At 40.5% G+C, this 115,343-nt stretch carries 112 protein-coding genes and 1 pseudogene (1 of these 113 cut by a window edge); 48 read left to right on the top strand and 65 right to left on the bottom strand.

What is annotated here, in order from left to right:
- Positions 1–25 precede the first annotated feature (25 nt).
- The 5 genes from B3297_RS21475 to B3297_RS21455 form a co-directional block, all read right to left on the bottom strand.
- On the bottom strand, positions 26–643 hold the full coding sequence (locus B3297_RS21475) for an alpha-ketoglutarate-dependent dioxygenase AlkB family protein (protein WP_286779468.1): 618 nt from the start codon (positions 641–643) through the stop codon (positions 26–28).
- Between the two features lie 240 nt (positions 644–883).
- Positions 884–1,273 (bottom strand): RidA family protein, encoded by a 390-nt coding sequence (locus B3297_RS21470; protein ID WP_286779467.1) that lies wholly within the window; start codon positions 1,271–1,273, stop codon positions 884–886.
- Between the two features lie 78 nt (positions 1,274–1,351).
- Complete coding sequence (locus tag B3297_RS21465) at positions 1,352–1,924, bottom strand: Crp/Fnr family transcriptional regulator (RefSeq protein WP_070568463.1); 573 nt, start codon at positions 1,922–1,924, stop codon at positions 1,352–1,354.
- 142 nt (positions 1,925–2,066) lie between these two features.
- The gene (locus tag B3297_RS21460) at positions 2,067–3,017 is read right to left on the bottom strand and encodes a helix-turn-helix domain-containing protein (protein ID WP_286779466.1); all 951 of its coding nucleotides are present in this window, start codon (positions 3,015–3,017) and stop codon (positions 2,067–2,069) included.
- A gap of 99 nt (positions 3,018–3,116) precedes the next feature.
- Complete coding sequence (locus B3297_RS21455) at positions 3,117–3,953, bottom strand: SDR family NAD(P)-dependent oxidoreductase (RefSeq protein WP_286779465.1); 837 nt, start codon at positions 3,951–3,953, stop codon at positions 3,117–3,119.
- Between the two features lie 634 nt (positions 3,954–4,587).
- On the opposite strand from B3297_RS21455, the pseudogene B3297_RS21450 reads away from it, so the two are divergent.
- Positions 4,588–4,773, top strand: a pseudogene (locus B3297_RS21450) (zinc-binding dehydrogenase); the annotation flags it as partial.
- A 77-nt stretch (positions 4,774–4,850) separates the two neighbouring features.
- Here the strand turns inward: B3297_RS21450 and B3297_RS21445 are convergent.
- Together B3297_RS21445 and ligD are read right to left on the bottom strand one after the other, a co-directional pair.
- Positions 4,851–5,036, bottom strand: a complete 186-nt coding sequence (locus B3297_RS21445; protein WP_046675983.1) for a hypothetical protein — start codon at positions 5,034–5,036, stop codon at positions 4,851–4,853.
- Positions 5,037–5,075: 39 nt separating this feature from the next.
- Positions 5,076–7,775, bottom strand: coding sequence for a DNA ligase D (gene ligD, locus B3297_RS21440; RefSeq protein WP_286779464.1), 2,700 nt, complete (start codon positions 7,773–7,775; stop codon positions 5,076–5,078).
- A gap of 328 nt (positions 7,776–8,103) precedes the next feature.
- Here ligD and B3297_RS21435 point away from each other — a divergent pair, with 328 nt between their 5' ends.
- Together B3297_RS21435 and B3297_RS21430 are read left to right on the top strand one after the other, a co-directional pair.
- Positions 8,104–8,892 (top strand): PhzF family phenazine biosynthesis protein, encoded by a 789-nt coding sequence (locus B3297_RS21435; RefSeq protein ID WP_286779463.1) that lies wholly within the window; start codon positions 8,104–8,106, stop codon positions 8,890–8,892.
- Between the two features lie 134 nt (positions 8,893–9,026).
- A complete protein-coding gene (locus B3297_RS21430) occupies positions 9,027–9,431 on the top strand; it encodes an NUDIX hydrolase (protein ID WP_286754528.1) in 405 nt (134 codons plus the stop codon).
- 312 nt (positions 9,432–9,743) lie between these two features.
- Here the strand turns inward: B3297_RS21430 and B3297_RS21425 are convergent, their stop codons facing one another.
- The gene (locus tag B3297_RS21425) at positions 9,744–11,384 is read right to left on the bottom strand and encodes a hypothetical protein (protein WP_286779462.1); all 1,641 of its coding nucleotides are present in this window, start codon (positions 11,382–11,384) and stop codon (positions 9,744–9,746) included.
- Positions 11,385–11,756: 372 nt separating this feature from the next.
- Here B3297_RS21425 and B3297_RS21420 point away from each other — a divergent pair, with 372 nt between their 5' ends.
- The 5 genes from B3297_RS21420 (at position 11,757) to B3297_RS21400 (ending at position 14,844) form a co-directional block, all read left to right on the top strand.
- Entirely contained in the window at positions 11,757–11,876 is a 120-nt protein-coding gene (locus B3297_RS21420; RefSeq protein WP_286754526.1) for a chromate resistance protein ChrB domain-containing protein, read from the top strand.
- Positions 11,851–12,600, top strand: a complete 750-nt coding sequence (locus B3297_RS21415; RefSeq protein ID WP_286754525.1) for a chromate resistance protein ChrB domain-containing protein — start codon at positions 11,851–11,853, stop codon at positions 12,598–12,600. Before B3297_RS21420 ends, B3297_RS21415 begins: the two co-directional genes overlap by 26 nt.
- A 79-nt stretch (positions 12,601–12,679) precedes the next feature.
- On the top strand, positions 12,680–13,204 hold the full coding sequence (locus tag B3297_RS21410; RefSeq protein WP_286754524.1) for a hypothetical protein: 525 nt from the start codon (positions 12,680–12,682) through the stop codon (positions 13,202–13,204).
- 115 nt (positions 13,205–13,319) lie between these two features.
- Positions 13,320–14,306: a DUF1259 domain-containing protein gene (locus B3297_RS21405; RefSeq protein WP_286754523.1), complete on the top strand. Its 987-nt coding sequence runs from the start codon at positions 13,320–13,322 to the stop codon at positions 14,304–14,306.
- 67 nt (positions 14,307–14,373) lie between these two features.
- On the top strand, positions 14,374–14,844 hold the full coding sequence (locus B3297_RS21400; protein WP_070568482.1) for a DinB family protein: 471 nt from the start codon (positions 14,374–14,376) through the stop codon (positions 14,842–14,844).
- A 208-nt stretch (positions 14,845–15,052) separates the two neighbouring features.
- Here the strand turns inward: B3297_RS21400 and B3297_RS21395 are convergent, their stop codons facing one another.
- The 6 genes from B3297_RS21395 to B3297_RS21370 form a co-directional block, all read right to left on the bottom strand.
- Positions 15,053–15,742, bottom strand: coding sequence for an MBL fold metallo-hydrolase (locus B3297_RS21395; RefSeq protein WP_070568485.1), 690 nt, complete (start codon positions 15,740–15,742; stop codon positions 15,053–15,055).
- A 54-nt stretch (positions 15,743–15,796) separates the two neighbouring features.
- Entirely contained in the window at positions 15,797–16,384 is a 588-nt protein-coding gene (locus B3297_RS21390) for a Crp/Fnr family transcriptional regulator (RefSeq protein ID WP_286754522.1), read from the bottom strand.
- A 219-nt stretch (positions 16,385–16,603) separates the two neighbouring features.
- On the bottom strand, positions 16,604–18,193 hold the full coding sequence (locus tag B3297_RS21385; RefSeq protein ID WP_286779461.1) for an MFS transporter: 1,590 nt from the start codon (positions 18,191–18,193) through the stop codon (positions 16,604–16,606).
- 2 nt (positions 18,194–18,195) lie between these two features.
- Positions 18,196–19,242 carry an HlyD family secretion protein gene (locus tag B3297_RS21380; protein WP_286779460.1) on the bottom strand — a complete coding sequence of 349 codons (1,047 nt, stop codon included), beginning with the start codon at positions 19,240–19,242 and terminating at the stop codon, positions 18,196–18,198.
- 10 nt (positions 19,243–19,252) lie between these two features.
- Positions 19,253–20,587, bottom strand: coding sequence for a TolC family protein (locus B3297_RS21375; protein WP_286779459.1), 1,335 nt, complete (start codon positions 20,585–20,587; stop codon positions 19,253–19,255).
- A complete protein-coding gene (locus B3297_RS21370) occupies positions 20,574–20,825 on the bottom strand; it encodes a hypothetical protein (RefSeq protein WP_286779458.1) in 252 nt (83 codons plus the stop codon). The genes B3297_RS21375 and B3297_RS21370 overlap by 14 nt, the downstream gene beginning before the upstream one ends.
- Positions 20,826–20,916: 91 nt before the next feature.
- Between B3297_RS21370 and B3297_RS21365 the strand changes: the two genes are divergently transcribed.
- Positions 20,917–21,696 carry an AraC family transcriptional regulator gene (locus B3297_RS21365; protein WP_286779457.1) on the top strand — a complete coding sequence of 260 codons (780 nt, stop codon included), beginning with the start codon at positions 20,917–20,919 and terminating at the stop codon, positions 21,694–21,696.
- A gap of 351 nt (positions 21,697–22,047) precedes the next feature.
- Here the strand turns inward: B3297_RS21365 and B3297_RS21360 are convergent, their stop codons facing one another.
- The 7 genes from B3297_RS21360 to B3297_RS21330 all read right to left on the bottom strand — a co-directional run bounded on the left by B3297_RS21360 (position 22,048) and on the right by B3297_RS21330 (position 28,835).
- Positions 22,048–22,875 (bottom strand): RteC domain-containing protein, encoded by an 828-nt coding sequence (locus B3297_RS21360; RefSeq protein ID WP_066434328.1) that lies wholly within the window; start codon positions 22,873–22,875, stop codon positions 22,048–22,050.
- Positions 22,876–23,026: 151 nt separating this feature from the next.
- Complete coding sequence (locus B3297_RS21355; protein WP_066434334.1) at positions 23,027–23,248, bottom strand: heavy-metal-associated domain-containing protein; 222 nt, start codon at positions 23,246–23,248, stop codon at positions 23,027–23,029.
- Between the two features lie 122 nt (positions 23,249–23,370).
- Entirely contained in the window at positions 23,371–24,225 is an 855-nt protein-coding gene (locus tag B3297_RS21350; protein ID WP_219071571.1) for a heavy metal-binding domain-containing protein, read from the bottom strand.
- Between the two features lie 182 nt (positions 24,226–24,407).
- Positions 24,408–25,604: an MFS transporter gene (locus tag B3297_RS21345; protein ID WP_066434337.1), complete on the bottom strand. Its 1,197-nt coding sequence runs from the start codon at positions 25,602–25,604 to the stop codon at positions 24,408–24,410.
- A 163-nt stretch (positions 25,605–25,767) separates the two neighbouring features.
- Positions 25,768–28,068, bottom strand: coding sequence for a multicopper oxidase family protein (locus tag B3297_RS21340; RefSeq protein WP_066434340.1), 2,301 nt, complete (start codon positions 28,066–28,068; stop codon positions 25,768–25,770).
- 66 nt (positions 28,069–28,134) lie between these two features.
- Positions 28,135–28,578 carry a DUF3347 domain-containing protein gene (locus B3297_RS21335; RefSeq protein ID WP_082738211.1) on the bottom strand — a complete coding sequence of 148 codons (444 nt, stop codon included), beginning with the start codon at positions 28,576–28,578 and terminating at the stop codon, positions 28,135–28,137.
- 35 nt (positions 28,579–28,613) lie between these two features.
- On the bottom strand, positions 28,614–28,835 hold the full coding sequence (locus tag B3297_RS21330; RefSeq protein ID WP_027384830.1) for a heavy-metal-associated domain-containing protein: 222 nt from the start codon (positions 28,833–28,835) through the stop codon (positions 28,614–28,616).
- Between the two features lie 370 nt (positions 28,836–29,205).
- Here B3297_RS21330 and hppD point away from each other — a divergent pair, with 370 nt between their 5' ends.
- The 3 genes from hppD (at position 29,206) to B3297_RS21315 (ending at position 31,774) form a co-directional block, all read left to right on the top strand.
- A complete protein-coding gene (hppD, locus tag B3297_RS21325) occupies positions 29,206–30,366 on the top strand; it encodes a 4-hydroxyphenylpyruvate dioxygenase (protein WP_066434350.1) in 1,161 nt (386 codons plus the stop codon).
- A gap of 63 nt (positions 30,367–30,429) precedes the next feature.
- Positions 30,430–31,263, top strand: a complete 834-nt coding sequence (locus tag B3297_RS21320) for a helix-turn-helix domain-containing protein (protein WP_066434353.1) — start codon at positions 30,430–30,432, stop codon at positions 31,261–31,263.
- Positions 31,264–31,363: 100 nt separating this feature from the next.
- Complete coding sequence (locus tag B3297_RS21315; RefSeq protein WP_066434354.1) at positions 31,364–31,774, top strand: OsmC family peroxiredoxin; 411 nt, start codon at positions 31,364–31,366, stop codon at positions 31,772–31,774.
- Positions 31,775–31,967: 193 nt separating this feature from the next.
- On the opposite strand, the gene B3297_RS24920 is transcribed toward B3297_RS21315, so the two are convergent.
- The 11 genes from B3297_RS24920 to B3297_RS21260 form a co-directional block, all read right to left on the bottom strand.
- Positions 31,968–33,665 (bottom strand): Nramp family divalent metal transporter, encoded by a 1,698-nt coding sequence (locus B3297_RS24920; RefSeq protein WP_414711988.1) that lies wholly within the window; start codon positions 33,663–33,665, stop codon positions 31,968–31,970.
- Positions 33,666–33,937: 272 nt separating this feature from the next.
- Positions 33,938–36,145, bottom strand: coding sequence for a heavy metal translocating P-type ATPase (locus B3297_RS21305; RefSeq protein WP_066434355.1), 2,208 nt, complete (start codon positions 36,143–36,145; stop codon positions 33,938–33,940).
- Positions 36,146–36,302: 157 nt separating this feature from the next.
- A complete protein-coding gene (locus B3297_RS21300; protein ID WP_066434357.1) occupies positions 36,303–37,610 on the bottom strand; it encodes an efflux RND transporter periplasmic adaptor subunit in 1,308 nt (435 codons plus the stop codon).
- Between the two features lies 1 nt (position 37,611).
- The gene (locus tag B3297_RS21295) at positions 37,612–41,874 is read right to left on the bottom strand and encodes a CusA/CzcA family heavy metal efflux RND transporter (protein ID WP_414711987.1); all 4,263 of its coding nucleotides are present in this window, start codon (positions 41,872–41,874) and stop codon (positions 37,612–37,614) included.
- 94 nt (positions 41,875–41,968) lie between these two features.
- The gene (locus tag B3297_RS21290; RefSeq protein ID WP_146193372.1) at positions 41,969–42,376 is read right to left on the bottom strand and encodes a hypothetical protein; all 408 of its coding nucleotides are present in this window, start codon (positions 42,374–42,376) and stop codon (positions 41,969–41,971) included.
- Between the two features lie 124 nt (positions 42,377–42,500).
- Positions 42,501–42,926, bottom strand: coding sequence for a Fur family transcriptional regulator (locus B3297_RS21285; protein WP_082738301.1), 426 nt, complete (start codon positions 42,924–42,926; stop codon positions 42,501–42,503).
- Positions 42,927–43,040: 114 nt separating this feature from the next.
- Positions 43,041–43,568, bottom strand: a complete 528-nt coding sequence (locus B3297_RS21280; RefSeq protein ID WP_185113527.1) for a DUF2652 domain-containing protein — start codon at positions 43,566–43,568, stop codon at positions 43,041–43,043.
- Between the two features lie 118 nt (positions 43,569–43,686).
- Positions 43,687–44,982 carry a TolC family protein gene (locus B3297_RS21275; protein ID WP_066439822.1) on the bottom strand — a complete coding sequence of 432 codons (1,296 nt, stop codon included), beginning with the start codon at positions 44,980–44,982 and terminating at the stop codon, positions 43,687–43,689.
- A gap of 9 nt (positions 44,983–44,991) precedes the next feature.
- On the bottom strand, positions 44,992–48,123 hold the full coding sequence (locus B3297_RS21270) for an efflux RND transporter permease subunit (RefSeq protein WP_066439828.1): 3,132 nt from the start codon (positions 48,121–48,123) through the stop codon (positions 44,992–44,994).
- 3 nt (positions 48,124–48,126) lie between these two features.
- Positions 48,127–49,197 (bottom strand): efflux RND transporter periplasmic adaptor subunit, encoded by a 1,071-nt coding sequence (locus tag B3297_RS21265; RefSeq protein WP_050377138.1) that lies wholly within the window; start codon positions 49,195–49,197, stop codon positions 48,127–48,129.
- Between the two features lie 239 nt (positions 49,198–49,436).
- Positions 49,437–50,027: a helix-turn-helix domain-containing protein gene (locus tag B3297_RS21260; protein WP_066439830.1), complete on the bottom strand. Its 591-nt coding sequence runs from the start codon at positions 50,025–50,027 to the stop codon at positions 49,437–49,439.
- Positions 50,028–50,234: 207 nt separating this feature from the next.
- Here B3297_RS21260 and B3297_RS21255 point away from each other — a divergent pair, with 207 nt between their 5' ends.
- Genes B3297_RS21255 through dapB form a run of 3 tightly spaced genes read left to right on the top strand, consistent with a single transcriptional unit; the run spans position 50,235 to position 51,670 of the window.
- The gene (locus tag B3297_RS21255; protein ID WP_050377136.1) at positions 50,235–50,501 is read left to right on the top strand and encodes a hypothetical protein; all 267 of its coding nucleotides are present in this window, start codon (positions 50,235–50,237) and stop codon (positions 50,499–50,501) included.
- A 45-nt stretch (positions 50,502–50,546) separates the two neighbouring features.
- A complete protein-coding gene (locus B3297_RS21250) occupies positions 50,547–50,858 on the top strand; it encodes a hypothetical protein (RefSeq protein ID WP_066439832.1) in 312 nt (103 codons plus the stop codon).
- 11 nt (positions 50,859–50,869) lie between these two features.
- Positions 50,870–51,670 carry a 4-hydroxy-tetrahydrodipicolinate reductase gene (gene dapB / locus B3297_RS21245; RefSeq protein WP_066439833.1) on the top strand — a complete coding sequence of 267 codons (801 nt, stop codon included), beginning with the start codon at positions 50,870–50,872 and terminating at the stop codon, positions 51,668–51,670.
- Between the two features lie 61 nt (positions 51,671–51,731).
- On the opposite strand, the gene B3297_RS21240 is transcribed toward dapB, so the two are convergent.
- The 9 genes from B3297_RS21240 to B3297_RS21200 all read right to left on the bottom strand — a co-directional run bounded on the left by B3297_RS21240 (position 51,732) and on the right by B3297_RS21200 (position 59,596).
- Positions 51,732–52,802, bottom strand: coding sequence for a flavin reductase family protein (locus B3297_RS21240; protein ID WP_164467814.1), 1,071 nt, complete (start codon positions 52,800–52,802; stop codon positions 51,732–51,734).
- 108 nt (positions 52,803–52,910) lie between these two features.
- Positions 52,911–53,327, bottom strand: coding sequence for a helix-turn-helix domain-containing protein (locus B3297_RS21235; RefSeq protein WP_109568750.1), 417 nt, complete (start codon positions 53,325–53,327; stop codon positions 52,911–52,913).
- A 105-nt stretch (positions 53,328–53,432) separates the two neighbouring features.
- Positions 53,433–53,678: a heavy-metal-associated domain-containing protein gene (locus tag B3297_RS21230; protein WP_066439837.1), complete on the bottom strand. Its 246-nt coding sequence runs from the start codon at positions 53,676–53,678 to the stop codon at positions 53,433–53,435.
- 107 nt (positions 53,679–53,785) lie between these two features.
- Positions 53,786–54,295, bottom strand: coding sequence for a plastocyanin/azurin family copper-binding protein (locus tag B3297_RS21225; RefSeq protein ID WP_066439840.1), 510 nt, complete (start codon positions 54,293–54,295; stop codon positions 53,786–53,788).
- Between the two features lie 169 nt (positions 54,296–54,464).
- Positions 54,465–54,803, bottom strand: a complete 339-nt coding sequence (locus B3297_RS21220) for a four-helix bundle copper-binding protein (protein WP_066436100.1) — start codon at positions 54,801–54,803, stop codon at positions 54,465–54,467.
- Between the two features lie 250 nt (positions 54,804–55,053).
- A complete protein-coding gene (locus tag B3297_RS21215; protein ID WP_066436101.1) occupies positions 55,054–55,443 on the bottom strand; it encodes a hypothetical protein in 390 nt (129 codons plus the stop codon).
- Positions 55,444–55,491: 48 nt separating this feature from the next.
- Positions 55,492–56,442: a cation diffusion facilitator family transporter gene (locus tag B3297_RS21210; RefSeq protein WP_066436104.1), complete on the bottom strand. Its 951-nt coding sequence runs from the start codon at positions 56,440–56,442 to the stop codon at positions 55,492–55,494.
- An 88-nt stretch (positions 56,443–56,530) separates the two neighbouring features.
- Complete coding sequence (locus B3297_RS21205) at positions 56,531–58,942, bottom strand: heavy metal translocating P-type ATPase (RefSeq protein ID WP_066436105.1); 2,412 nt, start codon at positions 58,940–58,942, stop codon at positions 56,531–56,533.
- Between the two features lie 90 nt (positions 58,943–59,032).
- A complete protein-coding gene (locus B3297_RS21200; protein WP_066436106.1) occupies positions 59,033–59,596 on the bottom strand; it encodes a helix-turn-helix domain-containing protein in 564 nt (187 codons plus the stop codon).
- 229 nt (positions 59,597–59,825) lie between these two features.
- Here B3297_RS21200 and B3297_RS21195 point away from each other — a divergent pair, with 229 nt between their 5' ends.
- From B3297_RS21195 to B3297_RS21160, 8 genes are all read left to right on the top strand, one after another.
- A complete protein-coding gene (locus tag B3297_RS21195; protein ID WP_066436109.1) occupies positions 59,826–60,671 on the top strand; it encodes an RteC domain-containing protein in 846 nt (281 codons plus the stop codon).
- A 262-nt stretch (positions 60,672–60,933) separates the two neighbouring features.
- Positions 60,934–61,287: a helix-turn-helix domain-containing protein gene (locus B3297_RS21190; protein WP_109568748.1), complete on the top strand. Its 354-nt coding sequence runs from the start codon at positions 60,934–60,936 to the stop codon at positions 61,285–61,287.
- Positions 61,288–61,298: 11 nt separating this feature from the next.
- A complete protein-coding gene (locus B3297_RS21185) occupies positions 61,299–61,607 on the top strand; it encodes a helix-turn-helix domain-containing protein (RefSeq protein ID WP_002978404.1) in 309 nt (102 codons plus the stop codon).
- A gap of 85 nt (positions 61,608–61,692) precedes the next feature.
- The gene (locus B3297_RS21180; protein ID WP_213189188.1) at positions 61,693–63,171 is read left to right on the top strand and encodes a DUF3945 domain-containing protein; all 1,479 of its coding nucleotides are present in this window, start codon (positions 61,693–61,695) and stop codon (positions 63,169–63,171) included.
- Between the two features lie 6 nt (positions 63,172–63,177).
- Entirely contained in the window at positions 63,178–65,271 is a 2,094-nt protein-coding gene (locus B3297_RS21175) for a type IA DNA topoisomerase (RefSeq protein WP_213189189.1), read from the top strand.
- Positions 65,261–66,142, top strand: a complete 882-nt coding sequence (locus tag B3297_RS21170; RefSeq protein ID WP_109568747.1) for an ORF6N domain-containing protein — start codon at positions 65,261–65,263, stop codon at positions 66,140–66,142. Before B3297_RS21175 ends, B3297_RS21170 begins: the two co-directional genes overlap by 11 nt.
- Before the next feature lie 146 nt (positions 66,143–66,288).
- Complete coding sequence (locus B3297_RS21165) at positions 66,289–66,726, top strand: DUF1896 domain-containing protein (protein ID WP_066434609.1); 438 nt, start codon at positions 66,289–66,291, stop codon at positions 66,724–66,726.
- The gene (locus tag B3297_RS21160) at positions 66,713–72,157 is read left to right on the top strand and encodes an N-6 DNA methylase (RefSeq protein WP_213189190.1); all 5,445 of its coding nucleotides are present in this window, start codon (positions 66,713–66,715) and stop codon (positions 72,155–72,157) included. Before B3297_RS21165 ends, B3297_RS21160 begins: the two co-directional genes overlap by 14 nt.
- Positions 72,158–72,222: 65 nt before the next feature.
- Here the strand turns inward: B3297_RS21160 and mobC are convergent, their stop codons facing one another.
- The 3 genes from mobC to mobA form a co-directional block, all read right to left on the bottom strand.
- Positions 72,223–74,223, bottom strand: coding sequence for a conjugal transfer protein MobC (gene mobC / locus B3297_RS21155; RefSeq protein WP_286779502.1), 2,001 nt, complete (start codon positions 74,221–74,223; stop codon positions 72,223–72,225).
- Positions 74,224–74,321: 98 nt separating this feature from the next.
- A complete protein-coding gene (gene mobB, locus B3297_RS21150) occupies positions 74,322–75,608 on the bottom strand; it encodes a conjugal transfer protein MobB (RefSeq protein ID WP_066440843.1) in 1,287 nt (428 codons plus the stop codon).
- A gap of 8 nt (positions 75,609–75,616) precedes the next feature.
- Positions 75,617–76,048: a conjugal transfer protein MobA gene (mobA, locus tag B3297_RS21145; RefSeq protein WP_066440844.1), complete on the bottom strand. Its 432-nt coding sequence runs from the start codon at positions 76,046–76,048 to the stop codon at positions 75,617–75,619.
- A gap of 697 nt (positions 76,049–76,745) precedes the next feature.
- Between mobA and B3297_RS21140 the strand changes: the two genes are divergently transcribed.
- From B3297_RS21140 to B3297_RS21125, 4 genes are read left to right on the top strand one after another with little or no spacing between them, the layout of a single operon-like run.
- Positions 76,746–77,513, top strand: coding sequence for a ParA family protein (locus tag B3297_RS21140; RefSeq protein ID WP_019974889.1), 768 nt, complete (start codon positions 76,746–76,748; stop codon positions 77,511–77,513).
- A 12-nt stretch (positions 77,514–77,525) separates the two neighbouring features.
- On the top strand, positions 77,526–77,930 hold the full coding sequence (locus B3297_RS21135) for a DUF3408 domain-containing protein (RefSeq protein ID WP_066434606.1): 405 nt from the start codon (positions 77,526–77,528) through the stop codon (positions 77,928–77,930).
- Positions 77,930–78,235 carry a DUF3408 domain-containing protein gene (locus B3297_RS21130; protein ID WP_066434593.1) on the top strand — a complete coding sequence of 102 codons (306 nt, stop codon included), beginning with the start codon at positions 77,930–77,932 and terminating at the stop codon, positions 78,233–78,235. The genes B3297_RS21135 and B3297_RS21130 overlap by 1 nt, the downstream gene beginning before the upstream one ends.
- A gap of 12 nt (positions 78,236–78,247) precedes the next feature.
- On the top strand, positions 78,248–78,883 hold the full coding sequence (locus tag B3297_RS21125) for a hypothetical protein (protein ID WP_019974892.1): 636 nt from the start codon (positions 78,248–78,250) through the stop codon (positions 78,881–78,883).
- Positions 78,884–78,939: 56 nt separating this feature from the next.
- Here the strand turns inward: B3297_RS21125 and B3297_RS21120 are convergent, their stop codons facing one another.
- The 3 genes from B3297_RS21120 to B3297_RS21110 are packed head-to-tail and all read right to left on the bottom strand — an operon-like array spanning position 78,940 to position 82,257.
- Positions 78,940–80,694, bottom strand: coding sequence for an ATP-binding protein (locus B3297_RS21120; RefSeq protein WP_026357461.1), 1,755 nt, complete (start codon positions 80,692–80,694; stop codon positions 78,940–78,942).
- Between the two features lie 2 nt (positions 80,695–80,696).
- Positions 80,697–81,902: an SIR2 family protein gene (locus tag B3297_RS21115; RefSeq protein ID WP_019974894.1), complete on the bottom strand. Its 1,206-nt coding sequence runs from the start codon at positions 81,900–81,902 to the stop codon at positions 80,697–80,699.
- A gap of 55 nt (positions 81,903–81,957) precedes the next feature.
- Complete coding sequence (locus B3297_RS21110; protein ID WP_019974895.1) at positions 81,958–82,257, bottom strand: helix-turn-helix domain-containing protein; 300 nt, start codon at positions 82,255–82,257, stop codon at positions 81,958–81,960.
- Between the two features lie 204 nt (positions 82,258–82,461).
- Between B3297_RS21110 and B3297_RS21105 the strand changes: the two genes are divergently transcribed.
- The 17 genes from B3297_RS21105 (at position 82,462) to B3297_RS21025 (ending at position 94,669) form a co-directional block, all read left to right on the top strand.
- Positions 82,462–82,767 (top strand): DUF4134 domain-containing protein, encoded by a 306-nt coding sequence (locus B3297_RS21105; protein WP_002979435.1) that lies wholly within the window; start codon positions 82,462–82,464, stop codon positions 82,765–82,767.
- Between the two features lie 11 nt (positions 82,768–82,778).
- Positions 82,779–83,111, top strand: a complete 333-nt coding sequence (locus B3297_RS21100; RefSeq protein WP_019974897.1) for a DUF4133 domain-containing protein — start codon at positions 82,779–82,781, stop codon at positions 83,109–83,111.
- Entirely contained in the window at positions 83,108–85,612 is a 2,505-nt protein-coding gene (locus tag B3297_RS21095; protein ID WP_286779456.1) for a TraG family conjugative transposon ATPase, read from the top strand. The genes B3297_RS21100 and B3297_RS21095 overlap by 4 nt, the downstream gene beginning before the upstream one ends.
- Before the next feature lie 26 nt (positions 85,613–85,638).
- The gene (locus B3297_RS21090) at positions 85,639–86,271 is read left to right on the top strand and encodes a DUF4141 domain-containing protein (protein WP_019974899.1); all 633 of its coding nucleotides are present in this window, start codon (positions 85,639–85,641) and stop codon (positions 86,269–86,271) included.
- Positions 86,272–86,273: 2 nt separating this feature from the next.
- Positions 86,274–87,269: a conjugative transposon protein TraJ gene (traJ, locus tag B3297_RS21085; RefSeq protein WP_059333820.1), complete on the top strand. Its 996-nt coding sequence runs from the start codon at positions 86,274–86,276 to the stop codon at positions 87,267–87,269.
- Positions 87,270–87,290: 21 nt separating this feature from the next.
- Entirely contained in the window at positions 87,291–87,914 is a 624-nt protein-coding gene (gene traK / locus B3297_RS21080; RefSeq protein ID WP_026357463.1) for a conjugative transposon protein TraK, read from the top strand.
- 12 nt (positions 87,915–87,926) lie between these two features.
- Positions 87,927–88,355, top strand: coding sequence for a hypothetical protein (locus tag B3297_RS21075; protein ID WP_066439692.1), 429 nt, complete (start codon positions 87,927–87,929; stop codon positions 88,353–88,355).
- Positions 88,356–88,374: 19 nt separating this feature from the next.
- A complete protein-coding gene (locus tag B3297_RS21070) occupies positions 88,375–88,662 on the top strand; it encodes a hypothetical protein (protein WP_019974903.1) in 288 nt (95 codons plus the stop codon).
- Entirely contained in the window at positions 88,649–89,983 is a 1,335-nt protein-coding gene (gene traM, locus B3297_RS21065; protein WP_066439696.1) for a conjugative transposon protein TraM, read from the top strand. The genes B3297_RS21070 and traM overlap by 14 nt, the downstream gene beginning before the upstream one ends.
- Positions 89,984–90,007: 24 nt before the next feature.
- A complete protein-coding gene (gene traN, locus B3297_RS21060) occupies positions 90,008–90,901 on the top strand; it encodes a conjugative transposon protein TraN (RefSeq protein WP_066439697.1) in 894 nt (297 codons plus the stop codon).
- A gap of 21 nt (positions 90,902–90,922) precedes the next feature.
- A complete protein-coding gene (locus B3297_RS21055; RefSeq protein WP_066439701.1) occupies positions 90,923–91,483 on the top strand; it encodes a conjugal transfer protein TraO in 561 nt (186 codons plus the stop codon).
- An 11-nt stretch (positions 91,484–91,494) separates the two neighbouring features.
- Positions 91,495–91,944, top strand: coding sequence for a DUF3872 domain-containing protein (locus tag B3297_RS21050; RefSeq protein ID WP_066439702.1), 450 nt, complete (start codon positions 91,495–91,497; stop codon positions 91,942–91,944).
- A 111-nt stretch (positions 91,945–92,055) separates the two neighbouring features.
- Entirely contained in the window at positions 92,056–92,337 is a 282-nt protein-coding gene (locus B3297_RS21045) for a molybdenum ABC transporter permease (protein ID WP_066439704.1), read from the top strand.
- 62 nt (positions 92,338–92,399) lie between these two features.
- Entirely contained in the window at positions 92,400–93,200 is an 801-nt protein-coding gene (locus B3297_RS21040) for a TIGR02391 family protein (protein WP_066439705.1), read from the top strand.
- Positions 93,201–93,353: 153 nt separating this feature from the next.
- Positions 93,354–93,665, top strand: a complete 312-nt coding sequence (locus B3297_RS21035) for a helix-turn-helix domain-containing protein (protein WP_066439706.1) — start codon at positions 93,354–93,356, stop codon at positions 93,663–93,665.
- Positions 93,646–93,945, top strand: a complete 300-nt coding sequence (locus B3297_RS21030) for a helix-turn-helix domain-containing protein (RefSeq protein ID WP_066439707.1) — start codon at positions 93,646–93,648, stop codon at positions 93,943–93,945. Before B3297_RS21035 ends, B3297_RS21030 begins: the two co-directional genes overlap by 20 nt.
- Before the next feature lie 274 nt (positions 93,946–94,219).
- Positions 94,220–94,669 carry a response regulator transcription factor gene (locus B3297_RS21025; protein ID WP_066439708.1) on the top strand — a complete coding sequence of 150 codons (450 nt, stop codon included), beginning with the start codon at positions 94,220–94,222 and terminating at the stop codon, positions 94,667–94,669.
- 278 nt (positions 94,670–94,947) lie between these two features.
- Here B3297_RS21025 and B3297_RS21020 read toward each other — a convergent pair whose 3' ends face one another.
- The 10 genes from B3297_RS21020 to B3297_RS20975 all read right to left on the bottom strand — a co-directional run bounded on the left by B3297_RS21020 (position 94,948) and on the right by B3297_RS20975 (position 102,236).
- A complete protein-coding gene (locus B3297_RS21020; protein ID WP_055133019.1) occupies positions 94,948–95,754 on the bottom strand; it encodes a PRTRC system ThiF family protein in 807 nt (268 codons plus the stop codon).
- Positions 95,754–96,476 (bottom strand): PRTRC system protein B, encoded by a 723-nt coding sequence (locus B3297_RS21015; protein ID WP_055133020.1) that lies wholly within the window; start codon positions 96,474–96,476, stop codon positions 95,754–95,756. Before B3297_RS21015 ends, B3297_RS21020 begins: the two co-directional genes overlap by 1 nt.
- Positions 96,473–97,639: a hypothetical protein gene (locus B3297_RS21010; RefSeq protein WP_066439710.1), complete on the bottom strand. Its 1,167-nt coding sequence runs from the start codon at positions 97,637–97,639 to the stop codon at positions 96,473–96,475. Before B3297_RS21010 ends, B3297_RS21015 begins: the two co-directional genes overlap by 4 nt.
- 17 nt (positions 97,640–97,656) lie before the next feature.
- A complete protein-coding gene (locus B3297_RS21005; RefSeq protein WP_055133022.1) occupies positions 97,657–97,875 on the bottom strand; it encodes a PRTRC system protein C in 219 nt (72 codons plus the stop codon).
- Between the two features lie 18 nt (positions 97,876–97,893).
- A complete protein-coding gene (locus tag B3297_RS21000) occupies positions 97,894–98,502 on the bottom strand; it encodes a PRTRC system protein E (protein ID WP_066439711.1) in 609 nt (202 codons plus the stop codon).
- 4 nt (positions 98,503–98,506) lie between these two features.
- Positions 98,507–98,710, bottom strand: a complete 204-nt coding sequence (locus B3297_RS20995; protein WP_026357465.1) for a hypothetical protein — start codon at positions 98,708–98,710, stop codon at positions 98,507–98,509.
- A gap of 4 nt (positions 98,711–98,714) precedes the next feature.
- A complete protein-coding gene (locus tag B3297_RS20990; protein WP_055133024.1) occupies positions 98,715–98,921 on the bottom strand; it encodes a hypothetical protein in 207 nt (68 codons plus the stop codon).
- A 51-nt stretch (positions 98,922–98,972) separates the two neighbouring features.
- Positions 98,973–100,046 carry a DUF932 domain-containing protein gene (locus B3297_RS20985; RefSeq protein WP_066439713.1) on the bottom strand — a complete coding sequence of 358 codons (1,074 nt, stop codon included), beginning with the start codon at positions 100,044–100,046 and terminating at the stop codon, positions 98,973–98,975.
- 44 nt (positions 100,047–100,090) lie between these two features.
- Positions 100,091–100,483, bottom strand: coding sequence for a single-stranded DNA-binding protein (locus B3297_RS20980; RefSeq protein WP_066439715.1), 393 nt, complete (start codon positions 100,481–100,483; stop codon positions 100,091–100,093).
- A 427-nt stretch (positions 100,484–100,910) separates the two neighbouring features.
- The gene (locus tag B3297_RS20975) at positions 100,911–102,236 is read right to left on the bottom strand and encodes a site-specific integrase (RefSeq protein WP_228378468.1); all 1,326 of its coding nucleotides are present in this window, start codon (positions 102,234–102,236) and stop codon (positions 100,911–100,913) included.
- A 332-nt stretch (positions 102,237–102,568) separates the two neighbouring features.
- On the opposite strand from B3297_RS20975, the gene B3297_RS20970 reads away from it, so the two are divergent.
- Positions 102,569–103,552: a type I glyceraldehyde-3-phosphate dehydrogenase gene (locus tag B3297_RS20970; protein ID WP_286779454.1), complete on the top strand. Its 984-nt coding sequence runs from the start codon at positions 102,569–102,571 to the stop codon at positions 103,550–103,552.
- Positions 103,553–103,677: 125 nt separating this feature from the next.
- Here the strand turns inward: B3297_RS20970 and B3297_RS20965 are convergent, their stop codons facing one another.
- The 7 genes from B3297_RS20965 to B3297_RS20935 all read right to left on the bottom strand — a co-directional run bounded on the left by B3297_RS20965 (position 103,678) and on the right by B3297_RS20935 (position 111,195).
- Positions 103,678–104,052, bottom strand: coding sequence for a hypothetical protein (locus tag B3297_RS20965; RefSeq protein WP_286754516.1), 375 nt, complete (start codon positions 104,050–104,052; stop codon positions 103,678–103,680).
- 33 nt (positions 104,053–104,085) lie between these two features.
- Positions 104,086–104,835: a LytR/AlgR family response regulator transcription factor gene (locus B3297_RS20960; protein ID WP_070568500.1), complete on the bottom strand. Its 750-nt coding sequence runs from the start codon at positions 104,833–104,835 to the stop codon at positions 104,086–104,088.
- On the bottom strand, positions 104,832–106,439 hold the full coding sequence (locus tag B3297_RS20955; RefSeq protein ID WP_286779453.1) for a sensor histidine kinase: 1,608 nt from the start codon (positions 106,437–106,439) through the stop codon (positions 104,832–104,834). Before B3297_RS20955 ends, B3297_RS20960 begins: the two co-directional genes overlap by 4 nt.
- Before the next feature lie 577 nt (positions 106,440–107,016).
- The gene (locus B3297_RS20950; protein WP_286754514.1) at positions 107,017–107,457 is read right to left on the bottom strand and encodes a hypothetical protein; all 441 of its coding nucleotides are present in this window, start codon (positions 107,455–107,457) and stop codon (positions 107,017–107,019) included.
- Positions 107,458–107,651: 194 nt separating this feature from the next.
- Positions 107,652–109,202 carry a serine hydrolase gene (locus B3297_RS20945; protein WP_286779452.1) on the bottom strand — a complete coding sequence of 517 codons (1,551 nt, stop codon included), beginning with the start codon at positions 109,200–109,202 and terminating at the stop codon, positions 107,652–107,654.
- Positions 109,203–109,355: 153 nt separating this feature from the next.
- A complete protein-coding gene (locus tag B3297_RS20940; RefSeq protein ID WP_286779451.1) occupies positions 109,356–110,015 on the bottom strand; it encodes a SanA/YdcF family protein in 660 nt (219 codons plus the stop codon).
- Between the two features lie 154 nt (positions 110,016–110,169).
- Positions 110,170–111,195, bottom strand: coding sequence for an endonuclease/exonuclease/phosphatase family protein (locus tag B3297_RS20935; RefSeq protein ID WP_286779450.1), 1,026 nt, complete (start codon positions 111,193–111,195; stop codon positions 110,170–110,172).
- Positions 111,196–111,574: 379 nt separating this feature from the next.
- Between B3297_RS20935 and B3297_RS20930 the strand changes: the two genes are divergently transcribed.
- From B3297_RS20930 to B3297_RS20920, 3 genes are all read left to right on the top strand, one after another.
- Positions 111,575–112,501, top strand: a complete 927-nt coding sequence (locus B3297_RS20930; RefSeq protein ID WP_286779449.1) for a hypothetical protein — start codon at positions 111,575–111,577, stop codon at positions 112,499–112,501.
- Between the two features lie 15 nt (positions 112,502–112,516).
- On the top strand, positions 112,517–112,918 hold the full coding sequence (locus B3297_RS20925; RefSeq protein WP_139145064.1) for a luciferase family protein: 402 nt from the start codon (positions 112,517–112,519) through the stop codon (positions 112,916–112,918).
- A gap of 170 nt (positions 112,919–113,088) precedes the next feature.
- A complete protein-coding gene (locus B3297_RS20920; RefSeq protein WP_286779448.1) occupies positions 113,089–114,630 on the top strand; it encodes a protein adenylyltransferase SelO in 1,542 nt (513 codons plus the stop codon).
- A gap of 566 nt (positions 114,631–115,196) precedes the next feature.
- On the opposite strand, the gene B3297_RS20915 is transcribed toward B3297_RS20920, so the two are convergent.
- A protein-coding gene (locus tag B3297_RS20915) for a MerR family DNA-binding protein (protein WP_070568534.1) crosses the window boundary here: on the bottom strand, positions 115,197–115,343 show its 3' end. Its footprint extends 222 nt past the window's final position; 147 of the gene's 369 nt are visible here — the last part of the coding sequence; its start codon lies beyond the right edge, outside the window; the stop codon is at positions 115,197–115,199.

Genomic DNA, 115,343 nt, shown 5'->3' with positions numbered 1-115,343 from the left:
CTTTTGATCTTTATACAAAAATTGTTTATTCATTCTCTAGTTCGTTGATCAGGCGAAATGTCAAGTTGATCCTTGCGCTCATCTTTTGCGTAGATTTTGCGATTCGATGTTCCCATGTCTCCTGCAGATTGCCTTTCATCAACAACAGAGCACCATGGTTCAGTAGCAACGAATACTTCTTATTATGATCGTCCACTTTCCTGAAATCAAAATAGCGTGCTTGTCCCAGACTCACCGACCCGATCACGGGTCTATTGCCCAATTCGCTCTCGCGATCGCGGTGCCAAGCGACTGAATCGTTGTTGTCGCGATATAGATTGAGCAAGACGGAATTGAATGTACAATGAAACCGCTGTTCAATCCGCTCCTTCAACGCCTTTAATGGGATAAGCCATTCATTCACGGCTATCCTTTTTCCGGCCATTTGATAAGTAGCATTTTCGTCGCCATACCAGGCGGTCAAGCGAGGAGTCAATATCGTTCGGTCGTACATTATTTTGGATGTCTGCTGCCAGGGTACTTCTTTCAGCAGGAAATCAAACAACTGATCAGCTTCCTCCTGCATAAGAAAGTCCGGCTCAAAGTTCAGGAGATCTTCCGGAAAAATATATCCTTCATGTTGAAATAAGCTAAGCTGATCCATGGAGTAATGAGCTAAAATTTATACGATTTTCCGAAGCATCAAAAACCTATGCCTGCAAAGAAAGAACAATCCTCGCTGCAGAGCGTTTGCTATTTTAGGGGAAAAGTTTTGCTGATTATTTCGTTTTATAGCTATTAGAATTGTCCTTTATGAGTTTCCAACCAAATGCGGATTATGGACGTTATTCAACAATAACAAAATGGCAAATAGCGAGCTATCGCCATTTTTTTAATCCTGACGTTATTTAACCAGTGTTGCTTCCAGTTCTACCTTCAAAGTTTCAAACAATGTCTTGACTTCCAAAACTGTACTTGTTTGCTTCACTTTATTTTTAGTAATCCAATCCTGAATTACATCAAAGTTTTCAAATAGCGCTGTAGAATCGGTCGTGTAGATATTGAGGCGAACGAGATGTCGAGCTTCATATCCACTTGATTGAATAATTTTTTCAAGATTTTCAATAGTATGAAAAATTTGCGTTCTCATATCAGCAGTGCTCGATACGCCATCATCACTAATAGCACATTGTCCCGACACATATAAGGTTGAATTGGCATGTTTAATTTCAACAGCCTGCACATAATTTCTGGCTTCCTGCCAGTTCCAAGGATTGATTATTTTCTTTTCCATTTCTGTAAAATTATTATGGAGCAAAGCTCAAAATATTTTTACATTCACCTGTGTGACAAACCTCACAATTAAATAAAATCAAGAAAATAGACGGCTTAATGTCTCCCTGGATACGCCTAGGTAAGAAGCAAGCAACAATTTTGGAATCCGTTGCAGCAAAGCGGGATTTCTTTTGATCAGCTGCTCATATCTTTCCTTTGCTCCCGAGGTTAAAAATGATAAGATCCGTTGCTGGGAACCGATATGCCCGGCAATTGATTTACGAAGGAAAAAGCGTTCCATCTTTTGAAGCCTATTGCACAACCTTTCAAAATTTTCCAGCGACAGACAAAGTAATTCTGTTCTCTCAAGACATTCCAAAGTAAATGAAGCATTTCCGCCCGTGTAAAAGGCCGAAACATCGGTTTCCCACCAGTCTTCCATTGCAAATGAAACAATATGTTGCTTAGCGTCATCGTCTGTATAATAAAATTTAAGAAGACCAGACAATACAAAGTAAATATAGTTTACGGTATCGCCCTCCCTAAAAATACATTCCGACTTTCTATACTGCCGTTGAATAAAACATGCTTTTACCAAGTCAAATTCATCTTCAGTAAGTACAACGACTTTCTCTATATGTTCTTTTAACAGATTATATTTATCTTCCATTAGATTGTAAGTACCATTTACTGCTGATTACAAGTGTTAAAACTTCCATTGTAAAATTGACTAAATGAAGTGTTTTCTCAAAAACGCTGATACAAATCCGCCGCGGAAAAAATAGTGCGGAGAGTTTAAGTATCCGTAAAAATTAATTGAATTGGGCTCTATATTGTTGTGGACTTTGTTTGGTTTTTAATTTAAACAATCTGCTAAAAGATTGCGGTTGTTCAAAACCTAATTCAAATGCAATTTCAGAAATGCGGAGAGTTGTGGTAGATAACTTATTCTTTGCCCGATAAATCATTTTATCATGAATGATTTGCTGGGTGTTTTGACCGGTAAGGTTTCGCAACAGATCGCTTAAATAACTCGCTGACATATGCAGCTGCTCAGCCAGATAATTCACGGTGGGAACTCCTCCACTCAGGACCTTATCGCTATTGAAATAATCCTCCAACAATTGATCAATACGCTCGGCAATACTTGGATAGTTTTGTTTTCGGGTCAGAAACTGCCTGTTATAAAATCGTTGGGCATAATTAAGCAACAGTTCAATCTGGGCGATGATCACATTGTGGCTCATCTCGTCTATACGGTTCTCAAGTTCTTCTTCTATATTTCTGAAAAGTGATAGAATGGTTTCTTTTTCTTTGTTCGAAAGGTGCAACGCTTCATTGGTAGCGTAGGAGAAAAAGTGATACTGATGGATCTTTTGGGCTAACGGATAGTGCAATAAAAAATCAGGATCTATGAGCAGCGTGATCTGTGGGCGAAGTATGCTTTGTTCTCTAGTTTCCTTCTGCTTATCCGTTTCTATAGCAGAGAGAATCTGCTGAGGAGCAACAAAAAACAGACCGCCCTCTTTAAAATCAAATTTGGTATGGCCATAGATTAGTTCCCCTCCGGCATCTGGTTTAAAAGCTATTTTATAATAGTTCAACACATGTGATTTAGGAGGAGCATGACCTTCAAGTGGCTTGTCTACCCCATTCAACAAAACAATTAAGGGATGCTGCGGCGGCGGAAAACCTGATGCCTGCATGACATCGGCCAGCGTATTAAATCTTTTTACGGAATGATTCGATTTTTTGGAAACCATATTATAAAAATTCTAGGTTACAAGTTAAACAATATTCGCTTTTCCTCACAAAAAAGAAAAGCGAATAGATCGCAAGATTGTTAACGACGACATAGATCACTAGCCTTGGGCTGCTTGAGAAATCGCTTTCCAGGTTTCCCATTCCTGGAGACGCTCTGAATAAATTTGACGGATAAGTGGCAGATCATTTTTACCCAAAAGGAATCGCAACGGTGGGTTTTCAGCATCTACAATAGCAAATAGCGCATCGGCAGTGGCACTAGGATTTCCCCGCTTCATCGTTTGTAAATTTTTCATCACCTGACTTTTCAAATCGTCATAATCCGGTAGCTTTTTGCTGGCTATTTTCAGTGATTCGGTGCTGCCAAATTCGGTATTGTAACCCCCAGGTTCAATCAGCGTCACTTTGATGCCAAATGCCGCAACTTCTTTAGACAAACTATCGTAAATAGCTTCAAACGCAAATTTCGAAGAACAATAGTAGCCGATTAGGGGATTACTATAAATGCCGACAGCGCTGGATGTACCTAAAATATGGCCATGCCCTTGGGCTCGCAGTATGGGTAATGCTGCCTGAATCACATGGATAGGTCCGATAATATTTGTTTCATACATGGCTTTTACCTCATCAGTGCTACTCTCTTCAATGGTCCCCACTAAAGAATACCCTGCATTATTGAGCACAATATCCAATCTGCCAAAATACTGCTTGGCTTGGTGGATCGCATTTTGCACTTGGGAGCGATTGGTTACATCCACTTCAAGAACCAAAACCTGATCTCCATACGTTTCTTTTAACACGGCAATACTATTTATATTACGTGCTGTAGCTGCCACCTTGTCGCCACGTTTCAAAGCGGCTTCTGTCCATATTTTTCCAAACCCTCTTGAAGATCCTGTAATGAACCAAACTTTTTCCTTTTGCCTATTTTCCATTTTTAACTAATATTAATATGAATGCAAAGTTGCCTCTAAAATGGATTTACTTACGTTGCCATAATGAGGATTATCCTAACCAAAATAAAGAACAATGGGCTACTGGAATTTAGTATCATGGTATTAGAAAATTTCTCAACATGTTTTCAAGGCTGTGAAACAGCATTGGGATGATCTAGAAAAAACATTAGTTGTACAGCAAGATGAAGTAGCTAAAGGCAATATCTGCAAAAGGCAACCCGACATATACAATAAATATCCCAGGTTCAAGATTTGCTACCATATAGTAAAGAAGGCCGGAATAGTCCGGCCCTGATATATAGTTATGATCCCAATAATGGGATAGTCGGTTTCAAAAAATGCTGGCTTGACAAAGTGTAAATCAAGCCAGCAAAAGCAATCGTCTCATTTTTCGTATTAGGAACAACCGAAATGGAGTATTCGTTTGATCTTTTATAAAAAAGCTGAGCATCTGACTTAAGCCTCTTCCCTGTTACCCAAGAGCGCACTGGTACGAAACCCTTTTAAAATCATACCCTTATGTCTTTTGAAGAACTTGTTGATATGGCTTTCGTCTGTAAATCCAAATTCATAAGCCAGCAAAGCGGATGAGCTTCAGGCTCAAAAAAAACAATTACATGCCTATTATTTCATGTCGGTCTATTCAAATGGTCGCGATATGCAGAAAATAGCATCCTTATTGGAAAATGGTATTTTAAAACCACACATTTCGTATGTTTTCGGTTTCGACGAGATGGCAAAAGCTCATCTACAAATCGAAACCGGCCGTACCGTCGGAAAGATAGTGGTTACCTTATAAAACGGTCAGCGATGCAAAAAATGTATCGAGATCACCATATACTATAATCCCTGCTGGTCTTTAACTGGTGGCTAATACTAAGACTCGTCTTTGGTATTTTTCACCAGACCGATACCGGCAAAAAAGAAAATCAAAGCTAATACGCCCACTACCCCTAAATTGGTGTACGCAGTGCTTTTATTGATGAGTTCATAGCCTGTATAAATTAAACCGACAATACCAAGAATAGTCAGTATTGTTCCGAAAAAGCGTTTTACGTTCATAAATACTCGTTTAAAGTTATTGATTTTTAAAAATGAAATTTATTTATAATATTTATCCACTATACTTTTTAGGTTAATCCCTTTTCCCAATACAGGTTTAAAAATATCTCCTTCGCTCTGCATTCTTTCAATCGCATTTAAAATATGAAAATCGCTTATTTTTAACCCTTTTTTCACTTCGTCCCAATGAAGTGGCATAGACACTGTCGCTCCTGGCTTGGGGCGGACAGAATATGCGGCTGCAATGGTCGCATGTGGCCTGTTCTGCAAAAAATCAAGATACATTTTCCCTTTGCGGTCTTTTATGGACCGCTCTAGACTGGTGAATTTAGGAAGCTCATGATGGACTAGCGTGACAATTACCCGGGCAAACTCTTTAGATTGTTCGTAGGTATATTTGCCACCGAGCGGTATATAAATATGAAGCCCTGTAGAGCCACTGGTTTTGCAATAGCTAGTCGCCCCCATATCATCCAATATGCTCTTTGTGACCTGAGCAGCTTCAACAACCTGATCAAACGAATTTTTGTCCGGATCAAGGTCAATTATACAAAACGATGGATTTTCAGGCTTTTTAACCGTACTGCTCCAGGGGTTCATTTCAATGCAGCCAAGATTTGCCATATAGAGCAATGTGGCTTCGTCCTTGCCCACAAGATAATGACGGTCCTTTTCATCTGTTTCACTGTGGTAGAGATAGGTATCTGCCCATTCCGGTGCCGTATCAGTCACGTTCTTAAAATAAAAACCTTCGCCTTCAATGCCGTTCGGAAAACGGTTCATACTCTGTGGCCTATCCTTAAGATAGGGCAATATAAATGGAGCAGCCTGATAGTAATAATTGATGAGGTCTCTTTTGGTTATTCCCTCTTTCGGCCAAAACACCTTATCTAAATTGGTAAACTTTAGTTCATGGCCATTTACCTTTCTGACCTGGGTTTTATCGGTCGGATTTAATAGTGTTTTCCGCGGCCCTTTTACTCTGGGTGTAACAATTTTATCTTCCATATCGTCTACCATTTTTTCTGTAGGAGTTTCCTCCTCGAGAATTACTTTTTTGGCACTTTTATCTTCGCGCATTCCGTCAAACGAAGGATGCCGCATAATACCGTCGCTGGTTAATTCCGCAAAGCTCACCTCACAGACAAGCTCCGGTTTAAGCCATGTCACGGTAGCATGTGGCGGATTTGGTCTGAAACGCGAGGGCTTATTGACATCAGGTTCTTCAGAAAAAGGTGCTTTGTTGATAACAAGCGGTTTAAATAGCTTCATCATTTCTTTTTGAAGCTTATCATTAAAGCCAGTACCGACTTTTCCAGTGTAGATCAATTTTTTTCCTTCATAGACGCCTACAAGAAGGCTACTAAACTGCTTACTTGAATCATCATTCAGTGTATACCCGCCTATGACCACTTCCTGTCTTTTGTTTGCTTTAATTTTAAGCCAGTCCTTAGAACGATTATGGATATGATAGGTGCTATCTTTACGCTTCGCCATAATCCCTTCCAAGCCAAGCCTTTTAGCCTCCTCCAGAAAATGTATTCCGGAAGTTTCAAAATGTTCACTGACCAGGATACTGTTGCCTTTGGGGATGATTTCTTTTAAAATTGCCTTACGCTCGAGCAATGTCAGGTCTTTCAGGTCCTGTCCCTGATACCAAAGGATATCGAAAACGTAATAAACCAGATCGCCATCCGCTTCACTCCGCCAATTTTGGAGCGAGCCAAAATTGGCCGTGCCGTTTCCACCTAAAACGACAACTTCCCCATCCAAGATGGCATCTAATTTCAGCTCCTTCAATTGATCATAGATGGGATAGAATTTTTCATTAAAGCTCTTGTCATTACGGGATTTTAGTTCCACCTCACCTTTATTCATAAAAGCTACTGCGCGATATCCATCCCACTTGACTTCATAGATCCAGCCCTCATCATCAAAGGGTTTATCGACCAAGGTAGCGAGCATAGGCTCGATATGGGAATAGAATCTTTTTTTTGGCGTATTTTTTAAAAGTGCCTGAATATTCGTTTTCTTTTTGGAAGTCGCCGTAGGAACAGCTTCAAGCTGATCATTGATTAGCTCAGATGCTTTGTTTTTTGTTGAACGCTTATCTTTTACCGTACTGTCTTTTTTGATAATATGTTTACCATAAACCTGATCGGGTGATTTTTCCATCTGTGGAATTGTCTTGCCTGAGATCACTGATTTATCCTTTGTTGTAATATCTTTCTCACTGGCATATTTATCGTCTAGTTTCATGAGCAGCCACCCGTTATCTCCACGTCCGTGGGCTTTAACAAGAGCGAACTCTCCTTTTAGCTTTTGACCATTGAGCTTAAATTTAAGCTTGCCGGAATAGAGCTGATGCAACAGGTCTTTTTCTTGTTTAGCTACTTCCTTAATTCCACTTTCAGCTGGCTCATACGTCCCTTCATCCCAGACGATCACGGTACCGCCACCGTATTGACCTTTGGGGATCACCCCTTCAAAGTCTCGGTAATCATAGGGATGATCTTCTACCATCATAGCGAGGCGCTTAATACTAGGATCCATAGAAGGCCCTTTTGGCACCGCCCAACTTTTCAGAACACCATCCATCTCAAGACGAAAGTCGTAATGTAAATGAGAGGCATCATGTTTCTGCACAACAAAGCGTAATTCAGTCCCACTTGGCTGTCCCCCAAACGGCTCCGGGGTTTTCTCTTCAGAACGCTTTTCACGATATTTCGATAGTCCCATAGCTATTTATTTACTTTACCCCATTTTCTCTATAACACAATAGTAGCATGAAAAAGGTTTAAAATATTTCCCTCAAAATGTTGTTCAACTGTTTATTACTATTCATCATTTTGCTTCACAATAACATCTGCTGTATTTCTACCTAATTACAGTTAGGAAAAATTTGAGCGAAAAAGAACATAATAATCTTTGGATTTGACAGCCCGGGACCTGTTCAAAGGGATTGTACAGCATCGGTTAATATAGCGTTTACTGTCAAATTCTGTAAACAATGAAGCTAATCTTCATGAATTGAATTAACTTTACAAACGACAGCAATTTATCCATCATGAAGTTAGCACTATATCAAATAGATTCCTTTACAGAAGAAATTTTCCGGGGAAACCCAGCCTGCGTGGTACCGTTAAAAGAGTGGTTACCCGATGAGACACTGTTTAAAATTACACGTGAAAATGCGGTGGCGGAAACGGCCTTTTTCATAGATAACGGTGATACAATCCACTTAAGATGGTTTACACCTGAAATTGAAATGGACCTATGTGGCCATGCAACCTTAGCGACCGTCCATTGCCTGGTTAAGCACCTAGACTATCAAAAAAGCAAAATTGTTTTTGAAACGCAAGTAGGTGAATTAACTGTTGATATAAAAGACGAAGTTTATTATATGAATTTTCCATCCAGAATGCCACAGCCTTCCGCACTGCCCGACGTTATTAAAAACTCGCTTAACATCCAACCCAAAGAGATTTATAAATCAAGAGATTATGTTTTACTATACGAATCTGAGGAAGAGGTCAGAACCATCCACATTAACAGATCCATTTTTGATCTGATTAATCTTGATCCCGGAGGTGTGGTCGTCACAGCAACAGGAAACGACAGTGATTTTGTATCCAGATACTTTACACCGCAATCAACGATCCTCGAAGATCCCGTTACTGGGTCTGCCTATTGTTCCCTTATTCCGTTTTGGGCATCAAGATTGGGCAAGGATACTCTTTTTTCCCGTCAGCTGTCTGAAAGAGAGGGGCAACTTTATTGCGAAAACAAAAACGATAGAGTGATCGTGGCCGGTAAGGCCCGTACGTATTCTCAGGGTTTCATTTGGATCGATTAACGATCATTGCTTTAGAAGTACATCGTTAAAATGCTGTAATAAGAATAAAAAAAAACTTTAATCCAAACAGGAAAAAGCGAAGTGATCATAGCTTGTTAACCGCTTACATCATTTTAATTCACTAAATTTATAATATGGACAATAAGGTTATAGATAAGGTCGCATTGATCAGCATTTCGAATAAAAAAGTGTTGACGGCACTTTCCAAATCAAAATCAAAGCTCTATTTGCCAGGAGGCAAAAGAGAACCTAATGAATCCGACATAGAATGTCTGAAGCGAGAAATTAAGGAAGAACTCAACGTTGAGGTCCAAGAAGATTCGATCCGTTATTTTGAGACCTTCCAAGCCCCGGCCGATGGCAAAGAGGCCGATGTAATCGTGAAGATGACCTGCTATTTTGCGGATTATTCGGGCACACTACAGGCAGCAAGTGAAATCGATTCATTTGAATGGATAACCCTCAGTGATGTTGGCAGAACCTCTGCCGTCGTCCGACTTATATTGGGAAAATTGAAAGAACTAGACCTGATCAACTAGTGCCAACCGGAGCTGCTGCGACTTTAATGTGCTTATGATAAATACCAAGGTGTTTGAAAGTTTGTGCATGGCTCAGTAAAACAGTGAGATAAAGACAAAAAACCTTGAGGGGGGATCTCAAGGTTTTTACTACCTGTTATTAACCTAATTTATGAAAAGTATTCTTATAACAACGGTTGATTTGCTTTCGTTTTATTTTTTGTAAAAAAAGGCGTAGTTAGCTTCTCGAACATGGTTTTACCTTCACCCCCCATGTCCCTTTAACAACGAAAAATAACATAAGCGAAAATTATATCCTGCGCGATGTTTTAATCATTCTACCGCAATAGTTTCTTGATGAATTATAGCCCCATAATGATCTCGCTTGACATATCTATATACTCCTTTCGGAAGGTCTACCTGTAGCGAATCCTTTTTAGAAAGTGACAAGTAAACTGGAATAGCTGTTTTATCCAATTGATATTCCTTTTCATGATAAATGTAAATGGCCGATGTGCCTGATTTGGTCGAATCAGTATTCGGTATACTATAGCTGCGGTTTAAATCTTTTGCTCCAATTACTATTTTATCGCTATTCAGATTATTTGATAAATACAAGTCATAACCATTCAATATCTTGCTCTCGATAACATATACCAAATCATTAACATCGTTAATAGATAAAAACTTAACTTGATTAATTGTGTAAGGGTCAATTTTGCTTAGTTTCTTAAAATATTGAGCCATACTTTTGATTTCTCCGATATCTCCTTCTTCAATATGTCCTCCGCCAGCTAATACGATAAGTTTAACTTGATTTTTTGTAACGATTTCACTTTTTCTAATCAGATTTTTAGCTTGCTGTAGATCTCTATTGATTGTGTTTTCAAAATCTTCATAGCCTATTACTTTTAAGCCGTAAATTCTTGCTGTTCTGATGAGATTCGCCATATTAGGATCCCTGGTGTAAAATCCGCTCTCAACGTTTGGAAATCCCAGCTTATTAATTCGGTCATCATCTTCGGATAGACCTTCTAAAGCAAGGACATTAAAGCCTTCTTTGTAAAGTTTTGGCAGTAAAAGATTGATTAACAAACGACAACGTGGTTGTAAATGATTCTCATTAAACATAACCACTCGATGTTCCTTAATTTTCTCTACCAGTTGGTCAATGGTAATAGCAGTTTTTTCGACTGACTGTTGTTCTTGTTTAGTTTCGTTATCATATTGAACACTTTCACCAAGAAACGAACGATATGATTTTAATAGCTCGTTGGCAAATTGGCTATCTTCATTTTGCAGAACAAGTTTTTCCAGCGTATCTCTTGTAGAGAAATAATTCGCATATCCCTTATCTTTAAAAATTGATTCAGCTAGATTATAATAATCTGGTTCTTGAACGGGCTTCTGCTCGACAAATTTCTCTCCGTAAGCCAAAGAATTGTAGGACGTTTTTATGCCATTTAAAACATCTTTAACACTTTCTTGCATATCGGTGATTTCCGTCCTAACTTCACTGACCAAAAGAAATGAATCTCTGTGGTATGGGATCGCTACACGACTTATTATATTATCTCTATTTTTCTGGATACTACGATAATAAACACATTTATACATAGACGTATCTGCAGTGAACTTTGAGACATCTAAAGAAGTTTCCAAACTGCCGACAAAATACATTGGATTTCTTGTCACATCATATGTACCCCAAAAAACAATATTTTTTGATGGAAATTTTATCTTTCTTTTTCGAAAAATAGACCTGACATCTTTTAAATCTAGATACCTAGATCCAAAGTTTGCGTTCCCATAGAAGTCAATCTTTAGTCCTAAAGAATCATTTGTCAATTGATTCATTGCCCCTGGAGAAACCTTATTTAAGTTAGCTATTGGTATATTTACTGTTGTGCAGCTCGAAAGAAAAAAAAAGAATACCAAAATCTTACAGTGTATACTAAGCTTGGTATGGATCATAATGATAAGATTTTGGTTTAAATATCTATTAGCTATGTTTTGAATGAAGCATTACCTCCCTCTTAATCTTTCAAAGCGTTTCACTCTAATATAATAAAACACACTAATAAAGAAAGTATTTTTTTAAAACAGAATAAAAAGACAACGTATTGCTATTATAATAAATGTATTAAAAAAATCTATAAAAATCTGGACGATCGATTAACCTCTATTTTGTTAAGCGATCGCCATACCATACTTTTTTTTGGAAAGCTATCGAACGATTGAAATTAAATTTTAAACAAGTAATTCAAGATTTAAATTAAATACTTCCCTTTGTTTTTACACAATAATTATTGATCTTAATCATAATATTTTGACGAAAAGAAAGATATGGATTGGATTACACGTGAAAGACCAAAGATCGATAGGATTGCTTGTCCATGGCTGATAAAGCGTTTTATAAATCCGGACGCAAAAATAATATATGCCCCCCCTAGATACGGTCTTTGAAATTGCTAAACAAACGAAGGCCATTCCGTTTGATATTCCTGGTGTAGAATACAGTCATTATGCAGACGAGTGTACATTTGACTATTTCCTTAAAAAACATGAATTAAACGATCCGGCATTAAAACGAATTGCTGCAATTGTTCGTAGTGCGGACACGGATAGACATGATTTAATGCCACAATCTGCAGGTCTCGAGGCGATTTTTTCAGGTCTAGCTTACAATATCAAGGACGACAATCAGCTTTTGGAGATCGGAATGGTCATTTATGACGGCCTTTATAGCTGGGCTCAACACCTCTACCGACTGAAACATAGCAATGAAGGGCCAACTGAGGTTTTGCTCCTTAAAATCTATCACGAACATTTAAATGATAAGCAAAAAGAAAAATCTCCAGAATGGACCGCATTATTGCGGGAAATGATACAGGATCAAATCGATACAAATACAACATTAAGCTTAAATCAACTTTCCGAAGAACTGGATATTAGTTCAAGCTATTTGTCACGCGAATTCTCAAAATATTTTGAAAACTTAAATTATGGTGAGTACATCCGTAAAAAAAGAATAGAAAAAGCTATTGAACTTATGTCTGACCGCTCAATTTCCCTTACTGAAATAGCCTATCTGACAGGTTTTTCTGATCAAAGTCATTTCACGCGCATTTTTAAAAAATTTACAGGAAGTAATCCTTCAGAATATAGGAGGAAATCTTTTAAAAAGTAAGGAATATACAAAATAGTAAAATTTATTCTATTTTGAGATGTTACGTATTGGTTATACTTGCTTTTATAAAGCAGATATTATGAAACCAAACCGATACCACTCCTCTTACCATAAAACTTTTTGTGCAGCGATCATTATTATACTCTTATCATCATTACATTTAAGAGCCCAACAACCGAGCAAACTGGTTGCTTATGTTGGTATAGTAAACCCCATTGCTTCCCTATCATCTGGTACGATAACGCCAAATTTTAAAGATAGCTATCAGGTAGGTATGCCGACAGGTATCAATATACTTAGAGAAGGACACTTGGGATTTTCACTGGAAATGGTTCCCTACATTAAAGTAGCATCCGGGAACAGCAAAATGAGCAATTTCTTGTTCCATCCGGGCGTATTATTTCCCATCGGAAAGGAATTCACATTTATCGCCAGGGCTGCATTTGAAACTTCCGGACGATATGGGCTTACACCGGTATTAAGCAAGGTCATAACACATGGTCAGGCTGGAAAACTTTTTCTAGCAACTCCCTTCCCAGTCCGATTTGGCAATGAACAAAAAATTTCTATTGCTGCTGCTTTTCAATTCGGATATATATTCTAAATCGAATCGTGATCGATTAAAATTCCCAAATGAACAACAATAGTGGTGTTCATTTGTTGCAAGGGATAGTTTATTGTTTATACGTAGTAATATTTTCAAAATATAATAGATCAGGATGAAAAATTTTAGAAACTTAACGTCACGCAGAACGCTATTGAAAATGGGATTGCTCCTAACAGGCAGCGGACTAGTTGGTCTTAAAACAGTTCGTGCGTTTTCTACGACCACGTCGAATACGCCTGATCTAACCGAGGCTGAAATCCAGGGAATTGAAAAGGCTTTAGGAAAGAAAGGAAAATATAATACAAAAGAAGTTACACATAATACCAGTTTTCCCCGTAATGATCTAGCTGTGACCGTCAAAGGTAAGGATGTTCCTATATCTTTTGGCTTTGGAGGATGGGCTGCGATAAAGAGGACCATGGATGGAAAGAGTGCTGTGCTTATGAGTGATTGTGTTCTACTTCAGGAAGAAGTAAATCCCCTTATTACTGCTGCCCTTGAATCAGGTCTGGAAGTTGGGGCAATCCATAATCATTTCTTTTATGAAGAACCCCGAATCTTTTATATGCACATCCACGGAATGGGGGAACCAGTCGAATTGGCTCAGAAATACGCAGCAGCTATCTCAAACACTAAGATAGCTGTTGGAAATCAACCAGCACCACTGAATCAAAAACAAGATCCCGGGGATAAGATATTTAATGTTACGGAATTAAATAAAATTATCGGTCATGAGGCCGCGATAAACGGCTCAACAATCAAATATACCGTAGGACGATCCGATTTAAAAATTATGGCAATGGGAGCCGAAATGACATCATCGATCGGTTTAAACAGTTGGGCGTCATTTACCGGATCCGAAAACGAAGCCTATATTGCGGGTGACATCGCAATGTTAGACCATGAGGTCAATCAAGTTATCAGTACTTTAAGAAAACACCTTATCGAAATTGTAGCAATCCACAACCATATGCTTGGAGATGATCCACACATGATCTTTCTTCATTACTTTGGAGTCGGTCCTTCTAGGGAGCTGGCACTAGCTTTCAGAGATGCACTTCTTGTACTCGGCAAAAAATCGCATTGGCATAATCATTAATCGAATTAATTGATCTATTCGCTCCAATAAGACTTTATTAAACTGATCTAGAATCTTAACCAATACGATGACAACTGAATTATTTGAATTTGAAATTTTAAAGGCTAGCAGAATCAGGTTATTACAAGTAATGGAAACAGTTGATAATACCATATTATTTAAAATTCCAGAGACCTTTAACAATAATATCGTCTGGCAAATTGGCCACTGTATCACTTCTCAGCAGCGGCATATGTACATGCGTAGTGGACTACCAATGCATATATCGCAGGAATTTATGGAAGCATTCAAAATTGGAACGGCACCACATACGTGGAAAAATACGCCAGACATTGATGAAATAAAACATCTATTGCTTTATACAGTAAACCAACTTAGTAAAGATTTAACATCAGGTATATTTGTTGAATACCAATCGTTCAGCTTACCAATTGGCTTCTCCATCAATAATCATATCCAAGCGCTTCAAGCCGCTAACTTTCACGAAGCCGAGCACAGCGGAATAATATTAAGTTACTTAAAACTTCTAAGGCAATAAGATTTTTCCAGTCTTTCTTTGGGACAGTTATGACAGTGGATACGATATCTTGATATGGCTTCAAGGCCAATCGATATTGAATCTACGAAGATATCCATTTTCAGGATGTTAATCTTTAGATAATCATCGCAAAAACTGGATTTCAAAAAAGAGTTTTATACTGTCTATTCATTTGTAATTCCCTACTTGACGAGTCTGTACTGGAAGTTTACGAATTAAACCACGATACACATTTGGCCGCAAATTGCTCAAACTTTCGATCCGTATTTCGCATGACCGGGCCATGACCAAAGCATATCATAGAAGGATTTAATCCTGCTAACTTTTGGAGCGATCTGATGTTTTGCTGTTGATCCGACGTGAATATTTTTGGAGGGAGCCCTAGGCCAGGCACTGTAGTGAGCAGGTTCATATTTGTAGCAGCATCCCCGATTATCAATACACCATCCCGCTCACGGAATAAAGAAATATGACCGGCTGAATGGCCTGGAGTTTCTATGACCCGAAAGTTTCCAATGCTATCATTTTCAACGAGTGTACCATCGACTTTGTGGCCCTGCCCCGCCCAGTATTTTTGTTGAAGTTTTGCTAACCAATGTTTGGGATTTGGATAGTCATTAGTTACCATACCTGTTTCAGTCCTAAAAATTTCATTTTCATGGCAAAGTAAAGGTATTTCAAATTCATCACATAGTTGATCACTACAGCCCTGATGGTCTGCATGGGCATGCGTAAGCACATGTTGATGGACGGGTATTTTCTGAAGGGCTCCCTTCACCGTATTATATGAACTGCGTATCCCACAATCAACCAACACACCCTCTACTATATAGCAGTTGATACTATTTCGTGGCATCAATGGTACATGAAAAACTTCTTGGGCAATTTGATGTAACATAGCTTTTTTTTGCAAAACTATGGCACTCTATAGAAATAAATAAGGACATTTGTCCTATAATACTTTGGCGCGATGTATTTGTCCCTTCGCTCTTGTAAGAGATCGCTGCGTGATGCCCAGATATGAGGCGAGGTCTTGTGTCGCTATGCGCTGAACGAGCTTTGGTTCATTCGAAAGAACATGATGATATTTATCGAGCGCTGACTTATTATTGTAATTCAGGAGGTATTGTTCCTTTTGGATATATTCCCGTTCCATCACAGCTTGTATAACCTTGTTCCAAGAAGTCACTCGACCAAGCAGATATTGATAGTCAGCATAGTTTATCCGATGAATTATACTATCTTCTACAGCCCTGATACTCCTTCTGGATTTTTCCTGAGCGACAAACTCTGGGAATGAAGTTACAAACTCGTTTTCAAATTTGAAACAGGTTATATTTTCTCTCCCCTCCTTGTCGACGGCATATGCTTTTACCGCACCACTGGATATAAATCCAATATGACGACAGGGTTCGTCCGCACGAATAAAAAAATCACCCTTTTTCAAATCGTGTGGTTTGAAGAACTGAACAGAAAAATTCACTTCGTCAGCTGACAGTGTTCCTATCGAGAATAGATATTTTATTAGTGCATCCGTCATATTATCATATTGTGTCTTCTATTGCTGTTCTTAAAAAGCTCGGGGTCCCATACCAAATCCTGCATGCAAAATTAACAATAATCGACTATTGAAAGAAGTTGCTCCCTTTGTTCGGATTTCTCCATTTACCTGTGTCATAATATGCGTATTTAAACGCCCGGATTCTTTTCGCATAGTTGGAGAATATTTCGCGATGATAATTTCTGAAATATCAATATCTTAATATGGAACATTTCCCTTTCTTAGTTTCAAAACAACATCTTGAATTTGAGGCAAGAGTACTAAAATAAGAATGACAAAAATTAAACCTGTTAACATCAGATCATAATAATCCCTAATAGCACGAGCCAATATCTGCTGACTTACCATCTGATTCAAGTAGCCTGAGGATACTATTTTGGACATATATATATCGCTGCCTGCATTTGCGTATTGTTCCTGAATATCCAATAAGGTAATAGGCAACTGAAGGTTCGTCTCCGTGAGTGATTCCCGAACTTTTTCCCGTACGGATGATTTTGCAAATAATTGAAGTTCGTTGTTAAGCGCCAGACTAGCTGTAAATCCTATGAACCTTGAAAATATACCAATCAGAGCGGCATTGATGGCAATTTTGGAAGGTGCTGACGCGGCGGTAAATGAAACAATCGGAACAAACAACACCCCTGTTGCCGCGCCATACACAAACATAGGCAGAAGGAAGTCGGTTGTTTCACCCTGTACAGAAACAAATAGTATCATATAGGTATAATATACCGCCATCAACCCAAAACCAACAATAATCATCCTGATCAGGTTATACCCCATCAAGACAAATCGAGAAGTGATAAACATACTCAGTGTAGTTCCAGCAATTACAGCAATCCATACGGGAATAGTACTCAATGGATGGTTTCCTAAAATTACTTCAAGATAACCATAGGCTAGCCCAGTACTTCCTTTAAAAATATAAAAGGTAAAAAGAAGCAAAAGTCCAATAACGAAATTCTTTGCCCTAAAAATCTGTAAATTGATTAGTGGTCGCTTAAGTTTTAGTTCTCTGCTAATAAAAAGAGAAAGAATAATTACATTAACTAAACAAAGTGTGCTGATTAATGAACTATCAAACCATCCCAGTTGACGTCCGTACACAAGGATGTATCCTACGATCAAGATAAAAGACACATAAAATAAATAGCCGATCCAATCCACCTGATACAGTGGTATTTTTCTGGTAAACCTGGCCTTACCGTTCATGGTAAGTAAAACAACACTTGTCAGCATAATGACTACAATAACAAATCCGTAGAATATCCAGTTGAAGTCAAAGAAATAAAGGATGACACTGATATAGATGGAATAAAATGGCACCGCTATTTGTATACTGCCATAAAGGAGGCTATAAGCAATCACACGGGCACGTACAGACTGTAACCTTGGAAAAATAAGCTGTAACACAATGCCCGACATTAATGCACAGGTAATGCCCTGCAAAAACTGACAGAAAACAAATAATATCCAATCTCTGAAATAAAAACAAACCACAGCACATAGCACATTTACCCCAAGTGCCAGCAGTAGATATTCCCGTGGTGCGAAATACTTTACAATTCTAAAATCCAGCGCCAGGAAAGCTACGGTTGAACCATAGATAACGGCCATACCATATTGTACATCGGTAGCTTGTATTCCGTAAAAGCCCATCGCGGCACCTGGACTTCCGTAAAAGGCAAAACTAAACAGACTCGTCATGAGAATAGCAAATATGACAGACCTTGCCATCCATTCGGATACCCAGGATTTAAAAATTGGTATTTTGTGTACTTGCATCGTTAATTTTTTAAAATGTAAACATTTGCGTTCATTCCGGCAGATAGCTTAGTTAATTTTTCGGGTATATCGATCAGTTTAATCCGAACAGGAATACGTTGGATGATTTTAACAAAATTACCGGTAGCATTATCTGGCGGAAGCAGCGAATACCGGGATCCTGTGGTTGGCGAAAGGGACTCGATAGTACCTTTGAATTCTTCATTCGGAAAAGCATCGACTTCAATAGATACCGCTTGACCGATTTTGAATTTCCCAATCTGTGTTTCCTTAAAATTTGCCATTACCCACTTTTCCTCGGCTCTGTTCACTAAGAATGCCAATGTCTGTCCGGGCTGTATCAGTTGTCCCGCCTGAATGGTCTTTTTCCCAATTTGTCCATCAAAAGGTGCTGTGATAACGGCATATCGAATATCCAACGCTTGCCTTTTGAGAAGTGCTTCTTTGATCTTTATTTCTGCCTTTATGGCATTGTGCTGTACCCTGAAATCATTTAATTTGGATTCAGCGACGTGTAAAGAAGCTTTGGTCTGGTTATAATCTGATTGGGTGATGGATAAAGTAGCACTGATGTTGTCGAATTTTTGTTGTGTGGTCGATTCGTCCGCCAGTAGATTTTTATAGCGGTCAAATTCTTTTTGCTGCTGGTTCAATCGTGCTTTAGCACCTTCCAACTGGGCCTTAATGACGGCAATGCTTTTAACCTGCGTTTCCTCGCTTGCTGCCAAGATCGGTAATTTGGCCTGCGCGCTCATGAGTTCTGCTGACGCAGCATCTCTCTTTAACCCGTACTCGTCCTGTTCGATCACTACAAGGGTATCGCCTTTTTTTACCTGCTGATTGTCCTTATAATATATTTTACGGATATAGCCCCCTACTTTTGCGTTTATCGGGGAAAGATAGGCATCAATCTGAGCGTCGTTGGTCTGTTCATAGCGATGTCCTTCGAAGAAATAAACAGCTGCCCAAATAATAATTCCCACGAAGAATGTGATACCGAGCCATTTGGTTAGGCTTACAACAATTTTATCTGTTTTATTTTTGTTCATGATATTTGTATTAAAGAATTCCGATAATTGCCAATAGCCTGATATGCTTAAGTTTAACGTTTGTTTGTGCTGTTGTCAGATTAAATTTAGCTTCCAACAAAGCATTTTCGGCTTCCAGAAGATCGGTCAGAAGGGATTCCTGGTTTAAGTAGCTACTTCTGATAACACGAGCAGTTTCGGCGGTTTTAATGATATTTTGCTCTGCTGTTTCCATGCTTTCCAAGGCCTGTTTTTGCTGTAAATAAGCCTCTTTTACCTCAAGGTAGATCTCCTCTTTTTTAATATTTGCTTTTTCTCTTGCCTCATTACTGATCGCTTGAGCATGAGCGATGGAATGCTTGCTTTTGTATAGATTATCAATAGGAAACTGGACTTTGATCCCGGTCTGACCAAATCCCCATAGATCATTCGAATATGGATAAAATGAAATCTGCGGATAGGTGTAATTGTAAGTTGAATACAAGGAGATTTTGGGTAACAGCGTCGCTTTTACCTGCTTGATGTTCATTTCGCTCAATTTGACAGCGCTATAGGCTATCTTGTATTCCGGCGATTTGTTAAATGCGATGTCTAGATAATCCTCATAACCACCTTGAGTGATAGCCTTTAACTCGATTGTATCTTGGTATTTTATTGCAAGCTCAGCATCATTTTCTTTCCCCATCAGGATATTGAGCCGTTGTTTAGCGATTTCAATCTTCTTCGCGATATCAGAAAGGCTGAGTTCCAGTTGCGCTAATTTCACGGAGGTTCTTAATACATCGCTCTTTAGCACGGTGCCATTTTTATGCAAGCTTGCTACCAGTGTCAATTGTTTTTTTTCGGCTTCAATTTCTGCAGCAAGAAAATCCTGGAAATGCAGAAACTTATACAGATCAAAGTAAACAGCTGCAACATTGTATTTTATGTTGTGTTTTTGCAGATCGACTTCATATTGTGTACGTATCGCTTCTTCCTTTTTCATGGCGATGTTTCTTTTGTCCTTACCACCATTGTAAAGATTGACGTTCAGGTTGTAACCCACGCTGTAACCATAACCTTTTACAGGCACATCCTGCGGAGAAGAAAATAATCCATTGTCATAGATCAGGAATTTGGAATTGAGTTTTGCATCTCCACCAACAAAAAGCTCAGGCAACAAACGATCTTTCGCTTCCAATATTTCCAAATTGCTCTGCTGAAGATGTAGATCGGATAGTTTCAGTTGACGGTTATTTGTTTCGGCTACTTTCCAAATTTCTTCCAAGCTTAATACCAGCTCATTAGCTATATTTTGAGCATAGACTGATTGTACAAATAGGGTTAACAATAAGCTCAAAATCGGGACTATTTTATATTGTTTCATCGGTTTTGTTTATATATTTCTTTCTTTTTACTAGCCATGGTTTTACAATCTTTTTCAATTCATCAAAAGCAAAAGTTAAATCTACCATTGGCATAAAAGCATAGTTATACCCATAAGCAAACCAGAAAATATGTGCACTGTCAATTCCTTCATCTGAATGATGTAATTTATTAGCAGACTTTTGGTCCTGTGTTTCAAGTTGAAAATCTTTGCGCGATGTTATGATTTTATGTTTCATAATGACTTTACTATTATTACATAGCAAAAGTATCAAGCATGGCGAAGTATCATTTTATATAATTAGCCTAATATTTGTTAAATTTGGCCATATGGAAATTCTGAGCCAAATCATACATATTGTTGATCAAAATCCTGATTCAATCCTGGTGATGCGACAGCAGACGGAACAACGTTTGCCTGCCCACCAGCATAAGAAGGCTCAGTTGTTATTGGTTTATGGCGGGATTGCTTACCTGCAGACTGACGAAAAGGATTTCTATATTCCCTCAAATCATTATATCTGGATACCAAAAAATTATCGGCACAACCTGATGTTCAACACCAAGGACCTGTCTATTATCAATATTTATTTTCCGGAGGAAAGTGTTGGTAATTTTTATGAGGAGTTGGGGATTTATCCGGTGAGTAAGCTGCTGGCAGAGATGCTTTCTTTTAGTGAGAAGTGGCAAGGTAATTATTACAAAGGTTCGTGGGAATTTGAATTTTTAATTACGCTAAAAGGCCTACTATCAAAAGAAAATCTCAAAAAATTCTCCATTCAACTTCCAACAACAGACGATCAAAGGCTCAATACCATAATCGACAGTTTTAAAAATAGGTTAAATGAAAATCTAAGCTTAGCAATGATTGCGCAGCAATCGGGAATTAGTGTTCGTAGTCTCACCAGACTATTCCAGCATAAACTGCACATTACATTTGTTCAGTATTTAAAAATGCTACGGATTATTAAGGCAATGGAATTAATCAACGATACAGATTTGAATATGACTGAGATTGCCTACGAAATTGGTTATTCAAATATAGCGGCTTTCAGCAATAACTTTTATCTGCTTACCGACATGAGACCTACGGAGTTTAAAATGAAGTAAGGAATAAAACTTTACAGTCCGCCTGTATTCCCTTTGATCTGCGCATTATGGTCAGAACTCTGTCATAGTTCAATACCGATAGGCCCATATCAACTGCAATCGCCCCCTAATCCTTGAAAACTAACGGGGTAACGGTAGCTAAAGCAAATTCTTGATACATGTCAATCTTTTTTTTCGAGAAAAAGATTAATTTAGTCAAAACTGACTAATAAAGAGTAGTTTACAAGAACCGAAAGAGTTATCGGTAACGATTTAGTAATGGTGCTTACTACACTTGCTTTCATTCAATTACCTTGTAAATCATTACTGCAAATGTATAAAAAATAAAGGTAAAGCAGTGAAACTTTACCTTTATTTTTCGTCTTGCTCGTCCATCCTTTTGATAAGTGCATCCCGAAGACTATCGAGGAACTTTGTTCGGTTTATCTTCCTGCCTTTCAGTTCCAAATAGGAATGGTAGAAATCCCCTAAGTCAATATTAAATATATTTTCAAAAGTCTTGGCGATGATTTTTATATCTGCATTACCATTGTCAATTGAACCCTGCGAATGCAGCGAATAAATCAACTCAATGAGTGAAGTTTTACTACCTGTCCAGTTTAGGGGAGGCGTTTCAAGTAGCTTTCTCTGATTGTTATTGCTCAACTGGTCTTCGAGGTAAACCTGTATCAAGTCGTTGGCAATAATCTTAGCTACCTTGTAATCGTGCGAGGTTGCAAAATTATGGTCTGCTTCAAAATAATAGGTGTCTAAACTCAACTTTATATCGTGCTTGCCACGTAAAAAGAATTTATAGTCCAGATGAGTGCTGTTGGTTCTGTAATACTTGTAAAATTCCAAATTAGCATCGAAATACCTCTTGATTTTGGAAAGCTCAACATTCAGATATTTCTTGATGATTTTATCGCCGCCTCGTGGTCTTTTTGTTTCAATCTTGTAAATGGCATTGAAGTAGATGAGCTTCGATACTAATTGAGGCTTTAGCTGTTTGAAAAAAAGTATTTCGGCTTCATCATCTTTAAATCCATTCTTCTTAATGTATTTTTTTATCTCCTCAAGTTTCTGCAAGACTAATATAATTGCATTTTCATACGATATCAATGAATTACTTGGCTCATAGGTCAATTCGTTAATTCTATCGTCTAATTCGTTTATTATAGTTTGGTAATAATTTGTCATCGAAAGCGAAATTTAAAGTATGAAACCAATTAAAAAGCACAAAATGAGGCAGCAATTGCAGATAGCCCACAATAAATTGCCTCATTTTAGTATGTATTGATTGAGTATAAGAGAGCCCTATCCTTAATTAAAACTGGATAGGGCTAAGAGATTAAACCACTAATGGTTCTGCTTTAAAGCCTTTTTTCTTAACGATGGCAACTATTTCATCTTGTGTTATACCCTCTGATTTTACGGTTAAAATTTTGTCATTGTTGGCTGTATCTACATTCCATTCGCAGATACCGTCGGTACTGTCCAAATCCGCTTTTACCTTTGATACACAACCGCCACAATTAAGATTGGTCTTGAACTGAAATTCTGTATTTTCCATATTTTTTTAAACTTATTTACTATTGTTTTGAACTGTCGCAAAATTCAACATAATCCCGAAGTCTGCTATTGTGATATTCCGGGTTTAATTTGTGACTTTTACTGTTTTCCTGTTACAGACTATTAATGGTTGTGCGTGTGGTGGCTGTGGTCTTCTACCGATTTTTCGCCTTCTGATACGGTAATAGTAAAATCTGCCGTATGTACCACATTGTTTATTTTGAACTGTGCCCACAATCTATAAAGCCCTGCTTTTTTGATAAGCGTTTCGGCATAGATTGGGAAATTCTCTTTTGATACCGGGTGTATATGTAGAAAATCCTTATTAGTTTTACTTATCATTACGATATGGGCAGTCGCTCCGAGATAATTCTGCATATCCTTTTCCTCTAATTTCTTGCCGTCCTTTTCTACCGAAAATTGCAAGCCCTGATTTCTGTTTGTTTTAAAGTCTTCGCCGTTAAGCAGCGTTACCGTAAAACCATCTACGGTTGAAACCAATTTTGTCTTTAAATCGGCTGTTTGTGTTGCTGCCGTACCTTTTACCTCAATGGTTTGCTTATTGACCTCTCCCTCGGCTCCGTTCGGTTTGTAGTCGGTAAATAACAGGTATTTACCTGCTGTAGGGAATGTTTCTGAAACCTTATAAGAACCGTCTGCCTGTTCTTCGGGGTGGATATGGTCAAACCAGGTCAGTTCTTCATTCACTACCAAAAGGTGCATTTTCATTTCGTGCACTACTTCCAACGGTACATTTTTACCGTGTTCACTAATGGCGATGGATAGATTAGTTGGTTTACCTGCTTCCACATTTTGCGGGTCGGCAGCCACTTTTACTTCATACTGGCTTTTCTCTTTATTAACAGGGCTCAAAGCCATACCACATTTAGGGCATTTATCGCCTTTGTTTCCTTTTACTTCCGGGTGCATCGGACAAGCGTATGCGCTGTCGTGATTTGCGTGCTGATGTGCATTCATATCCTCTGATTTTTTATTATTACTTTCTGAATTGTTGCAGGCAGATAACGCTGCCAGTGAAACAACCGTGCTTAGTAATATGGTTTTAAATTATTCATTTATTTATCTCTCTTATTACAATACAAATTTCCGCATTAAATGGGTTGTATCTATTGTGATATTCTTTGTTTGATTTACGATTTTTACTGATTGCTAACGCTGTTCTTTTGGCTCATTACAATCCTGATAACCGCTATCAATGTGATGATAAGCATCGGTATCAGTACAATGTTTACGCCATTCCAACCCCAGTAATTAAACAGGCTGCCTGCAAAGAAGCTAGCAATACTGATTACTGCAAAAACCGTGAAATCGTGGAAAGCCTGCGTTTTTTCTTTCTCTTCGGGACGGTACACTTTGGTAAGCAATGACGAACCGCCGATAAACAGGAAGTTCCAACCTAAGCCCACGATGAACAATGCGGAAACGAAATGCGCAAAGCCTGTTCCCATCAGGGCAATGATGATGTACAGGAACAAAATCGCCAAACCGGAAATAATGATACGGTAAACGCCGAATTTCTGAATAAGCATACCTGTAAAGAATGACGGCAGGAACATACCTAATACGTGCCACTGGATAACCGTTGCGGAGCTGTCGGACGAATGCCCTACGCTGTGCATTGCTATCGGGGTAACAGTCATAGACATTCCCATTACGGCAAATGCGGTAGATGATGCCAGTATTGCAAGTATGGTATCTTTATTCTTAATGATTTCTTTTAACGGGCGACCTTTCTTTACCGCTTCATTGGTTTGTACCGCAGATGTTCTTTGCAGCTTTAAAAAGGAAACAACACCCAAAGCGACCACGCTTAACAGGATAATAGAAAAGTAGGGATAAGCGTAAGGAACCGCCCCTAAATGCTGCGTAAACCTCGCTAAGTTGGGTCCTGCGAATGCTGCAACAATGCCACCTGCAATAACAAAAGAAATTGCCTTGCTTTTCGCATAGTCGGGAATGGCATCAGCCGCCGCAAAACGATAGTATTGCGAAAAGCCTTGATAAGTACCAATGAGCATATTACCCACTGAAAACAGCCAAAAGGAATTTTGGATAATACCGTACCACGAAACCAAACCCGACAAAACACCTATCAGTGTACCTATCATAAAGGCATTGCGCTGACCTAATTTTCTAATAATGAGGGATGCGGGTATCATCATACCTGCCGTACCTACGGTAATCATTGCCAATGGTAAGGTCGCCAGATTTTTATCGGGAGCCATTTGTAAGCCTACCACACCCGAAAGTGTAATGACCAATATGGATGCAGTCTGGAACAACGCCTGCGAGGTAAACAGTAGATACACGTTGTTCCATTTTATTTTTGCTGTCATAATCTTAAAATTTATGATGCAAAATTGGCAATTTGTTTCGGGCTGCCTATTGTGATATTTCTTGTTTGATTTGTGAGGTTTACTGATTTAGTCTGGTATTGTAAATGCAAAAAGGTTATAGCATAACCGCTACAACCTTTGTCTATTTTATGAATGAAATCCTTTAGTAATTGAGCGAAAGTCCTGCACCAAAGCCCATATCACTATCATAGTGCGCCCTGATACCGATATGCCTCGTCAAAATGTACCGCAGGTCTGCCATATATTCCAAATCGGTATTGACCATAAACCCGGCTCTTAACCGTCTGGAGATAGGTATATCCTCCCGCATCAATGATACCCTGAAAATACCGTCGTGGTAAACTTCTGCCTGTACGTTGACCAACATCGGCAAGGTGTACATTACCCCTAAGCTCACAGCAGCTCGGTTGTCTTTTTTATTAACCTGTCCGAAGAGGTTTTTCTCGTGCTCGTCCATTCCCATTCTGCGGTATCGCCAATCGAAACCGACAAAAGGCATCAGCCATTGCATTTTACCAATGTAACGTCCCAAATGCGTTTCCACTTCATAGCCGTGCATATCATTATAGCCTAAACGCCATTCCGTACCCAAACTGTAACGGGCGTTCATCAACATTGCTTCTCCGTCAATACCATTGGTCGCAAAATCACTTTGAGCCATCAAATGTGGCATATTGCTTTCACGCTGCAACATTTTATATGCTTTTTCCTTATTGGGTAAATACGGATTTTTGTAATCATCCACAGCGAAAACCCTATTCATACCTGCCATCATATGATACAGGATATGACAATGGAAAAACCAATCACCCTCGGTATTCGCAAGGAACTCTATCGTATCGGTTTCCATCGGCATAATGTCGATGATGTTTTTCATCGGTGCATTTTCGCCGTGCTCATTCAGCACCCTGAAATCAAAACCGTGCAGGTGTATCGGGTGGCGCATCATTGAGTTATTATAAATCGTAATCCTCAATACTTCGCCTTTTTTAACAGGTATCTTATCTGTTTCTGCCAAAACCTTGTTATCCATACTCCAAACGTAACGGTTCATATTTCCCGTTAAGGTAAATTTCAGTTCCTTAACCGGGGCATCAGCCGGAAGCGTGGTATTATGCGGCGATTTCAACATTGCGTAATTGAGCGTTTTAATGTCGCTCAACGCATTAGCATTATAACGGTTGGGGTCTTCGTCGCTATTCATCTTATGGTCGCCGTGATGCTCCATAGACGGTGCTGTACCCTTGTTTTTTTTGCTCTTTTCCTCGCCTGTAATCTCCGGGTACATCACTACGTTCATATCCATTTGGTTCAGGCTCATATTCATTCCCATATCTTCCAGGTCGCCGTTCATCTTCATCATATCGTTCATCATTTGCATACCCTCAAAATATTTCAGGCGTGGCATTTCCCCGACCAATTGTTTTGTACCGTTGCCAATAAAATAGCTTGTGGATTGGGTACGGTCTTCGGTGGTTGCCATAAATTCAAAGGCTTTGCCGTCCTCGGGAATGGTAACAACCACATCGTAAGTTTCCGATACAGCAATAATCAGCCTGTCCACTTCCACAGGCTCCACATCGTTGCCATCACTCGCCACTACGGTAATTTTACCGCCTGCATAGCGCAGCCAAAAGTAAGACGATGCACCCCCATTGGAAATGCGTAAACGTACTTTATCGCCTGCTTTTAAGGGCTTGCCGTCAATGCTTTTTAAATCGGTATGATGATTACCGTTCATCATTACACGGTCGTAATACACATCGCTCACGTCCATTGCCAACATACGCTTCCATTCGTTGTTCAGCTTGGTTTTGAATTTTCCGCTTCTAATGGCTTCGGCGTAGCTTTGTGTTGCGCCTTTCCTTATCGCAAACCAGTCGCTTGCTGCGTGCAGCATACGGTGTACATTTTCGGGCTTCAGGTTCGTCCATTCGCTTAGCATTATGGGAATTTCCGGTAAATCGTCAATTCCTTTCCTAAATGTTTTATCATCAGCCCTTTTGCGCATTATAAAGCTGCCGTACATTCCAATCTGTTCCTGCAATCCCGAATGTGAGTGATACCAATGCGTTCCGTTCTGAATAATCGGAAATCGGTAAGTATAAGTTGCGCCCGGCTCAATCGGCATTTGCGTTAAGAAAGGTACGCCGTCTTCCTTATTCGGCAGGAACAAGCCGTGCCAGTGCAGGGATGTACTTTCTTTTAACTGGTTATGCACTACGATTTCTGCCGTGTCGCCCTCTGTAAATTCAAGCGTGGGCATCGGGATTTGCCCGTTTACAGCAATTGCCCTCTTTTCCTTGCCCGCATAATTTACAAGCGTATCTTTTACATACAGGTCGTAATGAACTACCTTTTGTGCAATGCTGACTTGTGATATAAAGATTGCCAACAGGGTTAGCGGCAACAGCTTTTTGTAAAGAAATTTTTGATTATCCATTTTAAAAATCGCATTGGTTATAAAGATTAAAAGGCATTGCCCATTGAGCAATGCCTTTGTGGGTTATTATTTAGTTTCGGTAACTTTACCACAAGTAAGCATAGAAGAACCGTAGTAAGGATTTTTAATCTCCTTTTCTTTGCTTAACCAATATGCTTTTTTCATCGGGCAATATTGGTAGTAAACGGGTTGGTTTACTTTGTCTGATGATTTTACCACTTTCCACAGTACGGTTGATACTTCGTTGAAAGCGGCTCTTTGCTTTTCAAGGTTGTTACCTGCCTTACTTAATTTGTCGGTGGCTTTCTGCAATTCTGCTTTCTGTGCAAAATCGCCCTCGCTCTTAACGGCTTCGTTCAGTGCGCTAATGGCGGTGCTTGCCGCTTTACTATCGCTGCTTACCAAAGCATTTTTTACGCTGATGTAGTTGTTCAGCAGGTTGCCTGTATTTTGCGCAAAGGCAGAAAATCCAAACAACATTACGGTCATTGCTACTATTAACTTTTTCATTTTTTTATCCTTTTTAATAATGAGTGAATGGCTGATTATTCTGAAATGGGTTCAGCTTTAAACCCTTTTTTCTTGATGATGGCGACAACCTCGTCTTCGGTAATGCCCTCTGCTTTTACAGTCAGGATTTTATCGGCGTTGGTCGTATCAACGTTCCATTCGCAGATACCGCCTGCGTTATCTAAATCTGCCTGCACTTTTGATACACAGTTGCTGCAATTAAGGTTTGTCTTGAATTGAAGATTTTTGCTTTCCATTGTCTTGAACTTTTATTTGTTTTTGCTGATACAAAAATCGGTAGATAATGCGCTAAGCTGTTTGTGAAATTCCTTGTTTGATTTATGATATTTACTGATTGCATTTCAAAAACGGTTCCGCTTGTAATATTCCGGCTTTGTTTTATGACTTTTACTGATTATAGTGCTCGTTCAGAATAAGCGGAATACTTTTATCGAAGTATAACGCTAACTGTTTTATAAAATGGCTATCAAAACCTTTCTCTCCGTTTTGCATCGGGCTATGTTGTAGCTTCGGGTTCCCAACCCCAACACGATTGCACAAATCTTCTTTGTGCAACAATCTTTATTGCAAAATCACACATAACATAATTTTTAAAAATCATATATAATGACAAACGATTTAAAGAACGTCGAATATGGCTTGGATAAGATATTCGAGGGCGCACAAGATTTTTTACCGATTTTAGGAACAGACTACGTGGAATTTTATGTAGGCAATGCGAAACAGGCTGCTCACTATTACAAATCAGCTTTCGGGTTTCAGTCGTTGGCGTATGCCGGACTGGAAACAGGCTTACAGGACAGGGCTTCTTACGTGGTAAAGCAGGACAAAGTGAGACTGGTATTAACGACCGGGATGCGCTCTAATTCCGAAATTAACGGACACGTAAAGAAGCACGGCGACGGCATCAAAGTAGTGGGTCTTTGGGTAGAAGATGCCCGCAAAGCCTTTGAAGAAACCACGAAAAGAGGTGCTAAAGCCTATATGGAACCAACTGTAACTACCGATGAAAACGGCGAAGTGGTACAATCGGGCATTTATGCGTATGGCGAAACGATTTTTATGTTTACCGAACGCAAAAACTACAACGGTATATTTATGCCGGGCTATGAGCAATGGGAAACCGAATATAACCCTGCGCCTGCGGGACTAAAATATATTGACCATATGGTGGGCAATGTGGACTGGAACCAAATGGACACCTGGGTAAAATGGTTTGAGGATGTAATGGGATTTGAGAACTTCCTGTCATTCGATGATAAGCAGGTTTCTACCGAATATTCTGCCCTGATGTCTAAAGTAATGGCAAACGGTAACGGCAGAATTAAATTCCCGATAAACGAACCCGCAGAGGGCAAAAAGAAATCACAGATTGAAGAGTACCTTGAATTTTACGAGGGCGAGGGCGTTCAGCATATTGCCGTAACTACGGATGATATTGTAAAGACCGTAAACGACCTGAAATCAAGAGGGGTTGAATTTCTGTCAAGACCGCCACAAGCGTATTATGATGCCATTCCTGAACGCTTAAAAGCGCATATGCACCGCTTTAAAGAAGATATCAAGGAATTGCAGGAGTTGGGTATTCTGATTGATGCGGACGAAGAGGGCTATTTGTTACAAATCTTTACCAAACCAGTTGAAGACCGTCCTACATTTTTCTTTGAGGTTATTCAAAGAATGGGTGCAAGAGGTTTCGGCGCAGGAAACTTTAAGGCATTGTTCCAATCTATCGAAAGAGAGCAAGAACGCAGAGGAACATTATAATTTTTGTAACTTTAGCAAAGTCCTGATTTATTTCAGGGCTTTGTTGTTTATATAAAAAGGAGAATGGATATAGCGACCGAGAACAATCAGGATAAAATGATAGGTTATTTCGATTTTTTTGGAATGCCAGATGGGATTGTAAGCAACACAGTTTGGTTTGACGAGAATTATAAAATTGTTTTCTTAAAAGAAGGACGTGTTAATGTTGATTTTGTTGACTATGATTTTGAAGAAAGTACATTGCTTTTCTTTAGTATAGGGCAACAATTCAAAATATCTAAAAATTCGGAAGGAAGCATTGTTTATTTTAACCCGAATTTCTATTGTATCGCTTTTCACGATAAAGAGCTTGCTTGTGACGGACTTCTTTTCGACAACGTTTTTGAACTTCCTTTTATAGCGCTCACCGCACATCAAAGAGACATTTTTCAAAAAATACTTATTTCTATTAAAGAGGAAATTGCGGTAAAAGATTTTTGGGCGGAAGAAATGATTAAGACCTATATCAAGCAGGTTGTTATTTTTGCTACCCGAACTCTTGCAAAAAAGGACTACGATATTTATCACCCCGTATCATTCGATAAAGAGCTGGCGAGAAAATTTAGCCAATTGGTAGAGCAAAATTATCGAACTATCCACTCCGTAGCAGATTATGCATCTATGCTCAATCTTACACCTAAAAACCTCAACCGAAAAATAGTAACAGAAAAACAGATTGCTCCAAATACAATTATCAAAAATCGAATTATCCTTCAGGCAAAAAGATTACTTGTCAATACAACGTTAAGCATTAAAGAAATCGCTGTTTATCTCGGGTACGAAGACTATTCTTATTTTCTTCGCTTTTTCAAATCACAAACGGGCTCTTCACCTCTTACATTCCGAAATTCAATGTAACCCTACTTATGGGTAAAATGTCCTATTAAGTGTGAAGTATGTGTATTGATAGCCTTTCTCTGAAGCAGTAATTTTGTTATGTAATTAAAAATAGAGTACAATGAAAGCAAAAATCACAGCTAAATGGCAAGGTAATTTTAAAAACGGAAATGGAAATTTTGATGCATCGCATTCTACTATTGGTAGAAGTGTTTTTAAACACAATAAAGCAGAAGGAGAAACTACTGCTACTAATCCGGAAGAATTAATGGCGGCAGCGCACGCAGCTTGTTACACAATGACATTAAATTATATCCTCACGAGCAACGGTATAGAGGCAGAGAAAATTGAAACATCCTGTACTATAACCGCAACAAGCTTCGATATTACTAATTCCGATTTGGTACTGGATGCAGAAATACCTGGTTTAACCAATGAAGATTTTTTAAAATACGCTGAACAGTCAAAAGCAATGTGTCCTGTAGGAAAAGCATATAATTTAGAAATTTCATTAACTGCCACCTTAAATTAAAATCAGGTCAATTTTGGGGGATTGAGTTCATTAGTTTAATCAAATTAAAGTCACGGTATATCCCGTGACTTTTTAGTTTGCAATATTTACATAAAGTACTTTAAGAACTTTGGATTAACAACCCAAGAAGCGACGACAATAGCAGTACGCACTTCCAACAATTCAGTTTATTCATATTATCAATTTTTAAAGGTTAAATTTTTACTATTTCAGTGTTTTCTTTAGGGATAACCAGCACAGGTACATTTACCAAATGCCTTACCTGATTTATGGTTGCGCCGTACAACAAATCTTTCAATCCCTTATGCCCGTGTGCACCCATTACCACCAGTTCAGCACCGGACTGATTGACGATTTCGGCAATGGCATTGGCAGTCCTTCCAAAGCCTAGTTTTGCATCAGCAAAATATCCGTTGTCCTGTAACTGCTTTGCGTATTCCTCCAAAAACTCCCTGTCTTTTACAGTTTCCTCGTCGGTACTGTCGTGAAAGTGCGATGCGGATGCCACACTCTCCACGATATGAATGAGCGTGTACCTGCTGTCTTTACCGCCCTGCGTAATGGCGTGGTTGATAACCTTGTGGTCAAGGGTCTTAAAATCCACAGTAAGCGCAATATTCCGGTATGGCACGAATGGTTGTAGCTGCAAAGGCTCCGGCTTGTCGTGCGGTGTTATTTCACAAAAGGCTTTTCTACTGAATAATGGGTACAACGTAGTATATGCCATCAAAATGATAAAACCTATCCCACCCAAAATGATTAAACTTTTACAAGCTATGTTACCTGAAGTAGCAAAAAAACTAAATGCTTCCTCTGCTAATAGTTTGGAATTTAGATACACCAGTAGGATTGTTATAACCCAAGCCGTTATTTTTATCAAGGGCTTGATGGCAAATTTGCCCATTGTCCTTTTATCACTTACAAAATGTATAAGTGGAATAACTGCAAAACCCAGTTGCATACTCAATACCACCTGGCTGAAGATAAGCAGGCTATCTACATTGTCCTCGCCATTGATTAGGATTACCAAAGCTGCCGGAACTATGGCGAGTAACCTCGTGATAAGCCTTCTTAATAAAGGGTTTATTCTAAACCGCAGATAACCCTCCATTACGATTTGGCCGGCAAGCGTACCTGTAATGGTACTGCTTTGCCCGGCAGCTATCAATGCTACGGCAAAGAGTTTGGCTGTAAAATTACTTCCGAAATGTTGAGGTAATAGCTCGTAAGCCTGCTTTAGCTCCGCCACATCAGAACGCCCGGTTTTGTAAAAAACCGTAGCGGCAAGAATTAATATAGCAGCATTTACAAACAATGCCATATTTAATGCAATAGCACTGTCCCAAAAATTTAGCTTGATTGCTTTTTTGATGCTGGCGTCATCACGGTTAAACTTTCTTGTCTGTACCAATGCAGAATGGAGGTATAGATTATGTGGCATTACCGTCGCACCGATAATGCCGATGGCGATATACAATGCTGTATCGTTCTGAATGTGTGGTATCAGTCCTGTCGCTATTTCTCCTACATTGGGATTAGCTACCCATATTTGCACAAGGAATGACATTCCGATAACGAATATCAATCCAATAATAAAGGCTTCTAGTTTTCTCATTCCCCATTTTTGTAGGGTCATCAACAAGAATGTATCTAACGCAGTAATTGCAACACCCCAAATCAAGGGCATTCCTGTAAGTAATTGCAAGCCTATCGCCATACCCAATATTTCAGCAAGGTCTGTGGCCACAATAGCTATTTCTGCAAGTAGATACAGTATAAAGTTTATTTTCTTCGGGTATGTTTCCCGGTTTGCCTGTGCCAAATCCCTATTACGAACGATGCCCAACCTTGCTGACAAGCTCTGGAGCAATAAACCCATAATGCTACTCATCAACAAAACCCAAAGTAATGAATATCAGAACTGGCTGCCACCCGCCAAACCAGTTGCCCAGTTGCCTGGGTCCATATACCCAACACTGACAAGATAAGCTGGCCCGAAAAAAGCCAGTACTCTCCGCCAACGGGATTTACCAGGAGTGGTCGTATCGACTGAATTATGTATTTCGCTTAGTGAAGCCTGTGATTGTTGTTTACCCATTTCCAAAATTGCTTACGATAAAAAAACTGCCGCAAAAATAATCTTGCGGCAGTCCAACTTAACAATTAAAACTTCATTCTTTGTATCCGCACCGCATTAAGAATTGCTAATAAGGCTACACCTACATCGGCAAATACAGCTTCCCACATTGTTGCTAATCCTCCTGCACCAAGTATAAGCACGATTGCTTTTACTCCGAATGCCAATGCTATATTTTGAAAGACGATTTTTTTAGTCTGTTTTCCGATATTAATAGCCATTGGTATTTTGGATGGCATATCGTCCTGTATCACAACATCGGCTGTTTCAATAGCAGCATCACTTCCTAAACCGCCCATTGCGATACCTGCATCACTCAACGCAATTACTGGAGCATCATTTACACCATCACCTACAAACGCCACGCTGCCATTACGGGATTTGATTTCCTTTACTTTATTTACTTTGTCTTCAGGTAATAAATCCCCATACGCACTGTCAATGCCCAACTGTCCCGAAACAAACTGAACAACGGTATTTTTATCACCACTCAACATTGTGGTTTTTACACCCATTTTACGCAGATTTTCAATTGCTGCTTTTGCATCTACTTTAATGCTGTCCGAAATGGTTAAATATCCTACGAACTTTCTATCATAAGCAATCGCTATTACTGTGTAAACTATGTTTGCGGTATCTGCATCGTGGCTGATGTTAAATTTATCGAGCAATTTGAAATTACCTACTAAAAGCTCTTTACCGTTAACGGTGGCTTTTAATCCGTGTCCTGCTATTTCTTCAACATTTGCTAAATTTACGTCGGCATCTACCTCTCCCCAATAATTGTGGATTGCGGTTGCAACAGGGTGTGTACTTTGACTTTCCAATACGTTGACGAGGTTGAGTATTTCGTCTTTATTGAATTCTGGTTTGATAAAGACTTCCTGGACTTTGAAAACACCTTCGGTGAGGGTTCCCGTTTTATCCATCACTACATTTTCTACTTTGGCAAGAATATCAAGGAAATTAGACCCTTTAAGCAGGATACCGTTTCGACTTGCTGCCCCAATACCACCAAAATAACCCAGAGGGATGGAGATTACCAAAGCGCAAGGACAAGAGATAACCAGGAATACCAATGCTCTATACAACCATTCACTGAATACATAATTATCTACGAAAAGTGCGGGAAGTAAGGTAATAGCAATAGACAGATATACGACTATCGGCGTATAAATTTTGGAAAATTTACGGATAAACAACTCGGTTGGTGCTTTTTGCGATGTGGCATCCTGAACCAGTTCCAAAATTCTGCTTAACTTACTATCCGAATAATCGGTTGTTACCTTTATTTGGCTTACAGTGTTGAGGTTAATCATACCTGCCAATACAGCTTCGCCTTTACTTTTTGTATCAGGTTTGCTTTCTCCTGTAAGGGCTGCTGTATTGAAAGAGGCGGTTTCTGAAATCAACTCGCCGTCCAATCCCAATTTTTCGCCCGGCTTTAACTGAATAACATCGCCTATGTAAGCATCTTCAGCTTTTACAACAATAGGCTTACCTGCTCTGATAACCGTTACCTCATCAGGGCGTTGGTCTAATAGGGCTTTAATATTACCTTTTGCTCTTGATACCGCAATAGTCTGAAATACTTCACCTACGGAGTAGAACAGCATTACAGCTACTGCTTCAGGATATTCGCCAAGTGCAAATGCACCGATTGTCGCAATCGCCATCAAGAAAAATTCTGAAAAAAAGTCTTTGTATCGGATACTTTCAATAGCTTCTTTGATTACTGGCAATCCGACAGGTAAATAAGCGATAACGTACCAGGCAATTCTAACCCAACCAGTGAACCAGTTTTGAGTAAAGTAATTATCAAAACCGATAGCAACAAGTAATAAAGCTAAAGATATACCCGCAGGCATAAATAACTGAAATGGCGTTTTGCCCTCTATGTCGTGACTGTGGTCGTGGTCATCACCGTGGCTGTGCCCGTGGTGATCGTGATTGTGTCCGTGGTGGTCGTGATTGCGTCCGCTTTTTTCTATATGGTTGTGGTCATCATCACAATGTTTAGTATCGGCTTTACTGCAACTTTTGCCGCCAGTGTGTCCGTGTCCGTCATCGGAATGATTAGCATCTTTCAGCAAATCTGATGCACCTGCATTTTTATAAATCTTTTCTGTTTTCAAACAGCATAGTTGATTTCCCTGTGTATCATATTTATGTTTATGCTCTTTTTTATTTACTAGGTTCAGACTATCGTCTGTACTACAACATATTTTTGACATATCTAAAATTTTTTTTATTTCTATTTGTAAAACAAAATTACTCTGCCATTTTGGGAACCTGGTTGCAAAAGCGAAACAGCTACCATTTTAGCAAAACCCTTATATTTGATTTACTGGCTGATTGCTTATTAGGAACAATCAGAGGGTATTTGTTATTTTAGTGTGCGTGAGCGTGACCGCCACCACCTGATAATTTCGCATTGATGAAAAACGCACCTTTGGTAACTATCCTTGCATCTTTGGGAATTTCCGTTACTGGAGTAATGCTCGTATAACCCATTTCTGTAACACCTGTAACCACTTCAATTTTTTCAAAATTTACCGTGCCTGCCGCTTCCTCTTTATGCGCTGTCTTTTCATCGCCGTGGTCGTGCCCGTGTCCGTCTTCTTCTCCGGCTGCCTGCGGCTTTTTGTTGGTAATGACAAAGATGTATTTCTTACCGTCCGCATCTACCACCGCATCATTTGGAACTGACGGGGAAAGCACATTGTTGAGGCTCACAATCGCCGTAATGTTCATCCCGTCAATCAGTCCCTTTACATTGCCTTTTACACGGGCGTGTATGGGAATGGTTTTGCTGTCGTTTTCAAACGCCGAACCAATACCGTATATCACGGCATCGTGCTCGTTTACCGGATTATTGGTCAGGGTAAAATGTATGGTCTGCCCGGTTTTCAGCAAGGGCAAATCTTTTTCAAATACATTCAAATGCAAATGCAGGGAACTGTTATCTACAATTTCAGCCACAGGCGAAGAAACATCTACATAGCTGCCGATTTTGCCGTACACATTGCTAATGGCTCCGCTAATGGGGCTTGTAACTATCAGTGAGGATTTAAGTGAACTGTTGCTGACTGAATTTGGATTGATGCCCATTAGCTGTATTTGTTGATGCAAAGAGGCTTTGCGGGTTCTTAACGCATTGAGTTCGGCGGTGGCATTTTGCAGGTTTTTCAATGCCCCGGCATTGCCGGTGTTCAGTTCTTTTTGTCTTTGCATTTCCTGTTCGGCAAAAGTTATTTTACTGTTGATGGTCAGGTATTCTTCCTGCAACTGGATAAACTGCGGGTTGGCAATGGTGGCAATAACCTGTCCTTTGCGTACATAGTCGCCAATCTGTACATTAATAGATTTTATCACGCCACCGTATAAAGAGGTAGCATTTGCCTTGCTACTGTTGGGCAAACTCAAAATACCGTTCGCTTTAATAGTGGCGGTTAGTTCTTTCATTTCCACCACACCGTATTTGATACCTACAGCTTCAATCTGTTGGGGCGTAAGTGCCGCAACGGTGGCAGCGCCCTCTTCGGCTCCGTGCTCGTGTCCGTGCCCTGTATCGGCTTTTGCTTCCGTTTTGTGCTCGTGGTTATGACCGTCTTCGCTTTCCTTTTTTTGACTATCTCCACAGGCGGTCAGGGAAACTGTAAAGAGTGCTGCTAAAAACATTTTCGATATATTGTTCATCTTATTTGTTATTAAGGTAATTGTATTGAATTGCTGAGTGATTGTAACTGTTCAGAACGTCCAGATAATTTTGGCGGATATTGATTGCCTGCGTTAAGAACTGGCTTAGTTCTGCAAAGCTGATATCTCCCGAGCGGTAGCTTTGTGACGCCGCTTCGGTAATATCCTTTGCCTGTTGCAGTCCCGATGTTTCAAAGAAGCTCAACAAAGCCATATTCTTTTCCATTTCTGCGATGGCAGATTTCTTGTCCGTTGCCATTACCTGCGTTTGGTAAGACAATAGGTTTTCCTGTACTTCCTTTTCCTTGTTGGCTACATTCACTTTGTTTTTATACGCACCTGCACCAAACAACGGGAAGCCTACCGAAACCGAAAAGCCCGTAAACGGGTCTGAAACGCCGTACAATCTCTGGCTGAATACCCTTGCTGAAAATTCGGGCAAATTGCTTTTCTTTTGTATCTTGATATTTGCCGCCGCAACGCTTACATTTTGCTGCTGCAACTGCAATACCGGGTGTACATTGTTTTCATCATACAAGTTCGTTTCCAATTTCTGTAACGGCTCATCTATTGGGAGTATCCATTCGTTACGATTGAGCAATACCATTAATTGCTGTTGCTGTATTACAATTTCCTTATTGTTCTGCTCCACGTAGGCTTTTAACTGTTTGAGTTGGGCATCTGCCGCAATCTGGTCGAGCTTTGCGACGTCGCCCGTTCTAACCCGAACCTGTGTTGTATTGAAGAGGTTGGTGTAAATGCTGTCAAGGCTTTTCAGTAACAGATTTTTATCCTGCAAAAACCACAACTGGTAATAAGCGGTTCTAACGTCTTTTCGGATATTGGCATTCATAACCTCTGTATTCAATTCGGAATATTTTAGCTGTGCTTTTAAATAGTCCTTGCGGGCAGCATATAAGCCGGGCCACGCAATACTTTGCGTAAGCCCGATTTTCCATATACCCGTTTTGTCCGATGGTCTTAAATCTTCATTTTCTACAAATACCTGTGTCATTGGTATATCGTTAGCGGTCTTTACATTGTATTTAGCCGCATCAATCTCCGACTTATTGACGTTGACCTGCCCATTGCTTTGCAATGCGGTATTAATAGCAGTATCTATGCTTACCCTTTCCTGGGCATTGGCAGTGGTCATACCTCCGATACCCAGTAAAAGAGCGATTACGGTTGTTTTCACACCTTTACTGTTTTTGAAATTAAATTTTGAATTGAATATGATGTAGAGCAATGGCAATACAAACAGGGTAAGAAATGTAGCCGTTATTAATCCGCCAATCACTACTGTAGCCAATGGCTTTTGTACTTCTGCCCCGGCACTGGTGCTGATTGCCATCGGCAGGAAGCCCAGTGATGCTACCGTTGCCGTCATCAATACCGGACGTAACCGGATTTTTGTTCCCTCGATTGTCCGTTTTATCACATCATCCAAACCGTCTTTTTTCAGTTGGTTGAATGTGCCTATCAATACAATACCGTTCAATACGGCAACACCGAACAGGGCAATAAAGCCGATACCTGCGCTAATACTGAAAGGCATTCCCCGCAGCATCAAAGCAAACACACCGCCGATGGCACTCATCGGGATGGCAGTAAATATCAAACCTGCCTGCTTGAATGAACGGAATGTGAAATAAAGCAATGCGAATATCAATAACAGCGATACTGGTACGGCAATCATCAGGCGGTTACTGGCTTCTTTCAGGTTCTCAAACTGACCGCCGTAAGTAAAGTAATACCCTGTGGGCAATTTTACTTTTTCGGAAAGCTGCTGCTGAATATCGGTAACAACGCTTTGCACATCACGTCCGGCTACGTTAAAGCCAATCACAATGCGGCGTTTTCCCGCTTCACGGCTGATTTGTGCGGCATCCAATTTGTAATTGACATCAGCAACCTGCGATATGGGTATCTGAAAGCCTGTATTAGTTGGTATCATCAGGTTCCTTACATCTTCGATGCTGCTGCGGTGTACGCTATCCAACCTTACCACAAGCTCAAACTGCCTTTCGTTCTCATAAATAACCCCGGCTGCTTTACCTGCAAATGCGGTACTCACAATATCGTTTACCTGTTGTATCGTCAGCCCGTAATTTGCCATCCGGGTACGGTCGTAGTCGATGTTAATCTGCGGCAAGCCGTTTACCTTTTCCACCTGTGGCGGTGTGGCTCCTTTTACCTGCTGTACTACTTCGCTAACCTTATTGGCATACACGCTTAACGTGTCCATATTCTCCCCGAATATCTTAACGGCAACGTCCTGACGAATACCTGTCATCAATTCGTTGAAACGCATCTGTATCGGTTGGTTCTTCTCAAAGAAAACGCCCGGAATAACGGACAGCCTTTCCATCATTTCATCCCCTAACTCGTTGTAGCTTTTCTTGCTTTTCCATTCGTCCTGCGGTTTGAGGATAATCATCATATCCGTAGCTTCAGGCGGCATCGGGTCGGTAGGCACTTCGGCAGCTCCGGTCTTGCCGACTACCATTTTAACCTCGTCAAATTCTTTAAGAATGCGGGATGCCTGCATCGACGTTTCTATACTCTGATTGAGCGAACTTCCCTGAGGTAAAATACAGTGAAAGGCAAAATCTCCCTCCTGCAACTGCGGGATGAACTCGCCGCCCATTCTGCTGAACAGAATAACGGCAACTACAAATACCGCAGTGGTAACGCCCACTAACCAATATTTAACCCTGATAGCTTTCTGCAACAAAGGTTGGTAGAAGCCTTGCAGCTTATCCATAAACTTGTCGCTGAAATTCGGCTTGTCGTGCCCTTTTTTCGGCAGGAACAACGCACACATCATTGGGATATAGGTCAAGGACAATATCAATGCGCCGAAAATGGCAAAGCCTACGGTTTGCGCCATCGGTGTGAACATTTTACCCTCAACGCCTACCAACGTCAGGATTGGGATATATACGATAAGGATAATGATTTCGCCAAATGCGGCACTTGTCCTGATTTTGGAAGCGGACAAAAATACTTCCTCGTCCATTTCGCTTTGGGTCAGTTTATTGGTGGATTTCCGCAAGCCCAAATGGTGTAGGGTTGCTTCCACGACAATAACGGCACCGTCCACAATCAAACCGAAGTCAATCGCTCCCAGGCTCATAAGGTTGGCACTAACGCCAAACACGTTCATCATCCCCAATGCAAACAGCATCGCTAACGGAATGGCTGATGCTACGATTAGCCCGGCTCTTAGGTTGCCCAGAAACAGCACAAGCACAAAAATCACAATCAAAGCTCCCTCAATCAAGTTCTTTTCCACTGTGTCCATTGCCCTGCCTACTAATTCGGTACGGTCTAAATACGGCTCGATGGTTACATCTTCCGGTAATGATTTCTGAATGGTGGGTAATTTCTCTTTTATCCGTTTTACCACCTCGTTACTGTTCTCGCCTTTGAGCATCATTACCACACCGCCCACGGCATCTACTTCTCCGTTATAGGTTAGTGCGCCGTAACGCACGGCACTACCGTAACGCACATCGGCTACGTCTTTAATAAAAATGGGTGTATGCCCCGTGATTTTTACGGGTATATTTCTAATATCTTCCAACGAAGTAGCCAAGCCCACACCACGGATAAAATAAGCGTTAGGCTTCTTGTCGATATATGCACCGCCCGTATTCTGATTGTTTTGTTCCAGTGCGTTGAATATGTCGGGAATACTTACGGTCATCGCTCTCAATCGGTCGGGGTTTACCGCAACCTCGTATTGTTTCAATTCTCCGCCAAAGCTGTTTACTTCGGCAATGCCTGGCGTGCCGTACAACTGGCGGGCAACAATCCAATCTTGCATTGTACGCAGGTCTTTGGCGTTGTACTTATGCTCGCTGCCTTTTTTGGGGTGGATGATGTATTGATAGACTTCTCCAAGCCCTGTACTTACCGGAGCCAGTTCAGGCGTGCCGATACCTTTCGGAATTTTTTCTTCGGCTTCTTTCAGTTTTTCATTGACCAACTGCCTTGCAAAGTAGATGTCTACATTTTCTTTGAACACTACCGTAACGACGGAAAGCCCGAACCGGGATATACTTCTTGTTTCTACTAAATCGGGAATGTTGGCGATGCTCTGCTCAATGGGGAACGTAACCAACTGTTCCACTTCCTGCCCCGCCAGTGTAGGACAGGCAGTAATAATCTGTACCTGATTATTGGTAATATCCGGTACGGCATCTATTGACAATTTGGTTGCACTCCATACGCCCCAAATGATAAGAACCAATGTCATTATAGCAATGACGATTTTGTTCTTGATGCTGAATTTAATTATACTATCTAACCTTTGAATTTGTATTAAGCCTGAAATGTTTTGTATTTGGTGTCTACTGCGGATATTCCATCATTAAAAAGCAGCCGGAATATCGGTCGTCAATCATAATGAGAATTACAGGCTCCCGCAGTTCGTCGAGGCTTTCATCGTAGAAGAAGTCATAAGATTTCATCAGGGCTAAATTGCCAATGATGACTTCGTGCCCGTTTACAAATCCTTTGATACCATAACCAGGTATCTCTTCAAATTTTTCGACCTTGTAATCGGATAGCGTGATACCCGGAAGAAATTTGAGCAAACTGCTTGCTATACGGTGCGTGGAATGGGATTGCATTGCTGCCGTATAAGCAATCACGATTTCTTTTTCGGGTACTGCACATTCAAAGGAAATTACATCAAACAGGCGGTTGCTTTTGTAGGCTGTATCTATATCTGCTGAATAATGATTTTTTATTGCCATTGTCATATTATTTTAATTTACAAGGCAAAATTATCAGTCGGTTTTGGGAACCTGGTTGCAAATACAAACAGCCATATCGGGAAATATGGCTGTTTGTAAATTTAAAGATGAGTATCATAAAATATTATTTTGTTTTAACGAACCTCGAACATTCGTTGCACATTCCTTTCATTACAAAATTGATACTCTCCAACAAAAATTTGTCGGGCAACTGGATAGGCGGAATGGCAATACTTTCGAGGCAGAAGGTATTCTTGCATCGGTTACAGTTAAAGTGCACGTGCAAGTCGCCAACGGTGCACATACAGTTATCGCTGCAAATAGAATACTTCATTGCGCCGGAGCCATCATCAATAGTATGAATGAGTAGGTTATCGTGAAAGAGGGTCAACGTCCTGAATATGGTCGATTTATTGACCGTTTCCAGTTCGGTTTCCAAATCAGTCAGGCTGAAAGCCTTTTTAAAGTCAGACATTCTTCTAAAGATTAACAGCCTAACCGAAGTTGGTTTTATGTTCCTGCGCAATAGTTTTTCTTCTAAATCTTTCATTTTGTCATTGTCGGTTTTAGAACCGTATTTAAAATCTAATGTAAAATTATAGAAGCTGCTATGCACAAGTATTATAATTTCCTTTGATAAATTTGTGATTTTTACTGTTAGGTTTTATAGGTAATGGATATAACCTATTTCGGGCAGGTATTTACAGTCTTCGCAGTTGTCATACGCAACGGTTGCTTTTTCGGGTTGGTCAAAATTGATTTCCAAAAACGCATTAGAAAATAACGCATATGGCGGGTATTCCGCAATGTGATTTTTCAGCATCTTGTGGGCTTCTACCACTGGTGCTCCGTAGAGCTTCTCGAATTTCCCGATTTTGTATTTGGTAAATTCCCCGTAGTGTACAATTATCTTTAATGATAAAGGAATTTCTATTGCCAGTTGTAATGCGAGGCGTTTGCATTCCTTTTGAAAATCGTTGTACATCTGTTCTATCTGCATCAATGTTTCTTCAAAGGTGGGCAGGTTGTGGTACTTGTAAAAAAGTATCGCATCGCCCTCAACCTCGGAAATTTCAAGGCAAAGGATATTGCTATCCATTACTGATTTGAGCAGGCTTTCTGTTATGTATTTTCCAACAAACATATTTGATTTGATAACGAAATCCGTAAAGCCTGAAATGTCGGGTATCATTATCATACCGTTTTTATTGGCAGTATCGTGTTGCATTTATATCATCGTATTAACCATTAAAAATGCAGGGGCTTGTTACCGTCCCCCGCAAATTGAGTGTATCTCACTCCAACAAAAACTATTTTATCTGCCCAGTAGCTTTGTGGTACACAGCTTCGGCTATTTTGTACCGTATTTTTGCATCCAACATATTGCTGTATGCTCTTTGCCAAAGCGTTTCAGCTATCAGCACATCTTCTCCGGTAATGGTTCCGGCTTTAAAGCGGTCATTGCTCAACTTCAAATTTTCGTCGGCTTCAATTAATGACGCCTGCATCAAATCAATGTTATTCGCCTGCAATTGCAGATTAAGCATTGCGTGCTCAATCTCCACCGTGATTTGGCTTTTCAGTTCTTTCAAACCGTATTCAGCCGAACGTATATTAGCTTCCTGCTGTTTTACTTTTTCTTTTCTGCTACCCCAGTCAAAAACCGGGATTTTCACGCTTAGCATACCAAAGTAGGTTAGCATATGGTTTTTGGTCGGGTCGCCAAAGTTAATACCCTCTTTTCCAAAGGCAGCCATTCCATTGAGCGATAAGCCTACCGATGGTTTCAGGTCGGCTTTGAGCATACTTTTGGTAAGCTGGCTCATTTTAATGCCATTGGTTGCCAACTCAATTTCCGGTCGGTTCGCATCGACAGCATCCAAAACACCCTGCTTAGAAAAGTCGCCCGTACTCAATGTATCGGCTACGTCTATACCTGTTGGGGCTTCCATCCCGATTAACTGGCTCAATCTTCTTTTTGCCAGGATGAGCTTATTCTCCGCAGCCTGCAAACGGGCTTCGTTTTCATTCTGGAGCACCTTTGCCCGCAATACATCGTTTTTGTAAATCAATCCTGCCCCAAACTGGTTGTTCAGGAATGTATAATGCGAAGCCAGTTGCTTTTTAACCTGCTGTTCCAGTTTGATTTCTTCCTTAGCCTGCACTAAAAGCCAGTAAGCGGTTTCGGTAGCCAGTAATACTTCGTCTTCCACCAATCGTTGTTGCGCATTGCTCATCTGTATATTGGTTTCTGCCATCTGCTTGCCGTACTTAATCTTACCGCCTGTGTAAATCGGCTGTGTAACGCTGACCATCGGTGCAAACCCGTATTCGGGCAGCATTGTGTTCAATGGCTCGCCAAAGTAAAAGGCGGTTGCCGAAGCATCCAGTTTTGGTCTGCCTGCCACATCCGCAATCAGCTTGTCGGATTGGGTGGCAATTACGTCTTCTTTAGCTTTGCCTATTCTGTTATTGTTTTTTAATGCCAGTTCTTTGCTTTCCGCAAGGGTTAGCTGCTGTTGTGCAAAGAGGTTGTTTGTTCCCTGCAAAAGAACGAAACCGCATATAAAAACCTTTATGACTGTTTTATATCTTTTCTGTAACATAATCCCTTTTTATGATAAATATTTTTGGTGGTGAACATCGGTATCGGTATTGCGCTCGTGCTGTTCATCCGATTGTTTGTTTTTAGGTGGTTTTACGAACCTGTAATACAGTACCGGAACGATAAATAATGTGGTAATCATTGATACCAGAATACCGATTGAAATGGTACTTGAAATCGGTCCCCATTCCGGCGAGCCACTCGCCATTAACGGTATCAAACCGATTGCTGCCGCCATTGAGGTAAGGAAGATTGGTCGCATTCTTCGTTTAGCTGCAAACAGGGCTGCTTCTCTAATCGTATGACCGTGCTCCCTTACCAGTTCATCTGCATAGTCCACGAGGATAATCCCGTTACGGACTACGATACCCAGTAAGGCGGTAATACCGATGATTGCCATAAACCCGAACTCGTACCCTGTAAGGAACAAGCCCAACATTGCGCCCAGTAAACTCAACGGGAACGAAGCCAGTACAATGAATACTTTACCCACACGCTTGAACTGGAATAACAGCACAAGGAAGATGAGAACGAAACTTATCATAAAAGCCTTTCCCATTTTGGGACCGCTTTCCAGTCCATCCTCATACTCGCCGCCGTAGGCAATCTTAATGCCTTTAGGCAGTTTCAGGCTGTCAATTTTAGGCTGTACTTCTGCAAATACTTCTGCGGGTTTTCTGCCCAACTGCGCTTCGGAAGAAACGGTTAAGGTTCTTAACCCGTTACGGTGTACAATAGCCCCAGTATGCCACGACGGTTGTAAATCTACCACCTGCTTTAGAGGAACCTTAGCACCGAATGTTGAATTGATGTACATATTGCCCAAAGCATCCAGATTTTCCCTGTCGCTTTCGTCTGTACGCAATACAATGTCGATGGCTTTATTGCCCTCCCACATCTGCGATACCGGGTATCCTTTTATCTTTGCACCCAATGCCTGTGCTATCTGCGCTTTGGTAACGCCCAAACGCAAGGCTACATCTTCTTTAACCACGGCTTTCAGCCCTACATAATCATTCTGATAATCGGTGCGCACCCAGTTAGAACCTTTAGTGTTTTCCAGTAATGCTGCAACCTGCTTGGCTACTTTTTTCTGCTCGGTCATATCCTTGCCAATCACACGGATTTCAATCGGTGCGTGCTGCTGCTTCTTGCTTAGCTGCCTAACCCGCACATAACCGTTCGGCAGGTAGTTGTTGAATTTCTGTACATACTCGTCTATCATTTCTGCCGTTGCATCTTTGCTTGTGGTATTGATGAATACCTGCGCAAAGTTTTCCCGTGGGTGCTCCGGTGCATAGGTAGAGTAGAAACGTGGCGAGCTTGTACCGATAAAACTTGCTGTGTTTACAATGCGCTTATCGCCTGCAATTTCCTTTTCTATCTTCTTAACGGCTGCTTCGGTTTCGTGGATATTCGTACCGTTATCCATCCACAATTCAAGGTTGAACTGGTTTCTTTCCACGATAGGGAAAAATTCGGTTTTAACCTGACTACCTACCACGAAAGACAGTAAGAAGATAACCAAACCTGCTACCAACGTAGTTTTCTGCCATTTCATACAGAACTCGATTGCCCGGTCGAAACCGTCCTGCATCCGGTCTAAGAAATTGCGTTTTTTGGGTTTATCATCGTGCTTTTTCAATCCTTTTTTCAGGAAGTGGTAACACATATACGGCGTAAGGAACAAGGCTACAAGGAACGAAACCGCCAAAGCTATGCTTACGGTAATCGGTATCCATTGCACAAACTCTCTCGTAAGCCCGGTAAGCGTAAATGCCAACGGCAGAAACGATAGGACAATGGTAAGCGTAGCCGTGAAAATGGGAACCATCAACTGCGTGGCACTCTGCCAGGCGGCAGTCCACGACGGTATTTTTTCGTCCACTTTCTCGATGTAATTATCCACTACGATAATGGCATCATCGACCACCATCCCCAGTACGATAATCATTGCCGCCAAACTAACCTGGTGCATTTCGATACCCAACAAATTGAGGATAGCAAATGTTACGGCAATGGTAACGGGTGCTGCAATGGCTGAAATGGTGGCAACCCTGAACGGCAGCAGGAGCATTACGACCAAGATAACGGCTGCAATGGCGATACCGAACTCGATAAAGAAATGCCCCAAATTCATATCAACCACTTCGGGTTGGTCAACAATGGTGCTGACCTGCACATCTGATGGCAGGATTTCTTTTACTTCAGCAACTTTCTGTGTCAGCGCATTACCCAAATCGACAATGTTCTGTCCGGGCTGCATTTCTACGGTCAGCATCATTACATCGTTTCCTGAAACGGTAATTTTGCTTTTCAGGTCTTCATATCTTCTCTCGATGTTGGCTATATCCCGCAAACGGATATTGCCGCCCTGCGGGGAACTATATACAATCAGGTTCCCGATTTCATTTTCATTCTGATACTGCGCATCCGTGAAAATAAGGAAACGGTTTTTGTCAATTTCAATATCGCCACTCGGAATAGTTACATTCTGTTGGCTTAATGTGTTTGTGATTTCGTTGATACCGAAACCGTATTGCTTCAATACATCTTCTCGCAGGGTAATAAATACCTGCTGCTTCTGTCCGCCGTAACGCTTGATTTTGGAAACGGACGGTATCGTCTTAATGCCGTCTTCCAGTTCATCCAAATAGTTTTCCAACTGGGCGTAAGAACGACCGGGGGCTGATACGGCAATCATCTGAACAACCACATCGCCGAAATCGCTGTTCACATACGGTCCCTGTACGCCCCGTGGCAATGCTAAAGGCATATTGGCATCCAAACCGTGCTGTAAAGTATTCCAGAATTTTTTGGTGTCCTTTACATAGTCCTGCAATTCTACCGTTACAACCACCTGTCCGGGCTTACTTTCCGAATGGGTTTTTTCTTTTTTGATTTCCTCGAAACCGAACAGGTATTGTTCCAGCTTGTCGGTTACTTCTTTCTCTATCTGCTCTTCGTCGGCTCCGGGGTAGAAAGCCACAACAAGCCCCTGTCTAACTGTTACACGGGGGTCTTCACTTCTCGGCATCGTCATTAATGAAATTAACCCGGCAAACACCATAATAACGGTAATCGCTATCGGTACTTGCGGAAATTTCATTGCCGCTTCAATGAGGTTTATCTTTCTTTTCATAAATTATTCAGATTTTGGGGCTGATGCTGTTACCGATGTAGTTTGCGCTTTTACTTTCTGCCCGTCTTTCACGTTATTTTGCCCGGCAAGGATAATGGTCTGGCTTTCGTTAAGACCATCGGTTATAATAACCGCATCGCCTACGATTTTGCCCACTGTAACCCTCGTCAGCTTAGCGGTGTTGTTCTTATCTACCACGTACACGTGCGGGATTTTATCTACATTGTTGATGATGGCGGTAAGTGGTACACGTACCTGCTTAACCTTTACCGGGACGCCTGCAAGCACTTCGGTAATCATTCCCGGCATCAGCACGCCGCCCGGATTGTCCAAGCGTACTTTAAGGGTAAATGCTTTTGAAATTTCATCGGCTACGGGATTAATGATGGTGATTTTACCCGTGAAATTGCGTTGCAATGTAGGAATATTCACATCTACCTGCATCCCTTGTTTAAAGCTGCCGATTTCGCTTTCGGGTACGGCAAACTGCGCATATACCATATCTGTTTTTACAATGGTAAAGGCAGGAACGCCCGGTGCTGCCATACCGCCAACCTCGGCAGTTTTCACGGTAATTATACCATTGGTAGGCGAATGCAAACGGCTGTCGGCAATGCGCTTGCGGTTGATTTTTTTGTTGGCTTCTGCCTGCGCTACTTTGGTCTTGATGTCGATGTAATCCTTTTCAGGGAAACTTCCTTTTTTGTACAGTTCATCAAATCTTCTGAACGCATCCTGGCTCTGCTCTAAACTGGCATTGGCAATCTGCAATGCCGCTTCGTACTCGGTGGCATCAATGCTTGCAAGAAACTGTCCTTTGCTCACTCGCTGCCCCTCATTTACACCCACACTGTTAATCGTGCCGGGAACGGCAAAACTTATGGTAGTCATATTGTCGGGAACAATGGAACCCGAATAGGAAACGGATTGCTCGGTTTCCGAACTGTTGATAGTGGCTACGGTTACTACCGGAGGCTCATCTTTTAACTGTTTTTCTTCTTTTTGTTTGCAACTCTGTATCAATCCGGCTCCGATAAGGAAGAGGGATAACAAACCAATTTTACTTGTTCTCATCTTACATTTATTTTGTTACGCTTCTTTGTTTAGTTAAACTTTGAAAATTTTAAATACAGGGGCAAAGGTCGGGTTACAGCTAAGGTGCAGCTATACGAAATGACGGGTAAAAGTTGTGAAATTTACTTTTTTGATTTGGTGGTATCTGCCTGAAACAAACAGAGCTACTGATGTTTCAGTAGCTCCGATGCCTGCATTAAAAAAATAGCAAAATGCTTGGGGGATGGATTGGAAAACCCTTAATGCGGGGGTTGCGCTTCGTCCATCTGCATAGTAACGGCTTCCCCGTGTTCCTGCTTTACCTGCTTGAAATAGCTTGATGTAAAGCCCGTGTGTTTTTTCAACTGGTTGGAAAGGTATGCCTGACTGCTGTACCCCAGTACGTGGGCAATCTCGGTCAGCGACATTTCGGTATGTACCAAAAGGTCTTTTACCTTTTCAATCTTCCGACGAATGATGTACTTTTCGAGTGTAATTCCCTCCACTGAAGAGAATAAGGCACTCAATGTATCGTAGTTCTTGTGCAGCTTGCCACTGATTAAGGTTGTGAATTTGGTAGGTGTGCCGCTTTGCAGTTGCAACGTGATACCTTTCTCCACCAACTCTTTTATCCTGTTTATTGTCTTTTGGTTTTTGTCATACATCAGTTCCAAGCCGATGCCTTTCAGCATCGTTTTGATTACTCCCAACTTCTGCGAAAAGTCTGTCGTATCCTTTATGATGGCTTGCCCCAGTTTTATATCCAAAACCTCAAAACCCAAAGCTGTCAATTCCTGTTCAAGAACATAGGTACATCTATTGCACACCATTCCTTTTATTAATAGTGTCATATCTTCTAAAATGTATAAGTTCCTTTATTCAATGGTCAAAATTCTGCATTTGCCCCCGACAAACTATTATGATATTCCGGCTTTGTTTTGTGAAATTTTATGAAAATCGGTGCAGTAACATTAAATATCATAAACTAAATAAGGAAAAGTACATAGCTACTTCCGACCATCTTACGGAATTTTGTAATAGACAACATCCGTATAAAAATGAAGAACAAAAAGAGCAACGAACATCAGGTTTTAAAGGTGCTGAAAGATTACAACGCAGGTAAAAGCGGACTGGAACTTTTCGAGAAATACGGCGTTTACGGCACGAACATTTTTGAACTGAAACACAAATACAAGGATTTAGGGATGGATATTCTTGTAGAATTGGTAAATTTAAACGAAGAAAACAGCAGGCTGAAAACAATGTATGCCGAACTGTGCATACAGCACCGGAAGCTCAAAGACCTGCTGAAAGAAGATTTCTGACAGGACAGTCGGGAGCGGTAAGCAGCAATTTAAAATACTATTACTATGACAAATGTAACGTACAAATACGCTACGGTTTTGGTAGCAATACAGAACCTACGCAACGAGGGGTATAACGTGGATTTCAATCTCGAAGAGAACTGTTTAATCTGCGGCGATAACAAATATACCATTGATGATTTTGAGATTGAGCAGGTCTATCGCTATGAGGGCGAAAGCAACCCAAGCGATGAGGCTACGGTGTATGGCATTGCCTCGAAAGACGGTTTAAAAGGAATTTTGGTTACGGCTTATGGTGCTTATACCGATAGTATGAGTACGGCAATGCTCCGCAAACTGGCACTAAAAAACGATTAAGATTTTAAAGTATGATAAAAGTGTTTATAGCCGGAGCCACCGGGTGGGCAGGCTCGGCAATCGCAAAAGGTGTTTATAACGAAAAAGGAATGCAACTGGCAGGCGGCTTGTCACGCTTCAATAAACAAGAGAATTTAGCCGAAATCCTGGATTTCGGAAATGATGAAATCCCATTGTTCGGAACCATAGAAGAGGCACTGGAGCAAGTGGATTTTGATGTACTTGTCGAATTTACCAAACCAGATATTGCCAAAAAGAATATCCTGTCAGCCTTAAATAAAGGAAAAAAAGTTGTGGTGGGTACTTCGGGACTTACTAATGAAGATTATACCGAAATAGAAAAGGCAGCCAACGATAATAACACTTCAGTACTTGCCGCAGGCAACTTTGCCATTACAGCCGTCCTGCTATTCAAGTTCGCTTCTATTGCTGCGCAGTATATTCCCAATTATGAACTCATAGACTACGCAAGCCAAAACAAAGTGGATGCGCCGAGCGGCTCGGTAGCGGAACTGGCGCATCGTTTGTCGGGCATACAGCAATCGAATATTACGGTTCCCGTTAAGGACACCATTGGCAGCAAAGAAACAAGGGGTGCAGATATTGAGGGCGTACAGGTGCACGCTGTAAGGCTTCCGGGTCACGTGTTGGGTATTGAAGCCATCTTTGGAATGCCGGACGAAAAGCTGATTTTAAGGCACGATGCGGGAAACAGTGCCGAACCTTATGTAAAGGGCGCAATCCTTGCCATCGAAAAAGTAAGCACGTTCAAAGGGTTGAAAAGGGGTCTTGATGCGGTAATGGATTTCTAAAAAAACAAAGTGCAAAATAATAGCTGAAACTGATATTTTGCCTTTTTTCTATACCCGGTATTTACTGCACCGTCACACAAACATCGGCATTCATCGGGTAGCTTTGGCAAAGCAAAATTATTCCCTCTGCGATATCCTGTTCTGTCAGTGCCCCGTTATGGAGCATCCGAACTTCGCCATCGGTTTTTACTGCCCAACAAGCCCCGCAGGTTCCATTCTTACAGGAACTCGCCACTTTGATATGGTGCTCTTTCATCGCATCCAGAAGCGACTGCTTCGGCTGTACCTCAATGAGCGATGTGCATTCATACGTTTGCTTTTCCTCGTTCTCGTAGTAGTCCTCGTAATAGTTTACAATCACATCTTTAACAGTACCGTCCGTTTCCAAATCGCCCGCATTCCCCGGAACCGGGTCGAAGTATTCCAAATGGATATGGTCTTCGGGAATGTACAAGCCCGTTAAGGCATCCTGGTACAAATCCATCAGCCCGTTGGGTCCGCAGATGTAATAATGGGCTGCAGCAACATCGCCAACCAGTCTTTTAATGACCGAACGTAAAACAAGCAGATTGAACCTGCCTGCAACGTGGTTGAGTTTGGTGGAAATAAAATCAGGTGCAGTAAAGGAATAACAAATATTCAATTCTTGCGCTGCCTGCATCGCTTCCAGTTCATTCCAAAATATGGTTTCTTCCGGTGTTTTATTGCTGTACACCAGTAAGGGTATCCGATTGCTGTTTTCAACGCTTTTCAGCATTGCGTATAACGGGGAAATACCGCTACCGCCTGCCAGTAAAACAATTTGGGATTGCTCGGCTATCGGTTTTTCTAAAACAAAGCTGCCAAATGGGGCTTCTATTTCCCAGGCTTCGATGTTGTCTGCATTATTTAAGATGTAATTGCTCATCTTTCCACCTGTAACCCTTTTAATAGTAATGGCGGGAAATTCGTCAGACGGCACAGAACTGAACGAATACGAACGTATGAGCAGTTCGCCGTTTACGGTAAGCCTGATGTTGAGGTACTGACCGGGCAGGTAGGTAAACGCCTGCTGCTCCGTGTCAAAGTATAGGGTAATGGTATCTTCGGTTTCCTTTATAATTTTATGTGTTCGCCACGTGTATTTCTTCATCCCTCGGTTTTTAATGTCTTGCATTGCTGATAAAAAGAAAACCTCTGCTCCTGTACACAAAGCGAGGTTTCATAAAGACTTCTATTTAAAAGTTTGCTGTTCTGATAATTATAGTTCGTTTTGCTTTTCCTGTTGTCTTCTGATGATTTCGAGCTTGTTTTTTCGTATCTGCTTAAAATGGGCAGACGTTAATCCCGTATAGGTCATTAATTGCTCGGACAGTTCCGTCGGCTTTTGATAGCCTAACGCCTTTGCGATTTGTGACAGCGATTGCTCGGTGTACACCAGTAACTCTTTTACCTTTTCGATAATGCGCCTGATATAGATAATTTCAAGGCTCATATCATATTTAACAAGGAACAGATTGTTCAACTGGTGATAATCTGCTTTCAATTCGTTTGTAAGCTGTACGGCAAACGGTGCAGATTTACCTGTGTCCAACCTGTTCTGTATAATCCGGTCTGCTACATTGCAAACTTTCGTCATTATCTCCGAACAGTCGCCTGAATTTTGTTTCTGTAACATTGCTTTTTATTTATGGAACGAGATTTAACTGTTTCATACGCTGGGTAGCTTTGGTAAAAAATACCGGAGAAGTACTGGTGTGCTTGCTCCGGGACTGTCCAAAACTTATCCGCAGCATCCTGTTGAACAACTTGAAGCCTTTCCGCTGTCGTCGCCGCCAACTTTGTAGCCTGCTTTTTCAATCGCCTCAACCAACTCTTCTTTCACTTCGTCGTTTTCAACTGAAACAGATAATTTTCCTGCTTCCAGTTTTTCTACTTTAATGCCGTCAATGTCTTTGATTGCTCCGTTTACTCTCGACTGGCAGTGTGCACTTTGCATATCTGGTATGCTTAATTCTACATTTTTCATTTGAACTTATTTTTTATTGTGATACAAATTTCCGTATTAAACGAGGTGTTACTATTATGGTATTCCCTGTAAGATTTGTGATTTTTACTGATTTTGAAATCGCCGTGTTATTCCACGATTAATTTACCTTTCATATAGATGTAATGACCGGGAAACGAGCACAGGAAATCATACGAGCCTTTTGCCGGAGCCGTAAAGGTAATTTCTGTGGTTTGCCCACCGCCAATCATATCCGTTTTTGCGATTACGGCGTTTTCCATTCCTTTAGGTATGTAGCCGTTGTCCTTAGCATCTATCGCAGCATTGGCAAAAGTGTTGAAGTCTGTGCCCTGGGCAAGTATAACAACATTGTGCCCCATTGCCTCAATCGGTGCTTTTCCGATGTGCTTTAAAATGAGCTTTACGGTTTCGCCTGCTTTGGCTTTCAGTTCGGTTTTGTCGAATTTCATATCATCGCCGCCGCTAATGGTAATTACATTTTCGTTCCCTGTTTCTGCGGGGGCAACTGTTTCTTCTATTACAGGCTGATTGCTCTCCTGTGTGGTCTTGTCTTTTTGCTGATTGTTGTTACAGGCAGTAAATGCGATTACCGACAATGCTAACACTAACTTTTTCATTTCTATTTGAGATTTTATTTTGTTATCTGATAGTGCAAATTTCAGTACATAAGGTCACTTCCTCATTACGCTTTTCCCTGTTTGATTTGTGATATTTACTGATTGGACAGGGCACAAAAAAGAGGGCTGCAATAACCCTCTAAATTTTAAACAAAAAAAAATGCCAGTATTACGCTGCCATTTCCTCACAAGCCTTTGCACAAGCTCTGCACGCTTCTGCACATTCTTTACAATGCTCCATACCCATTGCAGCGTGTTTCTCACACTCTTCAGCACAAGCGTTGCAAATGTCAGCACATAGTTTGCAAATCTCTTTGCTAAATTTACCATCAAGACTTAATACGTTTGCTGCCGCTTGGCAAATAGCTGCACATTCCAGGTCTAACTGGATACATTTCTTTACGTGTGCAACATCATCTTCATTTAAACAAGCAATGGCACATTGGTTACAGATAGCTACGCACTTCAGGCAAGCCTCGATACACGATTGAAATTTTGTTTGTATCATAATATAAAATTTAAAAAATTAAGAAATAGATTTTATACTGTTTCTAACAAATATCAGTCCCTTGCAAAAGAAATGCTTTGTAAAATTCCTTGTTTGAATTGTAAGATTTACTGATTTGATATTTCGTAATATAAGGCTATATAAATAAAACCTACCTAATATTATTTCTGTAAAGAATTAGAATAAAAAAAACGACAGTCCCAATTAAGGAACCGCCGTTTTAGCAAACGCAATAAAGCTAAGTTCTACATTATTTTTTCAGTTTGTCGGCAGGAGGATTGTAATCAGACAATGTTGTTACCCTTACGGTATCAACCCCGGTAATATCCCAAGTGATAGGTATCATAGTCATATACTCACATTTCGGACACATATCACCCTCTGAACCTATCATTTCTTTATGACCGGGACAGCCTGTAATCAAATGTCCGTGGGCATCAATCAGCTCGCCTTTTTCGTTCCTGTCTTTTGCTGTAATTTTTTCGGCGGGTTTTTCAACCACCTGTTCCGTAGCGTGGTCGTGCCCGTCGCCCTCGGTGTGTGCGTGTCCGTCTTTTGCTGTTTTGGTATCGCCCCCGCAAGATGCTAAGAAAATCGCTAAGGAGGCAAATACGCCTATCAATAATTTGTTCACTTTCATTTCTATTTATTTTTTAGAGATTAAAAACTTGATTTTATTCCAGTAAGATTAATGATTATGATGGTCGTGTGCTGACGGTTCAGCCTTTACAATACATAGCACCGAATTATCGTGTAGATGTGCTGGTGTTTCCAACTGGATGGTAACGTGATGGATATTCATATGCTCTAATTCGTGTTCTACTTTACGAAGTAATATTTCACTTTCTTCGATAGTCATTTTTTCATTTACAACGGCGTGGCACGTAAGTGCATTCAATCCACTTGTAATTGTCCAAATATGCAGGTCGTGAATACTTTTAATACCATCGGTTTTAAGGATTTTTTCATTGACCTTATCCACTTCAACATTTTCGGGTGTGCCTTCCATCAATACGTGTACCGATGATTTAGTAACTAAATACCCACTTCTCAATACCAGTATCGAAACAATAACGCTTGCCAACGGGTCTGCCCACCCCCAACCGAAAAACATAATGAGCAACGCTGCGATAATTGCACCAACCGAACCGAGCATATCACTGATGACGTGCAGGTAGGCTCCACGCATATTGAGGTTTTCCTTTACGTCAGCACCACGCATCATTATCCAGGCTACAAGCACATTAACCAATAAGCCTACAATTGCTACAATGAGCATACCTCCTGATTGAATTTCCGGTGGGCTCTGAAAGCGTTCTATCGCCTCGTAAATGATATAAACTGAAATCAGGATAAGTGTTGCACCGTTGATAACTGCTGCAAGTATTTCAAAGCGCTTATAGCCGTAGGTCTTACTGTAATCGGCTATTTTACTGCTGAACTTAAAGGCCATCAGCGCAATGAAAAGCGATATTGCATCACTCAACATATGTCCGGCATCGGCTAATAAGGCAAGGCTGTTTGTCAGAAAACCTCCCACTACCTCCACTACCATATATGTAGTGATGATTACCAAGCTAATGGTCAGGGTCTTTTTATTCGCAGTATGCGAGTGGCTGTGTCCGTGGTCTTGTCCCATATTTACTTGTGATTATTGTTTCACTGCTGCAAATATCAGCAGCAAAACGTTTCTATCTATTTTAATATTCTTTGTGTGATTTATCGGTTTACTTCTTCCATTTCAAACGTAAACTGTTACTTACCACACTTACACTACTCAACGCCATTGCGGCTCCGGCAATCATTGGGTTTAGTAAGAAACCATTGATTGGGTAAAGAATACCTGCTGCAATCGGAATACCTATAAGGTTATAGATAAATGCCCAAAACAGGTTCTGCTTAATGGTTGATACGGTTTGTTTTGATAGTCTTATGGCTTGAGGTATTTTGGTAAGGTCTGATGAAATAATGGTCATCTTCGCCACGTCCATTGCGATATCCGAACCTTTACCCATTGCGATACTTACATCGGCAGTTGCCAGTGCTGTACTGTCATTGATACCGTCGCCAACCATTGCTACTACTTTGCCTTGCTGTTGCAGTTCTTTCACAAAATCAGCTTTGTGCTGTGGCAAAACTTCGGCTTTGTAATGCTTGATACCAGTTTGCTCGGCGATAGCTTTGGCGGTAGCCTCATTATCTCCCGTCAACATATACAGTTCGATATCCGCATCCTGCATTTCTTTGATAGCCTGTACCGATGTCTCTTTAATTTTGTCGGAAATAGCGATTACAGAAAGAGCTTGTTTACTGTTTGCAAACCATATAACGGTTTTAGACTGTGTGCCCCATTCGTCCGCCTGCTTTTGCAGTTGGTCGGCAATGGTAATGTTGTTTTCGGCTAACAGTTTTTTATTACCTACATAGTAAGTGTCGCTGTTGTAATCGGCTTTTGCGCCTTTACCTGTTATACTGTCGAAGTTTGATAATAAAGTTGTAGAAACGCCCTCCAAATTTTTCACAACGGCTTCCGCTAATGGGTGCTCCGATTGCTTTTCAATGCTCAATAAAACATCTTTCGTCGCATCGTCATTGTTCAGCCATTGGATGCCTGTAACCTGTGGTCTTCCCTCGGTAATCGTACCTGTTTTATCCAGCACGATAGCGTTTACTTTCTTCGCTAATTCCAAACTTTCCGCATCTTTAATCAGGATGCCGTTTTCTGCACCCTTACCAACGCCCACCATAATAGCGGTAGGAGTAGCCAAGCCTAAAGCACAAGGACAAGCAATAACCAATACAGTAACGGCTGCTAAAAGACCTTGTACAACACCATTCTCGCCTCCTAAGAAGAACCAAAGAATAAATGTCAGGATAGCAATACCGATTACTACCGGAACGAAAATACCTGCGATTTTATCCACCAGTTTTTGTACGGGTGCTTTACTTCCCTGTGCATCCTGCACCATTTTGATGATTTGGGCAAGCATTGTTTCTTTACCCACTTTTACCGCCTTGAACTGGAAGCTACCTTTTTGGTTGATGGTTCCGGCAAATACCTTTTCGTTTTCCTTTTTCAGTACCGGAACAGGTTCGCCGCTTAGCATACTTTCATCTACATACGAATTGCCCGATACAACTGTACCATCCACCGCAATTTTTTCGCCCGGCTTAACCAAAATAATATCGCCTGCGTTTACATCTTCGATGGCTTTTTGTCTTTCCGTGCCGTCTGCTTCTATTACGATAACCGTTTTCGGTTGCAAGCCCATCAGCTTTTTAATGGCTGATGAGGTATTGCCTTTGGCTTTTTCTTCCAATAGCTTGCCCAATAAAATAAAGGCAACGATTACGGCTGCGGCTTCAAAGTACACGTGTGCGTGTAAACCTCTTTGATGCCAAAAGTCCATAAACAGCATATTGAATACGCTGAATATATAGGCGATACCTGTACTCAATGCGACAAGTGTGTCCATATTGGCAGAACGGTGTTTCGCCTGCTTCCACGCATTGATAAAGAAGTCTTTACCTAACCATAAAACTACCGGAGTGGCGAATGCCCACATTATTTCATTACCGTAAGGCATATCCATAAAGAACATACCGATAATGACCACCGGTAGCGATAGGATTACTGCCCAAATGGTTTTGTTTTTAAGTTTTCTGAATTTTTCGGCGTGGATAGCTTCTAAAGTTTCCTGTTGCTTGCTCTCGTCTTCGAGCAATAGGTCATAACCGCCGTCCTGTACCGCTTTCCTGATTTGCTCGGAATTGGTTATATTCGGCAGGAATTCAACGTTGAGGTTTCCCGTACCGTAATTCACTTCGGCACTTACTACGCCCGGCGTATATTTTGCCATACTCTCGGCACTGCCTGCACAAGATGCACAGGTCATACCTAAAACGGGATAAGTCTTTTTAACAGTGGGAACGCCGTAGCCTAAATCTTTAATTGCTTTTACAGCTTCGCCTACTACCTCGTTATCATTAACGGTAATAGCCGCCCTGCGGTTATTTAGCTCTACTTTGTGGGTTTCTACGCCTTTTACCTGTGCCAGTCCTTTTTCGACGATTAATGCACAGTGCTCGCTTTCTACATCCTCTAAAGGAATGTAAATTGTTTCTTTATTGGTTGCCATATCTCGATTGCTTTATTTTCATAATGCAAAGGTGGCAACAATAAAGAGGAGTTCTATTGTGAAATTCTGGGTTTGATTTGTAAGATTTACTTAAACCTTATCCAGTGGCTTGCGCTTGTCTTCCCTTATCTGCTTGAAATGGCTCGGTGTAAGCCCTGTTACTTTCTTGAACTGGTTGCTCAAATATGCCACGCTCGAATAATTCATACGGTCGGCAATCTCGCTTAACGACAGCTCATCGTACACCAACAGTTCTTTTATCTTTTCTACTTTCTGTGCGATAAAGTACTTCTCAATGGTCGTACCCTCAATATCGGAAAACAGGTTGCTAAGGTAGTTGTAATCGTGGTGCAGCGCATCGCTCAACACATCCGAAAGATTGGTTTTCGCATCGTTGTCCTGATGGTGCACCAGGTCAATGATAACGTTCTTTATTTTCTCAATCATCCGGCTCTTCTTGTCGTCGATGACCTGAAAACCCAAAGGGTCTAAAACGTTTTCCAATGCCTCACGCTCTGCTGTGGTTAAATCTTTTTTAAGGATTATTTCGCCCAGTTTTATATTGGTAGCCTCTATGCCGAGTTTGTCGAGTTCGTTCTGAACTACGAGAATACAACGGTTGCAGACCATATTTTTGATAAATAATGTACTCATATTTCGCTAAATCACAATTCATTTTGTTGCATCAATACGCAACCACAAATTTAAGATTAAAAATTAAGTATTTATTGATTATGAGTGACTAAGTGATGCAAACGACGGTTTTCATAGGGGAAAATAGCTAAAATATTCCCCATTGTAGGGGAATATTGGCGGTTAAAGTGCTGTTTATTAATAACATTTGCTAAGGTACTCTGATATTGATAACGTAATCCTCCCTACTATGAGAAAGTTATTAGGAACTATTGTTACCGAAATTCAGGAGCAGGAACGGAAACTGTCAATTACGTGCTCGGGGCTAATTGAAGAGGCTTTTCAAATGACGGTCTTTCTTCAGGAGCTATTGGTTTCGGCAAAAGAATGTGTGCTAAGTTCGGAATTTGAGAACGATGCAAAAGAGATTGAGTTCTTTAAAATGATTAAGCCCCAAATCCTGGGCAAACTCATCTATTATAACAAGCTCTACCGGATAGAAACCTCGTGCCCGGTCAATAACGGGAAAATATATCATAACTATTTCTCGAACCATTTAACGGAGCTAAAGATTGAGTTTAGGGAACACATCTGCAACTCCCATTTTTATCGCTACTACCGTTCGGGCAGGGTGGATAAAGACCACGAATATTTTAAGCGTGGGCAGATAAACTACCTCGATGGGCTTAATAGTTACGTATTTGAAATCGACCCGCAATTCTCTACCTATTACGATTACAAAGTAGCCCGCATCCTCGCCAACGACCTCTTATACGCCTACCTCTTAACCAAAATCAGCCCCGAAGAAAATTCCGATACATTTTTCAGTAGCGCCAGCGAAATTAAAGAGCTATCCTGGACGGACAGCAAGAATGCTCTGATTGAGCTAACGTATGCCCTCTACGCATCAGGTGCTATTTCAGGAGGTAAGTTAGGCATCCGGAAGCTCACTGCTATTTCACAAGTGTTGTTCCGAATACCACTGACCGATGTGCATCACGCATTCCACCGTATGAAAACCCGTGCAGGCTCTCGCACCTTGTTTTTAGACCAGTTGAAACAAGCACTGGAAGAATATATGGATAAAGACTTATAAACACTCCATCAATAAAGGCTTTGAAAGCAATACGCATTCCGTATTGCTTTTTTTTGTGCCTGCGTTCGCCAATATATGGCAATTGGCGAACGGGCATATTTCCTTATCCCAAAATCGGAAAATCTGCCGAAACGCTTATTTAATAAGGCTTTCCGGCAAATTGTAAAATTTTCAAAAAACCGCTTTTTCAATTGGCAAGCATTGGCGGACAAACACTGCCACAATTCTGAATTTTGCCCTGTGAACATTAAACGACAGCGCAATGAATATAATAACAGTTGACGAAGAAGTGTGGCAGCACCTTAACGAACGGTTGAAAGCCATTAGCGAATATATCCTGAAACTGGAAGATACAAGCTATGATAGTTTGTGGCTCAACAATCACGAAGTCTGCCAGTACCTCCACATCAGCGAAAAAACATTGTGGCGTATGCGCACCAACGGGCAGATAGCCTTTTCAAAAATGTACGGGCAGTATTACTATACGATTGGTGCTATCAAGGAAATGCTTAACGCCAATGCCGTACAAACTACCGATGAGTATGTGGAGCAGCTTATGGCGAAAGGCAAAAGCTACATTAAACAAGGCAGAAAGCTAAAATCAGGTAATAAGTAAAAGTTTTGGGTATGAATATCGACAAAATGGAATTTGTGGCGTGGATGGAACGCATAATGGATAGGCTTGACATTCTCGGCAACCACATAGACGATTTACAAAAGAAGCGCAATAGCATAGACGGAGAAGAATTACTGGATAATCAGGATTTATTACAAATGCTGAAAATCAGCAACCGTTCCCTGCAACGGTATCGCTCCATCGGTAAGCTGCCTTACTATACCATCAGCGGAAAATTGTATTACAAACTATCCGATGTGCATCAGTTCATCAGGGAAAGTTTTAACCCGCCTTTGCCCAAACTGGATGCCAATAAGTGACAAACACTGCCTTTGAGTGCCACATAGTGCAATACGGTGCAGGCTTCCTTTACATTCGACAGCGAACTTTTAAAATTTTCAGAATATGAGTGAAGAAACAACTAATAAACAGGAAATGCCCGAACAGCTTTCGGACATATTACTCGTACTGGATAAAGAAAAAATGAAAATCCAGGCAGTGAAGAGTATCGACGAAAACGGGAAAATGGAAACCGTCGAACCCACGAAGAAAAACCAAAACCAGTTTATGCGTGTGGACAAAAGCGGCGATTTCTTTTCCAACTTCTTTTCCAATTTTTTCAGCCAGTTAAAGAACCCTACAAACTTTACTTTCTTCAAAGTACCCGCCCCTATTGCTGCTGAAAAAGCACAGGAATTACAAAAGCACGTAGATAAGCCCACTCCCGATGGCGAGAAAGTGCTGAAAGAACTCGAAGTAAAGGCAGAACCGCAACAGGACAAAAAACAAGAAAATCAAAATAATATGGCAACAGCACAAACAACAACGGAAACGAGTGAATATCGCTACAAGCCGGAGCAGATTGATTGGGACACAATGAAAAACCTCGGATTAAGCAAAGAGTATCTTGAAAAAAGAAACCTGCTTGACCCTCTATTAAGAGGTTACAAAACCAATGAACTCTTACCGATAGGCATTAACCTCGGCGGTTCTATTCTGCGCACGGATGCCCGCTTGTCTTTACAGCAAGCGGAAGACGGTAATGTTATCGTGGCAATACACGGTATCAAAAAAGAGCCTAACCTCCATTTTGAGTTTTTCGGTCACAAGTTTACGGACGAAGACAAGAAAAACCTGCTTGAAACGGGCAATATGGGGCGTGTAGTCAATTTGGTAAATTCTAAAACGGGCGAACTGATGCCGTCTATTATCAGCATTGACAGGCTTACCAATGATGTAGTGGCATTGCGAACTGATTTCATAAAAATACCTGATGAGTTAAAAGGTGTGAAACTGAATGACGAGCAAAAGCAAACCTTAATGGAAGGCAAACCGCTTTATCTGCAAGGTATGATTTCTACCAAAGGAACAGAGTTTTCTGCAATGGTACAGTTTAATGCGGACAAACGATATGTAGAGTTCCTGTTTGACAGAAGCAATAACCATCAGCAGGCGCAAACCAACCAACAAACCAATCAACAGGGCAATCAGCAGAATAATCAGCAAAGCCAACCGCAGGAAGCTCCGAAAACTTTCAGGGGCAAAGAACTGGACGATGAGCAGTACAACAAATTCAAAGCCGGGCAAACCATATATGTGGAATTGAAAGATAAAAAAGACCAACCCTACAAGGGTTATATCACTTTCGACAAAGATACCGGAAAGACCAACTTTGAATTTCCCGGTCAGTATAAAGCACGGGTAGAAACTGCCGAAACCCATAAAACACAGACTGCCGTTAATTCAGAGGGTAAGACCAATGAAGCAACCAAGAACATCAAAGAGCCTTTGAAGTCCGGGCAACAAAGACCGAAAAATGAAAAGCAGCAGGAACAACAAGAAAAACCCGAAACTCCTGCAAAATCCAAAGGCAGAAAAATGTAATACAGTATGAAAACAATTATAGCAGAAAAACCAAGCGTAGCAAGGGAGATAGCCGGCTTGTTGGGAGCATCTGAAAAAAAGGACGGCTACCTGACAGGTAACGGCTATTTTGTTACGTGGGCATTCGGTCATTTAATAGGACTGGGAATGCCCGAAGATTATGGGATTACGGGATTTGACAAAGCCGCTTTGCCTATATTGCCTAACCCGTTTTTATTGACCGTTCGCAAAGTCAAAAAAGATAAAGGCTATACTGCCGATGCTGGCGCATTAAAGCAACTGAAAGTAATCAAAGAATTGTTCAATAAAAGCGATAGCATTATCGTGGCGACAGATGCAGGTCGTGAGGGCGAACTCATTTTTAGGTACATTTATGAATACCTGAAATGCAACAAGCCGTTTGAACGCCTTTGGATTAGTTCGCTTACAGAAAAGGCAATTAGGCAGGGCTTTGACAACCTTAAAAACGGAAAAGAATTTGACGGGTTATATCAGGCTGCACAAGGCAGAAGCCGTGCCGATTGGCTTGTAGGCATCAACGCTACACAGGCGTTGAGCATTGCCGCAGGCAATGGTATTTACTCGCTCGGAAGAGTGCAAACTCCGACGTTGGCTTTGATATGCAAACGCTATCTCGAAAACAAAAATTTCTCTGTAAAGAAATATTGGCAGATACAATTGCTACATCACAAAGCACAGGTTGATTTCAAAAGTATTTCCGTTACCAAGTGGGATGAAAAGCATCTTGCTGATGATACGCTGAAAGCCATTCAGCGCAATGAAATTGCAACCGTTACATCGGTAGAAACCAAAAGCGTTACAGAACAACCGCCCTTGCTTTTTGATTTGACGGGCTTGCAAAAAGAAGCCAACAAAAGGCTGAAATTATCTGCTGAAGCAACGCTCAATATTGCGCAAAGCCTGTACGAAAAGAAGTTTATTACTTATCCCCGTACCGGAAGCAAATACATACCCGAAGATATGTGGGCAGAAATTCCCAACCTTGTGCGGGCATTGCAGAACCGTGAAGATTGCAAACAAGCCCTTACCAAAATCAAATGGGGACGGTTCAATAAACGTATCGTGAATGACCTCCGTGTAACGGACCATCACGGTTTATTGATTACCGACAAAGTGCCGTCTGTACTGAATGCAGATGAAGATAAGATTTACAATATGATTGCACTTCGCCTGCTCGAAGCCATATCACAAGCCTGTGTCAAAGAGATAACCGATGTATCATTGCAGGTGTTGCACTACGATTTTACGGCAAAAGGTTGTAAAATTCAGGAAGCAGGTTGGCGTTCCATCAAAGGAAGTTTTACCGATGATGGCGAAGAGCCAGTGCAGGAACTACCCGAACTGACTAAAGGCGATGAACTCAAAATAAAAGAAGCTGCCGTTTTGGAAAAGCAGACCAAACCACCAGTCCTTTATACCGAAGCCGGGCTTCTATCGGCTATGGAAACCGCCGGAAAAGAAATTGAAAACGAGGAAGAACGGAAAGCCCTGAAAAATATTGGTATTGGTACTCCGGCTACAAGAGCCGCCATTATCGAAACCTTGTTTACCCGTAATTATATCCAAAGGGATAAGCGTTCTTTAATACCTACAGAAAAAGGATTGCAGGTGTACGGGCTTGTTAAAGAACGCAAGATTGCAGATGTAGCTATGACCGCAGAATGGGAACTGGCATTGCAGAAAATTGAAAACAACGAAGCGGATGCCGGAGCATTTCAAAAGGAAATGGAAACCTATGCGAAATCTATTACCGATGAACTGCTGCAAACTTCTATTGCAAATACTAATCAGCCAAAATTGACCTGTCCGAAATGCAAAAGTCAGCAACTCATCATTCGTGACAAGATTGTGAAATGTTCTGATGAGGCTTGTAATTGGGTGCAGTTCCGTACCGTCTGCGGGGTACAAATCAGTATCGAAAATATTGTAAGCCTTATCAATAAGGGTAAAACGGCTTTAATCAAAGGAATGACGAGCAAAGCCGGAAAGAAATTCGATGCTTATATCGTGCTGAAAGAAAATGCAGAAACCTCCTTTGAGTTTGAAAAAAACAAAAGCAATAAGCGTAATGGAAAATAAATCGTCTATTATACCCAAAGAAATAAGGAACCTGATTTATACTATTCGGGGCAAACAAGTAATGTTGGATAGTGACCTTGCTGCCTTGTATCAGGTGGAAACAAAGAACCTCAACAAAGCCGTAAAACGGAATATCGAGCGTTTTCCTGCTTCGTTCTGCTTTCAACTGACTGAAAAGGAAGTTGAAAACTTGAGGTTCCAATTTGGAACCTCAAGTTTAAATTACGGTGGCAGACGTTATTTACCCTATGCTTTTACCGAACAGGGGGTTGCAATGGCATCTGCCATACTCCGTTCGGACATAGCGGTAAGAATGAGTGTTCAAATAATGGAAGCCTTTGTAGAAATGCGGCGTATGCTCATTAGCAATGCTTCTTTGTTTCATCGGCTAGATAATATTGAATTGAAACAACTGGAAGCCGACCAAAAATTTGAAGAGATTTTTAAGGCTTTGGAAAGCGACAAGCTGCACAGCGAAAAAGGTATCTTTTACAACGGACAGGTTTTTGATGCCTATGCTTTTGTTTCTGATATTATCCGTAGTGCCGGAAGTTCCATTATCCTGCTTGATAATTATGTGGATGATACGGTGCTTACTTTATTGGGTAAGCGCAATGATAATGTAACTGCCACTATCCTTACCAAAAGTATCAGTCACCAGTTACGGTTGGATTTACAACGCTACAACAGCCAATATACTGTAATAGATATTGAGATTTTCTCCGATGCCCACGACCGTTTTTTAATTATTGACAATACAGAGCTTTACCATATAGGGGCATCGCTCAAAGACCTGGGCAAAAAATGGTTTGCCTTTTCTCGAATGGATATTGAAGTCGGCAGGATGCTCCAAATCCTTAACAAGCCATAAAAATGAACCTCTGAATTTTTCAGAGGTTTTTTATTGTCCATTACGCCAAATACCGCCTCTCAAAGCCAAACCCTGCAACATTCACAAAGGCATTTGCTTTCGCTTATAATTTTAGGATTTAAGTAAAATTCTAAACAAAATATAGTATGGACGTACAGCAAAAAGACCTATCGTATTTCAGATTACGACTGCAAGAATTATTAAACAGCAGCTTCCCCGAAAAGGTACACGACCAAAAATTTATAGACCAACGGTCTTCGTGGGCTGCCAACGCTTATGAGGGGGCGTTCCGGTCGGGAAACGCCTTAGAGCAATGCAATGAAATAGCTAATTACATATTGTTTGAGGGCTTACACTTCTCCAAGTTCGACACGGTTTTTAAAGTGGTATGCAATGAGTTTGATACCATAATGGCAGATGAGGAACTGCGACCGTTCGCCCTGAAAATGTTTCCTGTTTGCGAACCTGTATTTGCAGGATATGAATTAACCGATGATTTCATCCACGGGTTTGAGTTCGATTTACTCTATACCGAACTGACCGGAACCATCGCAATATGGATTGAGGAAAATGGGCTTCAGTAAGCGGTTCCATCTCCAACAGAATATTGATGCCCTGCGAATTGTTTTTAAACTGGAAAAGGAGAAACGGCAAGCCACCGTAGGCGAAAGACTGCTAATGATGCAATACAGCGGATTTGGCGGTCTTAAATTCGTTCTGAACCCCTTTGAAAATGAAATAGACATCAATAATTGGAGAAAAACGGAACACGACCTCTTTCCGATTACGCAGGAACTCCACCAACTACTCAAAGAAAATTCCGAAGACGATAAGCAATACCGCAGGTATGTGGATAGTATGAAAAGTTCTGTTTTAACGGCTTTTTATACCCCGCCAGAGGTCATAGATGCCATTTCATCAGCCTTGCGGGATAGCGGTCTGCATATTGATAAATTCCTCGAACCCTCCGCAGGTATCGGCTCATTCATACAATCCTTTTCGGAAAGTCAAAAAGCCAATGTTACTGCCTATGAAAAGGACTTGCTGACAGGCAAGATTTTAAAGCAGCTCTATCCCGAAAGCAATGTACGTGTAAGCGGTTTTGAGGAAATTCCCGAAAGGGAACAAAACAGCTATGATGTAGTAGCCAGTAACATTCCTTTTGGCGATACTTCCGTATTCGACCTTTCTTATTCCCGAAGCAAGGACAATGCAAAAATACAGGCTGCCCGAAGCATACACAATTACTTCTTTCTGAAAGGTGCTGATATGCTCCGTGAGGGTGGTTTGTTAGTTTATATCACTTCACAAGGCATATTGAACAGCCCTAAAAACGAACCCATACGCAGGGCGTTAATGCAGGATAATAATTTGGTATCGGTTGTAAGATTACCTAACAACCTGTTTACAGAATATGCAGGTACGGAAGTGGGAAGCGACCTGATTATCCTGCAAAAAAATACGGCAAAAGAAAATCTGACCGACAGGGAAGATCTGTTTTGCCGAAGCAATCCAACCGAATACAATACACCAGGCAATGCCTTGTTTCAAAACAGTGCAAGGATTGTGCATACAGACTACAAATTAGATACTGACCCATACGGACAGCCTGCCTTAATCTATACGCATAAAAATGGTGTTGATGGGATTGCCAAAGATTTGAAACAAATGCTTTCCGAAGATTTCGGTAAGCATCTGAATTTGGGTTTATACAAAGGCAAACGGAACGATGAGCCTATTATACAAATTCCGATTGAGCCAAAGGTTATACCTCCGGTAATAGAGCCTGTAACCATTCGGCAAAAACTACAACCCGAACCAACTCCGGTAGTCCGTCAGGAAAGCCCGCAGGAATTGAAACAACTAAGCATTTTCGACCTGTTTGAAAGTGCGGGCGAACCTGTTGCCGTAATTGCGTTACCCAAAAGAACTACCCGAAGCAAAAAGCAAAGCACCCGAAAAAGCAGAGATACAATAGGTCGCCAAACCGATCTGTTCAGTGGTGCATTGCAGCAAACCTATATACCGCCAAAAACCAACGGTACTGCTAACGGTACTCCAAAGATAAACAGCAAAAATCAGGAAGCAATTGGCGACCTGTTTTCACAAATAAACGGGAATGGCCAGACTGATAAGTCAGCCGTTCCCAATGCCATTAATAACGCCATTCCCGAACCTACCCCGTATAGTGGCGAACTGCAATCATTCCACCGTAATGATTGCCTTGTTGCGGATAATGGTTGGGTTGGTTATCTGCAAGATGTCGAAAGAAACGAAGAAAAATCATCAGCAACCTTTCATACATTGCAATTACCGACTTTACAAAAAGCAAGAGCCGAAGCCTATATTGCCGTAAGGGACAGTTATATTAACCTCTATCAAAAAGAAGCTGAAAGGCAAACCGAACACAAGGAAGAACGGGAAACGCTGAACCTCCTTTATGATGCCTTTACTAAAAAATACGGCAATCTGAATGCTGCCGACAATGCCAAGCTCATAAAGACAGACAGCGCAGGTAAGGAAATACCGTATCTGGAGCGTATTATCGGGGGCGTAATTCACAAAGCAGATATATTCAGCCGCCCCGTTAGTTTTTCTACTACCACATTAGCAACCGACAATCCCGAAGAGGCTTTAGCGTCATCGCTGAACAAATACGGAAGCGTGGATTTGGATTTTATGTCCGAAATCAGCAGCCTGCCTGCCTATACGCTGAAAGAAGCCTTGCACGGGCGGTTGTTCTACAATCCGCTACAACAGGAATATGAAATTGCTGAACGGTGGATAGCGGGCAATGTTGTTGAGAAAGCAAATGATGTACGAGCATATCTCGAAAACAATCCTGATGATAAGGAAGCCAAAGAAAGCCTTACCGCTTTAGAAGAAGCCCGACCAAGACGGATTGAATTTGAGGAACTTGATTTTAACCTCGGTGAACGGTGGATACCCACGGGAATTTATGCCCGGTTTGCTTCGCATTTGTTTGATGCCGATGTACTGGTTCATTATTCGGAAAGCTCCGACGACTTTTCCGTAAAGTGTCATCAGGGCAATATGCACATTTGGGAAAAATATGCAGTCAAGGCAGAAAGCCGAACATTTGATGGTATTGCGCTGCTCAAACACGCCCTTGTCAATACCACGCCGGATATTACCAAAAAAGTAATGGTTGGCGACCAAGAGGTCAAGGTACGGGATATGGAAGCCATACAAATGGCGAACACCAAGATTGATGAAATCCGTACCGCCTTTACCGACTGGCTACACGCACAGAACGATGAGTTTAAAAACAGGCTGACCGACCAATACAACGATACCTTTAACTGTTTTGTTCGCCCGAACTATGACGGCAGCCATCAGGACTTTCCGGGATTAGACCGAAAGGCAGCAGGTATTGAAGACCTGTATTCAAGCCAAAAGGACACCGTTTGGATGATAAAACTGAACAACGGCGCTATCTGCGACCACGAAGTAGGTGCAGGAAAAACGCTGATAATGTGTACAGCAGCACAGGAAATGAAGCGGTTGGGCTTAGCCCATAAACCAATGATAATTGGGCTGAAAGCGAATATACCTGCCATTGCTGAAGACTACCGCAAAGCCTATCCACACGCTAAAATCCTTTATCCAGGTATTGATGATTTTACACCTCAAAAACGCCTCCGGATTTTCGGGGATATTAAAAACAACGATTGGGATTGTGTGATACTCACGCACGACCAGTTCGGAATGATACCGCAATCGCCCGAAATACAAAAGGAAATCCTCGAAATAGAATTAGACAGCGTAGAGCGCAACCTCGATGCCCTGCAATCGCAAGGTAAGGAAGTAACAAGAGGGATGCTTGCGGGTGTAATCAAAAGGAAAGAAAATCTTGAAGTAAAACTGAAAACACTCCAACACGATATTGAAAACCGCAAGGATGATATTGTGGACTTCAAAATGATGGGTATAGACCATTTGTTTGTGGACGAAAGCCACCAGTTCAAAAACCTGATGTTCAACACCCGTCATACAAGGGTAGCCGGACTGGGTAATGTGGACGGGAGCCAAAAGGCACTTAACCTGCTCTTTGCTATCCGCACCATTCAGGAGCGAACCAATGCGGATATGGGTGCAACCTTTCTTTCAGGTACAACCATCAGCAATTCCTTAACAGAACTGTACCTGCTGTTCAAATACCTGCGCCCTCGTGCATTGGAAAAACAGGGCATTCATTCTTTTGATGCGTGGGCAGCTATCTATGCAAGGAAAACGACCGATTATGAATTTTCGGTAGCCAATAATATAGTCGCTAAAGAGCGTTTCCGCTACTTCATCAAAGTGCCGGAACTGGCACAGTTCTATTCTGAAATCACAGATTACAGGACGGCAAAGGATATTGGTATTGACCGCCCCGAAAAGAATGAGGTATTGTACAATATACCGCCAACGCCCGACCAAGAAGATTTTATCCAAAGCCTGATGCAGTTTGCTAAAACGGGCGATGCTACTTTGCTCGGAAGATTACCGTTATCGCAAAGGGAAGAAAAAGCAAAGATGCTCATTGCTACGGACTACGCCCGTAAGATGTCCCTTGATATGCGAATGGTAAGCGGAATGTATGACGACCATCCCGACAACAAGGCTTCGCATTGTGCGGCAAATATTGCCAAGTATTACAACCAGTTTAATGCACAAAAAGGAACACAGTTCGTTTTCTCTGATTTGGGAACCTACAAGCCAGGCGAATGGAATGTGTACTCCGAAATAAAACGCAAGCTCGTGGAAGACCACGGCATACCTACAAACGAAGTAAGGTTTATTCAGGAAGCCAAAAATGATAAGCAGCGTAAAGACCTCATCAACGGAATGAACGAGGGTAAAATCCGTGTGCTGTTCGGCTCTACCAGTATGTTGGGAACGGGTGTTAATGCACAGAAAAGAGCCGTTGCCGTTCATCATTTAGATACGCCGTGGCGACCGAGCGACCTTGCACAAAGGGACGGGCGGGCTATCCGAAAAGGCAACGAGATAGCCAAATTCTTCGCTGATAATAAAGTTGCTGTGATTATCTATGCCGTTGAAAAATCTTTGGATAGTTATAAGTTCAACCTGCTGTATAACAAGCAACTTTTTATCGACCAGTTAAAGACTAATAACCTAAGCAAAAGAACGATTGATGAGGGAAGTATGGACGAAAAATCGGGAATGAACTTTTCGGAATATGTGGCAATCCTATCAGGAAATACAGACCTGTTGGATAAAGCCAAACTTGAAAAGCAGATTGCCGGATTGGAAAGCGAAAAGCAGGCGTTTAACCGTTCTAAATCCAGTGCCAAATTTAAGGTGCAGGATTATACGGAAATGTTGCAAAGTACCCAATCCCGTTTGAACCGGATGAGTACAGACTGGGAAAACTTGCAGCAACGCCTACAAAAGCATTCAGACGGAACAATCGCAAATCCGGTGCTGTTGGATGGCTTACCGCCGAATGCAAACCCGAAACAAATCGGTACGAAACTCAACCAGATTGCGGATAAAGCTCGTACCGCAGGGCGATATGAAGAAATCGGCAGCTTGTATGGTTTTACGCTGTTGGTTAAAACTGAAATCTCTGAAAAAGAGGGAGCAGATATTAGGGTAAACCGTTTTTTGGTTCAGGGCGAGGGCAACATCAAATACACCTACAACAACGGCATAATGGCGAAAGACCCTGAAACCGCAGCAATGAATTTTTTGAGGGCTTTAGAAAAGCTGCCGGGCTTTATTAAGCAGGAGCAGGAGAAAATTTCTGAAATACAAAAAGACCTGCCCATACTTCAGGAAGTGGTTAACGGTACGTGGGCTAAGGAAAGCCGATTGAGCGAACTTAAAACGGAACTGGCTGCTGTTGAGAGGAAAATACAGCTATCCATTACACCGGAAACAAAAGCAGATACTCCGGAACAAGTGGAAAAGCAGAAAGAAACCCCAATGGTTCAGGAAAGCATTGTACGGGCAAAAGGTATTCATATACCTCGTGGTATATTGTAGTAATATAGCATACGGGCAAAATAAAAGGGAGGTGTTAGACGGTGTTAGACTTCCCTTTTATTTTATCACTCCTGTACCAAATGCTGTAAATCGGGGTCATTCTTGATGCGTTCCATTTCACTTACAACAATATTTAGTATATCTGATTTTATCTGTTTGTAATTGGCTTCAATTTCCTGCTTCATTTTATCTTCACCCTGCTTATCAACAAAGGACAGGATTTCCGGTATTTTCTGATAGGCTTTTGTTTCGGCAGCAACTGTTTCATTATCTACCACAATTTCGGCGTGAAATATTTTTTGCTCGATACGTTCATCAAAGTTATCCGATACAGAACCTACAAACATACCTTGTGTCAAAGTTGAGATTTTTGATGCAGGTATGAGGCTGTCTAACTGTGTGGATATCGAAGTAGATTTATCATTTCTGTTAATGGTCATACTTTGGCGTTTCTGCAACACCTTGCCGAAGCGTTCAGATAAACTTTTTGCCGTTTCTCCAACCACCTGACCACTGAATATATTACCAACCGTGTTCTGTATTACCTTGCTCTCTTTGTCGCCGTAATCCCTCGTTAATTGCGAAAAGTCCTGAAAGCCCAGGCAAACGGCTACCTTATTACTTCTCGCCGTTGCGATAAGGTTATCCAGTCCCCTAAAATAAATTGTGGGCAACTCATCTATGATAACCGAACTCTTTAACTGCCCTTTTTTATTGATGAGTTTTACAATCCTTGAATTGTACAAACCCAAAGCTGCGGAGTAAATATTTTGACGGTCAGGATTGTTACCAACGCATAAAATCTTCGGCTCGTTCGGGTTGTTGATGTCGAGCGTGAAGTCGTCGCCAGTCATTACCCAATAAAGCTGCGGGCTTATCATTCTTGATAAAGGAATTTTTGCAGAAGCAATTTGCCCCTGTAACTGGTCTTGTGCGCCGCCTTGCCAAGCATCCATAAAGGGCGATAAATAATTCTCTAAATCAGGGTATGAGGTAAGAATTGTGAATACGTCCGAATACTTTTTATTCAGTAATTCAATGGCGTGCGGGAATGTGCAATACTTGCCGTTTTCATAGATTTTCAGATACCAAATAATAGCTGCAAGCAAGATAATTGGGCTTTCCACGAAAAAATCCCCTTGCTTCTGTATCCACGACCTGTTGAGGTTCAGCATTATGGTATAAGCTGCTTCGTAAGCATCGGAAATATCCGTCATAAAGTCGGGATTGAGTGGATTGCAACGATGGCTCTTGCGTGGGTCGTCAAAATTTATCACATAGAATTTCGGCTGAATTTTATACTTGTCGCGATGCTTCAGTAAGTGATTGTAGGCAATGGTAGAAAGGTCGTCGAATTTGAAATCGTAGATATACATACTAAAGCCTTTCTCAATCTGCTGCTTGATGTAGTTATTTACGATAGCATAGGATTTTCCTGAACCCGGAGTACCCAACACGATAGATGCCCTGAAAGGATTTACGATGTTTATCCAACCGTTGTTCCATTTGCCCTTGTAGTAAAATTTGGTGGGCAAGTTGACGGAGTATTCATTTTCCATCAGCTTGGTTTCCTGTTGGAAGCTCTCGTTTTCATTATTGAAAACGTCGTCCATAAGGTTAGTACGGAGCAAACGGCTCATCCATACACCTGCCATCAATAAGGAGATATAACCTAAAGAGATGGTAAGGATATACAGAAATGTGCCTGTTGCCGGAGATAGCTTTAATAATGAGGTATTAAGAAAAAACAGCACAAAGCCTACCCCCAAAGCCACATAAATTTTAGACCAGGTTATCTTCTCATTTTTTACGCCTTTCGTTCCTAAGCAACTCAAAGCCAACAAAACCAAAGCAAATGCTTTGGTGTATAAGGTATGTGAGAACAAACCTGCCGTTCTGTCGAAATTGCCCAGTATTTTGTTGATTACTTCCAACGTCCACCCACGTTCTAAAAAGAAACCGTAGCAGAACCAATAAAGGTGCATCAGTACCAAAAGAATACTGACTGCCCGCATAAAAGCCATTATCTTGGCAAGCCCTCTTAAATCGTCTTCTCCCTGCATTATTTTAAGTTTTAATGTTCGGGCGTGAATTTAAAGGCTCTATGGAGTGGCTATAAGAAAGTGGCAGCCAGTGGCGTTGTGTGGCAGTATTTGGCTGATTACTATTTCTGACCTCTTTGGCGTTTGCGTTTCTTCTTCATCTTGTTAGCAAAATCCAATTCTTCATAATCCTCGCCCTGGGCTTCGGGTAGCAAACCGCCCAATGCTTCAATCAAACCGTCTTCGTGTTTTTCCGTAGTTAAGAAATCGAACAAATGGTGTGCTTCTTCCGCAGGAAGATCCGCATCATTTGATGTGGATATTTTGGGTTGCTGTAAAGCAGGTTCTTTTATCTCCGGTTTGATGTTATTGTTCCAATAATCATTAAAGACATTGGCAGAAAGTTCCTTTGCTAAGCGTGAACCGTTCCAAACCGTTTTAGAATTATGGTCTATAAAAGTCATTCCGTAAATGCGACCTGTATCATTCCGGCGTACCACTACGTTAATGCCCTGTTCAGCCAATTGCTTTTTGAAAGCCTGCTCATCGCTCGTTGTTTTCAGGGCAATGGTAGCGGCAGCTTTTAGGGTTTGCTTGCTTGGGTGGTCTTTTAAAGCTGTTTTGCATTTCGCAAAATGCAATTCCAAAGCAGGTAGCCCTGCGCCCTTGCCGAAGAGGGAAGCCTTAAACGGATGCCCGGCTCTTTCGCCTTTTTCATTTAATGGAATGTACAATAAACCCTGCTGCATTTTTCCCTGCAATTCTCCTTCGATTTTCTCGGCGGTAATATTGAAAAGAGATAGCAAGGCATTGTATTCGCCCAAACTTTGGTACTGGTAATAGTTCGGCAGGTGTCGGACTACCGAAGCGATTTGGCTTTTTACATCGCCTGCCCTATAATCTACCGGACGGAAAACCTTATCATTCTGATTGCGCTCTTTATCTGTTGCGGGTATCAACCCGTGTTTTTTTTCCAACTCCCGGCACAGGTTCATAGACCGCATTTTCTCGAACTTATCCGAAATTTTTTTGCCCTGCTCATCAACACAAACCGATACAATATGGATGTGGCTGCGGTCAATATCGGTGTGTTTGAATACTACAAAAGGCTGTTCGCCGTAACCCATTTCACGCATATATTCCTCTGCTATTTCCCGAAATTTATCATCGCTTACCTTGTCATTCGGGTCGGGGTTGAGCGAAATATGCAAAGTATGTTTCTCGGTATTTCGGTTGGCAATCAGATAGGGCGCAAAAGATTGGGCTAATTGTGCAACGGAATAATGCCCGTTAGCGGTTTCAATTATCTTATTGGCGAACAAAATTTGTCCGTTTTCATTTTCTACTTTGAGCTGATTGTACGCCAATGCTCCGTATAAATTCCCGCTTCTGCCAATCTTTGCTATCATTTCTACCGCTATTTTTTGAGGTATTTTGCATCAAATTCCTCGCTCATCTGAATGATTTTTTGACAGAGCATCGCCATTTCAGCCGTTTGTTTTTCCAGTTTGTACAGGAATGCTGCGGCTTTTTTCTCCGAAAAATTCTTGTACAACAGCTTTACAATTTGGTTGTAGTTCACGCCTATGGAACGGAACTGGCTGTGAAAAGAGGTCAGCCGCATATAAAAATCAACTGTTCCTTTGTCAATCTGAATGGTCTTTATGGTCTTGTCAAAGATGCAGGACGTAATAAAATGCGCCTTTACCTGCATACCTGATTTGTCAAAAAGAGCAAGAAAACGGGCGTGTTCCTGCTCGTTAAAGGAAATCGTGTATCGGATGTTCGCCGGGTCTTTTTTCGGGCGGCGTCCGGTCTTCTTCTGTTGCTTATTGTTATTATCATTCATCACTAATCCATTTTAAATCCATACAAAACCCTGACTTCGGAAGGTGTTTTCTGCCCCTGCAAAGGGCAAGTTGTTTTGAGCATCGGAAATCATTCCGAGATGCTCAAAACACAACTTGCCGTGTTCCGTTGAACACAAAAATCCGCCCTTCGGGACGGATTAAATGTAACAGGGAAAACGGCTCGATGCCGTTCCCGTTACCCTCCATTTTGTCAAAAGACTTTTGCATAAATCCGTTAATAATAATCATTGTACAAAGTAAAGCCCTACCTGTAAGAGTATTGCAATGCGATACCCGGACAAAGACTGCCTTTGAGTGCCAAACACTGCCACACCTCAATCAGCGGATAAATCAATCGCTTTATTTGCCGTATAATTTTAGTGCAGGTAGTAAAAAATGTATTTCGACAAAGAAGAAAATCAGGTTTGCAAACAGGCAGTTTGGAATAAAAGCATAAGGTTTTAAAAGCATAAAACAATAAAAGTGTAAAAGCATAAAAGCGGTAAAGCAATTTACCTATTGTAAGGTTTGCCACTTGCTAAAGAATGTGCCTGACAAGGCAAAAATGAAAGCAAATACCTGTGCAGGAAAGTACGCAAAAGGGAATGCAGGAATATAGGAATGAGGTAATAATCAGATAAACCAATATTCAATCCTGCAAAACAAATAAAGTGTGTAACAATAAATTTTTAAATAATGGAAACAACAAAGAAAACTTTAAAAATCAGCTTCTCCACCCAAAAAGGCGGTGTGGGAAAATCTACAATGACCACCTTGCTGGCAAGTGTGCTTCACTACCGTTTAGGTTTTAATGTGCTGGTGATGGACTGCGACTTTCCGCAACACAGCCTGACCAATATGCGTGAACGGGATAAGAGAACCATAATGCAGAACGACTACCATAAAAAGGCGGCAATGAAGCAGTTTCAAGCCATCAACAAAAAAGCGTACCCGATTATCAAATGCAAGGCTGAAACAGCTCTGGAGAAAGCATCGGAATACAGAAGCCAGTCGGCGGTTGTGCCGGATGTTATTTTCTTCGACCTGCCGGGAACAGCCAATACCAAAGGTGTACTGACAACCTTAAAAAAAATGGACTTCATCTTTTCGCCCATTACTGCCGACCGTTTGGTAGTGGAAAGTACATTGGGCTTTACCAAAGCCTTTCTCGGACTTCCCCAAACGGACGAGGGCAATCCCGAACAAGAGATGTGGCTGTTCTGGAACCAAGTGGATGGCAGGGAAAAAACAGGTTTGTATGATGCGTATCAAAGTGTCATCAAAGAACTCAACCTGCCCATAATGGAAACAAGGATAATGGACAGCAAGCGTTTCCGAAAGGAAACAGACGACACAGGCAGTTATGTATTCAGGTCAAGTTTGCTGCCTGCCGAACCACAGTTAATGAAAGCAACTAAAATGGATTTGTTTGTCGAGGAATTTTTAAAAATCACTCATCTATAAAAATAGTAAAGTATGGCTTCAGATAACAAAAACAACGATTTTGAAAAGCCCAATGTTGATGAGGAATACCTTATGAACGTCATAAGCGGCGATGAGCCTGTTGCTCCACCGACCATTAACAAAAAGCAGGATGTACCAAAGGAAAACAAGCCCAGGGAAAAAGCCCGTAACAGTTCATCAAAGAAAGCGGACTACGAGGAAACGTTTTTGGTCAATCGTTTTCCATCGGGGCGTAATGGCAAGGTCGTTTACATACGCCCTGAATACCACGAAAGATTGCTCCGCATCGTTCAACTGACAAGGGAAGAAAGAACAACGCTCTACTCTTACATTGACAATATTCTTGAACATCATTTCAGGGAGTACGGGGACGATATTACCGATTATTTCAATGAACATTTTAAACCCATTCTATAATGAAGAAAGATAAAAAGAACAGGAATACTGTTGCAGCCGGCAGCAACTCCGATACAGTTAGCAATACAGCTAAAACAACCTATGAAAACGCATTTATGCAAATGAATAAAATGCAGAAAAGAGGCAATAAAAGCATATACCTAAGTCCTGAACATCACGAGCGTTTAACCCGCATAGTCCAGATTATAGGCGATGATAAAATACCCTTGTTTGCCTATCTCAATAATATTCTTGAACATCATTTTAAAGTATTTGAAGATATGATTACAAAAGAGTTCAACGAAAAGTACAAAGGCTTGTTTTAAAAAACCTACGTTATGGAAATAGTAATTGTGATATGCCTGCTGATAGTCATTGTCCTGCTTTTACAGGATAAGATTGTCATTAAGAAAAGGACAAAACAAGAACCTCCGCAGAAGAAAGTCAATCCGAACCTGCCCGATATTATGGGGCAGCCAAAATCCGTAGAACGCCTTTCAATGCCAAACGCTGCCAATGAACGCCAAATTGAGGAACCGGAGATAAACCCCGCTAATTTAGACATTGAATACGACGAAAATGAAAACGTCGGCATTCAAATCCGCAAGGAAGAGCTGGACGAAGTTTTCAGTAATATACCTGATTTGGAGGAAGAGGAAGAAGATTGGAACAGGTACGGAATATCCGGTGGCGATGACGGTTTTGCCCAAGGGGTTACCTTTGAAGAACTAAGCTCCGTGGGGGTGTTGCTCCAAAAAGAAGAATTGGAACCAGCCCAAAAGGAAACAGCGATAGCCATAGTTCAAAAAATACAGGGAACCGAATTATTCAGCCTATTGGAGAATTCTATGGAAGATGCTTCCCGAAGAATAGCCGAGCTTTTGGATAGCACCCTTTCATCTGAAACGGAAGACAGTTCTTCCACTTTGCGGAAAAGTGATTTGAGTGATTTTGACATTGGGGAGTTTGTTTAGGCAAGCTCCCTTTTGTATGTTAGACACAAATTAAAAATTGTTCAAACGCTATAAAACTAAGTGCCCGCTATTTTTACAAATTTTGGAGTATCGAACTTCGGTGTAATTGTTGGCATATCTACTTTGACTGATATTGGCATTGGAAAATCAACTCCCATAATAATTGCTTCTCCTGACCCTAAAGATGGTAAAAAAGAAAGAGTTTCTTTATTGGCAGTCGAGCAAGCACTCGCGATTGCTTCCTTATCTTGATAATTTATCAGCCTATGAGTAATGAATGTTCCCATTTGACTTAGCGTACCAACAGGAATATCTCTTGGCATTTGTGTTGATAAACATAGAAATAATCCATATTTACGACTTTCTTTAGCAATGTTATCAAAAGCATTTAATTCTGTGCTTTCAAAATATTCATCCTTAATTTTCTTGTTTAAAAACTGATGGGCTTCATCTACAAAGAGAATTAGAGGATTTTCTCTGAAAATATTAGTTCGAGCTTTATTCAATAAGTATCTTCCCAATGAATTTGCCAAGATTTCTCTTGCCTGAAAATTATAAGGTACATTTTCAAAACCAATTCTTAAAATATTTAATTCTGGATTATTCAAAAACTCGTCTATCTTGGTTATTAGGTTATTTGTGGTTGGAGCATTAAATCCAAACATACCGGAATAATCATTGTCCGATATTACATTGTTAACACGCATTATTAAACTCGTTGCATTTCCATAATTTCTTTCATCTCTATTGTTTGCCCAACGGTCGTTGAATATTTGAAAACATTCATTCCCTATTTGCCTGTGGAGTAGATTTATACTGAAATTATTTATTGTGAAATCTTCTATAATAGATTTATAAGTAAAGTAGGCATTATTATATGCCGCAGTAATATTATTTTGTTTTACAACTAATCCATTATTTATAACTACTTGCTGACCCCTGAATGTAAAAGTATCGTTAGTTCCATCATTATTATGTCCATTATTAGGAATATTCCCTAATAAGCAATGTGCAACTTTTAACGACTTAATAGCTTCCAATAAAACGGGTTGCTGTACTTGTCCTGATGGTCTGAACAGAACGAATAAATCATTAATGGTTAAATTCTGATATGGAAAATAGCTTTCTGAAATCAGTGTTGAATGGTCAACTTTTGGATGAGCATCAAATGTAGAGTATTCTCCCGTTGGGTCTAAGATTATAGCTTTTGCTCCGGTTTCTATAACTCCCTCAATAAATTTGCTGATGGTATAACTTTTCCCTCCTCCAGTTGTACCAACAACCGCACAATGACGACTAAATATCGCTTGCAAAGAAATATCTACGGGAACATTTTTATCGTATATCAAATTCCCCATTCTAAAAGTAGGAGAATGTTCGATATTTTCGGGTTTTATGCCAAAGGTTTTGAAATGTGTAGAAAGAAATTCCGACGAACAAATGAATACCTTAGAACCAATGAGTGGGAGGCTATTTATCCCTTTTTCTATTCTACTCGGGTCAAACAAATCAAATGATAAAAGAATTTCTATTCTTCCTACTGGATGAAATGCTTTAGTTGAAAAAGTTCTTTCACTTAATTCCAACCGTTCTTTTTCAGGTAACGATATTTCCAACATTTTTCCCAGAAAACCTTTTTCCTCTCCCTCAACAACAATATAGTTTCCTACAAGTCCACCTCTCAACACTTCTGCGTGGTGAACAAATGTTTTCATCAAAACAGAAGACGGGAAATGCACTTTCACAAATGCAGGGGATACAAAATTTACATACCCAAGAAAATGACTGTGATTAAAGGGGCTATTGCTCATATCTAACTATTAGGGATATTAATTACTATTTGTCGTGTATCTTCCTGATTGTAAGATTTTAAGTCAGGATAATTCTTAGCGAAATCCTCAAAGGTTTCTGAAACAATAGATATATTGGAATATTTGTTTGCAGCATCAATAAAGGGTTTCATATTTTCGTTGGTTTCATCTATCCCTTTATTTACAATCATCAATTGAAAGCCTGGATTTTGTTCCAAGGCTTCGATGATTGCGGTTACGATATGTTTATCCCCGAAACTAAAGCCTATTGTAATAAGGAAAACATTCTCCTTTCTCAAATTGGACTGGAACCTCGACATCATTTCAAAATACGGCTGTTCATAAGAGCTTTCATATTTTGATTGATGTGGATATATCATCAATGGTTCGTCAGGTTCTTCTTTTTGTATAATCTTGTTGTCTTGCTTTTCCCAATTTACAGAACCGTGTAATTTGTACAAATGGAAAACTTTTTGAATAAAATTGTCTTCTTCTTTTACTCTACTTTGATTGCGGGAAACAATATCGTAATCATAATTACGCCCACTAAATATTCTTGGTTGAGAAAATGAAAACCCGTCTATAACAACAAAATTGCTTTCACAAGCTGATTGTTCAAACATTAGGTCATAATTCAATGTAAACAGCTTAAATCTTGGTAAAGTAACTTTGCGTTTCGTTATTTTATTTAATAAGAGCGTATGTGGCGAATTATCTGGCAAACTCAATTGACAGGCTTCTTTGATAAAATCTTTAATTTTGTTTACACAATCCTCAATATCTATATCCTCTTTGGGTATATATGGTATAGCAGGTGTTGCCATAGAAAGAACCTTTTCTAAATTCTTTACTATAGAGCCATCATCCCATTTTTCATCGTAGCCAATAGTTTCAAGTAACTTTCCAAAAACATCGGCTGTTAAAAGAGCTTCCGCATCATCCCATAAATTTGCCATCGACTTACCCAACTTCCCATCTTTTCCCCAACCAATAGATGACCCTGCACCAGTTAGAAGTAATAAATTCTCAAACTGATTATTTAGAGTTTGGGAGTATTTATTCCTATTTGTTGCAATTGCATAATCAATTCTATTTTCGGTACTTTCTTTGAAATCGTGAAGTTTGCCGTCGATATATACTTTTATATCAGTAGCATCACTATCATCATAAGCAACAGAACTGTTATTGTTGAGTAAAATGTATTTCATATTCGCATATTTTATTTGTTAACCTTTTTATTGCCAAAGAAGAGTTGTTAAAAACCTAATCTGCATTATTCTTGATTGCATTTAATTCTTTTAAAACAATTTTTAAAGCCTGCTTTCCTATTTCTTTATCGTCAATAAGTCCCTTTATTTTATCTGAAAACCATAAAACCAATAGCTCATCAATTGGGGTATTCAAAAATTCTGCAAGCTTTTCGATGTGTTTTCTTGGCAATGGTCTTTCTTCATTTTCGACTTTACTGATAAAAGCACTATCCAGTTCCAATGCAGCCCCAACTTCCCGTAGGAACAATCCTTTACTTTCTCTTAGTCTTTTTATGTGTTTTCCAAATGCCATTTTGCTTTTTTAAGACTTGTCTAAATATGTCAAATTTAAGCAAAATAGTTTAATAAATACGGATTTAGACTTTCTATAAAGCCACTCACTGCCAAATCATTCCTTTGACTGCCACTTTATTATAACGCCCTGATTTCTGAAACACCTTTGTTCCGAAAGTCCGCAAGGTGCGGGATAACAATAACAAATTAATGTGTTTCAATTATGGAAAAACAGAGAAAAAAAGTTTTGCTGGCAGCCGTGGCTATGCTGTCAGGAATTGGTGCGTTCGCACAGGGAAACGGCTCGGCAGGTATCAACGAGGCTACCCAAATGGTAACTTCCTATTTCGACCCCGCAACCCAATTAATCTACGCCATCGGTGCGGTCGTGGGCTTGATAGGGGGCGTTAAAGTTTACAATAAGTTCAGTTCGGGCGACCCCGACACATCGAAGACTGCGGCAAGCTGGTTCGGTGCGTGTATCTTCTTAATCGTAGCGGCTACCATCCTGCGTTCATTCTTCCTTTAATCCTTTGCTTTATGAACAATTACAACATAAACAAAGGCATTGGCAGGACAGTGGAATTTAAGGGACTGAAAGCACAATACCTGTTCATTTTCGCTGGCGGACTGCTCGGTACGCTCATCCTCGTGATGATACTGTATATGGCAGGCGTAAACTCTTACATCTGCCTGTTCCTCGGAGCAGGCGGTGCTTCGCTCATTGTGTGGCAGACCTTTTCACTAAACAGGAAGTACGGCGAACACGGGCTAATGAAAATCGGAGCAGGAAAAAGACATCCCCGATACATCATTTGTCGCAAGCCTGTACACCGCTATCTGAAATTCACTCCTAAATCGAATGCCCTATGAGAAACGTTGCAAAGACAACAACGCTGGAAAACAAATTTCCTTTGTTGGCAGTAGAAAACAACTGCATCCTTTCCAAAGATGCGGACATTACCGCCTGCTTTGAGGTTCGTTTGCCGGAACTGTTTACGGTAGCAGCGGCGGAATACGAAGCTATTCACTCCGCCTGGCATAAGGCTATCAAGACCTTGCCGGATTTTACGGTCATCCACAAACAGGATTGGTACATCAAAGAAAGCTATGCTCCCGATTTGGCAAAGGAAGACCAAAGTTTTTTGGCTAAATCCTACCAACGCCATTTTAATGAGCGACCATTTCTGAACCATTATTGTTACCTGTTCCTGACCAAGACCACTAAGGAAAGAATGCGTATGCAAAGCAACTTCAGTTCGCTTTGCAAAGGTACGCTCATACCAAAGGAAATCAGGAACAAGGAAACGATACACCGCTTTATGGAAGCGGTGGCACAGTTTGAGCGTATCGTGAACGATAGCGGTTTCATAACCCTGCAACGCCTTACCGAAGATGAAATCATCGGAACGGACGAAAAGCAGGGATTGTTGGAACAGTACCTAACCCTGTCAAGGGAAAGCGGAACACCGATGCAGGACATCGCACTCGGAACGGAAGAAGTCCGTATCGGAAACAAAAGGTTGAGCCTGCACACCTTGTCCGATACAGACGATTTGCCCGGAACGGTATCGGCTGATACCCGTTTTGAAAAGCTATCCACCGACCGGAGCGACTGCCGTTTGTCGTTCGCTGCTCCCGTGGGATTACTCCTTAGCTGTAACCATATCTACAACCAATATTTGTTTTTGGATAACAGCGAAGACAACCTGCAAAAGTTTGAAAAGTCCGCCCGCAATATGCACTCTTTGGCAAGGTATAGCAGGGCAAACCAAATCAACAAAGAGTGGATAGAAAAATACCTGAACGAAGCCCACAGCTTCGGTCTGTCGTCTATCAGGGCACACTTCAACATTATGGCGTGGTCGGAAGACCCTGCGGAGCTGAAACAGTTAAAGAACGATTGCGGTAGTGCATTGGCATTGATGGAGTGTAAGCCTCGCCACAACACTACGGACGTAGCCACTTTGTTTTGGGCTGGAATGCCCGGCAATGCAGGCGATTTTCCGAGTGAGGAAAGTTTTTACACTTTTATCGAACCTGCCTTGTGCTTCTTCACAGAAGAAACCAACTATCACAATTCGCCCTCGCCGTTCGGTATCAAGATGGCTGACAGGCTTACAGGAAAACCTATCCATTTGGATATTTCCGACCTGCCTATGAAGTGTGGCATTATCACGAACCGGAACAAGTTTATACTTGGTCCGTCAGGTTCGGGAAAATCGTTCTTCACAAACCATATGGTAAGGCAATACTACGAACAGGGCGCACACGTATTGTTGGTAGATACGGGTAATTCTTATCAGGGCTTATGCGAACTCATCAAAGGAAAGACCAAAGGTGAAGACGGTGTTTATTTTACGTACACCGAAGACAACCCGATTGCATTCAATCCATTTTACACGGATGATGGGGTTTTCGACATCGAAAAGAGAGAAAGTGTTAAGACCTTAATATTGACACTATGGAAACGTGATGATGAACCGCCAACCCGTTCGGAAGAAGTGGCATTATCCAATGCCGTATCAGGTTATATTGAACGTATCAAAACAGATGATGTTTACCCATCATTCAACGGTTTCTACGAGTATGTCAAAGGTGATTACCGCAAGGTACTCGAAGAAAAACAGGTAAGGGAAAAAGACTTTGACATTGCAAATTTCCTGAACGTCCTCGAACCCTACTACAAGGGTGGCGAATACGATTATCTGTTGAACTCCGACAAGCAGTTAGACCTGCTTTCCAAACGCTTTATCGTGTTTGAAATTGATGCGATTAAAGACCACAAAATCCTCTTTCCCATAGTCACAATTATCATTATGGAAGTTTTTATCAACAAGATGCGGAGGCTGAAAGGTATCCGAAAACTCATCCTGATTGAAGAAGCGTGGAAAGCGATTGCCAAAGAAGGAATGGCGGAATATATAAAATATTTATTTAAAACCGTCCGCAAATTCTTCGGAGAGGCGATTGTCGTTACGCAAGAGGTAGATGATATTATCCAGTCGCCCATTGTAAAAGAAAGTATCATCAACAATTCCGACTGTAAAATCCTCTTAGACCAGCGTAAGTATATGAATAAATTCGATGACATACAGGCAATGTTGGGGCTTACAGATAAGGAAAAAGGTCAGGTACTTTCTATCAATATGAACAACGATGCAAGCCGACTGTACAAAGAGGTTTGGATTGGCTTAGGTGGTACGAACTCGGCAGTCTATGCCACCGAAGTTAGTTTGGAGGAATACCTCGCATACACCACCGAAGAAACCGAAAAAATGGAGGTAATGCAATTAGCTTCCGAATTGGACGGTAACGTAGAACTCGCCATTAAGCATATCGCAATGCAAAGGCGTGACAAAGCAAATCAATAGTCATTAACATTTTAAAATTCATAAAAATGAAAAAGTTCCTTTTTATGGTGTGTACGGCACTAATGCTCGCCGTAGCACCGTCCGCAAAAGCACAATGGGTAGTAACCGACCCCACAAATCTGGCATCGGGTATTCTCAACAGTGCGAATGAAATCGTACAGACTTCTTCCACGGTATCCAATGTAATTAAAAATTTCAAGGAAGTGGAAAAGGTGTATAAACAGGGTAAGGAGTATTACGACAAGCTACAAGCTGTAAATAATCTTGTAAAAGATGCACGTAAGGTACAGCAGACTGTATTGCTTGTCGGTGACGTATCCGAAATGTATGTTACCAACTTCGGTAAGATGATGAACGACCCGAATTTTTCTGCACAGGAATTGGCAGCTATCAGCAATGGTTATTCGGCATTGCTGAATGAAAGTACCGAACTGCTGAAAGAACTCAAACAGATTGTAACCTCATCAAGCCTTTCGCTGAACGACAAAGAGCGTATGGATATTATTGATAGAGTGTACAAAGAAGTAAAGGAATACCACAGCTTGGTACGCTACTATACCAATAAGAATATCTCTGTAAGTATTCTAAGAGCAAAAAAGCAGAACAATACCAAAAGAGTGCTTGACCTCTATGGAACTCCTAACCAAAAATACTGGTAGTTATGGAATTTCAAAATCTTCACGAAGTCCTACGCTCATTATATGATGAGATGCTCCCACTGTCCGCCGATATGGCGGCAGTGGCTAAAGGGATAGCCGGATTGGGGGCTTTGTTCTATGTTGCCATAAAAGTATGGCAGGCTTTGAGCAGGGCTGAACCCATTGATATGTACCCTTTGCTTCGTCCTTTCGCTTTGGGGCTTTGCATTATGTTTTTCCCAACTATCGTATTGGGAACAATCAATGCCGTGTTAAGTCCGGTGGTACAGGGTACTCACACAATCCTCGAAAATCAGGTGCTTGACCTCAACAATTTGCAGGCGAAAAAAGACCTGCTCGAACGGGAAGCTATGCTACGAAATCCTGAAACAGCCTATCTCGTATCAAATGAGGAATTTGATAAAAAGCTCGAAGAATTGGGCTGGTCGCCCGGCGATTTGATTACGATGTCGGGAATGTATATGGATAGGTTTGCCTACCAAACCGAACAAGCTATTAAGAATTGGTTTCGCAATCTGTTAGAGGTACTGTTTCAGGCGGCAGCTTTGGTTATTGATACCATAAGGACGTTCTTTCTCATTGTCCTGTCCATACTCGGGCCGATAGCCTTTGCGATAAGCGTGTGGGACGGTTTTCAGTCCACGCTCACGCAATGGCTGACCCGATACGTCAGCGTTTACCTGTGGTTGCCTGTGGCAGACCTGTTCAGCTCTATGCTTGCCAAAATACAATCCCTCATTATCGAAAAGGATATAGCAATGCTTGCCGACCCGACTTACATTCCTGATACCTCAAATACCGTGTACATCATCTTTATGATAATCGGTATCGTGGGCTACTTCACTATCCCAACGGTAACAGGCTGGATTATTCAGGCAGGCGGTGCAGGGAACTTTACCCGTAACGTAAACCAAGCCGCAATGAAAACCGGAAATATCGCCGGAGCAGGAACAGGTTCGGCAGTTGGAAATATCGGTGGCAAGTTAATGGGGAAATAAAAACAATCAAATCATTTAAAAATGGAATTTAAAACATTAAGAAATATCGAAAACAGTTTTAGGCAAATACGGCTGTATGCCATTGTATTTGCCGTTCTCTGCCTAAGCGTGGTAGGATTTTCACTTTGGAAATCTTACAGCTTTGCAGACGAACAACGCCAAAAAATCTATGTGCTGGATAATGGAAAATCGTTGATGCTTGCCTTATCGCAAGATGCAAGTATCAACCGACCTGTGGAAGCAAGGGAACACGTCAGGCGTTTTCACGAACTCTTTTTTACGCTTGCTCCCGACAAGAACGCTATCGAAAGCAATATGAGCAGGGCATTCAACCTTGCCGATAAATCAGCTTTTGATTATTACAAAGACCTGTCGGAAAAGGGCTATTACAGCAGGATTATTTCGGGGAATGTACAGCAACGCATTGAGGTGGATAGTGTCGTGTGCAATTTCGACACCTATCCTTATGCGGTGCGTACCTACGCCAAACAATTCATTATCCGTTCGAGCAACGTGACCAGGCGTAACCTGATTACTTCCTGTTATCTCGTGAACTCTGTCCGTTCGGACAACAACCCGCAAGGCTTCAACATCGAAAAGTTTGCAGTGATAGAAAACAGGGATATAGAAGTTATCGAACGCTAAAAAAACAATCTTATGGAAGCATTATCAGATTTAAGCACGTTTGCAAAAATCCTTACCGATAAAGGATATAACGGCTATTTCCATACGCAGGGAGCGTATGCTGGAAAGTTGAAGGAAAGTATCGGCGAATACCTCGAAAACTGCCAAAAAGGTACAGATAGTTTGCCTAAACAGGACTTGTTGCTGACGGGCTACCTGCAATGGTCGGGCGAAGACAAGCCAAGTGTAGAATGCAGTATGTGGGTAAAATACCTGAACGGCAAATTCTCGCTTAACAGAATGGAGGTTGCAAGGAAAGACCAATTTGGGCAACTGCTGAAAAAATCGGAACTGACAAACCTGTCAGTCATATCCGCACCCAAAGCGGTTGAGGCAGTCGCTTTGGTCAATGAAGAACCGAAGCAAAAGGCAGGTCAAAGTCCTAAGCGTTTCAAGCTATAACAACAGAAATAGTAAGGTTATGAAAAAACTAAGAGCAAATATGGACAGGTACTTTGACAAGCTGGACGAACGCTGGCGGGCATTGCCCTTGCGGAAACAGCACCAATACACACTTTACTTTTTTGTGGGGTATCTACTGCTTACGGCAGGTGTCATTTGCAAAGTATGGTACGATACCTCAAAGTCGGGTAACGATATGGTCATTGAGCATATCGAAAACCCTGTCCTCAAAAAAAGTGAAAGTCCTGCAAGATTGCAGGACACATTATCAACAATTCTAAAAAACAAGATTTATGAAAGAAAATGAGAACAAAAAGTCGGTTGTTCGGGTAACGGAAGGGAACCAGGCAGCAACCACTGATGTACTGCAAGACGGTACACAGAACAAAGCCGAAAAGCTCAAAAAGCCACTCATATTTGGCTTAATGGGAATTGTCTTCGTAGGTTGTATGTACCTCATATTTAAACCATCCGCAGACAAAAAGGAAATTGAGAACATCGGGCTGAACGATGCAGTACCGGAGGCTACCGGAGCAGGAATGCCTGCCGACAAAGGCAAGGCTTACGAGTTGGAAATGCTGGAACGCAAAGAGCAAGAAAAACGCAATGCACTTACCACGCTTTCTGACTATTGGAATACTGAAGACAAAAAAGAGCCTAATGATGAATTTCCCGAAGAAGACGAAAACAGCAGCTATGGCGTTGGCAGAGGTTCGGGAAGAAACGGCAATCCTGCATTGAGCAGTTACCGCAATGCACAAAGCACATTGGGTTCATTTTATCAGGATAACAACTCTGAAACAACAGAACTCCGCAGGCAATTGGACGAACTAAAAGAACAATTAGCCGAGAAAGATGTACCTAAATCTGTAACCGTTGATGACCAGCTTGCCATAATGGAGAAATCCTACCAGATGGCGGCAAAGTATCTGCCAACAGGTACAAATTCGACAGAAGCCCCACCTGCTAAGGATGCAGGTACGGCTACCGCAGGTTCAACTCAAAAGGAGCATTTTGTGGCATTCACACCTACAAGAAAGAACACCGTTTCCGCTTTGTATCGTGAGCCTACGGACAGTGCCTTTTTAGCCGATTGGAGCGAAACAAGAAACCGGGGCTTTTATACCGCAGGTTCTATTGAGCAAACGGCACAACCGAAAAACAGTATCAAAGCCTGTGTACACGATGCGCAAACGGTTATTGGCGAAACAGGGGTACGATTGCGATTGTTAGAGCCAGCCCAAACGCCTCAACGTACCATTCCGAAAGGAACGATTGTAACAGCTAATGCCAAATTTCAGGGAGGTCGATTGCAGCTAAAGATTACCTCCGTAGAATTAGAGGGCAACATCATTCCGGTTGATATTACTATTTACGATTTGGACGGACAGCAAGGCTTGTACGTTCCGTATTCGCCCGAAATGAACGCCCTTACCGAAATGGCGGGCAATATGAGCCAGACTTCGGGAACAAGCATAATGCTCACGCAGAATGCAGGACAACAGGTTGCTGCTGATTTAAGCCGTGGCGTGGTACAGGGTGTTTCGGGCTATTTCGCCAAAAAGGTAAGAACCCCAAAGGTTACGCTAAAAGCAGGGCATCAGGTCTTCCTTGTATCTAAAAAATAATGTTGAACTCAAATAATTTAAACAATGAAAAATCATTTAAAAACCTTTTGGGCATTTGCCCTGATACTCGGCTTTGCCGTACAATCTTACGCACAGGATAGTGCAAAAACTCCGCTTGCATTAGGCAAGATAGAACCGTATAGAATGGAAGTTACCTACGATAAAACTTCACATCTTATTTTTCCGACCGCCATCCGTTATGTGGATTTGGGAAGCGAATACCTGATTGCTGGAAAAGCGGAAGATGCGGAAAATGTATTGCGTGTAAAAGCATCGGTGAGGGAATTTGAAGCGGAAACCAATTTTTCAGTTATCACAAATGACGGGCGTTTTTACAGTTTCAATGTGTATTACAGTCCCTATCCCGAAGCGTTGAGCTATGACCTCTTGACAATGCAAAAGGCGGTTGATAAAGCCAACGGAAACGATGTGCTTTTTGAAGAATTGGGCAACAATTCGCCATCATTGGCAGGCTTGCTTTTGGAAACCATTTACAAAAAGGACAAACGTATTGTAAAGCATATCGGGGCTAAGAGTTTCGGTATTCAGTTTATCCTCAAAGGTATCTACATACACAACGGCAAATACTATTTCCATACGGAATTGAGAAACCGTACCAATGTGCCGTTTCAGATTGATTTTGTGAATTTCAAAGTGGTGGATAAAAAGGTAGCCAAACGTACCGTAGTGCAGGAACGCCCGATGATACCGCTTAGGACTTACAAACCATTGGATGAGATTGGCGGAAAAACGACCGAGCAAAACGTGTTCCTGTTAGACCAATTTACCATTGCCGATGACAAGGTACTACTTATTGAGATTTTCGAGAAAAACGGTGGCAGGCATCAGACACTCCAGATAGAAAATTCCGACTTAATCAAAGCTCGTTTGATTAACGATATGCACCTGAAATTTTAATAACCTTTTAAAGTAAATAATATGAAAAAGTATATCTATACCGTGATGCTCATCTTTATGGCCATCACGGTCACACAGGCACAAAGAATGTTACCTAAACAGAAAGGATTGGAAGTGAGTACGGGTGTGCTGTCCGATGATAAAATCGGTAACGATTATTACATCAATGTAGCAATGACCGTAAACGGCAAAAATGGTAACTACCAGCTTTGGGCGTTGGAATATACACACCAATACCACGATTATAAAGACCTCCGCATACCGCAGGAAACTTATACCGCAGAGGGCGGTTACAGTTTCTTCCTGTTGGGCGATGTTCGTAAGAACATCACGCTGAACTTTGGAATAACAGGCGTAGTCGGTTACGAAAGCATCAACCGTGGCGAAGCAATGTTGTATGACGGAGCGAAGATACTGAGCGAAGACAATTTTGTTTACGGAGCAGGCGGACGGCTCACATTTGAAACGTACCTGTCCGACCGTTTTGTGTTAGTCCTGCAAGGGCGTACAAAGGTTTTGTGGGGTACAGACTTGGAACAATTCCGACCGTCCGCAGGCGTGGGATTAAGGTTTAATTTTTAAAATGTAAAATGATGATAGCAATATTCAATAAATTCAGGATAGGATTAAGCTCAATATATATACTCTTGGCAATCCTCACGGCTTCGGTTACGTTGGTATCTTGTAGCAAAGACGATGAACTCGAAATACAGAACGATTTCCCTTTTGAGGTCAAAGTAATGCCTGTACCCAAAGATATTGCCAGTGGGCAGACCGTAGAGATACGGATTACCATACAGCGAACAGGCAATTACAGCAACACGCAATATTTTCTCCGCTACTTTCAATTTGACGGTCAAGGCACATTGCGGTATTATGACGAACCACCGTATTTGCCAAACGATTTGTATTCGTTGCCAACGGAGCAGTTCCGGTTGTATTACACTTCGGCATCTACCGTATCACAATCCTTTGAGGTTTGGATTTCCGATAACTTCGGTAACGAAAAGCAGTTGAGCTTTCAGTTCAACAGTAGTGATTAATACTACTTATATAAAAGCAAAACCGACTGTTACAGGTCGGTTTTTTGCTTTTCAGCTTTCGGTGTACGTTGTTTTTTGTTTAAATTTACTTGAATTATAATCTTAACGGGTATGGATACAGTTACGGCTCAATTGGTGTTTGGTATTATTGTTATCGTTATTGCGATAGTGCTTATTTATTGGATAAACCGCAGGAAATTTTATAGGCGTAATGGTATGGGTGCAGAGGGATTTTCGAGTTTTGAAGCATCTGTATTTACCCGTTTTATAGAACGTGTCGGCAAATGGATTGCATACGCTTTGATAATTCTCGGTATTGTCTGTATATGGACTTATAGCCAAATGAAAAAGGACAAAGAGAAGCAACAAGTGGAGATACCTAACTCGAAATAAGTATTTTTATGGAAATTTAGATTATATGATTTAGTATTCATAATAAAGAGGAAAATTATAAAATGACAAAATCCTTTGATGACATAACCCTACGAAATATATCTGATATTATATCAAATATACTGACACATACGAAAATTACAGAACATTTATCAGGTGCTGGTATTTCTCAATCTCAATATGGCACAAATAAAACAGACAGATTGTTTTATGCTTTAAAAGAAAGACAAGCACAAGACAGATGTGGAAATAATGTATTGGCATTTGTTGTTAGATTATTAAATCCTAAAAGATATAATTCCGAAGATGAATTTGAAAAAGATAGAACAACTATCAATGAGAAACTTGTTTATGAAGGGATAGAAATTGATAAAAGTGGACAGCCCCGACAAGTTGATAAGGCGAAAACTATTTCGGAAGCAAAAAGCAGGTCACTAAAAATCAAAGAAAAAGTACACGGAATTGGAGTTCATTCAGAAATTTTGCCTTATTGTGAAGCTGAATGGTTAAAGGAAAATTATTTTCACGCTATACTTGAAATTACGAAAAGTGTAGCAGAGAGGCTTAGGCAAAAAAGTGGCTATACTTCAGACGGAGCAGATTTAGTTGATGATTGTTTTGCGTTGGGAAAGGACAAAAGACCTATGCTTGCTTTCAATACTCTGAAAAATCAAAGCGAAGAAAGTGAACACAAAGGTTTTGGAAATTTCTGCAAAGGATTTTTTTCTATGTACAGAAATCCAAAAGCACACAACCCCAAAATATTGGAAGATACCCAACTTTCACAAATGACAGAAGTTTTGGTTGTAGCAACAATTATTCACAACAAACTTGATAACACTTATAAAACGGGGCTTAAATAAAAAAAATCGGATAGCTCAAAAGGTTATCCGATTTTTCGTTTATGGCAAAAGTAAAAAGCCAAACACTGCCTTTCAACGCCAATCAATGCAACCTTTCCCAATCCTGCAATAAGCCTTTATAAATTCGACTTCCACAGAAAAAATGAGCAAACAATGGAAGTTATTGCAATACAAAAAACCGCATTGGACGGAATGAAGAATGACCTAAGGGAACTTTTGGAAATGACCGAAAATGCCACACGAAAATATACCCCGATTTTCAAAGAGGAGCAATGGCTCGATAACCAGGAAGTGTGTTTGATGATGAACATTACCAAACGGACTTTGCAGACCTACAAGGACAAAGGCTTATTACCATATTCCAAACTGAACCGCAAGAATTATTATAAACGCTCGGACGTACAGGCTTTACTCGAAGCCGGACAGCCGTACAATACCAACGACAATGGATTTACTGACGAATGAAACGGAAGAAATCATCGCCCATCAGGAAATGATAATGCAGTTGAGAAACCGTATTGAAGAAATATTAAAAAATTACCGTCCTGTAATGAACGGAGAAATATACTTGTCGGGCGAAGATGTGTGTAGGCTGTTACATATCAGTAAACGGACTTTACAGCAATACCGTGACGATAATATCCTGCCGTATATACAAATTGGGGGTAAGATTATTTATAAGGAAACGGATATTCTGACCGTCTTAGAACAGAACTATATAACCAATGACAGACATTGCTTCTAATTAATTTGGTTCTGACTATGTTTCAACGGAAGGACTTTAGTATATTTGCTATGTAAAATATAACAATACTTAAAGTGTTTTTGCTTTAGGTCTTGGTACTGAAAACTGGTAATTTTTTGTATCCCCAAGACAATAAGTAAGAACGCTCACGTCATAGGCGTGGGCGCTCGCTTATTCGGGGATTAAGGCGTACCAGTGCCTCAGTATCGGTAAGTGTGGTTGCCTGCGCTTCTTTTTTTTGTGCAGGGCTACATCAACTCAAAAAAGTAATGATATGGAAACTGGTACAGCACAACAAAAAATTGCCCTCGCCTTTATCAATGATAAAAGCCCGATTTTGGATTTGACCTGCAACGACCTCGTTGCTTCAGGAATTGAAGTATTGTTCCGTTCTGAAAACATTGAAGACGGACTATCTCAATTACCAGCATTAAAAACACTTCCCAACATTTGTATTATTGACCTTGATTTTTACAATAAGAATGTGCTGGCACAGCTTCAAGAATTGAGAACACAATATCCAACCATTAACCTGATTGCACATAATGATATTGATGCAGAAAAAGCCGTAAAACCTCTTTTGGAAATTGGTTTTACAGGTTATTTGCTCATTGGTAGCGATACGGACGATTTTAAAAAAGCTATTGATGTTGTTACCAATGGCGGTAGATATTTTAGTGTGGGAGTAGCGGAAATTGCACAGGAATATTTCAGTAATAAGTAACGTTCCGATTATAATAGTATAAAATATCTGTTCTAATCAAGCGGCGTTCTTTTGCTTCTTTTCTTTGGTCGCTTATGTGAAAAGAAAAGAAGTCATTGCATACCTAATCATTGGGATAATGAATATCCCACACAATAATGTCGCAACCTGTTTGGTAAAAGGTAGAGAAAGGAAATTGTGTAGCGGTGCATTTTGACAAAGGGGTTGCACCGATTTGATGCAAAAAGACTGTCCCGACCATCGGGAGGATCTGTCTTTTTGCCGCCCGACTTTTCGGGTCAGGCGACTTTTATCGGGTGGGTGCGGAAATCTTTCAGATTGTGAAAAAATCCTTTGTATTCAGTCATTCCCCTGCGAAATAAGTTCCACAGCAAAGAACAACCCATTTGGGTTAATGAGGAATTGATAAACAAGTCCTGGTGTTCCAACGCTTCGGCAAGTGAGCAACTTGGCGTGTTATCCTCTTGTTCGGATTGCTTCAGCAATTCGCCAAATTCATCGGTAACAAATGGCAGGCTTGCCACCGTTTGGTATTTCTCTGAATTGGGTTGCTTTATCTCTCCGATAGTAGATAGTAGCACTTGTCCTGTATCTTGGCTGTTGCCAAAATCCAACCAATATTTCGGCTCATCTTGGTAGTGTCTGCGGTAACTTATTTCTTTAAGAATTTCAGCAACGCCAAACCTCGCCTGTACATTGTCCACACAAGTAATAGTAATGATTGCCCTTGCTTTTTCGGGTATTCTGCCAAACTTGTCCTTTTCAAATTTTACCGTTTCGGCTTTCCAATTTGTACCGATGCAACGATTGATACGGTTTATCAATGCAACCGATTTGTACAATCCTGTTTCACTTTCAAAAAAACGCTGTCTGCCTAAATTGGCACTCGTGATAACATCATCATCCCAAAGGCGGACTTGCAACCCTGCGTGTCCCAACGCTATCAAGCTCTCGTTTATTTCCATTAAAGCGGTCAATACTTTTGAGCCTGTGCCACCTGCCCCGATAAGGTTTACCGAAATTGGGTTTGTCGGATTGAGCAGATAATTGTCCGTAAAATGGATTGCTGTTTTTGCTGTATTCATCACAATAGATTTTTAAGGGTTTTGTTATTCTTTTTTAATACTTCTTTCGGAAAAGGTTTATCAGTATTGATAAGGTCTTTCCAAAGGTTTACAATGTTTTTTTTCGTGAGGTTCTCGCATAATGAATGGCTGAAATAGGAATTGAAAAAATAATGTTCCCACGCCTGTATAAATTCCTCAACCGAAGTCGAATTTTTAATGTCAATACTAACAGTACCCATACATACATTGCCCTTTTCATAGATATTGAAGAAAGGAACGTAATGCAATGGCGTTTTCTCGGTGGGTCTTCTGTCGTTTGCCAAAGCAAATACAGTAAGACTGCTTTTGCTCGCTAACCAAAGCATTGGCGGTACTTGTGCCTTTCCGTTGGGTATGCCCAAACTATCTACAAAATACAGTTGCCTTTGCTTTGATTTGGTGTACCAAAGTACCGCACCATTTTCTGCACTCTGATTGATATGCAAAATGTTTGTCGGCAAAATTCCCTTTGGCTTTAAAAAGGCTTTATTCTTTTCTTCATCGGTCTGTAAAGCCATTGATAATACGTTGGCTTCTTTTACTGTCAATGGGTGGGCATTGGTAGGCGTTCCGTTGCTATCCATATCGAAATGCTCCACGTACATTGCTGTATCTGTTCCTTTGGTTTCATAGAAAACCAAAGCGGATTTTGGATAGTACAATGTGCCGAAATCTTTGGTTATGTTGTTTATGGTGTTCATTTTTCTGTTGTTTTATAGTCATACAATAGAGTGCATAGGTCGTCCAATAAGGTAAACAGGCGGTTTTCAAAATCAAGGTTGTTTGTCTTTATTTTGCTTCCGTCAAAGGCTTTGCAAATGGTCGGTTCTTCCAATACTCCGCACTCGTTAAACTCGTTGTTGATGCTTTCTTTAAGGCTTTCATATAACCAACCTTTGGTATCGGAAATAAAAGAGATATACTTTTCCATTCCGATTGCTTCATTTTCGTAATCATCATTATAGGGGTCTTCTTCGGGCAATGGTGCATTTCTGAAAATGGTTACGTTCGGATATTCCGTATAAAGGACAAAAGCATTACAAGCTATCTGCCAACATTCCCTGTCGAATGTATCAAGGCTTTTAAATCGGCTCAAACGCTGTTCAAATACCTTTAGATTGATACGGTTAAATAGCTTTTGTTCTATATTGTCGCCAATATATTCGGCATTTCTCAACTCACTTTTATACGTTTCGGTTTCGTCTGTTTCATCATCCTGTTCTACCCAATCTTTATGCGTTTCATACAACCAATACAAATAGCTGTCTTCCTGCCTGTAATACGGTACATCGGCAATATGGTACAGATAACTGCATACCGATAAAAGTACCTGTGCGGTCTTTTTACGTTTCGGGTCTTTGAGCATTTTAAAGAGTGGTGCAATAGGAATATAATACAAGGTTGTACCTACATTATACCTTTCCTCGCTCACAAAAAAGGTTTTCTTACTATCCTGTACCAATTTGAAACTATCCCAATTTATGTTGGTACGTTTTACTTTGGTTTCCATATCCCACATAGACAATGTTATATTGTATGGAAAATCAAAATCTTTGGTCTGCATTGGCTCAATGCTGTAATGTTCAGCAAGTCGGGAAAGGGACTTGTAAAAATCCCTCTCCGTTTTCTGACAAGCCTGTACGGATTGTGCTATTTTCAGTTTAGGCAAAAACGTACACTTTAGAATACCATTGGTAGCATTGCTATTGGTACGGATTTCTGTTTGTCTTTCTGCACTTGGTTTGCGTCCTTTGGTCGTTGTAGCCAATTTGCGAACTCGCCCAACTGTCGGTGTAACTGCTGTTGTCGTTTCTGTTCGGGTATGCTGATTGTTCCCGATATGATATTGCGTTGCATAATTCATCGTTTTATAATTTTTGTTTAACCTTTCGTACCCATTACGCTTTCAAATTTGTACTCTACCGCATCATCTTTGATTTGCGGTGCGGATGCTTTTGCTGTTGTCAAAATCGGGTACATATTGGCGTAAAAATTCATTACGGCTTCCACGCTCCAACGTGGTTCTGGGTCGGTCAGTCTGATGTCCTGTCCTTTATCATTGAGGATAAATACTCGCTCTAATTGGGTTGCTAATAACATAATGGTCGTTTTTAAGTGTTAATACTGTTCTTCTTCGTCCGCTTCATCAATAGGATAATCGGCAGTAACTTCTTCCTCTTTTTGCGGTTCGGGTTTTGCTTCTTCCATTGCCCCGAAAAGGCTTGGTGTGGCAAACTTGTCGGACAATGATGTTTTACGCTTGCGTATCTCGTCCGCTTTTTCGGAGAACTCCGTTATATCGGGTACTTTCATCCACGCATCACGGAACTTGCCCTCTTTCTCCAACTCGTCAGCCTTTGCCATAGCATCTTTAAACTTCTTGTCTTTGGCTTCTTTTTCCTTTTTCTCCTTTTCGGCTTTTTCTTTCTCGATTGCCGATTGCTTTTTAACTTCTTCCAATTGCTTTAAGAATTTCTCCATATCCACCATTAAGCCCGATACCTTTTGTATAGGTGTGGTTATCTGCTCAAAAAATCCCTCGTCAAACTCTTGGGGCGTGGCGTTAAATGTCAATGGGGGAATACCGTTTTTGGCACTATCTCCGCATTGTTCGTTGTTGAGCAATACTGTTACGATTAAGTTGCTTTCTATTCCTTTTGAAATGTTCAGTTGTAAAACTCCTGTAAAGTCCAACTGCTGTATCTGATTGAAAAAATTTGTGTTCATTGTTCTAAAATTTTAAAGTTTCGTCTAATCGTTTTTTGATTGTTGTCAGTTTCTCAAACATATCCGTCCAATAGGCTTTTAGCTTTTTGTCGAACTCTGAAAAACTTTTGTCCTCGTGTCGGTACTCTTTATATTGCCTTGCCATTTTAATGGCTTCTTTAAGGTTCGTTATCTCAATGGGGCAACCGTTCAAATCTGTTACTTGCATAGCTTTATGAGTGTGGTTTTTCAGCGGTATAAACTCCATTTTCATAATAGCCAAATAGCTGTTCCCAAAGTCGTATTAGGCTATTGGTATCTACATAGAAATACTCGGTTCTACTGCAATAGATGATGTAAATAGCTTCGTCTTTGTATTGTGTTTCAAGGCTCTTGTCTTTAGCCATACTTTTTGCTTCCTCTATTGTTTTTGCTTTCATATCCGTTGTTTTATAAGGCTACCACCGATTAAGGCGGTAGCCTGTTGTTATTTAATTAAGGTTTAGGATTTCCGCACCATCTAAGGCAAAATCACTACACAATTCAAATGCTTTTTGTGATTTGAGTTGGGCAGTACCACCCAATACAATACTTTGCAACTTGGCTTCATCGTTCTTATAATTTCTTACGTTCTGATAGTAGCCTGTAACAGCGTTGTACGCTCCGAACAATGTGCCTTTGGTAGTGTCCATTTGCTGTGTATCGCTTATCATTGCATACGCAAAAGCATCCTCAACGACATTTTTGAACACGGTGGAAATTTCATCTTCCGCACCTTTTTTGATGAGGTCAAGCGTTTCCTTGTTTGGGCAAAGTGCCAACTGTATTAGCTTTCTTACCTCTCGGTCTGATACCTTTACTTTTGCCCATTCATTGAAAATGCCCTCTAATTGGTTGCTCAATGTGTTGGCAAGTCCCATAATCTTGTGAGCGTTCTCGATACGTTGTTTTGCCCCCGAAGTGTGCTTGATACGGACAACATTGGTCATACTGCGTAACGAAGCGTTTAAGGTATTTTGACAAACAATTCTGATAGGTGTAAATGCGGCTGTGATACTTCCGCTACCATCGTGCGAAGTGGTTAGGAAAATGTACTTTTCCGTAACGTCATCCCCTTTACCTACTCGGATATAGTCGGGCAATTTGGCTGTGATAAAAATGCGTTCTCCGTTGCCTAACGCTCCTGCGGTTTCATAGAGAATGCCCTCGCCACCGCCTACAATAGCATCAAAGAAATTAAAGGCTTCACGGTTCTGTACAATGTGGTAATCCTTACCAACTACGCCCAATACTGCATTGTTATCGGTGCGTATGTTGGCGAAATAGTTAGGTACTTCCAATTCGCTACTGCCTATCTCTATGCCGTTGGCAGTTTCGATAATGCCCGAACCTTTTGTAAATAGTGGGGATTTTACGACTTCGTAATCTAACCCTGCGTATTTGATAGCTTCCTCGCTTGTCGGGTATTGCTCCACGATTTGCCCTAAACCGTGCCACGCTTTTTGCTGAACGCTGAAAAATGAATAACGTCCTGTTCTCTCGTTGAAATTGATATTATGTGCCATAATGTTTAAAATTTTGATGTTAAAAAATGATTGAATACTCGTTGTTAAAATGGGAGGTCGTCATCTACTCCCTGCGTTGTAAATCCGTTACTTTCAGATTGTGCAGTAGCCTGTACGATTTCGGCTCTCCTGCCTCCTGCAAGCGGTTTGAAGTCAGAGGTATGAAAGTTCAAACCTGCCTTTGCTTCTCCGTCTTTACCTACCCACGCTCTTGTGCTTACCCTGCCAGTCAGTTCTACCAATAGACCTTTAGTGAGTATCTTCACTGCGTTCGGGGTTCTCCAATATGAGCAGTCGAAATAGGCGGTTTGCTCCACTCGTTCGCCCTGTTTGGTTTTGTAGCTGTCGTTTACCGCTACTGAAAAGTTTACTACTTGTTTTCCGTTTGACGTTGTGCGTACTTCCGCATCCCTTGTCAGTCTTCCTGTGATGTTCATAATCGTCCTGTTTTAAAAGTTTTACATTTTGTTACGTTCGCTTTTCTCGTTTCCTGCTTCCTGTTGTGGTTTGCTCCGCTTCGCTTCGCATAATTTTTTCCAAAAGAAAAACCGGAAAAAAGAAAGCAGATAATCCAGGCGGGCAATAGCGAAAACCAAGAAAAAAAATGATTTAATGGGGGTTCCTTTAGGGGGAAACCGTTCATTCATTTTTTTTATTGGTGGGTGTGTGCGGTGGCTGCCCGCTATAACTTAGCTGCCTTTTTACCGGTTGATTGTGGAAATATTCTGTTCTAATTTTTATGGAATAAATGACCAGGCTATGAGAGCCTGAAATAGAGGTTGGAATAATCGAAAAGTAAGGGCATAAAAAAAGCAGGATAGTTAAATCCTGCTTCAATCTGATAAGTAAAGAATGCACTAATTTTTAAACCATAATTTCTTCGGTATTGTAAATTTTATCTGCGTTTGTATGTTCATTCAATAATGCTATTTCTTCCCGTTCCATTTTAATAATAAACGCATCTTCCATTGCCTTAAATTTAGGCGAAACCAAATCCATATCCTTACTGATTTTTTGGCTGGTAATCTTAGCATAAATCTGTGTAGTGGAAATATTCTTATGACCCATCATTTTGCTAAGGCTTTCAAGCGGAACACCCTCGGTCAAAAACATTGTGGCGAATGTATGACGGGCGGTGTGGAATGTAACTTTCTGTTCTGTAACAATACCCGCTTCCTCAATAAGTTTACCTATATGCGTGTTGCAAGTCGCATTGGATGGCATTGGGAATACAAAATCATTTCTTGTAGCTCCACGATATTTCTCAATGATGCGTTTGGGGATTTCCAAAAGACGGACGTTGGAGGCAACATCTGATTTCTTTCTCCTGCTGATTATCCATTGGTGTCCATCAAAGAAAGACTGGATATTGCTCCATTTCAGTTTCTTAATGTCTATGTAAGAAAGCCCTGTGAAGCAACTGAAAATAAAAAGGTCTTTTACAAGTTCATATCGAGGCTTAGATGGTTTCAGGAGCATTAAGGTTTCTACATCCTCTTTTAAAAGGTAGCTGCGGTCGGTTTCTTCCATACTGATTTCATAATCCTCAAAAGGATTATCCCGTATCAAGCCTTTTTTAATAGCCAATTCTGCCAAAGCAATAACTGGCATTGTGTAAACCCAAACCGTATTATGGGTACATTCCTTATCAATGCGAAGAAAGAAATCAAACTCACGAATAAAATCAGAAGTGAGTTCCCGGAAAGCCATATCGTCCCGATGGTAACGCTCCCTTATAAATTCGCTAAGATGGTTGTAAACAGTGTTGTATTTGCTATACGTGCTTTGAGAGCGTTTTCCCTTAGCGACCATTTTTTCAAAGTCTTCATTTTGGTCTTTAAAGACTTTTAGTACGGCATCGTCCATTACACCAACACCCAAAAACGAGAGCTTTACTTTCTGTGCGGTCGCAAAACCCTCGTGCTTCAGCATATCTTCGTAAATCTTGTCGATACGACCCCGTACGTTATCCAGCTTTTGGTTAATGTTCAAAGCGGTGGCACTCTTGCCCTCAACTCTTCCGTATTTTAAATCCCAATTTTTCGGGTTAATTTCTAACTTTGTTCCCAAAGTTTTAGCTGTTCCATCAATGGTAATACGTGCCATAATCGGTGCATTACCGTTCTTTTTCAGTTCGTTCTTTTTCAGGTAGAAAAGCAGTTTGAACGTGGACTTTTTTGTCTGTTCCATAACTCAAATGTTTAATGTTTAAAATTAAATTACATTGAGTTACAAGGGAATGTAAAAAAGGGTGCAAAAGACTGAAATATAAACAGTTAAGCTATGTAGTTACCTTTATCAATCGGTAACGAATTAGTAACCTAACCTTGTGTTTTCAAGCCCAAAACCTATCAGACACCGAGTTCCAAACTAAGACTACTGTTTTATAAAGCATTGTATAGCAACGGGTTTAATCGTTTTGCTTATTTTTGCTTTTTACTAATCTTTTTTATCTAAAAAAAAGAACTTAGTCTATATATAAAAACAAAAGAAATAATATAAACAGATTTAAAAGGAATAGGATGAAAAAGATAGCAATTAATGGATTTGGTCGTATCGGACGCGCTGCCTTAAAAATAATAACAGAAACTGCCGATCTTGAGGTCGTTGGAATCAATGATCTGATGAGTATTGAAAACGCCGCATATCTGCTTAAATACGATAGTAACTATGGGAAATATGAAAAAGATGTGCGTATCGAAGGAGATACAATTGTGGTCGATGGAAAGATGGTTAAATATACAAGTATCAGGGAGATTGAAAAGTTACCTTGGAAAGATATCCAAGCGGATATCGTTATAGAGAGTACGGGTATTTTCACGAACAAAGCGGACGCTGAAAAACATTTAACCTCTGGAGCAAAATTTGTCGTCATCTCGGGTCCTACTAAAGATACACCGACAGTGGTCCATGGGGTAAATACCGAAGATGGAAGGGTTTCTGTCTTTTCGTGCGCAAGCTGTACGACAAACAATATAAGTCCAGTAATCGAAATATTAGGCAGGAGACTGGGAATAAAAAAAGCAATACTAAATACCACACACGGTTATACAGCTTCACAGGCATTGGTCGACGCTCCATCAAAAAAAGAACCGCGTATGGGACGGGCTGCAGGCATTAACCTTGCCCCCGCGGCCACGGGGGCTGCAATAGCGACGACAAAAGCACTTCCGCAATATGCCGGAAAGTTTGACGGTATAGCTGTTAGGGTACCTGTTCCAGTAGGGTCTATCTCCGATATTACCTTTATTGCAGAAAGATCCACCACAATCGAAGAGATCAACCAAATTTTGATCGAAGAATCAAAAACTGATCGTTATAAAAAGGTGCTAACGGTAACCGACGAGCCCTTGGTATCTACCGATATTATCAAAAGTCCATTTGCAGCGACAGTAGATCTAGAAATGACTCGAGTTGTCGATGGTGACCTGGTGAAAGTGATGGCTTGGTATGATAATGAATGGGGATTTACCAACCAAATGGTCAGACAAATTCAATCGATTTAGCGCGATGGGAAGGAAACACTGAACATGTAAAGGGCTATCTAAACGTTAGATAGCCCTTTTTTTATACAATTTTATACTTCTTGCAGCCCAGTCAAATAAAGTAAGCAGCATGCGTATTCAAATATTCAACTTTTAAACAAATCTTTCATTTTGTTAAAGTCCTGCTTAGGTTTTTTACAGCGATAGATCGTTAGCAGCACCCAATCTTCGCTACTTGCATAGGGACTATATAATTTTCGCACAGGAACAACTTTTTCGAAAAAAGGACAAAAGAAATCGTCACTGGTATCGTTGTAACAAATGGCAATCGCCGTTTGGGGCATACGGCCTGTCGGTGCCCAGTTATAGAAGCTACCGTGATAACAAAAGGCGTTCGGAAGTCCATATGTACTCTTCATCAGTTCGACTGCACCCTCCTGCGAGTAATGTTTGCCCCAAATAAGACAACTTGCTTTTTCATTCGGGGGTAAACTGTCGTATACTGAGCGTAATTCATGCATACCCGTTTCCCATTTTTGCAGGTCCAAGTTGTTTTACAATTGTGCCAAAGCGTTTTTTACGCGCTCACGGTTTGGTTTAGATACTGGTATTTTCTCACGGTTTGCCAATAGTAAAGTCCCGCCATCTTCCTTAAGCCAACTTTGGATATAAAAAGGGTTTATAAGGTGACTTTGGTGTGTTCGAATAAAGTTGTGTGGAATTAGTATTTCGCTGTATTCTCTTAAAGGTTTTGAAGAAATTATTTTCTCTTCATTTAGTAAGTGAAAAACGGTATATGTATCGTCTGCTTCACAACGTATAATATCGCTAATGAGTAAGTATCGAGTTTCGTTTTGAAAAGCAAGAGCTATCTTCTGAGGCACCCTCTGTTTCGATGTCAACTGCTGAATCAGAAATTCTACCCCGGGATTCTGCACTATTGTACTTACTTTTTTGCAAGCCTTTTCAACGGCCAATTTGAGCTCGTCTATATCAATGGGTTTTAGAAGATAATCTAATGCCGCATGTTTTATGGCTTGTATACCATATTGGTTGTATGCTGTAACAAAAATCACCTGAAAGTCTATTGTTTCAAAATCCTTAAGCAGGTCAAAACCTGTCTGACTCCCCATTTCTATATCAAGAAATACCAAATTGGGTCTATTATTTTTAATTAAGCTCGCTGCTTCAGTAATCGTATTTGCAATTGCCACAACTTCAACATGTGGACAATACTTAGCCAATAGCGCCTTTAAATTTTTGGTATTTGAAATTTCATCGTCCACTAAAATAGCACGTATCATAATAACCAGTTTTTAAAAATTAAAGATACGCATGTCCCCGTACTTTTAGATTCTGTATCTATGAAAATATTTGTCTCTGGATGCAATTCATTCCAAAGCTGTATACGCTCATTGGTTAACCTGATTCCTAATCCGAATGGTGTATGTGCTATATCATACCCTCGACCGTTATCCAATATAGTTATTATCATATCACTCTCCCTCCTCTCAAAATATAAGCTAACCTTTCCACGTTCCTTCAATTCTGATATCCCATGTTTTATAGCATTTTCAACCAATGGTTGTAGGAGCATTGTTGGTATTTCGATGTTATTAGGATCAAGATCCTTAACATCAATCGCATATTCAAAACCAAATCGTAGCTGTTCCATCTGAAGATAATCGGTTAAAAGATTGCGCTCATCCGTGAGTGTATTTACCGATTCACTATCCAGCACATTTCGGGTGAGACGGGCAAATTTGCTTAAATACCTATTTGCATTGTCCACATCATTGTTATTTATAAAACTCTGAATGCTAGCGAGCGAATTGAAAAGAAAATGAGGATTGAGTTGCGCCTTAATCGAGATCAGTTTAGTTTCCGATATTTTTTTATTTAAACTCTCTTCTCGGATTTTTTTTCTATTTCTTCTACGCAGTACATAAATTAGAAGAAAGCTTATAATGCTAAAGATAATAATTAATGATAGAGACCACATGATCATATCTTGCATAGAGAAAGTTCTATCAATTTGTATTTTGACATTTTGTCTAAAACTAGACGATTCCATCTCTTTCTCCGTCATATTCTCTAATTGTGGTCGAATAATGATTTCATATTCTCCAGAATTTTTGAAATTCTCCCGACCTATTGAAATATTCGGTTGCTCTATTCCATCTACAGTGTAAAAACTGTAATTCCAAGAATTACTTTTAAATACAATGTTGCCAGTTTCCTTTTCTTTTACCAATAACGAGTAAATGGAACTGTAATCATTTTTTCTAACTGCAACCTTCAGAGCTGTAACATCATTGTCCAAGATAATTTTCGATGCATCTGTTTTCATTTCAACCGCAGATCTATTTGATCTATCAATTAGCTCCCTTCCAAGAAAGATAATATCAGTTTTTGGGATCGCTGTGTTATATATAATCACGCTTCCCTGTTCTGAAGGATTTTTTTCGTTATATAAGGTTACAGAAATGGTCTTATTTCGGATCTCCGTTATTGGCAATTCTGCTATATAACCAAATAACCCATGTTTGTTAAAGGTCAGGTCCTCTAAGCGTCCGGATAACAACGTATTTTTTAAATCATCGACAACAGCAAAGCGATAGTTCTTTATGCCTGAAAGTAGTTTAGTACGAATTTTGAATTGTACCCTATTTCCATTATTGATATAAGTCAGCGCTTGGTTGCTTATGTTGGGAAACCTGTTTGCATAGCTCCTAATTTTACTCAGGCTATCGAAGGAGGCACCGATGCTTATTCCTGCAATATCTATACTCCCTAAATAATATTCTACCTTTTTGTCTATTGAATACTGTTCGACCTTGCTGCTAACCTGAGCAACAATGGGTATCCAAAAGAATATAGCGATTAGTAAAAACGTGTTTTTTTTCATGATTGTCGTTTATACTTACAAAACTCTATAATTATTAATTTTAAAAAAATGCAAAAACAGTATTACTCTCCGCTCACTTGGTAAACTATACGCCAGGATCAGGATTTAATCATTTGAGCGCTCATCACAATTACGCTCTTATATCGAAAGGTATAAACACAAAGTCGACATAGCCGGACTCTATCTTATTGTATCCGACCGCATTCGCTTTCGAGAGTCGATTTGCGATTACGTTGATCCTTAGTCGCGCCATAAATGAACCTATTAGTTGAAGCTCAGACGTGCCTGTCTTGATTCGTAGTAGCCATAACTTGACGAAAGCAATCCTGCTAGATTTTGCGAGTATTTAACTCGGTTACCTTTATATCCGGAGCGCCTATGCTGTTCTGGACATAATCATAAAGACCTCCCCTCCATAAGAAGAATTTTCCAATCAATAAGAGCTTCGGTAAAGAAGTCATTTAGGTTACAATAAGATCTGATTTTTTCACTTGGGTTACCGAGATATCACGGAGATAAGCGCCTTATACAAGTAATAAAAATAGGTATAAAAGCTTAAATATTCAAAGCGGGGAAACTACTCAGTATCAAATTGAAGGATCCCCTTCCCCTCGCGAATTGATTTATAAATACTATCCCGCAGTTTTGGATCTATGTTTTTTTGTTTAATGTATTTTAAAAAACCTGTAATGGTGTCATTATGATGATATATTCTTTCAGCACTACTCTTTTTCAATAATAATCTGTGATTACCAAGCAGATCCATTTCAGTTAATTCAATAGTTGAATGTATAGGTATTGGATCAGATAAGGTCACCTTGAAAGTTGGAACCTTTGATTTTAATAATACCCGATCCACCGTTCCTATTTTTTGATCGTTGAAATAAATATCATTGGGCATGGATGCTATTGTCTTTTCTTCTCTGAATTCCAGAAAATACTGTTTTTCCCTATCGAAATTACACCCCATCAAAAGTACGACCTCAATTAGTATTATTTTTACAGGTGAATATCTCATAATGCGTCTATAAATTATCAGGGATTAAATCTCAAATACTTAAGATTCATTAAAGTCCCCATTTTTAAATTCACCCAATCTTCTGCTTTCGTATGTCAAATACAATTTGACAGCTAATCTTTTCTGTGGCAGCTGGCTTAGGAGTGCCATCGGGGCACCTCCTTTTCATGTTATTGCTCCATACGATTGGTCGGTTACTGCGATGCAGTAACAGGACTGTGTTTACGATCAAACATAACCGGTTTTTCACTACCGTCCAACAGAATTCCTATACCTTGAATCTGACCGTCCACATCGCTAAAGAAGTTAAAGAGAAGATTACTTGGTTCAGGATCTGCTACACCATTTTTATCGACAGACCTTGGGTCAAAAACATCATAATGTCGGTGGATAAGGACAACCTTCTCATAACCGAGTTCACTGTATAGCTTGTTATCCTTAAGCCTTACCTCAATAATTCCATATGCAGGATTCTCAAAAGAACCAGTGTACTGTTTTAAGGAATGGGAAGGTTTCGTCGCTGGAATGGGCAACTTTTCTTCTTCTTTTTTAACATGACGCAGCGAATCGATTTCAGCCTTTTTTTCACCATTCCAATCGATTGGTTCCAAGCCAAAAAGGATATCCGCTATAGAATTTCTGACCACCGTAGGGACCTTAGACACGTTTTGATTGGTTAATACGACAATTCCGAGTGTATCTGTTGGAAAAAATGCCACATTCGCGGAAAATCCGTTAATATTTCCACCATGTTCTACTTGATAATGTCCTCTATAGGAGCCAATCATCCAGCCTAATCCATAATTGGAAAGGAAAACATCTTTGTGTTTGTCCGGTAAAGCGGCATCCATCACCATTTGGGAGCTCGCAGCCTCATTTATATAATTTGCAGGAAGTATTTCTTTCCCATTGAAATAACCTTGGTTGAGCCAAACCTTGAGCCAATTAGACATGTCACTAGCACTGCTATTTATGCTTCCTGCTGGCCCCATACCACTAATATTATAATAATCAATCAGTTTTATCGTGTTATCTTTGGAAAGTGTATAGGGCAAAGAAGCATCGCTGTCCCGTTGAAATGCTAAGAGATCGGTATTAGAACGAGTCATTTCTAGGGGAGTAAAAAACTTTTCCTGTATATTTTGTTCCCATGTCTTACCGCTCAATCGCTCCACAATCATTCCTTGAGCAAGGTACATAAAGTTATTATAGAACCATTTCATGCGCAGGCCTGAACTGGGTTTCATAAATCTGACCCGTGAAATCAGACTATCTCTATTTTTACTATTGAACAGAAACCAAGATAAATCATAGCGGGACAAGCCTGTCCTATGCGCCATTAGGTCTTTAACCACGATTTGATTATCCATCTCATCATTGTAAAACCGTAACGCAGGCAGTAAAGATACCGCTCTGTCCTCAAATGTCAGTTTGCCATCCGCTCTCAACAAACCTAACAATGAAGCGGTAAAAGCTTTGGAGCTCGAACCGATTGCAAAAAGCGTATTCGGTGTAACAGGTTTTTTATTCGCGAAATCACGATAGCCAAATCCCTTATTATAAATTATTTTATCGCCTTTTACAACAGCAACGGCAAAACCCGCCACATGATGATCTTTTAAAACTTGGCCGAGAACAGAATCAATTGCTTTAAATTGATCTTTCTGCCCACCTACTTTCCCAACCTGAGAAAATAGTGAAAAAGAAAACCAGGAACAAAAAATAAAGGTTAAAAGGAATTTCATATCAAATTGGAATATATACGAAAATACTTATTCAACATGATTCCCGCAAACTACTGGAGACATTGCCTTTAATTTTTTTATTCCTGGTTGTTCTTAGGAGGTTGCTGAATTTTACGATAATAATTGGTCTATCAATCCGTAAAATCTCCTAAATTATTCTTTCGTGTAATTCGATTTTCCGTTTATATCCACCTGCTGACCTAAATACTTTGGTTTTCTATTTCTCATTACATCCAAAACCGCTTTCGTTACCGATAGTTTTTCTCTAAATGCATAATATTTATATCCAGGGTAAACTCCTCGATCGGCACTATAACCGAATGATTTTATGCCTAATTTATCACCCAGATAAACACATCTATTTAGATGATATTTTTGAGATACCAAAATTGCCGTATCAACATTAAATATATATTTTGCCCGGTACATGGTCGAGTAGCTATCGAACCCAGCATAGTCAATGTAAATTTTAGCGGTATCGATGCCATTTTTCTGACAGTACAACTTCATTACGCTAAGCTCATCGTACTCGTCTCTTCCGTTGTCTCCCGACAACAATATTTTATCCACTTTGTGGTTTTTGTACAACGAAATCCCAGCATCGAGTCTATCTTTCAAATACCTACTTGGCTGATCACCATTGATGCCAGCGCCAAAAATGATGGCTACCTTGGTTCTTGGCACATCCTTAAGTTCAGTGAAAATCACCGAATCTGTTTTAGCCGTTACATTGCTATTGGTTATCACCACAACAACCAGGGCTACTACGCATAGAACGACAACCACTAAAACGAACCTTTTAATCTTTTTCATTAGCTTGATTTGTTCATGATAAACTTATCATTTTAAACACAAATTTAATAGTACAACCAATTGAAAATCGAACCAATTATAATTCGCTGCAGATAAATTATCATTCGTAGGCACTTACAGTCTTTTCGGTATATTTCATTTGGCTATTAATGCTCTAGAATTTAAACATAACCAACATCGCTTTATGATCGGTTGGCCACACGCCTTCGGGCAGCAAGAAGTTATCTTCACTATCTTTTTCCTGCTTCTGTCCATACTTTACGGTTTCTACAGGACCGACAATGTTAGCTTTTACTGGTTTCAACGGTTTTTTGCTGCGGTAATAAACATAATCGATCCGATCTCGATCATCCGCTGTGGGTGCCCATGCCAATTTCCCAATGGGAACATCCTTGTTAAAAGCAGGATAGGTAAAACCAGGATGACTGACCGGGTTGGGATATAATTGACGGAAACTATCTATAAATCCGGCTTTTTCTAATAAAACCGAACAGTCCCAAGGAACCACTGCCCCACGATGGTCGAAAAGATCTTTTGTAGCCAATGTCCAATCCAAATGTGAAGGCTCATTAAAATCACCTGCAATAATAAACGATTGTGATTGATCCTCTTTTTCTACGTCGCTCAGGATATCTTGGATAGCTTCATCACGTTTGCTTTTCCGATTAGCCTCAATAATGGTACCTACATCTGAAACAGGACGATCTAACTTCTCCCAGGTCAAACCATCGTAACCACGCGGCAAGTAGCATGCGTAATTTGTGTAGTCCAAGTGTAAAGAATAGCATACAAAAGAACGCTTTCCAATCTTGATCTTACTTTTTAAAACACCGCCCATGGTACTATCTTTTTCATAAAGCGCATGCTGTGATTCAATCGGATATTTGGAAATAAAACCGACATCCAGTTTTGCATCACTGGACTGGCCAAAATAGATTGCCCCTTTAGATTTGAGTTCCGTTAGTATACGCTGAATAAAATCTGTTCCCTTGTAATTGCGGACTTCACTAAAGAGAACGACATCTGCATGCTTGGCAATAATTTCGTCTGCTATCGCAGGAAACCCATTGGGCACAACAGTCCCCTCCTGCCAAATGTTGATCTGCAGTACTTTTACCTCATTTTTTGCCTGAGCGAAGAGTGTATGCCCCAAAAGGGCTATCACTAAAAGCAATATCATCTTTCTTAGTTTCATTGGAGTTGTCTATTTCTACTGGAAAGTATTACCGCAACGTTCTTGCCGAGAGCGGTTTCTACCATTATGTCATAAGCGAGTTTCTTACTTATTTCTGTAATAACCAAATAATTTTATCCACATTATCAACTCCAACACATTGTCGTTGACTTGCTTCATCAACTTTTTCGCGATTTGTATCGAATTCAGCAGTAGGATACATCCAACGCAACGGCATTTTTGTATTTGTAACATTTTGATCAGCTTCAATTGAATAGCATAATATTGATCAGCATACCACAATTTATTAAATAGCGAATTATTTAATACCTTAGCCACACAAAGTTTTAGCACAACCGGTTTATGAACATAAAAATCAAGTATCATGAGTTTGAAACAAACGTTTTATAAAGTACGAAGTTCTAAAACAGTTCAGGGAATTCTAATCGCCAACATTTTTGCATTTCTAATTATTGGTATGCAATCTTCATTGCTGCCCAAGGATGCAGGGGTACTTGTTTTTTCTGAGTTTGTGATTATTCCACTGTTGATGGGTATTATCATGGCTTGGTGTTGGAAAGATACTGACATGAGAGGTAAACAAATAACCGCATGTTCTATCTTGGGTGGCCTTATGGCTATCTTACTCAGCTTTATATTCCTAGGTGAGGGCATTATTTGCCTCTTAATTGTTTCACCTCTTATCTTTGGCTTTGTTATCGCAGGTGCCTTTATTGGAAGGTCAATGTTTAAAAAGAGAAATCAAAAATTGAATATAAGCGTTGTTAGCCTCTTACTTGGAATTTTTATTGTCGACTCCCTGAGCGATCATCATCATGAAAATATGGTCTCCGATGAGATCTTAATTCATGCGAGTCCAACACAAGTATGGCAACACGTGGTCGCCTTCGATCCAATATCTCAGAAGGAAAACTATTGGCTTTTTAGTATAGGAATGCCGAGCCCCATGGCTACAACGGTAAGTGAACATAAACTGGGCGCAAACCGAAAATGTATTTTTAGCAACGGGTATGTTTTCGATGAGAAGATTGTAAAATTTGACGTCAATGAAAACTTAATTTTTGATATCATTGATCAACCCAAAGACCCTGAAATCATGGGACATATCGATATCAAAAGAGGTCAATTTATATTGAAAGACAATGGAAATGGTACCACTACCCTTATTGGGAACAGTTGGTATAATCTCCATGTTTTCCCAACCTGGTACTATGACCTTTGGGCAGAAAGTATCACTAGGAATGTCCATTTCCGAGTCATGGAGCATATTAAACTTTTAAGCGAGCGATAACCTATGTTTTCTTTTGTGGTAAAAAGAGTTGGCTTTTTAAAGGATATCCCCTTATTAGCCATTCTATTTGATAGTCTCATGAGATTTTGGATGTTCATTGCCAAGCCTGAACTGCTAAATTGGATCGATGATCTGGAAGAAAATGTGAAAGGAATGCCCGGGACGACGATTGGGATACATAAATATGGTGGGACTGCGTTCAATTATTTAGGAAAGGAATTTGCACATGTCCATAGCAATGGTTTAGTGGACATTTTATTAAATAAAGAGCTAAAAAAATCATTGATGATGGAGGGAAAAATTAAGGACCACCATGTGTTTAAAAATTCAGGCTGGATCAGTTTTTATCTTCACAATAAGCAAGATGTTGCCTATGCCTGTTATCTCTTGAAAAAGGCTTACGATCGTGCTAGATAAAAACAGCAGGCTATATTCTTTTAGACAGGCTTTGTCTTCATAAAATGTTCATTCACTGCAATAATTAGCTATCGGCTCTTTATTTTGGCTATCTATGTACTCATTATGAAGACACCATCTAGGTATAAAAAAGGAAGGTCTTTATCTTTTAGATTTAATATCTTTGCTGTATGAATATTGAACAGATCAAACAACCTTTCCTCAAAAAATTCCCTGGAGATTTTTCCAATAACCCTACACAGCGAGGCACGCCAAAAGTGCTATTTGCTACGATTGAACCTGCAGGGTTTGAACAGCCTCAACGGATTGCTTTTAACGAAGCTCTTGCTGAGGAAATAGGGCTGGGTAAATTTGAAGAAAAGGATCTTAACTTTCTGGTAGGCTCTCACCTACCCGACAATATTCAGACCTACGCTACAGCTTATGCCGGACATCAATTTGGTAATTGGGCCGGGCAACTGGGCGACGGCAGGGCCATTCTGGCGGGAGAAATTACTAATGCTGCTGGTAAGAAGACCGAAATACAATGGAAAGGAGCCGGTGCAACACCCTATTCAAGGCGTGCAGACGGAAGAGCCGTATTGCGGTCTTCTGTACGTGAATACCTTATGAGTGAAGCCATGTATCACTTAGGCATACCTACCACCAGGGCCTTAAGCCTGGCCTTTACAGGAGAAGATGTTCTTCGGGATATCATGTATAACGGCAATCCACAATACGAAAAAGGAGCCGTAGTGATCAGAACTGCCGAAAGCTTCCTTCGCTTTGGGCATTTTGAACTGATGTTTGCTCAGGGTGAACATACGTTATTACAGGATCTGCTTGATTTTACAATTGAAAATTACTTCCCTGAAATTGTTTCATCCGATCAGCAGAAATACAAAGATTTTTTTGAGAATGTATGTATCCGCACAGCAGACTTAATGGTAGAATGGTTCAGAGTAGGTTTTGTACATGGGGTAATGAATACAGACAACATGTCCATCTTAGGCCTAACGATCGATTATGGTCCCTATTCAATGCTGGATGAATATAATTTAAATTTCACCCCGAATACAACGGATCTACCGGGAAGAAGATATGCATTTGGAAAGCAGGCACAGATTGCCCAATGGAATCTATGGAAACTCGCAAATACGCTCCAGCCCATCATCAACGATGAAAAGTTTCTTGAAAACACCCTAAATAATTTTGGCGTTTATTTTTGGGAAACTCATGACAAAATGCTCTGCAAAAAATTCGGATTTGATGAACTAAAAGAAGAGGATGAGGTATTTTTTAATAACTGGCAGAGCTTAATGCAGGACCTCGCATTGGATCATACCTTATTCTTCAATCAACTGGAGAAAACAACACCAGAAACTGATTTACAGGAACATTTCAGCCCGGTAGCTTACAGCGCTTTAAATGAAGAAAAGCTCAGCAGACTGAAAGACTTCATGGAAAACTATCGATCCCGTCTGAATTCAAATGCTATTTCAAAAGCTGAGTCCGTGGAATTAATGAAAAAAACAAACCCCAAATTTATATTGCGGAACTATCTTCTTTACCAATGTATTGAAGAAATTAGTGCCGGAAAAACAGCACTGTTAATGAAGCTAACGCAAGCATTAGAAAATCCTTACCAGGAATTATTTCCGGAATTTTCCGTCAAGCGTCCTTCAAGCTATGACGACACCGCAGGATGTTCTACACTTTCATGCAGTTCGTAGTATGAAATGCCCCGTTCGTTAAACATTCAGGGTGGGTTTAAAAGCTAAAGTTTAGGATATGTAGATTTTCTAAAAATAATCATACACAATAGCCAGCCAACAAGTAAACCTGCCAAGAGATAAGACTCCAGGTGCATATCCTGAAAACTAACACTAGGTATATCACTATCCGAAGCAAACTCGGCCCTTTTTAATAGGTCACGTATCTGAGCAACTTTAAATTTTAAATAAATCACGCGTATTCCACAAAATATAGATCCTGACGTACAGATCAATAGTATAGTAAACAATTGATTTCTTACCGAAGATATTTTACAATAATTTTTGACTGACAGATACATAAAAGGAAGAATCCCAAAAGAGAAAATAAAAATCAGTGCTGGCAAAACCTGACCGGGTAGGCGCCAACTATTATTAAGCAAAGGGCTTTCACCTATTATTTCGGTGGTAAAAAACACCAAAAACCGATCTCTAATAAAAAAGGCAATTAGACACAATACGATTGACAGTCCAATAGCAATGCTGTATTCCTTCATCATTTTCTTTTTCGCAAAGTTTTTTATAGGTTATCGACTTAAACCATTTTCGATATTGCTTTTACATCGTACAATTTGTTTTTTCATTAGCTTAAGTTCCTTTATCTTAGTGTCTATCTGTTGCAATTTAAGATCAAGCACTTCCATTTTACTTGCCTGAGTCAGCTCTTTTTGATA

This window comes from Sphingobacterium sp. UBA3519 (genome assembly GCF_002377215.1).
GTDB lineage: Bacteria > Bacteroidota > Bacteroidia > Sphingobacteriales > Sphingobacteriaceae > Sphingobacterium > Sphingobacterium multivorum.
This window is presented reverse-complemented; position numbering and strand designations above follow the sequence as displayed.

Bases quoted from the DNA above. Each gene is read 5' to 3' on its own strand.
- B3297_RS21020 (WP_055133019.1), bottom strand. From the start codon at position 95,754: ATGAATACAGCAAAAACAGCAATCCATTTTACGGACAATTATCTGCTC.
- B3297_RS21125 (WP_019974892.1), top strand. From the start codon at position 78,248: ATGGAAATAGTAATTGTGATATGCCTGCTGATAGTCATTGTCCTGCTT.
- B3297_RS21225 (WP_066439840.1), bottom strand. From the start codon at position 54,295: ATGAAAAAGTTAGTGTTAGCATTGTCGGTAATCGCATTTACTGCCTGT.
- B3297_RS21420 (WP_286754526.1), top strand. From the start codon at position 11,757: ATGGATTGGATTACACGTGAAAGACCAAAGATCGATAGGATTGCTTGT.
- B3297_RS21470 (WP_286779467.1), bottom strand. From the start codon at position 1,273: ATGGAAAAGAAAATAATCAATCCTTGGAACTGGCAGGAAGCCAGAAAT.
- B3297_RS21410 (WP_286754524.1), top strand. From the start codon at position 12,680: ATGAAACCAAACCGATACCACTCCTCTTACCATAAAACTTTTTGTGCA.
- B3297_RS20970 (WP_286779454.1), top strand. From the start codon at position 102,569: ATGAAAAAGATAGCAATTAATGGATTTGGTCGTATCGGACGCGCTGCC.
- B3297_RS21390 (WP_286754522.1), bottom strand. From the start codon at position 16,384: ATGACGGATGCACTAATAAAATATCTATTCTCGATAGGAACACTGTCA.
- B3297_RS20990 (WP_055133024.1), bottom strand. From the start codon at position 98,921: ATGAAAGCAAAAACAATAGAGGAAGCAAAAAGTATGGCTAAAGACAAG.
- B3297_RS20955 (WP_286779453.1), bottom strand. From the start codon at position 106,439: ATGAAAAAAAACACGTTTTTACTAATCGCTATATTCTTTTGGATACCC.
- B3297_RS21445 (WP_046675983.1), bottom strand. From the start codon at position 5,036: ATGAACGTAAAACGCTTTTTCGGAACAATACTGACTATTCTTGGTATT.
- B3297_RS21075 (WP_066439692.1), top strand. From the start codon at position 87,927: ATGGAAGCATTATCAGATTTAAGCACGTTTGCAAAAATCCTTACCGAT.
- B3297_RS21240 (WP_164467814.1), bottom strand. From the start codon at position 52,802: ATGAAGAAATACACGTGGCGAACACATAAAATTATAAAGGAAACCGAA.
- B3297_RS21105 (WP_002979435.1), top strand. From the start codon at position 82,462: ATGGAAAAACAGAGAAAAAAAGTTTTGCTGGCAGCCGTGGCTATGCTG.
- B3297_RS21320 (WP_066434353.1), top strand. From the start codon at position 30,430: ATGGATATAGCGACCGAGAACAATCAGGATAAAATGATAGGTTATTTC.
- B3297_RS20975 (WP_228378468.1), bottom strand. From the start codon at position 102,236: ATGGAACAGACAAAAAAGTCCACGTTCAAACTGCTTTTCTACCTGAAA.
- B3297_RS20985 (WP_066439713.1), bottom strand. From the start codon at position 100,046: ATGGCACATAATATCAATTTCAACGAGAGAACAGGACGTTATTCATTT.
- B3297_RS21045 (WP_066439704.1), top strand. From the start codon at position 92,056: ATGGATACAGTTACGGCTCAATTGGTGTTTGGTATTATTGTTATCGTT.
- B3297_RS21250 (WP_066439832.1), top strand. From the start codon at position 50,547: ATGACAAATGTAACGTACAAATACGCTACGGTTTTGGTAGCAATACAG.
- traM (WP_066439696.1), top strand. From the start codon at position 88,649: ATGAAAGAAAATGAGAACAAAAAGTCGGTTGTTCGGGTAACGGAAGGG.
- B3297_RS21275 (WP_066439822.1), bottom strand. From the start codon at position 44,982: ATGTTACAGAAAAGATATAAAACAGTCATAAAGGTTTTTATATGCGGT.
- ligD (WP_286779464.1), bottom strand. From the start codon at position 7,775: ATGGGACTATCGAAATATCGTGAAAAGCGTTCTGAAGAGAAAACCCCG.
- B3297_RS21135 (WP_066434606.1), top strand. From the start codon at position 77,526: ATGGCTTCAGATAACAAAAACAACGATTTTGAAAAGCCCAATGTTGAT.
- B3297_RS21160 (WP_213189190.1), top strand. From the start codon at position 66,713: ATGGGCTTCAGTAAGCGGTTCCATCTCCAACAGAATATTGATGCCCTG.
- B3297_RS21375 (WP_286779459.1), bottom strand. From the start codon at position 20,587: ATGAAACAATATAAAATAGTCCCGATTTTGAGCTTATTGTTAACCCTA.
- B3297_RS21210 (WP_066436104.1), bottom strand. From the start codon at position 56,442: ATGGGACAAGACCACGGACACAGCCACTCGCATACTGCGAATAAAAAG.
- B3297_RS21110 (WP_019974895.1), bottom strand. From the start codon at position 82,257: ATGGCATTTGGAAAACACATAAAAAGACTAAGAGAAAGTAAAGGATTG.
- B3297_RS21180 (WP_213189188.1), top strand. From the start codon at position 61,693: ATGAGTGAAGAAACAACTAATAAACAGGAAATGCCCGAACAGCTTTCG.
- B3297_RS21290 (WP_146193372.1), bottom strand. From the start codon at position 42,376: ATGGCAATAAAAAATCATTATTCAGCAGATATAGATACAGCCTACAAA.
- B3297_RS21370 (WP_286779458.1), bottom strand. From the start codon at position 20,825: ATGAAACATAAAATCATAACATCGCGCAAAGATTTTCAACTTGAAACA.
- B3297_RS21195 (WP_066436109.1), top strand. From the start codon at position 59,826: ATGAGAAAGTTATTAGGAACTATTGTTACCGAAATTCAGGAGCAGGAA.
- B3297_RS21415 (WP_286754525.1), top strand. From the start codon at position 11,851: ATGCCCCCCCTAGATACGGTCTTTGAAATTGCTAAACAAACGAAGGCC.
- B3297_RS21025 (WP_066439708.1), top strand. From the start codon at position 94,220: ATGGAAACTGGTACAGCACAACAAAAAATTGCCCTCGCCTTTATCAAT.
- B3297_RS24920 (WP_414711988.1), bottom strand. From the start codon at position 33,665: ATGAGTAGCATTATGGGTTTATTGCTCCAGAGCTTGTCAGCAAGGTTG.
- B3297_RS21270 (WP_066439828.1), bottom strand. From the start codon at position 48,123: ATGAAAAGAAAGATAAACCTCATTGAAGCGGCAATGAAATTTCCGCAA.
- mobA (WP_066440844.1), bottom strand. From the start codon at position 76,048: ATGAATGATAATAACAATAAGCAACAGAAGAAGACCGGACGCCGCCCG.
- B3297_RS21030 (WP_066439707.1), top strand. From the start codon at position 93,646: ATGGATTTACTGACGAATGAAACGGAAGAAATCATCGCCCATCAGGAA.
- mobB (WP_066440843.1), bottom strand. From the start codon at position 75,608: ATGATAGCAAAGATTGGCAGAAGCGGGAATTTATACGGAGCATTGGCG.
- B3297_RS21430 (WP_286754528.1), top strand. From the start codon at position 9,027: ATGGACAATAAGGTTATAGATAAGGTCGCATTGATCAGCATTTCGAAT.
- B3297_RS21435 (WP_286779463.1), top strand. From the start codon at position 8,104: ATGAAGTTAGCACTATATCAAATAGATTCCTTTACAGAAGAAATTTTC.
- B3297_RS21465 (WP_070568463.1), bottom strand. From the start codon at position 1,924: ATGGAAGATAAATATAATCTGTTAAAAGAACATATAGAGAAAGTCGTT.
- B3297_RS21140 (WP_019974889.1), top strand. From the start codon at position 76,746: ATGGAAACAACAAAGAAAACTTTAAAAATCAGCTTCTCCACCCAAAAA.
- B3297_RS21330 (WP_027384830.1), bottom strand. From the start codon at position 28,835: ATGGAAAGCAAAAATCTTCAATTCAAGACAAACCTTAATTGCAGCAAC.
- B3297_RS21260 (WP_066439830.1), bottom strand. From the start codon at position 50,027: ATGACACTATTAATAAAAGGAATGGTGTGCAATAGATGTACCTATGTT.
- B3297_RS21295 (WP_414711987.1), bottom strand. From the start codon at position 41,874: ATGACATTGGTTCTTATCATTTGGGGCGTATGGAGTGCAACCAAATTG.
- B3297_RS21115 (WP_019974894.1), bottom strand. From the start codon at position 81,902: ATGAAATACATTTTACTCAACAATAACAGTTCTGTTGCTTATGATGAT.
- B3297_RS21475 (WP_286779468.1), bottom strand. From the start codon at position 643: ATGGATCAGCTTAGCTTATTTCAACATGAAGGATATATTTTTCCGGAA.
- B3297_RS21215 (WP_066436101.1), bottom strand. From the start codon at position 55,443: ATGAAAGTGAACAAATTATTGATAGGCGTATTTGCCTCCTTAGCGATT.
- B3297_RS21285 (WP_082738301.1), bottom strand. From the start codon at position 42,926: ATGAAAGATTTAGAAGAAAAACTATTGCGCAGGAACATAAAACCAACT.
- B3297_RS20945 (WP_286779452.1), bottom strand. From the start codon at position 109,202: ATGAAATTCCTTTTAACCTTTATTTTTTGTTCCTGGTTTTCTTTTTCA.
- B3297_RS21175 (WP_213189189.1), top strand. From the start codon at position 63,178: ATGAAAACAATTATAGCAGAAAAACCAAGCGTAGCAAGGGAGATAGCC.
- B3297_RS21395 (WP_070568485.1), bottom strand. From the start codon at position 15,742: ATGTTACATCAAATTGCCCAAGAAGTTTTTCATGTACCATTGATGCCA.
- traN (WP_066439697.1), top strand. From the start codon at position 90,008: ATGAAAAATCATTTAAAAACCTTTTGGGCATTTGCCCTGATACTCGGC.
- B3297_RS21400 (WP_070568482.1), top strand. From the start codon at position 14,374: ATGACAACTGAATTATTTGAATTTGAAATTTTAAAGGCTAGCAGAATC.
- B3297_RS21365 (WP_286779457.1), top strand. From the start codon at position 20,917: ATGGAAATTCTGAGCCAAATCATACATATTGTTGATCAAAATCCTGAT.
- B3297_RS21170 (WP_109568747.1), top strand. From the start codon at position 65,261: ATGGAAAATAAATCGTCTATTATACCCAAAGAAATAAGGAACCTGATT.
- B3297_RS20940 (WP_286779451.1), bottom strand. From the start codon at position 110,015: ATGAAAAAGATTAAAAGGTTCGTTTTAGTGGTTGTCGTTCTATGCGTA.
- B3297_RS21230 (WP_066439837.1), bottom strand. From the start codon at position 53,678: ATGAAAAATGTAGAATTAAGCATACCAGATATGCAAAGTGCACACTGC.
- B3297_RS21050 (WP_066439702.1), top strand. From the start codon at position 91,495: ATGATAGCAATATTCAATAAATTCAGGATAGGATTAAGCTCAATATAT.
- B3297_RS21010 (WP_066439710.1), bottom strand. From the start codon at position 97,639: ATGAATTATGCAACGCAATATCATATCGGGAACAATCAGCATACCCGA.
- B3297_RS21280 (WP_185113527.1), bottom strand. From the start codon at position 43,568: ATGATACCCGACATTTCAGGCTTTACGGATTTCGTTATCAAATCAAAT.
- B3297_RS21340 (WP_066434340.1), bottom strand. From the start codon at position 28,068: ATGGATAATCAAAAATTTCTTTACAAAAAGCTGTTGCCGCTAACCCTG.
- B3297_RS21095 (WP_286779456.1), top strand. From the start codon at position 83,108: ATGAGAAACGTTGCAAAGACAACAACGCTGGAAAACAAATTTCCTTTG.
- B3297_RS21040 (WP_066439705.1), top strand. From the start codon at position 92,400: ATGACAAAATCCTTTGATGACATAACCCTACGAAATATATCTGATATT.
- B3297_RS21005 (WP_055133022.1), bottom strand. From the start codon at position 97,875: ATGTTATTAGCAACCCAATTAGAGCGAGTATTTATCCTCAATGATAAA.
- B3297_RS21185 (WP_002978404.1), top strand. From the start codon at position 61,299: ATGAATATCGACAAAATGGAATTTGTGGCGTGGATGGAACGCATAATG.
- B3297_RS21100 (WP_019974897.1), top strand. From the start codon at position 82,779: ATGAACAATTACAACATAAACAAAGGCATTGGCAGGACAGTGGAATTT.
- dapB (WP_066439833.1), top strand. From the start codon at position 50,870: ATGATAAAAGTGTTTATAGCCGGAGCCACCGGGTGGGCAGGCTCGGCA.
- B3297_RS21355 (WP_066434334.1), bottom strand. From the start codon at position 23,248: ATGGAAAATACAGAATTTCAGTTCAAGACCAATCTTAATTGTGGCGGT.
- B3297_RS21455 (WP_286779465.1), bottom strand. From the start codon at position 3,953: ATGGAAAATAGGCAAAAGGAAAAAGTTTGGTTCATTACAGGATCTTCA.
- B3297_RS21345 (WP_066434337.1), bottom strand. From the start codon at position 25,604: ATGACAGCAAAAATAAAATGGAACAACGTGTATCTACTGTTTACCTCG.
- B3297_RS21220 (WP_066436100.1), bottom strand. From the start codon at position 54,803: ATGATACAAACAAAATTTCAATCGTGTATCGAGGCTTGCCTGAAGTGC.
- B3297_RS21070 (WP_019974903.1), top strand. From the start codon at position 88,375: ATGAAAAAACTAAGAGCAAATATGGACAGGTACTTTGACAAGCTGGAC.
- B3297_RS21055 (WP_066439701.1), top strand. From the start codon at position 90,923: ATGAAAAAGTATATCTATACCGTGATGCTCATCTTTATGGCCATCACG.
- B3297_RS21035 (WP_066439706.1), top strand. From the start codon at position 93,354: ATGGAAGTTATTGCAATACAAAAAACCGCATTGGACGGAATGAAGAAT.
- B3297_RS20950 (WP_286754514.1), bottom strand. From the start codon at position 107,457: ATGAGATATTCACCTGTAAAAATAATACTAATTGAGGTCGTACTTTTG.
- B3297_RS21255 (WP_050377136.1), top strand. From the start codon at position 50,235: ATGAAGAACAAAAAGAGCAACGAACATCAGGTTTTAAAGGTGCTGAAA.
- B3297_RS20980 (WP_066439715.1), bottom strand. From the start codon at position 100,483: ATGAACATCACAGGAAGACTGACAAGGGATGCGGAAGTACGCACAACG.
- B3297_RS21090 (WP_019974899.1), top strand. From the start codon at position 85,639: ATGAAAAAGTTCCTTTTTATGGTGTGTACGGCACTAATGCTCGCCGTA.
- traK (WP_026357463.1), top strand. From the start codon at position 87,291: ATGGAATTTAAAACATTAAGAAATATCGAAAACAGTTTTAGGCAAATA.
- B3297_RS20930 (WP_286779449.1), top strand. From the start codon at position 111,575: ATGAGTTTGAAACAAACGTTTTATAAAGTACGAAGTTCTAAAACAGTT.
- B3297_RS21015 (WP_055133020.1), bottom strand. From the start codon at position 96,476: ATGAACACCATAAACAACATAACCAAAGATTTCGGCACATTGTACTAT.
- B3297_RS20920 (WP_286779448.1), top strand. From the start codon at position 113,089: ATGAATATTGAACAGATCAAACAACCTTTCCTCAAAAAATTCCCTGGA.
- B3297_RS21385 (WP_286779461.1), bottom strand. From the start codon at position 18,193: ATGCAAGTACACAAAATACCAATTTTTAAATCCTGGGTATCCGAATGG.
- B3297_RS21000 (WP_066439711.1), bottom strand. From the start codon at position 98,502: ATGAACACAAATTTTTTCAATCAGATACAGCAGTTGGACTTTACAGGA.
- B3297_RS21300 (WP_066434357.1), bottom strand. From the start codon at position 37,610: ATGAACAATATATCGAAAATGTTTTTAGCAGCACTCTTTACAGTTTCC.
- B3297_RS21200 (WP_066436106.1), bottom strand. From the start codon at position 59,596: ATGAGTACATTATTTATCAAAAATATGGTCTGCAACCGTTGTATTCTC.
- B3297_RS21380 (WP_286779460.1), bottom strand. From the start codon at position 19,242: ATGAACAAAAATAAAACAGATAAAATTGTTGTAAGCCTAACCAAATGG.
- B3297_RS21335 (WP_082738211.1), bottom strand. From the start codon at position 28,578: ATGAAAAAGTTAATAGTAGCAATGACCGTAATGTTGTTTGGATTTTCT.
- B3297_RS21235 (WP_109568750.1), bottom strand. From the start codon at position 53,327: ATGTTACAGAAACAAAATTCAGGCGACTGTTCGGAGATAATGACGAAA.
- B3297_RS21205 (WP_066436105.1), bottom strand. From the start codon at position 58,942: ATGGCAACCAATAAAGAAACAATTTACATTCCTTTAGAGGATGTAGAA.
- B3297_RS21305 (WP_066434355.1), bottom strand. From the start codon at position 36,145: ATGTCAAAAATATGTTGTAGTACAGACGATAGTCTGAACCTAGTAAAT.
- B3297_RS20935 (WP_286779450.1), bottom strand. From the start codon at position 111,195: ATGATATTGCTTTTAGTGATAGCCCTTTTGGGGCATACACTCTTCGCT.
- B3297_RS21120 (WP_026357461.1), bottom strand. From the start codon at position 80,694: ATGAGCAATAGCCCCTTTAATCACAGTCATTTTCTTGGGTATGTAAAT.
- B3297_RS21265 (WP_050377138.1), bottom strand. From the start codon at position 49,197: ATGAGAACAAGTAAAATTGGTTTGTTATCCCTCTTCCTTATCGGAGCC.
- B3297_RS21350 (WP_219071571.1), bottom strand. From the start codon at position 24,225: ATGAATGCACATCAGCACGCAAATCACGACAGCGCATACGCTTGTCCG.
- B3297_RS21165 (WP_066434609.1), top strand. From the start codon at position 66,289: ATGGACGTACAGCAAAAAGACCTATCGTATTTCAGATTACGACTGCAA.
- B3297_RS20995 (WP_026357465.1), bottom strand. From the start codon at position 98,710: ATGCAAGTAACAGATTTGAACGGTTGCCCCATTGAGATAACGAACCTT.
- B3297_RS21425 (WP_286779462.1), bottom strand. From the start codon at position 11,384: ATGATCCATACCAAGCTTAGTATACACTGTAAGATTTTGGTATTCTTT.
- B3297_RS21130 (WP_066434593.1), top strand. From the start codon at position 77,930: ATGAAGAAAGATAAAAAGAACAGGAATACTGTTGCAGCCGGCAGCAAC.
- B3297_RS21190 (WP_109568748.1), top strand. From the start codon at position 60,934: ATGAATATAATAACAGTTGACGAAGAAGTGTGGCAGCACCTTAACGAA.
- B3297_RS21460 (WP_286779466.1), bottom strand. From the start codon at position 3,017: ATGGTTTCCAAAAAATCGAATCATTCCGTAAAAAGATTTAATACGCTG.
- B3297_RS20965 (WP_286754516.1), bottom strand. From the start codon at position 104,052: ATGCATGAATTACGCTCAGTATACGACAGTTTACCCCCGAATGAAAAA.
- B3297_RS21315 (WP_066434354.1), top strand. From the start codon at position 31,364: ATGAAAGCAAAAATCACAGCTAAATGGCAAGGTAATTTTAAAAACGGA.
- B3297_RS20960 (WP_070568500.1), bottom strand. From the start codon at position 104,835: ATGATACGTGCTATTTTAGTGGACGATGAAATTTCAAATACCAAAAAT.
- B3297_RS21360 (WP_066434328.1), bottom strand. From the start codon at position 22,875: ATGACAAATTATTACCAAACTATAATAAACGAATTAGACGATAGAATT.
- B3297_RS21405 (WP_286754523.1), top strand. From the start codon at position 13,320: ATGAAAAATTTTAGAAACTTAACGTCACGCAGAACGCTATTGAAAATG.
- traJ (WP_059333820.1), top strand. From the start codon at position 86,274: ATGGAATTTCAAAATCTTCACGAAGTCCTACGCTCATTATATGATGAG.
- hppD (WP_066434350.1), top strand. From the start codon at position 29,206: ATGACAAACGATTTAAAGAACGTCGAATATGGCTTGGATAAGATATTC.